This is a genomic window from Henriciella marina DSM 19595 (genome assembly GCF_000376805.1).
GTDB classification, from domain to species: Bacteria; Pseudomonadota; Alphaproteobacteria; order Caulobacterales; family Hyphomonadaceae; genus Henriciella; species Henriciella marina.
The window spans coordinates 399264-510506 of sequence record NZ_AQXT01000002.1 but is presented as its reverse complement, the minus strand read 5'-3'; the positions used below and the strand labels follow the sequence as shown (position 1 = coordinate 510506).

The following is a 111243-nucleotide window of genomic DNA, read 5'->3' as shown; positions in this document are numbered from 1 at the left end:
GACATGGCTCGCCAGTCCGGTCTCGATCGTGATGGCCTCGTCAATGTCCTGCTTTCGGCTGGCGTAAATCCGTCCAGCCTTGAGGACCAGATGCGCGCAGAGATTGCGTGGCGGCGGATCATGGGCGGCCTGTACGGCTCGCGGATCCGAATTTCGCGCAACCAGATCGACGAAGCGCTTGAACAGCAACGAGCCTCCCTGACGAAGGTACAATATCATCTGGATGAGCTGTTCCTCTACGCCCCAAGCGAAGAAGAAAAAAGGCAGGCCCTTCGCGGCGCCGCGACGATCATAGAACAGCTTGAAGCCGGGGCGCCTTTCTCCCTCGCAGCGCAGCGGCTCTCTTCTGCCCCTACTGCCGCGTCAGGCGGTGATATGGGGTGGGTGTCGCTCGAGGATATAGATCCACTCGTGGCAGAAGTGGTCCAGGACATGGACACGACGGGTTTTTCCGAGCCGATCACCGTGTCCAATGGAATCTATCTCATCAATTATAAGGGCAAGCGAGACCCTGACGAAGTTGAAACCCGCGTTGACCTTGTTCGCCTTGCTGTCACCGATGGTTCTGAAGACGCCCTTCGCGAAGCGGCGAGCAGCGCCAGCAGCTGCGAAGAAGCAGTAGATGCAGCGAGCGGCAACGCAAATCTGGACGCCGCCGAAATCACGGATGTGCGCATTGAAGACCTCGGCGTCGAAGGTCAGAACATGATCAACGAAGTCGAGATCGGCCAACCTACCCAGGTTTTTTCCGCGTCCGGCACGCTTGCCGTCATGTATGTCTGCGATCGCCGCCAGTCCGGTGCCGCGTTGCCGACGCGCGACGAGATGGAAGACCGTCTCTTTGCCCGTGAGCTCTCGATGATTTCCGAACGCTCGCTGCGCAATCTGCGCCGTGATGCGACCATCATCCAGCGTGGCAGCTAGACCGAAGCCCGTGCCCATATTCAGGCCCTACGCTTCATGACAACATCTGATGACCTGCCGCTCGCCGTCACCATGGGCGACCCGGCCGGTTGCGGGCCACAGATCACGCTGCGCGCCTGGCAGACGCTCTCGCGCGATGCTGGCGCATCTCCCTTCTACGTCATCGCGGATCCGGCGCTTTTCGGAGACGACGGCGAAACCATTGGATGTCCGGCCGACGCTGCCAGCGTATTTGCCAGCAAGCTGCCCGTGATCCCGCTCTCCGGCTCGCTTCCCGAATTCACGACCGGAACCCCGGATCGCGCCCTTGCGCCCGCAATCCTTCAAAGCATCGATCGCGCCATGGCGGACACGTTTGCTGGCCGCGCGAGCGCCGTTGTTACCAATCCGATCTCGAAGGCCGTTCTTTACGCGGCGGGTTTCCCCCATCCAGGCCATACCGAATATCTTGCTGATCTCGCGCACAAGCAAACGGGCGACGTGACCCCGCCTGTGATGATGTTGGTCGGCGGCGGCCTCAGAGTGGCGCTCGCGACCATCCACGTACCTCTGATGCGGGTCCTGGATCATCTGACCGCCCCAAAGCTTGAGCACGTTATCAGGACCACAGCACGCGCCATGATGCGCGATTTCGGCATCAACGCGCCTCGCATTGGGCTGACCGGCCTCAACCCGCATGCCGGCGAAAGTGGCACGATTGGTCTGGAGGAGCGTGACATCATCAACCCGGTGGCAGACCGCCTCAGCGCCGAAGGGATAGACGTCAGCCCTGCCCGGCCTGCAGACACCATCTTCGCTGAAATGCTGGATGGCCGGTTCGATGCCATCATCGCGATGACGCATGACCAGGGTCTCATCCCGGTCAAGACGCTGGACCTCTGGGGCGGGGTCAACACGACACTCGGCCTTCCGGTCATCCGCACCAGTCCCGACCATGGCACGGCCTATGATGCAGCCGCAGCGAATACGGCCCGCCCTGACAGTCTGATCGCCGCCATAAGCCTCGCCAGCAAAATGGCCGCACAGCGGGCTCGCCATGACCGGTGACACACCTGAACTAACGCCGGGTCGTGCCTGGAAGGCGCTTGGACAGCATTTCCTGTTCGACCCCGATATCCTGCGCCGGACCGCTCTTGCAGCTGGTCCAGTAGAAGGCCGTACCGTTATCGAAGTGGGGCCCGGCCCAGGCGGCCTCACCCGCGCCCTGTTACAGGAAGGCGCCGGCAAACTCATCTGCGTCGAGGCGGACGAACGCTTTGCCATCGCCCTCGAAGACTGGCCTGAAGCTCAAGAAGGCCGCCTCCACATTTACCAACGCGATGCCCGCAAGATAAACTGGTCCAGCCTGATCGAAGAGGTCGGCGGCGCTGCTCCCGCCATGATCGTCGCGAATCTTCCCTACAATGTCGGCACGCCGCTGCTCATCGACTGGCTGAAGACAGGGGACTGGCGCGGAGAGATGGCGCTGATGTTCCAGAAAGAGGTCGCTGAGCGTATCGTCGCCGGGCCGGGCAGCCCGCACTATGGCCGCCTTGCGGTCATCACCCACGCTGTCTGTGACGCGCACATCGCCTTCACCCTTCCGCCTGGCGCCTTCCAGCCTCCGCCGAAAGTCGATAGCGCGGTCGCCGTCCTGACGCCGCTACAGCCAGACCAGCGCTTTGAGGATCTCGGCACGCTTGAGAAAGTCAGCACTGCGGCTTTCGGCCAGCGCCGCAAGATGCTTCGCGCCAGCCTTAAACCGCTCGCCAAAACACGCGGCCTGGATGCAACCGACTGGCTTGAAACCTGCGGGATCGACCCGACTGCGCGCGCCGAAACGCTGACGCAGGAAGAGTTCAGATCACTCGCAAGACACCTTGCAACCGCCTAGCCACGAAGCCTGAAAGTGGATCGATCAGGCTTTCCTGGCCGCCTCGACAGCGTCAATCTTGGCTTTCTCACCAATGAAGACCGGCGTCTTCTGGTGCAGCGTCTCGACCGGAACCTCCAGCAGTGAGCGCTCGCCATCCGTCGATGACCCGCCCATCGCCTTGATCAGGAACGCCATCGGAATGGCTTCATAGACAAGCCGCAGCTTGCCCTCTTCATAGCCCTTGATGTTGGCGGACGGATACGCGAAGAGGCCGCCCTGAAGCACCATCCGCTTCATGTCGGCCACCATGGATGCATACCAGCGCATATTCTGCGGCTTCTCACGTCCACCCTTGGTGTCGAAGAGGCAGGCATAATGGCGTTGCAGCCACTCATCCCAGACGGTCTGGTTCTGGGCGTTGATGGAAAGAATTTCGGCCGATGGCAGGCCTCCTTCAATCGGCAGGACCGACCAGTCGCTTCCGTCGAAGATGCCGCCATACACCTTGTCGCCATCTGCGAAATAGACTTCCAGATTCATGCCGAAGACAAAAAATCCGCCGCTGACGATATTCTTGCCGTTGAAGTCGGGGGCGGTTTCGGCATTCTCGAAGATCGCAAAGATGGCACCAGACGGGATGCCGACGAGGGCTGATTTCGACCCGTCGAGCGGATCGAGCGCGACGCTGTAAGGTCCGTCGGAAATCTTGTTCAGTCCGGGCCGTTCCTCAGAGACAACATAGCGGACGTTGCCGTCTTCTTTCAGCGCATTGAAAAAGGCTTCATCAGCGATCACGTCCATCTCGATCTGGTCGTCTCCGGACTCATTGCTCGACGTCGCGAATTTCAGGCCAACGCCCTTTTTCAGCTCGGCATAGATTTCTTCAGCCGCCGAAAAGAGCGCGGCATAGATGCCATCCATATTTTCTAGCTGGCTCTGGAAGCTTTGTGACATCTGCTTTCGAACTCTCTGATTTTATTATGTTTGATTAGGCATATCGCGGCGTGGAAGGGGGCACTAGGCCTCGCCCATCAACTCACGCACATGGTCTTCCAGGCTCAGCTGACGAAGTCGCTTGAGGCGCTCAACCAGCAAGATTCGCTCCAGCCGGTGATACGCAACGTCGAGGTCATCATTGACGATGGCATAATCATAGCGCCGCCAGTGCCGCATCTCCGCGCGCGCGTCCCGCATGCGGCGCTCAACAATCTCGTCGGTCGACCCGGGCCGCGCCGACAGCCGGCTTTTCAGCGCGTCTATGCTGGGCGGCAGGATAAAGACAGAGACCACGTCGCGGGGCATCTGATCGTGAAGGGCATCTGCGCCCTGCCAGTCCACATCGAACAGGACGTCATGACCGGTCTCGAGCAGGCGCTCAGTATCTGCGCGCGGCGTGCCATAGAGATTGTCGAAGACCAGCGCCCATTCGAGGAATTCGCGCCGCGCAATCATATCGCGGAAGTCTTGCCGGCTCTTGAAGTGATAATCCTTGCCATCGGTCTCGCCAGGCCGGGGTTCGCGCGTCGTTGCCGAAACCGACAGCTTGATATCCTGAAATTCTTTCATCAGACGGCGGGCGAGCGTGGTCTTGCCTGCGCCAGATGGCGAGGAAATCACCAGCATCAGGCCTCTGCGTTCGCCTGCATCTTTGGGGTGGCCGCTATTCGACATTCGCTGCCTGCTCCTTGAACTGGTCCACCAGCCCTTTGAGCGCGAGTCCCGCATTCGTCAAATCGAGGCTGGCCGATTTTGAGCAGAGCGTATTGGCCTCGCGGTTGAACTCCTGCGCCAGGAAGTCGAGCTTGCGTCCGATTGCGCCGCCCTCACTGAGCAGCCCCCGCGCGCTGGTGATGTGCGCGCGCAACCGGTCAATCTCCTCACGCACATCTGCCTTGGCAACCGATAGCGCAATTTCGGCGGCCATGCGTTCGGCATCGACCTTGTCGCTGGCCTCCAGCTCTGCAAGCTGCTTTTCGAGCCTGGCCGTCAGTAGCTTGGGCTGCTCGCCGGCAACACTCTCGGCCTTGGCAACCAAAGCGTCCATCTCATTCAAATAGCCTGCCATCATGGCATCCAGCGCGCCGCCCTCGGCTAGACGAGCTGCCTCGAGATCGGCAAGGCATTCCTTGGCCGCCTCGCCTAGTATCTCGACCGTCTCATCGCTGGCCAGCGTGCGCGTCGATTGGCTACCGGTTTCCACGACCCCCTTGATGCCCATCAGCGTCGCAATAGCGCCGAGGTCAGCTGCATGGCCGGAGGCGGTCTCGAATGATCTCAATAGCTGCTGCAGGGCATCGTGGTTGACGTTCAGCGTCTCAGCCGACCCTGTAAACTCGATCCTGAGCCCGATCTGGATGTTGCCCCGTGCAAACCGCTTCGATGCGGCCTGCTTGATCAGGCGTTCGAGCGCCTCGAACCCGCCGGGGACGTTCACACGCACATCGAGAGAGCGCCCGTTGACGCTCTTCGCCTCGAAGGCCCAGCCGCCCCAGTCTGCTTCGCCGGAGACACGGGCGAACCCCGTCATGGAGGAAACATTGCCGCTCAATCCTGGCTCCGTTCGCGCGCAATTTCTTCGCGCTCATATTGCCGATAAGCCGCAACATTGCGATTATGCTCTCTGAGTGTTTCGGCAAAGGCGTGACCGCCCGTCCCGTCAGCGACAAAGAAGATGTAATCTGTTTCCGGCGGGTCAAGCACAGCGGCAATCGCGTCGCGGCCCGGATTGCAGATCGGGGTCTTCGGCAGACCATCGATCTCATAGGTGTTCCACTCGGTCACGCGGTCGAGCTCTGATCGATAGAGCGTGCGGCGGACCTGCTTGCCGTTCAGCATCCGATAAAGCGGCTCACCCTTCGACACCCCGTAAATCACGGTCGGATCGCTTTCGAGCCGCATCCCGCGGCGCAGCCTGTTGGTGAAAAGGCCGGCGACAAGCGGTCGTTCCTCGGCGCTGCCGGTCTCTTTTTCAACGACCGACGCAAGGATGATTGCTTCCTCCGGCGTCGAAACAGGCAGATCATCGGCGCGCTCGGCCCAAAGGGCCTCCACAAGCTCGTCCTGGGCCTCTTCCATGCGTTCTATCATCGCGGTGCGCGACCTCTCGGCCGAGAAGATATATGTGTCCGGCAACAAAGTACCTTCTCCGATCTCACGATCCGGCATGTCGCCTTCCAGTTCTGCATGGTTCTCGACAATACGCAGGATCTGCGCCGTGGTCAGGCCTTCAGGCACCGTGATGCGATAGGTGATGACATCGCCGGAGACGAACAGATCCAAGATAGAGGCAACGCTGGAGCTTGGCGGGATGGCATATTCCCCAACCTTGATAGCGGCCTGCTGGTCGGAAAAGCGCGCGTGCAGCTTCATGACGTCAGCCTTGCCGATGATGCCGTCGTTTTCAAGACGCTGGGCCACTGCGCTAACCGAATCGCCGCTGCGCACTTCAAAGACTGCACTTTCAGCAAGCGGTCCTGGCTTCGAAATCTCGTTCTGTAGCCAAAGCCAGCTTGCGACGATCGCGACAGCAGCGAGGCCGACAAAGACAAATCCGAACGCGAAAAGCGCCTTAATGAACCGCATATCCAAGCCCCCGCTCAATCAAGCTCATCCTACCTTGCCTGAGCTTTGACAATTAGGGAACTAGTCGACCTGTTTGAGGATGAGGCAGGCATTGGTGCCGCCAAATCCGAAAGAGTTCGACATCGCCGCGCGGACTTTGCCCTTTTTCGCAGTGTGCGGAATGAGATCGATCGGCGTGTCGACGCTCGGATTGTCGAGATTGAGTGTCGGCGGCATGATCTGGTCGCGCAGCGCAAGGGCGCAGAACGCCCCCTCAATGGCCCCAGCTGCTCCAAGCAGGTGGCCGACGGCCGACTTCGTCGACGACAGGGACAAGTTCTTCGCATGATCGCCAAACAGGCGTTCGACAGCCCCGATCTCGCCCTCATCGCCTTTTGGCGTCGACGTGCCGTGTGTGTTCACATAATCGATGTCGGTGACGTCTAGACCTGAATGGCCAAGCGCCATCTTCATGGCCCGGTAGCCACCTTCGGAGCCTTCGGCCGGCGCGGTGATGTGGTAGGCATCCCCAGTGAGGCCATAGCCTGCCACTTCGGCATAGATTTTCGCGCCGCGCGCCTTTGCGTGCTCATACTCTTCCAGCATGAGGATCGCAGCACCCTCGCCCATGACAAACCCATCGCGGTCCTTGTCGTAAGGGCGCGAGGCCTTCTCGGGCGTATCGTTGAAATTGGTCGACATGGCCTTTGCAGAGCAAAAACCGGCAATACCGATTTCACAGATCACAGCTTCTGAGCCGCCCGCCAACATCAAGTCGGCGTCGCCATATTTGATGAGCCGTGCCGAGTCGCCGATAGCGTGCGCACCTGTTGCACACGCCGTCACCACGGAATGGTTCGGACCCTTGAAGCCATGGCGGATAGACACCTGGCCGGAGGCCAGATTGATAAGTGCCGAGGGAATGAAGAACGGGCTGACCTTGCGGGCGCCCTTCTCACGAAGCGTGATCGACGTCTCGTAGATCGACTGAAGACCACCAATGCCGGAGCCGATCATGACACCGGTACGCTCTTTGTCTTCTTCCGTCTCCGGCACCCAGCCAGAGTCGGCCACAGCCTCGTCCGCTGCAGCGAGCGCATAGAGAATGAACTCGTCTATACGGCGGCGCTCCTTGGGAGAGGCCGCCTTGTCGGGGTCGAATGAGTGCGGATCGTCCGCACTGCCGCCGCCGCGGCCGGTGCCGTCATTCCAGGGTACCTGGCAAGCGATCTTGCAGGGCACGTCCTTTGTATCAAACAGATCGATGGGACCTGCTCCAGACTTGCCTGCGAGCAAACGCTCCCACGTGGCCTCGCGTCCGCTAGCCAGCGGAGAAACGAGACCAATCCCGGTAATGACGACACGGCGCATCAGCTAACCCTCTTAAGAGACGTGGGCCTTGATGTGGGTGACAGCGTCACCAACGGTACGAATGTTTTCCTGAACATCGTCAGGAATTTCAATGTTGAACTCTTCTTCGAAAGCCATGACCAGCTCGACCAGGTCGAGGGAGTCTGCGCCGAGATCGTCGATAAAGCTCGCCGATTCCGCCACTTTGTCTGCTTCTACGTCGAGATTCTCGACTACGATCTTTTTAACACGCTCGAAAACGTCAGACATGGAAACCTCTCTCATGATGTCTGATGGGAAGACTGTTACGTCTTAGGTTGCCCGTTAGCACACTGATAAAGATAACGCCAAGGGCTGCAACTGTTTGGGTGACCCGCGGTCAGATCATTGCCATGCCGCCATTCACATGCAGCGTCTGGCCTGTAACATAGGCCGCTTCTGACGATGCAAGATAGACCGCGGCTGCAGCAATGTCGCTTCCCTGACCCAGTTTTCCTGAAGGAATCTGGCCCAGAAGCGCCTCTTTCTGACTGTCTGGCAGCACATCTGTCATCGGCGACTCGATAAATCCGGGCGCAATACAGTTTGCGGTAATGCCCCGGCTGGCGACTTCCTGCGCCAGCGATTTGGTAAAGCCGATCATGCCTGCCTTGGAGGCGCAGTAATTGGCCTGACCTGGATTTCCAGTCACGCCGACAATCGAGGTGATGCCAATGATGCGGCCATACCGGCGCTTCATCATGCCCCTGACAACCGATTTGGTCAGCCGGTAATAAGAGCCAAGATTGACGTTCAGCACCTCGTCCCATTCGTCGGGCTTCATCTGCATGAGAAGCTTGTCGCGGGTAATGCCTGCATTCGCGACCAGAATGTCTAGCTGGCTGCCGGCGGCCTCTTCGGCGCGGCTGACAAGGCTATCGACCGAATCTGCATCAGAGAGGTTGGCCGTTACGACGACGCCCTCACCTGGCAGGCCCGACTTCACCTCTTCCAGCACACTTTCGCGCGTGCCGGACAGGGCAACCTTAGCACCAGCTTCGGACAGCGCCATCGCAATCGCGCTGCCAATGCCACCGGAGGCCCCGGTCACTAGCGCTGTGCGTCCGCTCAGATCAAACATGCGGCTCTCATCCTTCCTTCTTGCGGCTTCTGCCGTCTTCTCGGTTTCGACCCTTGTCGCCTTAGCCGAGGCGCTTAGCAACTGATTCTATGTCTTCGGGCGTCCCGAGCGTCAGGCCTTCGATCTCTTTTGCCGTGCGCCGGTTCATCACGCTAAGCACTTTGCCGGCGCCCGCCTCCACGGTCAGCTCGATCCCCTGCGAGACCATGAACTCGACACTTTCGCGCCAGCGCACCTGTCCGCAAACCTGCTCGATCAGATGCCCACGGATTTCTGCTGGATCAGACGTCGGCGCAGCGGTCACATTCGCAATCAATGGCACCACGGGTGCCTTGATCTCGATATCTGAAAGCGCCGACATCATCTCGTCGGCGGCCGGTTGCATCATCGAACAGTGGAACGGCGCGCTGACGGGGAGCATCATGGCTTTCTTGATGCCGACTTCGCCGGTCTTGGACGCTGCCAGTTCAACTGCCGCCTTCGAGCCGGAAATGACGATCTGACCCGGCGCATTGTCATTGGCGATCTCGCAGATACCGCCTTCGGCGCGGCCAAGCTCGCAAAGGGCCACCGCCTGTTCCGGCGTCGCGCCCAGGAGGGCTGCCATCGCACCCTCGCCTGCGGGCACCGCCGCCTGCATGGCATTGCCGCGAATACGCAGGATACGGGCCGCATCCGCAAGCTCAATCGCTCCGCTCGCTGCCAGTGCTGAATATTCTCCAAGGGAGTGGCCGGCGACGAAGGCTGCTTGGTCGAGGCTGACACCTTCAGACTGAAGCGCACGGATGGCCGCAAGGCTGACCGCCATCAAGGCTGGCTGGGTATTCGCCGTCAGCTTCAGCTCATCGTCAGTGCCTTCCCAGATCAGCCTGGAAAGATCCTGTTGAAGAGAGGCATCGACGATCTCGAACACCTCGCGCGCTGCTGGATACGCTTCGGCGAGGTCTTTGCCCATGCCGATAAACTGGCTGCCCTGTCCCGGAAAAATGAACGCGAACGTCGTCGTCATGCGGTCCTGCCCTTCTGGTGAATCTCGTTTCTATTTTGCGCATTGCGTAGAAGGCCGCCTAAAGATGCGCAAGTATCGGGTGGCGTTAGATTCTGCTTTGCGTCATGGGCTGAGATCCACAACTGACGAGGCCCGACCACGATGAACCAGCACCAGAAAGCCGGCGCTTTTCGCGCCCTACATGAGGAAGGCTGCTTCATCATGCCCAACCCCTGGGATGTCGGCTCAGCGCGGATCCTGCAGGGTTTGGGCTTCAAGGCCCTCGCCACGACCAGCGCCGGTTTCGCCAATTCCATTGGCCTGCAGGACTATGAGGTCACGCGCGACATGGTGCTGTCGCATGCGGCGGCGCTTTGCGAGGCGACCGACATACCCATCTCTGCTGATCTTGAAAACGGGTTTGGCGATGCCGCAGAAACCTGCGCCGAGACAATCGGACTTGCCGCCGATACAGGCCTTGTTGGGGGCTCGATTGAGGATTTCAGCACGGCGCTCGGCCAGCAATACGACCTCGAAAAAGCGCGCGACCGGGTTGCCGCAGCCGCGGAAGCCGCGAACGCCCTGCCTTTCCCCTTCACGCTCACGGCGCGCGCCGAGAACTTCTTCACAGGATTTCCGGATCTCGCTGACACGATTGCCCGCCTTCAGGCCTATCAGGAAGCGGGCGCCCATATTCTCTTCGCGCCAGGGCTGAGGTCGATAGACGACATTCGCACGGTCCTTTCCTCGATTGACCGGCCGCTCAACGTCCTCATGGGGCCGCGCGATGGCTTCGTTCCCGTTGCCGATCTTGCCGCGCTTGGCGTGCGCCGTATCAGTCTCGGTTCAAGCCTTTCAAATGCCGCGCACGGCGCGCTGATAAGGGCCGCGCAAGAACTTGTTGAGACCGGAACCTTCGAATTCACACGCGATGGCATCGGCGGCGACCGTGTTGCGGCCATTATGGACGCCGACAAGGCCTGATACGACTGGGCTTTGCGCCTTGATTTTGTCCACAGTCTGGGGTTTAAGCCCCCTCTTCACACGGGGTGCGGTCCCGATGTCCGGAATGAGCCGGATTTTCGGGGGCCATCGCCGGAACGTTTTCCCGCGTTCCTGCGCCGCGCTTCTCACCATCAGGGAATGAAACTATGGCACTATACGAACACGTGCTGATCTCACGTCCGGACATCTCGCCTGCACAGGTCGAGAGCCAGATCGAAGAGCTCGGCCAATGGCTGGAAAGCCAGGGCGCCAAGGTCGGCAAGACCGAATACTGGGGCCTGCGCAATCTCTCCTATCCAATCAACAAGCAGCGCAAGGGACACTACTCCCTGCTCAATATCGACGGCCCAGCTGCCGCCGTTCATGAGCTTGAGCGCCGTCATCGCATCTCGGACGATGTGATCCGCTACATGACCATCAAGGTCGATGAGCTGGAAGAAGAGCCGTCCGCGATGATGGGCCGTAAAGGCCGCAGCGACCGCAAGGATTAAGGAAGAGAGACATGTCTTCAGAAAACAACAAAGGTGATATCAACATCACCAACATCCCTGCCCGGCGCACATTCAACCGCCGTCGCAAGGTCGATCCGTTCTCGGGCGAAGGTGCTCCGGCGATCGACTACAAGGATGTGAAACTCCTGCAGCGCTATATCTCCGAGAAGGGCAAGATTGTCCCCTCGCGGATCACTGCAGTGAACGTCAAGAACCAGCGTAAGCTTGCCCGCGCCATCAAACGCGCCCGCATGCTCGCGCTTCTGCCATTCACCGTGAAGTAGGAGGACCAGACACATGGATATCATCCTTCTTGAACGCGTCGAAAATCTCGGCGAACTCGGTGAAGAAGTCACAGTGAAGAACGGCTTTGCCCGTAACTTCCTGCTGCCACGCGGCAAGGCACTGATCGCAAACGAAAAGAACCGTGCCCGCTTCGCTGCAGAGCGTGACCTCATCGAAAAGCGTAACGCTGACGCCCGCGAAGAAGCCAAGACGTCAGGCGAAAGCATGGACGGCACCGAACTGGTCCTGATCCGTCAGTCGTCCGACACTGGCAACCTCTACGGCTCCGTCTCGACCCGCGACATCGTCGATGGTCTTGCCGAACAGGGCTTCAAGGTCCGCCGCGGCCAGATCAAGCTCGACCAGCCAATCAAAACCGTTGGCATCTACGAAATGGACGTTCGCCTTCACGCTGAGGTCTCTATCGAGATCACTGTGAACGTTGCGCGTTCGATGGAAGAAGCTGAACGCCAGGCTGCAGGCGAGAATGTGATCAACACGATCCAGGCCGAACAGCAGGGCGCGAGCGCAGAACAAGCCGCTGAGCTTGCAGAAGCTTCCGCCGAGCGCGACGAAGAAACCCGCGAAGCGCCTGAAGAGGAATAGATCCTTCTCACGTTTTGCGAATTTAGATCAGGCCGCATCCTACGGGGTGCGGCCTTTTTCTGGCGCACATGCCCGCATGCGAATCGGGATATATCCACAGACCGCGCATCACCTGTGGACGGCGCCCGAAAGACTGTAAGTCAAGTCTGAAATATCGCGCCGCCCACCGATAAGGTTACCGACCTGTTAAGATGGAGGTGGTCTCCCATGAACGATATGTCCAATACACCGACAACGGTCGAGGCGCCGCATAACCTCTCTGCCGAAGCCGGTGTGCTAGGGGCCGTCCTCTATGACAACAATGCGTTCCAGCGCGTTGCCGACATCCTCCGCACCACCGATTTCTACTCCATCCCCCATCAGGAAATCTTCGGGGTTTGCGCCACCATGATCCAGGGCGGCCGCGTCGCCGATGGCATCACCCTGCGTGAGCATTTCGAGAAGGCCGACAAGCTGCAGGAGATTGGCGGGGCGTCATATCTGGCAGAACTCCTGGACTCCGCCGCCTTCGGCCCTGAGATCACAGACTATGCGCGCATGATCCGCGACTTCGCGATGCGCCGCGAGCTGATCGACATTGGTGCGACCGTCCAGCACCGCGCCTTCAAGCCAGCGCCTGAAGAAGACGGCGACAAACAGCTCGAGCTTGCAGAACGCCAGCTCTTCGACCTCGCCGACCGTGGCTCGTCGGGACGTGGCTTCCACTCCTTTTCCACTGCGCTCAAAGAATCGCTCGCCATGGCAGAGGCGGCATTCAAGCGGGATGGCAAGATTGCCGGCATCGCCTCGGAGCTTGATGACCTCGACACCATGCTTGGCGGGTTCCACAAGTCCGATCTCGTCATTCTGGCCGGTCGCCCCTCAATGGGTAAGACAACGCTCGCCACCAACATTGCCTTCAACGCCGCCCAGAAATGCCGACGCGAAGCACAGCCCGACGGCTCGAAGAAAACCGTGGAAGGCGCTGTAATTGCTTTCTTTTCGCTCGAGATGTCGTGCGAACAGCTCGCCACACGGATCATCGCCGACCGCACCGGACTCAACGCCCACCACATCCGTCAGGGTGATCTCGACGCCAGCGATTTCGAGAAGATCCGCCAGGCCACCGAAGAGCTTCAGAACCTGCCGCTCTATATCGATGACCAGGGCGGCATCTCGATCAGCCAGCTCGCTGCGCGTGCCCGCCGCCTGAAGCGCACCAGCGGCCTCGACATGGTCGTGATCGACTATTTGCAGCTCCTGACCTCCACCACCGGCAAGGCTAGCGACTCGCGCGTTCAGGAAATCACGCAGATCACCATGGGCCTCAAGGCGCTGGCAAAGGAGCTCAACGTTCCTGTCATCGCCCTCTCACAGCTCTCACGTCAGGTCGAGCAGCGCGAAGACAAACGTCCTCAGCTCTCCGACCTTCGCGAGTCCGGCTCCATCGAGCAGGATGCCGACGTCGTCATGTTCGTCTACCGCGAGTCCTATTACCTTGAGCGGACAGAGCCCCAGTCTGGCGGCGATGACCCCCAATCGGCAGAAAAATGGACCAAATGGCGCCAGCGCATGGACGAAGTGCTCGGCACCGCTGAGGTCATTATCGGCAAGCAGCGCCATGGTCCGATTGGCCGGGTCACGCTCGCCTTCGACGCCAACACCACCCGCTTCGGCAATCTAAAGCGCCAGCAACCGCAAGACGATTACGAGTAAAGATGCTTGCAGCGAGGCAGCGCAGCGGACTATGCCGCCTGAATGAGCCTCAGCCCGCAAGCCCTTATCCATACAGATAATATCGTCGCCAACTGGCGCACGATTGGCGCACTTGTACCGGGGGCCAGACCCGGCGCCGTGGTCAAGGCGAACGCCTATGGACATGGCGTCGGCCCCGTCGCGCTTGCCCTGCATGAGGCCGGCTGCCGCACCTTCTTTGTCGCCTATGTCGAGGAAGGCGCAGAACTTCGAGACATCGTCGGGCCAGATGCAATCATCATGGCATTCAACGGCGCTGAACCGGAAGATGCAGAGCTTGTTCGCGCCAGCAAGATCACCCCCGTCATCAATGCCCTGCCCGCGCTCAAGGGCTGGCTCGGGCTCAGCGACACGCCGGAATATGCGGTCCATATCGACACCGGCATGAACCGCCTAGGTGTACGGCTGGAAGATCTCGCGGCGCTGAAAAGCCTGACGGCCGCCAATCCGCCGGTCCACATCATGTCCCATCTGGTCGATTCAGATGACCGTTCGCGCGCGATCAACACACAGCAGCTTGAGCGTTTCACAGAGGCCGCATCCGGCTTTCCAGAGGCCCAAAAAAGTTTTGCCAATACAGGCGGCTGCTTCATGGGCGCCACCTATGGCTTCGATGTCGTTCGGCCAGGCATCGGCCTATATGGCGGCGGGCCGCCCACGCCCGAAGGTGTCACCCTCAAGCCGGGCATGACGCTCGAAGCGCCGATCCTGACAGTGCAGGCAGTCCAGCCCAGCGAAACGGTCGGCTACGGCGCGACCTACCAGGTCGAAACGCCCCGCATGCTGGCAACGGTGGCGCTGGGGTATGGCGACGGGTTTCCGCGCTCGGCCAGCAATAAGGGCGTGGCCTCGCTTGGTGGTATTCACTGCCCGATCGTCGGGCGCGTCTCCATGGACCTCATCACGATCGACGTGACGCAGGCACAAGACCTTGCAATGCCGGGAGCATTCGCCCAATTCATCGGAGCCGAGGTGCTGCTCGAAGAGCAGGCCGCACGCGCCGGCACAGTCGGCTATGAACTCGTAACAGGACTGGGCCATCGTGTCAGACGCATCTACGACTAAATCCGGCGGGTTTCCAAACCCGCTTGCCTGGACCGGCCGTGGCACGCTCGCCCTCTTTGCTGAGATCGGACGCCTCTCGATCTTTACGGGCCGCACGGCTCTCGCCGCGTTCACCCCGCCCTGGAACCTTGCCCAGCTCTGGAAACAGATCGTGGCAATCGGTTTTTACTCCCTGCCCGTCGTCGGTCTCTCTGCGGTCTTCATTGGCGCAGCGCTCGCCCTCAACATCTATACCGGCGGCAACCGGTTCGGCGCTGAGCAATTCGTGCCCAACATTGTTGTCCTCGGCATCACACGTGAACTTGGCGCCACGATTACCGGCCTGATGCTGGCTGGCCGCGTCACAGCGGGCATCGCCGCCGAGATTGGCGCCATGAAAGTGACCGAGCAGATCGACGCGCTGAAGACGCTCTCTGCCAATCCGTTCCGTTACTTGTATGCTCCGCGCTTCCTTGCTGCCGCGCTGACCCTGCCATTCCTGGTTCTAATCGCCGACATTATCGGCGTCATGGGCGGCTGGCTCGTCAGCGTCTACGCACTCGACTTCGACTCCACGACCTATCTGCGCAACACGGTCGATTTCCTGACAATGAATGATGTTGTCGTCGGCCTCATCAAGGCGGTTGTCTTCGGCATGGTGATTGCGCTGATGGGTTGTTATCAGGGCTCGAAATCATCAGCTGGCGCAACCGGTGTCGGGCGCGCCGCAACCCTTTCAATGGTTGGCGCCGCCGTGCTGGTGCTGGCATCCAACTACATCCTCTCCACTTTCTTCGTGCGGATCGGCATTTGATGGCGCAGCCCCTTCTCGAACTCAAAGGCGTCAAGAAGAGCTTTGGCTCGAATGATGTCCTGCGCGGGGTCGATATCGATGTCGCGCCCGGCCGCTCGCTCGTCGTGCTTGGCGGGTCTGGCTCGGGCAAGTCGGTCATGCTCAAGAACGCGCTTGGCCTGATGACACCCGATGCTGGAAAAATCCTGTTCGACGGCGAGGATGTCACGAATGACCAGGGCAAGGACCGCGAAGCGATGCGCGCACGCGTCGGCATGCTCTTCCAGTCCGGCGCGCTTTTTGATTCGCTCACCGTCTGGGAAAATGTCGCCTTCCGCCTGATCAATGCCGACAAGATGAAGCGCTCGGACGCGAAAGAGCGCGCGATAGCGACCCTCAAAAAGGTCCGTCTCGGCGCGTCTGTCGCTGATCTGACGCCCGCTGAAATCTCGGGCGGCATGCAAAAGCGCGTCGCCCTCGCCCGCGCCATCATCACCGAGCCGGACCTCATCTTCTTCGATGAGCCGACCACCGGCCTCGACCCGATCACCGCCGACGCAATCAACGACCTCATCATCGAACAGGTCAAAGCGCTTGGCGCGGCTGCCGTCACGATCACGCATGACATGGCCTCGGCCCGCAAGGTCGCTGACGAGATCGCCATGCTCTATGAGGGCAAGATCATCTGGCGCGGCCCGGCAGGTGAGATCGACCGTTCAGGTGATGACCGCGTCGACCAGTTCGTCCACGGACGCGCCGAAGGCCCGATCCAGCCTTCAATTTAGCCAGCCTGTAATTTTTAGAGGGAGCGCGCCGCAGCTTCTCCGGCTGCCCGGCCCATCGCAAGACACGCCGTCAGCAGATAGCCGCCCGTCGGCGCATCCCAGGCCACCATCTCGCCGGCACAATACGTTCCAGGGATCGCTTTCAGCATCAGCCGCTCATCCAGCGCGGCCCAAGACACCCCGCCGGCGGTGGAGATCGCGTCATCCAGCGGCGCCGTGGCATCAAGGGTCAGCGGCAATGCCTTCAGCAACACCGCCAGCGCAGCCGCGTCCCTCGGCGGTGCTCCCCGCGTTACCTCATTCACCAACGCGATTTTTGTCCTGTCGAGCCGCGCCGCCTTGCGCAGCCTGTTGGAGATGGAGTCTCTCTGGTTCGCCGCTGCCAGCCGGTCGGCCAGCGTCTCCTCAGTCACATCCGGCAGAAGGTCGACGCTCAGGACCGCCTGCCCCGTCTCGGCAATCTGACGTCTCAGATCAGCAGACAGCGGATAGATCGCCCCGCTCTCGATACCGCTGCGCGTGATCACCACATCGCCCTGCACCGTCTGCCCGCCTGCGGACAGCGCCACGCCTTTCAGTGGCGCGCCCTCATGGGCCGCCAGCAGCCGCGCCGACCAGTCTCTCTGGAGGCCGCAATTGGATGGCGCAAATGGTTCGATCTCGACACCCCGCGCCTCCAGCAGGCCGGCCCATTTTCCATCAGAGCCAAGCCTCGACCAGCTTGCGCCACCAAGCGCCAGAACCGTTGCATCGACGCCGATGCGTTGGACGCCCTCCGGCGTGTCAAACAAAAGCGCTTCGCCTTCCCATCCTTGCCAGCGTTGGCGCGTGTGCAGTTCCGCGCCGCCCTCACGCAGCCGGACGAGCCAGGCCCGGAGCAATGGTGACGCTTTCATCATGGTCGGAAAGATCCGTCCCGAGCTCCCCGTGAAGGTCTCGATCCCCAGGCCTCGCATCCAGCGCTCCACATCGACCGGACCGAACGCCTCTATCATCGCTGCCAGCCGCCCATCAGGCGCACCATAGCGAGACCTGAAAAGCTTCTCGTCCTCGGAATGGGAAATATTGAGGCCGCTCTTGCCAGCCATCAGGAATTTGCGCGCCGCGCTCGGCATTGCGTCATAGATCGACACGCGCGCGCCCTGCTCCAGTGCAGCTTCCGCCGCCATGAGGCCCGCTGGCCCTGCCCCGATGATCGCGATGTGTTTCACCCGGCCTTCTCTAGCGAGGCGTGCTTCGTCTTGCCAATCCAGCGGCCGCAGGGCTAGCCGCAAAAGCAAACGGCCGGTCCTTCTCGAACCGGCCGCTTATATTGGCTTATGTGCAGGCGATCAGCTTTCGGTCACCTTGTCAGCCTGGGCTACACGCTCGGCCTTCGGAAGGAGTGACGCCATGGCGTCCTTCTGGGCAGCTTCAACACAGATCGCAGTGGCGCGGCGAATAGCGATCGGCTGTGGGCCGCTGCGGGCAAGGCAAACATGTTCCGCTGCGCGCTTGATGCGGCTTTCTGCTTTGGCGTAACCCTCGGGCGTCGAGAGGTCGAGGCCGGAAATATCTGCTTCGACACTTTTCACGCCTTGGGCGCTTCCGGCGAAAGCCGGGGCTGCGAAACCTGCACAGACGGTGAGGGCGATTGCGGTGATAACGGTCTTGGTTTTCATTGTTATGGGTCCTTCTCTTTTATTTTTTGTTTGACCCTGTCCCTGTTCGACATTCTTAGCATAATTATTGATTATCGATAATTAAATTATCGTAATTCGATATGTCGCCCGTCCGCAAAACTTGCTTCACCCTCGCGCGCCAACAGGTTAGGTCTTTGTCCCATGGCCAAGTCGAACACCGTCTTTACCTGCCAGTCCTGCGGCGCCGTCCATCCCAAATGGTCTGGGCGCTGCGACGCGTGTGGGGAATGGAATACGCTGGTCGAGGAAACGACATCTGCCGCGCCTGGCGGTCTGGCTGCGCCAAAGTCGCTTTCCAAGAAGGCCGGCAGGGTCGAGTTCACTTCCCTCAATGCCATAGAAGAAGCGCCCACCCGCCATATGATTGGCGTTGATGAACTCGACCGCGTCTTCGGCGGCGGCATCGTTCCTTCGTCAGCGACGCTCATTGGCGGTGACCCGGGCATCGGCAAGTCGACGCTTCTCCTTCAGGTCGCCGCCCGCCTTGCCCGCAACGGCCTCTCGACCGTCTATGTTTCCGGCGAGGAAGCAGCTGCCCAGATACAGGACCGTGCCCGCCGCCTCAAAGTGGCAGAGAGCCCTGTCGAACTTGCAACCGAGACAGACCTTCGAAAGGTCCTCTCCTCTCTCAAAGCCGCGAAACCCGACTTCGTTGTCATAGATTCCATTCAGACCATGTGGTCCGACAGCCTTGAAGCAGCGCCCGGTTCGGTGGCGCAGGTCCGCGCCTGTTCGCAGGAACTTACCCGCTGGGCCAAGAAATCCGGCGCAGCCGTCATTCTGGTTGGACACGTGACAAAGGAAGGCCAGATCGCTGGGCCCCGCGTCGTCGAGCATATGGTCGACACCGTCTTCTATTTCGAAGGCGAGCGGGGCCACCAGTTCCGCATCCTGCGCGCGGTCAAGAACCGCTTCGGCCCGACCGATGAGATCGGCATCTTCGAGATGCACCAGTACGGCCTTGCCCCGGCCCGTGAGCCCTCAGCCCTCTTTCTGTCCAATGAGAATGAGCACGCAGGCGGCACCGCCGTCTTCGCCGCCATGGAAGGCTCCAGGCCTGTTCTTGCCGAAGTTCAGGCCCTCGTTGCGGCCTCATCCTATGGCACGCCGCGGCGCAGTATCGTCGGCTGGGATGCCAACCGGCTGGCCATGGTGCTGGCTGTTCTTGAGGCAAGGTGCGGTGTCTCACTGGCGGGCCGTGACGTCTATCTCTCGGTCGCTGGCGGCTACAGAATGGCAGAACCGGCCGGTGACCTTGCCGCAGCGGCAGCCCTCCTCACCTCGCTCGCCGACCGCCCAGCCCCTGAAAAATCGATCTTTTTTGGTGAAGTTGCCCTTTCCGGAGCGATCAGGCCAGTGGCCCGCATGGACCAGCGCCTGAAGGAAGCCCAGCGCCTCGGCTTCCAGAATGCCTTCGTTCCGGAAGGCAGCGCCGGATCATTTGAAGGGTTGACCGTAAAGCCTCTGTCACGCCTATCTGATCTGGTAGATTTAATAGGTCCGGATCCAGAACCATGATGGGCGCCCTCACAGCCTTCGACGCGATCGTGATCGTCCTGCTTATCCTGTCGACGGTCATGGCGTTCGCGCGCGGGTTCATGCGGGAGCTGGCAACCCTTGGTGCCTTCATCGCCGCACTGGCCGCAGCCTATTATGCGCGCCTCTTCCTGCGCGATACGGTCGTCCGCTTTCTGCCCGAAGATACGCCCGCCTGGCTGCCGGACCTTGTCCTCTTTCTGAGCTTCTTTCTGCTGGTCTACGTCATCGTCGCCTGGTTCGGTGCGAACCTGTCGAGATCCATTCAGGGCGTTGACGGCGTTGGCATTCTTGACCGGGTAACGGGCGCGGCGTTTGGCTTTGCGCGCGGCGCGGTGGTCCTGGTTTTCTTCGTCTTCCTGCTTCGCATGGCACTGGATCAGGACCGCATCCCGGAATGGATACGCACCGCGCAGACCTATCCTCTGCTGGAAAACGGCGCCGACTATGTCGAAGAGAGCGCACCAGCCCTCAGTCACAGTGCTGAAGCCAGCCAACCTTGACGAATCTTGCACCAGGGCATACCTCGCACTCGAACCAATGAGCCGAGGTGTCGATGATCTGGGACCATGATGACGACAAGCCTCGTGAAGAATGCGGCATTGTAGGCGTCTTCAATCATCCAGAGGCGTCGCTGCTCGTCGCCCTTGGCCTCCACGCCCTCCAGCATCGCGGTCAGGAAGCCTGTGGCATCGCCACCTATGACGGCGACAAGTTTCACAATGAACGCCATATGGGCCTCGTCGGCGACAATTTCGGCGGCGATCTGACGACCCGTCTGCCCGGCAGCGCGGCCATCGGCCACAACCGTTACTCCACCGCTGGCAAGCCAGCCCTTCGCAATATCCAGCCTATTTTTGCGGACCTTGCGAATACCGGCTTTGCCCTTGCTCACAATGGCAACATCACCAATGCCGTCAAACTCCGCCGGGAGCTGATCAACCGCGGCGCCATCTTCCAGTCGACAATGGACACTGAAGTCGTCCTGCAGCTCGTGGCCCGCTCTGACCGTGGCCTGATGCGCGATCGCTTCATGGAAGCCATGCAGGCGGTTGAGGGCGGGTACGCCTTCGTCGGCCTCACCAACAAGAAACTCATCGGCGCGCGTGATCCGATTGGTCTGCGCCCGCTTATTCTCGGCAGGATTGGCAAGGGCTGGGTTCTTGCGTCTGAGACGTGCGCGCTGGACATGATCGGCGCCGAATTTGTGCGCGAGATTGAGAATGGCGAAGTTGTCGTCATTTCCGAAGCGGGTGTGGAAAGCTATCGCGCCTATCCGGAGCGCCCTGAAAGCCCCTGCCTGTTTGAGTATGTCTACTTTGCCCGCCCCGACAGCATCGTGCAGGGCCGCAGCGTCTATCAGGTCCGCCGCCGCATGGGCCACCAGCTTGCGCGCGAAAACCCTGCTGATGTCGACGTGATCGTCCCGGTGCCGGATTCCGGCGTTCCGGCGGCGCTCGGCTTCTCGGAGCAGAGCGGCGTGCCTTTCCAGCTTGGCATCATCCGCAGCCACTATGTCGGCCGGACTTTCATTGAGCCGACACAGCTTGGCCGCCAGAAATCCATCTCCAAGAAGCATTCGCCCAACAGGTCCGTTCTGGAAGGCAAACGCGTCCTGCTCGTCGACGACTCTATCGTGCGCGGCAACACATCCAAGAAGATTGTCCAGATGGTCCGCGATGCCGGCGCCAAAGAGGTCCACCTTCGCTCGGCCAGCCCGCCTATCGTCAATCCTGACTTCTACGGCATCGACATGCCGACCAAGTCAGAGCTGCTCGCCTCGAACAACACGCTGGAGCAGATGCGCGACTTTCTGAACGTCGAGACGCTCGGATTCCTTTCCGTCGACGGGCTCTATGCGTCCATCGGCGTCAAGCGCAATATCGACATGCCGCAATTTTCCGACCATTGCTTCACCGGCTGCTACCCGACGCGCTTGGTGGATCAGACGCAGGAAGAAGGCGGCAAGGACAGACAGCTTTCGCTTCTGGACTAGCCGGCCCCTGACAGGCTACCCCGCCTTACATGGACAAGCGCATTACCCTCATCACCGGCGCCTCGCGCGGGATCGGCAAGGCTGCCGCGCTCGAGCTGGCGGGCCGTGGTCATCATATCGTCGCAACAGCGCGCTCAAAGCTCGCGCTGGAAAAGCTGGATGACGAGATCAGGTCCGCAGGCGGCTCGGCGAGCCTCATCCCGATGGATCTGAAGGACAAGACAGCCTTCGAAACCGTGGGCCAGGCGCTGGCTACCAAATTCGGCCGGATCGACGGTCTGCTTGGGAATGCAGGCGTGCTCGGCACGATCGGTCCGCTTCAGGCGGTAGGCCCGCGCAGCTTCGAAGAAACGATCGAAGTGAACCTCACCGCCAATTGGCGCCTCATCCGCGCCATGCATCCCCTCCTGCAGCGCTCTGAGAGCCCGCGAGCGGTCTTCGTGTCCTCGGGGGTCGTGCCACGTCCACGTGCATTCTGGGGCCCTTATCAGGCCTCCAAGGCGGGACTTGAAGGTTTGGTCATGGCCTGGGCCGATGAGAATGAGAAGATGGCGCTACGGGTCAATCTCTTCGACCCCGGCGCCACGCGCACCGGAATGCGCGCCGAAGCCATGCCAAGCGAAGACCCGATGACGCTTCCAACGCCGGAAGAGGTCGTCAAGAAACTCACGCCCCTGCTGGAGGAAAGCGAAACGCGGACAGCCCAGCGGATCAGCTTCAAAAGCTGACCGGACCTAGCTGCGCTTGTTGATGCTTCTGGTCTTGCCCTTGCCGCGGCCGCTCGTCTTCTTCTGGTTTTGCGGCTTGTACTTCTCGGCATAGGGGTTCGCCCCCTGACGCACGAACAGACGGATCGGGACGCCAGGCAGGTCAAACGCCTCACGGATCCCATTCACCAGAAAGCGCTTATACTGCTCCGGCATCTGCTCACCGCGCGAGGCGATCAGCACAAAGGTCGGCGGACGCGCCTTCATCTGCGCCATGTAGCGTGGCTTGATCCGCTTGCCATTGATTGATGGCGGCGGATGACGCTCGATCGTATAGCGAAGCCAGCGGTTAAGGTCGCCGGTTTTGACCCGCGCCGACCAGTCATCATAGACCTTGGCAACCGCGGGCATGAACCGCTCAACGCGTTTGCCCGTCAGGCCTGACAGCGTGACAACCGGCGCACCGCGCGCATTCGGCAACAGCACTTTCGCCATTTCCGACAGCTCGCGCATTTTCTGCGCGTGATTGTCCACAAGATCCCATTTGGAGATGACGAAGACCAGACCCCTGCCTTCGCGGACTGCAAGGTCAGCGATCTGCAGATCCTGTTTCTCGAACGCTTCATCAGCGTCCATGACCAGCGCAATAACATCGGCAAACTTGAGTGTACGGACCGTCTCGCCCGTCGACATCCGCTCCAGCTTCTCCTGAACGCGTGATTTGCGGCGAAGCCCTGCTGTATCGACCAGCTTTACCTTCCGGCCCTCATACATCCAGTCGACAGAGATGGAGTCGCGGGTGATCCCGGCTTCAGGCCCGGTCAGAAGACGCTGCTCGCCCAGCATCTGGTTGATCAACGTGGACTTGCCCGCATTCGGACGCCCGACAATGGCCAGCCGGATCGGCTTCTTGCGCGCTTCCTCGCGCGCGGCCAGCTGTGCCTCGGCCTCGGCGGCGTCATCGATACCTGCCGCTTCCAGCGCCGCCGTCAGCTCGTCTTCTGTCAGGTTAGGGTTGTCGACATCGATCTCTGCCATCAGGTCGAGCACTTCATCATTGAAGCCCTCGCCCTCTGCCGCGTCATCCTCTGTGAAGGCTGCTTCGAAAGCTTCCTCGCCAAGCGCGACACGGATCGCACCATATAGGTCACCCATGCCCTCGCCATGCGCACCCGACAGCCCGACAGGCTCGCCAAGGCCCAGCGACCAGGCTTCCGCCATGCCAATATCGCCCTGATTGCCTTCGGCCTTGTTGGCGGCCAGCACAATCGGCAGGTCAGCGCGGCGCAGCACATCTGCGAAACGCTCATCCATCGGCGTGACGCCATCGCGCGCATCGATCAGGAAAAGCGCAAGCTCTGCCTCACGGATCGCGATTTCAGTCTGCTGGCGCATACGAGATTCAAGCGAGTCGTCGGTGACATCCTCGAACCCGGCCGTGTCGATCAGGATCAGCGGCAAATCGGCAAGCCTGCCCGGCGCTTCCTTGCGGTCACGCGTCACGCCCGGCTGGTCATCGACCAGCGCGAGTTGTTTTCCGGCAAGCCGGTTGAACAGCGTCGACTTACCCACATTCGGGCGTCCGACGATGGCGATTTTCAACGGCATGCGCCGTCCTTTCGTGAAGCTTGGCCCTGATGGTTCAGGGACCCTGCTGGCAATATCCTAGCGGATGGCGACCAGCCGCGCATCGTCTGTCAGGATGAAGACCTTGTCGCCAACCGAAATCGGCTCGAGGTAGATCGGGTCATTCAGCTCAACCGAACCGACGCGTTCGCCGGTTTGCGGGGAAAGCGCGATGACCGAGCCGCGCGATGAGGCCACGAGCAGCCGGTTCGATGCCATCAGAGGCCCAGCATAGGCGATACGCCCACGCTGCTTTTCCTGACGCTCGAACTCGCGAAGCTGGTTCACCCAGTAAACCTGTCCGCTGCCGGCATTGATCGCGGCGACTTTGCCGTCAGTGCCTGACACGAAGATGTACTGACCGATCAGTGTTGGCGCAGATGTCGACCCGATCGGCTGTACCCAGACCCGGTCGCCGGTGCGCCCATCGATGGCCGCCATCACACCTGACTGGTTCGCCGCATAGACAAGGCCGCTGCCGACGATTGGACGCGAGGCAATATCATTGATCGAGGAGATCGGCGTGAAACGGCCCGGGCGCGACAATGCCTCGGTCCAGAGGCGGCGGCCATTGGCGGCCAGATACGCAATGATCTCACCGGATGAGTAAGGCGCGATCACAATGTCCTCGACCGCAGCCGGGCTGGAGGAACCAAGAACGCGCGCCGATTCTGCGATCGCCTGATCGGACCAGAGGACCCGTCCATCATTCAGGTCCAGCGCGTAGATCTCATTATTATTCGAAGAGACAAAGATACGCCCGTCAGAGATGGTCGGCGCACCCGTCATCGGCGCTTCCATGTCACGGCGCCAGATTTCGCTGCCCGTTTCGGCATCAAGTGCGCTGACAAAGCCATAGCCGCTGGCAACGATCAAGCGGCCTGCCGAATAGGCAAGGCCTGCGCCAATGCCGCGCTTGTCACGGCTATTGCCGGATTTAAGCTCGCGCTGCCAGATACGGCCACCATTCGAAAGACCGAAAGCGCGCACGGTCTGGTCCGCATCGACAACAAAGATTGCCGTTTCGCTCGCCACAGGCGGAGTGGTCAGCGCGCCATTGCGATTGGTGCCCTTCCCGGCATTGACCGACCAAGCAATCTCAAGCGCTGAGGCGGCCGCCACATGCCCGGCAGATTTTGTCGGACGCGAGCCAGCCTCAGGCCAGCTTGCCAGCGCGCGTGCCGGCGGCAGGGGAATTGTCTGTGTTGCCAGATCGGGGTCGGCCTCGATCGATTCATCGCCGAGGACCATTTCAATACGTCCCTCGCGCTCTTCAGCGGTCAGGCGCTGCTCTTCAGCGCGCAGACCCTGCACATAGGAACAGGCTGACAGGCTCAGGATGAGCCCGCCAAAAACAACGACACGAACGGGGTTTTTGATCATTCTGGCTGGTCTCCATCGCTGGACCCGGCCGCGCCGGAGTCCGGAATCTCTTCAGTCTGGGCCGATTCGCCGGTCATCTCGTCAGCCGTCGCGGCGCCATCTTCAGACGGCGCGTCCCCAGCGGCTGCATCGGTTGCTGGCGCAGCTGGCAGCGCCGCCAATGCGCGTACAGACCGTTGCGTCACACCATCAGGCACGTTCGCCAGAAAGCGCAGCTCATTGAACACCTGGCGCGCATATTCGGTGTCGCCTTCCTGGGCGGCCTTAGCAGCGACAAGCTCAAGCGCCAGAGCGCCGAACTGACTTTCCTCGTCCAGCAGCGAGCCGAGATAGGTCTCAAGCTCTGCGCGGCTTGCAGTCTCCGATTTCAGATAAGCCGCCTTCATAAGCGACAACTTGCCAATCGGTGTGTCTGCATTTGCCGCCATCTCCAGCGCCGTAATCGCCGCTTCCGTGTCGGCATTCCCCGTCAGACGAGTCTGCGCCAGAAAATTTGCCGCCAGTGGAGAAATCTCGGTGTCGGAACGCGCCAGCGTGTCAAACTCGTCCGCGGCTAAGTCAAAGGTTCCGGCGCTGAGAGCACTGTCGGCGCTTTCGAAGGCAACCGATTGCTCCTCGAGCGTTTGCGCGCGCTGGCTCTGCATATACTCGTTCAGGGCTACGCCGCCAATCAGCAAAGCTGCGGCGATATAGGCGAAAACGCCGTATTTCTTCCAGAGTCGGGCGGCCCGTTCCTGACGGAGGCCTTCCTCAACTTCCTCAAAGATATCAGCCAATTGGCCTACTCCACTGAATAAAGGGCATCAATTCAGCGCGCACCCTAACCGCGCCGCCTGCCCCCGGCAACGCGCGATCACTGTTTGGGCCCCGGTTTGGACAGCTTGCCCGTACCCGGTTTAGTCAGCTTGTAGGTTTCCGCCTCGCCCGGAAAGCTGCGTGCACGCACATCGCGGGCATAGGCTTCAACCGATTTGGCAATCTCCGATTGCAGATTGCCATAGCGGCGCACGAATTTCGGCGTCCAGTCGAAGACACCGAGCATGTCGGGCGTCACAAGGATCTGGCCATCGCAAGTGGCCGACGCGCCGATACCGATTGTTGGGATGGAAAGCCCCTTGGTAATTTCGTCGGCAAGGTCCTCTGCAACACCCTCAATAACGATAGCAAAAGCGCCGGCATCCTCTGCAGCTTTCGCCTCGGCCATGACACGCTCGCGCTCGACATCATCGCGCCCCTGCGCCTTGAAACCGCCGACCACATTGATCGCCTGTGGCCGAAGCCCGACATGGCCCATCACCGGCACGCCGCGCTCGACAAGATGCTGGATCTGATCGGCGGCATACGTCCCGCTCTCGATCTTCACGGCCTGGCAGCCCGTTTCCTTCATGATGCGCGAGGCATTGAGAAAAGCCTGGTCAGCGCTCGTTTCGTAGGAACCAAACGGCATATCGACGACCACGAAGGCGCGCTCTGAACCGCGCATGACCGCTTGCCCGTGCAGGATCATCATCTCCATCGTCACGCCGACCGTCGAGCTCAGACCATGCACCACCATGCCGACGCTGTCGCCGACCAGGATAAGGTCGCAATACGGGTCCATGATGGCCGCTGTCGGTGCATCATAGGCGGTCAGGCAGACCAGCGGCTCACCGGTCTTGGCGGCAATGATATCGCGGACGGTTTTGCGTCTGACTTGAGATTGTGCGGACACGGGCGCGCATCCTCCATGCTGAGAGTTCTGGCGCGTCTCCTAACAGAGCCGGGCCAGCAGCGCCAAGCACGAAACCGTAATGCAGTCGAAGAGAGACGCGCCTAAGCTCCGCCCATGCCAGCGATGACAGGCCGACCAAAGAGCAGCGCATGCAGGCCGAAAATCATCGCGCCCCAGATCACAAGGCCGATGAGAAGCGCAATCATGTCGCTGGAAAGCGCCGTCTTCACATTGTGCGGCAGGCCGGTTTCACCGCGCTTCTTGACCATGATCCGGTCGAACACGGCATAGGCGAGGAAACTGCCAAACAGCAGAATCGAATTGAGCTCACCATTCGCCAGCAGATGCCCGATCGCCCAGATCTTCACGGCTACCAGCATGGGATGCTTCAGCGTCTTCTTGATGTGACCAGCCGGCAGATAGGCCGCGACGAGGATTGGCATCGCTATCAGTTGCAGGAGGATATTGAGGTGCGCGGTCCAGACCGGCGGCTGCCAGATAATCGCCGATGGCCGCGCCGCGCCATATCCCCAGACGATGAGAACGAAACCGGCGATCGCAACCAGGCTATAAAGGCCCTTGAACGGCCCCGCCCCCATGCGCGCCTCGATCCGCGTCGCTGGCGCACGCGTGCGCACTGCCGAATAGACATGCAACCCGAAGAATATAACCAGCCCCGCAACCAGATAGATCATATCCGCCTCCCCTGTTGTCGTCATCATGACGCCAAACCAGTTGACCAGCAAGCAGATGTCGAACGCGGCAATCGGCCTCCGCACCGGCGCTTGCCCAATGCCGCGAGCAAAGCCATGACTGACAGGATGACCAGTAAAAAACGTCATGCCCTTATCGCTGGCGGCGGCATAGGCGGCCTCACCTCCGCGCTATGTCTCGCCCGGCAAGGCTGGACGGTCGACCTGTTCGAGGTAGCCACCAGCCTGACCGAGGTCGGCGCTGGCCTGCAGCTCAGCCCGAACGCCATGAAGGTCTTTGCCGTGCTTGGCCTCGCAGACCGGGTCGCAGAGCGCGGCTTTGCCCCCCAAGCGCTGGAGCTTCGGCTCGGCCGCTCGGACCGCCGCGTCTTTTCCGTCCCCGTCAACCAGCACCCATCGCCGGCCTGGGGCGCGCCCTACGTCCACATCCACCGCGCTGACCTCATCGATCTCCTGGCCGCAGCGGTGGAAGCCAGCCCGCAGATAACGGTCCATCTCGGCGCACAGGCCACCGGCTACAAAGCCGACAGCGGCCGCGCGGAACTCATCCTGGAAGGGAAGCTCACCACCGAAGGCGACGTCCTGATTGGCGCTGATGGTCTTCATTCGACCATCCGCAAACAGATGCTGGGGGATATCCCCGCCCGCTTCACCGGCAATCTCGCCTGGCGCCTCACCGTGCCGATAGACCGGCTGACCGTGCCGCCTCCGCCAACCGCCTGCGTCTGGGCTGGCCCCGGCCGCCACGCTGTCACCTACAGACTGAGAGGCGGCACGCTCGCCAATTTCGTCGGCATTGTCGAACGCCATGACTGGCGCGGCGAAAGCTGGACAGAGCAAGGCACCAAGGAAGAAGCGCTCAACGACTTCAGGGGATGGGACAGCACACTCACCGACCTCATCGACAAGGCTGACACACATTATCGCTGGGCCCTCTTTGACCGGGAGCCGCTCGGCACATGGAGCGACAGCCCCGTCACCCTGCTTGGCGATGCCTGTCACCCCATGTTGCCCTTTCAGGCTCAGGGCGCCGCCCAGTCCATCGAAGACGCCTACTTGCTGGCCGAGCAGCTTGGCGGCAACGCGCCGGTGCCCGATGCCCTCGCCCGCTATGAAGCCACGCGCAAGCCGCGCACCGCGCGCATTCAGGCAGCCTCGCGCGCCAATATGAAGACCTTTCACAAGCGCTCGCCCGCCGAGCAGGCGGCGACCTATGGGCCCATGTGGATCGCAGGTCAGCTCCTGCCCGGCGTGGTCCGTTCACGCCTCGACTGGATCTACAGCCACGACGTTACAGCGATGGATCGATGATCACCCGCCCGACAACGCGGCGCTCTTCCATTTCGGCAAACGCCGTCCGCCAGTCATCCAGCGCATAGACACCGTGGGCATGCGGTGTGACGGACTTCTCCTCGATCAGCTTCCAGACCGCTTCCATATTCTCGCGCCCCTTTTCCGGGAACTGGCGGCCATACTCGCCTGCCCGGACACCGACGACCGAGAACCCCTTGATCAGCGGCATGTTCACCTTGACCTCCGGGATACGTCCGGACGCAAATCCAACGACCAGAAGCCGGCCATTGAACGCAATGCAGCGCACGCTCTCATCAAAGACATCGCCGCCGACAGGGTCATAGATAACGTCCGCGCCGCCGCCGGTGATCTCCTTCACCTCCTCGCGAAACCCGCCCGAATAATTGATGACGGCATCGGGCGCATATTTGTCCTCGATTATCTTCAGCTTGTCGTCCCGCGAGGCCGCCGCGATGACCTTTGCGCCGAGATGCTTGCCAAGGTCCACGGCGGCGAGGCCAACACCGCCTGCCGCGCCATGCACCAGCAGCCATTCGCCCGGCTGTATCTCGGCCCGCCGCACAAGTGACACATACGCCGTCAGATAGGCTGACCCGACAGAGGCCGCCGCCGCGAAATCAAGGTGATCCGGTATCTTCCGCACTTTCTCGGCGCTGTAGGTATTATATTCGGCAAACGCGCCGCCAAGACGGCTCGTCACCACGCGGTCTCCGACCGAAAAGCCGCTCACGCCCTCGCCCAGCGCCGCGACCTCGCCCGCCACATCCCCGCCCGGAATAAACGGCAGCGACGGTTTGTGCTGATAGCCGCCCTGCGTCATCAGAAGGTCCGGGAACCCCAGGCTCCCTGCCCGGATGCGCAGCAGGATTTCGCCCTTTGCAGGCGCGGGCACGTCAATCTCTCGGAGGTGGACGCCCTTATACTTCTCGCCCAGCTCCTCGACCTGAAGCGCTCTCATCTTGTCTGGTACGCTCATCTTTGCGCCTCCTCTCCTGCCGCTTGTTCTTACGGGTTATCTAGAGGCAGTTATCGGCCCCGGCCATTATGACGTCGCGGCGGGTTAGATAGACGTCCTCCCCCCGCGCGCTCGCCACATGCGGCGAAAACGGATAGGGGCTGACGGAACATGCGCGCCGCCATCCTTCTCCTCTACGCCCTGTTGGCCCTCGCCGTCGCCGTCTCGGCATGGCTGTGCGCGCCGCCCGGCATGCTCATCCTGACGCTCGCTATGGGCGCGGTCCTAGTAACGCTCGCAATTATCGACTGGCGCACCTTCATCCTGCCGGACCCATTGAATGTGGTTCTCGCAGCCCTCGGCGGCCTCATGGTTTGGCAGCACGCCCGCGCCGACTGGCTGGATCACCTCATCGGCGGTGCCGCAGGTTATCTCGTACTTCTCGGTCTTGAGCTTTTCTACCGTCATGTCCGCGGCATCGACGCCCTTGGCCGCGGCGACGCCAAGCTTGCTGGCGCCCTCGGCCTCTGGCTCGCCTGGCAAGGCCTGCCGCTCCTTTTCCTGATCGCCGCCGCAAGCGGTCTCCTGGCGGTGCTGGTCTATGCTGGCCTGATGCGGCGGCAATTCACCACCGACACACCCATCGCCTTCGGCCCCTGGATCGCCCTCTCCGGCTGGATCTGCTGGCTGGCAGGCCCCGTTATATCGCCCGCATGAAAAATCCCGGCCCCTTGAGAGGCCGGGATTGATCTTTTCACGAAGTGACGGGCGCTTTACGCGTCGCGATCCCACTTGCGGAGCTTGGGCAGCGCCTTCAGGAACCCGTCCATGCCGCCGTCGTCGAGCCGGAAGCAGCCATCGTCGAGTTTGCCCATGACGCCTGCTTCCTTGAGCAGTGGTTCTGCTCCTTCAGTCAGGCCGATGAACTTGCCGTGCGCCATCGCGTCAGTGACGAAATCACGTGCGGGCGGGAGATCAGCAAGCGTGTTCGCGCCCTCTTCGGACAGAACCAGCGCGACGGCGTCATAGAGTATGGACGGCCCGCCATCGATCTTCTCGCCAGCCTCGATATGGCTCCCATCGCTTAGCTTGGCGCCGCCTACCTTGGGCGCAACGACCACAGTCAGTGCGCCAGCCTCTTCCATCGCATCCTGCAAAGCCTTCACCGTGCCGGCATCGCTGCCATCCGCGACGAGGATGCCCAGCTTGCGGCCTTTGAAGTTCTTTGGACCATTCTTGATGATGCTGAGGGCATCGGACACTTTCAGATCGGTCTTTGTCTCGCGCGCCGCCTTCGCAGGTTCTGGCAGCTCGAGCCCAAGTCCCTCTGCCACAGCCTCCGCCAGGTCTTCATGGATATTGCGAAGGTGAGACAGCATCCGCTTTCGAACGCGCATTTCCTGGCATTTTGACAGCTCGAAGGTCAGTGCATTGGCGATGTGGGTCTGCTCAATATCCGTCTGGCTAAGATAGAACTGGCGTGCCTGGCTGTAATGGTCGGCAAAGGTTTCCGATCTCGTGGCAACCTTTTGACCGCTTACTTCCTCGGGATAGTGGCGGTAGCCATTCGCTGGATCCTCACGCGGGCCCCCTTCTTCGGTGCCCCAGCTGTTCGGTTCATAGTTTGCACGCCCCTTTGGATTGTGCATCGCCATGTGGCCGTCCTGCTGGAAATTGCGCATCGGGCATTGCGGCGCATTGATTGGAATGTGGGTAAAATTCGGGCCGCCGAGGCGCTTCACCTGCGTGTCGAGGTAGGAGAAATTACGCCCCTGCAGAAGCGGATCATTCGAGAAGCCAATTCCCGGCACGACATTGTTCGTGCAGAAGGCGACCTGCTCTGTCTCGGCGAAGAAATTGTCGACCACCTTGTCGAGCACCAGCCGCCCGACAATCCGGACCGGCACATCCTCTTCCGGAATGATCTTCGTCGCGTCGAGCACGTCAAAGTCAAACTTCTCGGCGAATTCCTCATCGAAAACCTGCAAGCCAAGTTCCCACTCAGGATAGTCACCCGTCTGGATCGCATCCCACAAATCGCGGCGGTGGAAATCCGGGTCAGCACCGTTGATCTTCAGCGCCTCATTCCAGACCACAGACTGAAGGCCCTGTTTGGGCTTCCAGTGGAATTTCACGAAGGTCGACTTGCCCTCGGCATTGATCAGCCGGAACGTGTGTACGCCAAAGCCTTCCATGAAGCGGAAGGAGCGGGGGATCGTCCGGTCGGACATGATCCACATCACCATGTTCATCGATTCCGGCGACAGGGAGATGAAGTCCCAGAAATTGTCGTGCGCCGTTTGAGCCTGCGGGAAGCCGCGGTCGGGCGCCGGCTTGGCGGCGTGGATCAGGTCGGGGAACTTGATTGCGTCCTGGATGAAGAAGACGGGGATATTGTTGCCAACCAGGTCCCAGTTGCCTTCCTTGGTGTAGAATTTTGTCGCGAAGCCGCGCACATCGCGCGCGACATCCGGGGAGCCCTTGTTCCCGGCAACCGTAGAGAAGCGAGTAAAGGTCGGCGTTTTCTCGCCTTTCTTGAATATTGCGGCGCGGGTGAGATCTGAAAGGTCTTCAAGACACTCGAAAAACCCATGCGCTGCAAACCCACGCGCGTGAACGACACGTTCTGGAATGCGCTCATGATCGAAGTGGAAGATCTTTTCGCGGAAGTGGAAGTCATCCATCAGCATCGGGCCGCGCTCTCCGGCCTTGAGATGGTTCTGATCGTCGGAAACCGTCACGCCCTGCTGCGTCGTCAGGGCTTCATATCCATCCGCTGTCGTCTGGTGCGTTGCGCCCGATCCGTCGATCGGAAGATCTTTTTCGTTGGCCATGGGAAGTCCTTTTGAGTGGATTGCTCTTCCCTAAGAATGGCGCGCGCGCCACATTCGTTCCCGGTATCTTGCAAGCAAAAGCGGCAGATCCCGCCCAACCGTCAAAGAACTTAACCGAGAGCAAGTCATCCTCTTAGATTATGCAGGATGAGACGGGGACCGTGGCCACAGCCAGCACGTCGACCTCTGCACTCGGGAACGCAGTGGCCTGAAAGTGGGTTATATCGAGATAGGAATATTCGAACCCCGGCGCTCGCCAGGAAGGCAAAACACATGACCGAGAAACGCACCGACACCCGCGAGCATACGCTCGACGAAAAAGCCAAGCCGCGCACCACGCCAGACACCAACGAGCAGATCGAACGCAAGAAAGCGCTCCGCAGCTCAGGCGAATTTCCACCAGGCACCGCGCCCAAAGACGACGATATCGAACAGGACGTCGAACGCGAGAGCTGGGACCGGCTGAAGGCGGAGCCCCGCCGGAACCCCAAGGCGCCGCCCTATCGCGGCGAAGACTGATCGCGCCCGTCCAGGCTGAGGACTGAGAGCGCCTCGCGCGCGATCACCGCTTCCTCATCTGCCGGTATGACCAGCGTCTTCACCGTTGCACCGCCTTTATGCGCGACCCGGCGACCCTCCCGGTTCGCCGTGCCATCCAGTGAAACGCCCAACCAGCCAAGTCGCCCGCAGATGCGTTCACGCACCTGCCAGGAGTTTTCTCCAACGCCGCCGGTAAATACCAGCACATCCAGACCCTGCACCGCCCCGGCCAGTGAGGATATCTCCCGCGCAATCCGGTAGGCGTAGACATCCAGTGCCTCTCGCGCTGCCGGGTCATCGCTCGCCAGCAACTGGCGCACGTCGCCGCTGATGCCGGACAGGCCGAGCAGTCCCGACCGCTTGTAGAGCAACTCGGACACCTCGTGCGCGCTCATCCCGCGATCCTTGATGAGATGCAGCACCAGGCCGGGATCGACACTTCCAGACCGCGTTGCCATCGGCACACCATCGAGCGCGGTCAGCCCCATACTGGTCGCGGCGCTCTGGCCGTTCCGCATGGCACAGAGGCTTGCCCCGCTGCCAAGGTGTGCAACCACGACCCGTCCACAGTCTTCGGGTGCCAGGCTCTCTTCCAGCACGTCTGCAATATGCGCATAGGACAGACCGTGAAACCCGAACCGCAGAAGTCCCTCATCAGAGAGCTCGCGCGGGATCGCATAAAGCTCTGCCACGCGCGGCTGCGTTCTATGAAAGGCCGTATCGAAGGAGAGGCTCTGCGGCATGTCCGGCCAGAGCTTCTCAATGCCCGCCACACCGGCAAGATTTTCTTCCTGGTGAGACGGCGCCAGGACACTTAATTTGCGAAGCTGCTCCACCACCTCCGCGCCCGCACGAACCGGGCCGGTAAAGTCCCGCCCGCCATGAACGACCCGGTGACCGACGCCGCGAATGTCCCTGTCCCCGAGCGCCTCCGAGGCCCATCCTGCTAGTGCAGCAACCAGGTCGCCCTTTTCGTCCCCTGCGGCCTGGAGAGACTTGGGCAAGTGTTCCACCGCGCGATCATCGATCGACGCCGAAAAGTCGCGCCCGTCCGGCAGACCTGAGAGGGTTGCCTTGAGCACGCGCCTGCCAGCCCTGTCGCCTTCAACCTCATAGGCGGCCAGCTTGATGCTGGACGAGCCGGTATTCACGGTCAGGATCGCCTCCCGGCTCAATGCGAAACCTCCAGCCAGCGCCCATAAAGCTTTGCCAGCGCGCAGGAGCCGACCCGCTCCACGGCGCTATCGGCCCGGCTGGTCAGGATCACCGGGACTTTGGCGCCGAGCACAACGCCTGCCGCCGCCGCGCCCGCCAGATAGTCGAGCTGCTTTGCAATCATGTTGCCCGCTTCAAGCGACGGCACGACGAGGATATCGGCGCGGCCCGCAACGGGCGACACGAACCGCTTGGTCGCGACCGCCTCTGCCGAAACGGCAAGATCAAAGGCCAGCGGCCCATCCAGCACGCCGCCGGTAATTTGCCGCCTGTCGGCCATCTTGCAGAGGGCAGCGGCATCAATCGTGGACACGATGTTGCTATCCACTTCTTCGGTGGCCGACAGGATCGCCACCAGCGGCTCGGGAATTCCCAAAGCGTGCGCCAGATCGATGGCGTTCTGCACGATGTCGCGTTTGGTCTTGAGGTCCGGCGCAATATTGATCGCCCCGTCCGTCATCAGAAGCGGCTTAGGATAGGCTGGCGTCTCAAGGACAAAGACATGGCTCATTCTGCGTTCCGTACGCAGCCCCGCAGACCGGTCGATGATCGCCTGCATCAGCTCATTTGTGTGAAGGGCACCCTTCATCAACGCTTCGACTTCGCCTTCCCCGGCGAGCTTCGCTGCGCTCTGAGCGGCATCATGGCTGTGTTCCCGGGCGATGATCTCAACGCCGGAGAGATCCATTCCGGCCTCGTCTGCCGCAGCCCTTATCTTGTCCTCGGGCCCCACCAGAACCGGCTCGATCAGCCCGGCATCGCGCGCCTCTATAGCCCCGCTCAGCGACAGACGGTCGACCGGGTGGACCACCGCCGTCCGCATCGGCTTGCCGGCAGCTTTTTCGACAAGGCCCCGGAAGGCATCTGGTGGATCACTTCTCGGCGAAGATGGCATGAGCGGCTCCCTGAATGCTGCTCTGGCAACTCCCTCACGAAGCGGGTGTCCCGGTCAAGACGTTGCGCAGGATCAGAGGCCTGGGAAAGCTTCTATTCCCACTCAATCGTACCTGGCGGCTTGCTGGTCACATCATAGACGACGCGGTTGACGCCCTTCACTTCATTGATGATGCGCGTTGCGACACGGCCGAGGAAGGCGTGGTCGTAGGGGTAATAGTCGGCCGTCATGCCATCGGTTGAAGTCACGGCCCGCAATGCCAGCACGGCCTCATAGGTGCGCTCATCGCCCATGACACCGACCGTGTTCACCGGCAGCAGCACAGAGAAAGCCTGCCAGATCTCATCATAGAGCCCGGCAGCCTTGATCTCCTCAATATAGATCGCATCTGCCTTGCGCAGCGTGTCGGCCTTCTCGCGGGTGATCTCACCCGGGATGCGGATCGCAAGACCCGGCCCCGGAAAGGGATGGCGCCCGATAAAGCTCTGCGGCAGGCCAAGCTCACGGCCAAGCGCGCGCACCTCATCCTTGAAGAGCTCACGCAGCGGCTCGACCAGCTTCATGTTCATGCGCTCAGGCAGGCCGCCGACATTGTGGTGAGACTTGATCGTCACCGAGGGCCCGCCTGTTGCCGAGACGCTTTCGATCACGTCCGGATAAAGCGTGCCCTGCGCCAGAAAATCAGCCCCGCCAATCTTCTTTGCTTCTTCCTCGAAGACGTCGATGAAGAGCCCGCCAATTGTCTTGCGCTTCTTCTCTGGGTCACTGATCCCTTCAAGCGCGCCGAGGAAGGTCTTGCTCGCGTCCACATGGACCAGCGGAATATTGTAATGGTCACGGAAAAGCCCGACGACCTCTTCGCTTTCATTCAGGCGCATCAGGCCATGGTCAACGTAGACGCAGGTCAGCTGATCGCCGATCGCCTCATGGATTAGCACGGCCGCGACCGACGAATCGACCCCGCCCGACAGCCCGCAGATCACCTTGCCCTTGCCGACCTGTCGGCGGATTTTTTCGATCGCTTCATCGCGGTAAGCGGCCATCGTCCAGTCGCCAGAGAGGCCCGCAATCTTGTGGGTAAAGTTGCGCAGCATTTCTCGGCCATGCACCGTATGGACGACTTCCGGATGGAATTGCGTGGCATAGAAGCGCCGGTTGAGATCAGCGATGATGGCGAGCGGTGCACCCGGCGATTTTGCGATAATGCCAAAACCCGGCGCCAGCTCGGCGACATGGTCGCCATGGCTCATCCAGACTTCTTCCTTGCCATCCCCGCCAGCAAACAGACCTTCCAGCAACTCGCTATCCGTCACCTTCTCAATGAAGGCGCGCCCGAACTCCCGGCTGGTGCCGCTTTCAACCTTGCCGCCAAGCTGCTCCATCATAACCTGCTGGCCATAGCAGATGCCGAGCACCGGCACGCCGCGCTCGAAAACCGCCTGATCGGCGCGCGGGCTGTCGTCCCACGTGACACTGGACGGCCCGCCCGACAGGATGATCGCCTTCGGGTCGAAGTCGTCGAGGAACGCCTCATCCACCTTGTTGAAGGGGTGGATCTCGCAATAGACGCCGCTTTCGCGCAGGCGCCTTGCGATCAATTGTGTGACCTGAGAGCCAAAGTCGACAATCAGGACATGTTCGTGCTTGTCCGCAACGGAATCGGGTAAACTGGCCATGCAGCCTCCTAACCATTAATGCCGGGGGCTGGAAGGGCCTCGGTGCCGGTAAGGATGCGTAAGATATGACAGAAGCAAGAGACCAGTCCGCCAAGGGGATGCAGGCACTGCGGCAGAAGGACGGACGGGGCGCAGAGGCTGCGTTCCGACGCGCCATAGAGCTCGGCTGGCCTGGCCCCGATGTCTGGGTGACCCTCTCCTTTGCGAAATCCCTTCAGGGCGACATGGCCGGGCGTATAGCGGCGCTGGAAAAAGCGCTGGAAATCGATCCGGGCAGCGTTCGCGCCCGCCTGCATCATGGACAGGCACTTGTTGGCGCAGGCCGCGCCAAGGAAGCTGAAGCCTCCTTCAGGCAAGGCCTCGACGCTGTGACGCCCGAGCTTATGCGTAATCCTGAAATTATTCAGCTGGTGCGGGCCGCGGAGACAGTTCTTGGCGTATCTGACAGCGAGGCATCGCCGGCTCGGAATGAGACCGCCGAGACGCTCGACAAGTTCGCCGCAGACCATGAAGTTGGCAGCGCGCCTGATGACGACCTCTTCCGCCAGTCCCTCGATATTCTGTCGGGACGCGCCATTCACTATCCCTCCCGGCCGACCCGCTACTTCTATCCAGGCCTGCCCAATCGGCAATTCTATCCGCCAAAAGACTTCGCCTGGACCGGCCAACTTGCCGCCAGCACGGCCGACATACGCGATGAGCTTGAGGCCCTGCTGAATAAGCAGGCGGCGGAGGCTGCAGGCTTCACGCCTTACGTCGAAAGGGCCGGACGTGAGGGCGCCAGCGTCTCTCACCCCCTCCTCGACAATCCGGACTGGAGCGCCTTCTACCTCATCAAGCAAGGCACCCGCATTGAGGAAAACATTGCCCGTTGCCCGAAGACTTGGGCCGCTGTCGAAGCCATAGGCGACGCTGTAAACCCGGCCCCTGCCCCATCCATACTCTTCTCGCGGCTGGAGCCCGGGGCTTCGATCCCGCCGCATCATGGCCAGTTCAACACGCGCCTCATCTGCCACCTTCCGGTCATCCTTCCAGGCGATTGCGGTTTCAGGGTTGGTAATGAGACGCGCGAATGGCGGGACAGCGAGGTCTTTATCTTTGACGATACGATCGAGCACGAGGCTTGGAACAGAAGCGAGAACCCGCGTTACGTTCTGATTTTCGAGATCTGGCATCCGGCCCTTTCGGAGCGCCAGCGACAGCTCGTCAGTGACCTTTTCAAGCTAGGGGGTAGCCCGGCCAACTGACGCACACCATCGAGCAGGTTGAACGCTGCGGGTTCAGAGAAACGGGGTAGAATTTAAAGCATTCCGCTACGGAACCTTGCAGGCAGTCGGTCGTTCTGATGGCGTGAAACTCGTGCGTGCGTCATATGCCGTGCTGCTTTCGATGGCAGCCGGGTCTGCGGCTAGCGCCGACGACGCTTGCAGCTCACTGAACCCGCTCCTTCAGTCGGTCGGGACTATCCAGGAAATTGAAATCGAAACCAGCCGCAAGGCACAACTCGCCAGTGTAGAGACACTCGGCGAGACTCTCGACGAAATTGCGGTTCTCGACCTTTATGCCGATCTCAGCGCCGATGAGATGGATGTGCATCAGACTGCGCTGTTCGTCTTCGTCGGGCAGCTCAATCTCGCAATGGAACGTTTCTATGCTGGCGAGAAGGATACCGCGCTCCAGACGTTCCGCGCCGGTGTTCCAAGACTGGCGCGTGAGGAAATCACCCGGCTCCAGGCGGAATTGGCCTGCAATGTCGCGGCCTCTGAATTTGCCGTGCCGCAGACGGATTCTTCAGCATTGCCAGTCAGGTCCACGGGTCAACCGGTTCATCTCAATAGCCCAAATACCAGAGTATCGAGCCGGTGGATGCGCCCCGGCGACGCTGGCGTCCCCTACCGGGCCGCCGTAGGCAGGGACACGCCCGAGGCCCTCAGAGATCTGTCCAAGTACAAAATTCACATCTTGGTTGCGCTCGTCTTTCTGACAGGCCTCGCGCTATGGGGCCGGCGCAAGGTAAAGCGCTGGAAAGACCGGGCAGAACGCCGCATATGTTATCAGTCCGTGAGCGTGCGTCTCGACCAACAGGTAAGGCAGCTGACCATTGTTGACTTCAACGTTTCCGGTGTCCGCATTAAACATGATGGGTTGATCAGGAGACGGCGCCCGATATCGCTCAAGATCGACGAGGATTGGCACAAGGGACAGATCGTCTGGATGAACGATACCTATGCCGGCATTCACCTTGCGACGCCCCTGACAGACCATCAGGTCGACAGGCTCTGGGCGGCGCCCGCCGGCGCATAACCGGGCCCTACCGCATCGCTAGTCTCCGGACGCCGGCGCCTCGATGTCTTCCGGCCAGCCAAACTGACGCGGATGCATATGGAAACTGATCATCTCATCGGCTTTGGTGTGCAGGCTGATAAAGCGGCGAAGCAGGCCCCGTCTCTCCTCGACGATGGCGACACTGCGCGGAATAGCCAGCGGCGGATGCGCCCAGCGAAACAGGACATGTGGCTTCAGCCACAGCGTATCCGTGCCAAACTCCGCCCACAGCATGCCGCGATAATGCACCCGCGGAAAGCGCCCCCTGCCCAGCGTCACCAGTACCAGCCGCTTGCCGTCAAAACTCTCTGGTATCTCGCACGCATAGACCCGCGCCAGCGTTCGCCAGCCGCTTGCCCAAGATAGGAAGCTGACAATACCGGCCCACATCGCCCCGAAGAAAACCGGGAAAGCAAGAACGATAAGCCAGACCATTATGCTGCCTTGTTCGTCTCCCGGGCCCGGTCGCGAAACTGGTTCATCAACGTCACCAGCCGCGCGCCCCTCACCTTGTACGGCTCCGTCAGCCGCACTCGCCCGAACATCAACACGCCAGCCATCCGCGGCAGCGCCTTGCGCTTCTGATCGGTCAGCTTGAACGCCACCTGACGCGAGGCTGGCATCCCCTTGCTGCCTGTATGATGAAGGCTGAACTCGGTGACTTCCGACCAGCCAATCTTGCCCAGCGACTTGAACTCGCTGGATTCAAAGCCGTCCTTGTCCAGCGTCAGCCAGGCATGTTTGAACAGCGCCGCCGACACGCCAACCAGCGTCGTCATCGAAAAGAAGACGGTCAGCCAGACGCTGATATCGTCGGTCGGGCCGTTCCCGGTCCAGCGCATCGCCGTCAGCATCCCGGCGAAAAGCGCGCTCGCGCTCGCCAGCACAAGATACTGGCGATTGGTGGCGCGAAGATGCAGAGTTTCAGGCAGCGGTGTCAGCATAAGATCAAGCTCACACTGATTCCGGATTTTGCGCCATCAGGCGGCCCTCTGCATCACCGCAAAGAAGAACCCGTCAGTCCCGGCACTGCGCGGGGTCAGCCGCACCGATGTGCCCCCCTTGCAGCCGGCTGCCACGGCCGCCTCGCCTTCTTCGGTCAACAAGCCCGATGCAATCACCTGATCGGCGGCATTCATCTGCGTAAACTCGCCATTGCGCGACAGGAAATCAGCGACCCGGTCCTCGTCTTCCTCGATCAGGAAGGAACACGTCGCATAGACCAGACGCCCGCCCGGCTTCACGAACGCGCTCGCCGCCTCCAGGATCTCGGTCTGCTCTTCCATCCGCTTTGCCAGCTGCTTGTCTTTCAGGCGCCACTTCGCATCCGGCCGGCGCCGCCACGTGCCCGTGCCGGTGCATGGCGCGTCGACGAAGACGATATCCATCAGGCCTTTCAGCGCTTCGACGGCGTCGGGCTCGCTTGGATGCGCCAGCTGCACATTATGCGCGCCAGAGCGTTTCAGCCGCGGGATCAGCGCAGAGAGCCGTCGCCCATCGATGTCATAGGCATGGATCTGCCCCTTGCCGCCCATCATCGCGGCCATGGCCAGCGTCTTGCCGCCGCCGCCGGCGCAATAGTCCAGCACCTGGTCGCCCGGCTTGGCATTCGAGGCCGCCGCCGCGATCTGGGAGCCCGCATCCTGCACCTCGACCCAGCCTTTGGAATAGGCCGGAATGCTTTCCAGCGATGTTTCGCGCTCGGACGGGTCACGCGCAGGGATATGGTAGGCATTCTTCAACAGCGGCGATTCCACCGCATGCGCAGACCGCATCGGCCCGCCTGCCTTCTCCGCGCTCACTTTCAGTGTATTGACCCGGATATCGACATCGGCGCGCACCGCCATGGCCTGCGCCTCGACAACCTTCTCCTCGCCGAAGACCCGCTCCATCATCGGCTCCATCCAGTCAGGATAGTCGCCCGCCACGTACGGCGCCGCCGTCACATCAGGCGCCAGCACAAGCCGCTCGCGCTCTTCCAGAGTCAGCTTGGACGGCGCATGCTCTTCATCTATGGCCCCATCGATACGGATGATGTCCCAGCTCCAGGCATGGGCCAGCGCGCCAAGCACCAGTGCCCGCGGCTCGTCAGATCCCATCGCATGCGCGATCGAGTTCTTCTTGCGCAGCGCATCCAGAACCAGACCCGAAACAAAGGCCCGGTCTTTCGAGCCCGCATACCGCGCCCGCTTGCCCCAGTCGCGCGCCGCCGATTTGACCGGCTGGTGCCGGTTGAGGACATCGGTGAGGACATCAATTGCCGCTGCTATTCTTCCGCCGTCGCGCATAAGGGTCGCCTGTTCTTCTATTCCTGCGAGCGATTTACGCCCGCTTGATGCTTATTGAAACCGATAGACACCGTCCAAGGTGCAATCCTACAGTGGTGGCCAAGAGGGAGGACGAAAAATGCCAGCCTATATCGTGGCCCGCATCAGCATCGCTGACCGCGACACCTATTCCGACTACGAAGCCGGATTCATGGAGATTTTTTCCGCCCATGCCGGCAAGCTCCTGTCCGTCGATGAGGCCCCAACCGTCCTCGAAGGCGACTGGACATGCACCCGCACGATCCTTGCCGAATTTCCCGACAAGGGCGCGGCGCTCTCCTGGTACAATAGCGAGGCCTATCAGAAACTGATGCAGCACCGCCTCGCCGCCTCGACCGGCGAAATTGCCCTTCTAAGCGGCTTGCCCGCATGACCCCCGCAGACTATCCCGCGCTCATGCTGAGCGAAGTCGAAGCACGAGCGCCCATCGGCCGGAGCCCGCAATGAACATCGACCTTCCTTCTGATATGCGGCGCGCACACAAGCGCGACTGGCAACAGCTTGGTGACATCACCGCAGAAGCCTTCCGCGATGATCCGGTCAACCGCTATCTCTTCGGCACCCCCGAAGGCGTTCGCGCGGCCATGCGCGTGCTGGCGCGCCACGTCTATCTGCCCGCCGGAATGTGCCATCTCATCGACGACAAGGGCGCGACCATGTGGCTGCCGCCCGGCGCTGGACCGGCCTTCGGCCTGCGCGCGCAAATCCTCTTTGCCCTCGGCCAGCTGCGCCACGGCTCCAAAGGCGCCATGAAACGCGCGATGCACCTCTCCAGCCTGATGGAAAAACATCACCCCATCGCGCCGCACATGTACCTCTTCTCAATCGGCACGACAGAGGCCGCGCGCGGCAAGGGCATCGGCAAGACGCTGCTCCGCCCGGTCCTCGATGCCTGCGACCGCGATGGCGTCCCCGTCTATCTGGAAAACTCCAACGCCGCCAATCACGGCTTCTACACCGCCCACGGTTTTGAAAAGACCGCGGAGTTCAATGTCGGCGAAGACGGCCCACCCATGGCCCCGATGTGGCGCGAGCCGCATGCTGAAGCCTGAACGTTGGCCTCCGACAATGCCTGTGAAAAGCAGGTATACATGGCCCTCAGAGAGGCGATTGCCTCGCAGTAACCGCCCATATCAGCGCGCCGCACTAGGTCAGACTGGCTCGCGCCCCTGAAACCAGACGCCCCAACAGCGATGTTAGCTGGTCAAGCTCGTCCTCACTCCACCGGTCCTCGAAGAGATAGCCTGCATGGGCCGCAAAAGTCGTCTCAGCCTCACTGAGCCGTACGGCTCCTGCCTCTGTCAGCACGACAAGCGCCATACGCGCGTCGCGCCCGCCCGTCTCGCGCTCGACCAGACCGATCTTTTCCATCGGGGCGACCGTGCGCGTGATCGTCGATGCGCTGACGTGAAGGCGCCTTGCGAGTTCGACCCGCGGCAGCCGGTTCTTCTCTGCCTGCTTCAGATGAAGCAGCAGAAAATACTCGTTTACCGAGATGCCGTGAACGGCCGCGAAAGGGCCCGACAAGCGCGCTCTGAAATCGTCGGCAGCCTGCAGCAGCCGCAATGCACTGATCATGGTCAACTCGTTCATCTCGCTTTCCTAGCAAAATTTACTTGCGTACGCAAGCTTATTGCAATTATATAGCAGGCATCGCCTGATGGACGATTGGGGGGACACATCAAATGAATCTTGAACTGATTTTTTCGCTCTCGGGACTGCTCGCCATGACAGGCTGGGCGGCGCTGCTGGCCTCACCGCTTATCCCGGCCTGGTCGGACCGGATCGCAGGCCTCATTATTCCTGTCGTGCTCTCGAGCGCCTATGTCACGCTTGCATTTCTACCGAATGAGAATGGCGGCGGGTTTGGCAGCCTCGAAGAGGTCGGCCAGCTTTTCACCGACCGCACGGCGCTCATGGCGGGCTGGATCCATTTCCTCGCCTTCGATCTGCTGATCGGTGCCTGGATATGCCGCACGGCGCGCCGTGAGAACATACGCTTCTGGTGGGTCGTCCCCACCCTGCCCCTGACATTCATGTTCGGCCCAGCCGGCTTCCTTGCCTTTAGCGCTGTGCGCGGGCTGGCCGGCATGAAACGCCAGACAGACTGATCGCTACCGCCCAACCGAATAGTTCGGGGCTTCCCGCGTCATCATGACATCGTGAACGTGGCTCTCGAAAAGGCCCGCGCCGGTTGATCTGCACGAACTCTGCCTTCTGGTGCAGCTCTTCGGTCGCCTTTGCAGACTGCCAGATTGTGCAGCGCTAGGACTCAGCCTTTGCGATAAAGAGCTTACCGCCAAGATCCTTTCCGCGAACCCACCTCGCCCAGAGCTTGAAGTAAGGATCTACGATCGTCACCGTCTTTTCCTCGGGACTGTAGTAGATCGGAGAGCGGTCGCCGCGCTTGCCGCCCATCTTACGCTGAATCTCCATCGCTTTAGATGCCAGGACACCAGATAAGTTCTCCGGCATATGACCTTTATGCAGGATCTTCGTTTCGATCCGACGTTTGAGTGCCTCCAACGTGAGCGGTTCGAAAGGACGGATATGGCTTATTCCGAGAACAAACACTTCAGCCATCGAAAGGAGTCGACCGTCACGATCCTTAGTCAGCCATTTTCTGTCCCCGCCATTGTCTATGATCTGGTCCAAATGTCTGGTCAGCGGCACGGAATGCCTGCCCGCGAGTTGGCCGGCATCGTTTCGTTTGAGGACCGGTAGACGTCTTGGCGTCTCGAGCCTGGCCTCAACTTCGTTTTCGTAGCAATATTGCGAGCACAGCCCCTGCATTAAAAGCGGACTGAAATAGGCGCACCGCGCCAATTGCATAATCGAATCCTGACTGGCAGTCACGTTAAGGGTCGCGAAGCCCAGCCGGGCGATCTCCTGAAGCTCTTCAGCCTCCCATGAGGGCATCTGCGTATCGATCACGCGTCCTGCGAAATCGGCAAGGTCGCCGGTTGTGGCAAGCTTTTCGTTCGCAACGGAAAGAAGGATCATCTTGCAACCTTCGCCCAGTGCCTCTTTCAGCGGCGGAAAGATGTCTGGCAGGAGAGCCCGGTCCAGCCAGTGGAAATCATCTATGACGATCGTGTGGGGATTGGCCTTGAGAAACTCTATGACGCCGACGCGCCCCGGGGTGTTGATGACGTGCGTGATGGAATGACGCTGACGTTGTTCAGTCATATGGCCAGAGCCAGCCTCATAGGACGCCCCTATCTGCCCTGTTCCCGCCCTGAATTCGGCTGAACGTCCAGAATAGTCCGAGCCAGCATTTTCTTGGGCAAGCCCAACCAGAGACTGTTCCGGCGCCTGAATGGCCGCGCGCAGCTTCTCCCAGAACTCTGATTGAGACATCGTTTCATAAGCGTGGATGTGCGCACGTGGCAGGGGACCAGCAAAACGCTTTGCGAGTACCGTCTTGCCGGACTTCGACGGTCCGTGCAGGTGAACGATCCGGTTATCGTATCGCAGACTATCGCGAACCAGTTTTTCAGCCTTGGGCCGCGACACATATGTATAAGGCACATAAAGGGCACTGGGTTTGAAGACATCGTTCAGTTGAACCGGTACCGCCTGTTTGGATTTAGCTGCACCTTTGTCCGCTCTGTCTGCCCGGCCCACATCAGCTCGACGTGCTGACCCAAAGATTCTGCCTAGAATTCCCATAGCCTGTCCCCCAGCCTGCGAGGAACTAGGCTAACGCAACACGCACTAATTGCAACTTATAAGCGAACCGAGCGGCAAACTAAGCGCCTCATATCGCTACCGCCCAACCGAATAGTTCGGGGCTTCCCGCGTCATCATGACGTCGTGGACGTGGCTCTCTGAAAGGCCCGCGCCGGTAATCTGCACGAACTCTGCCTTCTGGTGCAGCTCTTCGATCGTCTTTGCGCCGACATAGCCCATCGCGGCCCGAAGTCCGCCGACCATCTGGTGGACGATATTGCCGATCGGGCCTTTGAACGGCACCTGGCCTTCAATGCCTTCAGGTACCAGCTTGTCGTTGGAGACTTCCTTCTGGAAATACCGGTCCGCCGACCCGCGTGACATCGCGCCGAGGGATCCCATGCCACGATACGCCTTGTAGCTGCGCCCCTGGAAGAGGAACACCTCGCCCGGCGCCTCTTCGGTGCCTGCAAAGGCAGAGCCCATCATCGCCGTTGATGCGCCTGCCGCCATGGCTTTCGCAAAGTCGCCGGAGAATTTGATCCCGCCGTCGGCAATGATCGGCGTACCCGTCGCCTGCGCGGCCTCTGCGCAATCCTCGATCGCGGTGAGCTGCGGCACGCCGACGCCCGCCACGATCCGCGTCGTACAGATGGAACCCGGCCCGATGCCGACCTTGATCGCATCGGCGCCGACATCGATCAGGGCTTTCGTCGCCGCCGCCGTCGCGACATTGCCCGCGATGACCTGCACCGAGTTCGACAGCTTCTTCACACGCGCTACCGCATCCAGCACAGATTGCGAATGCCCATGCGCGGTATCGATCACGACGGCATCGACGCCCGCCTCGATCAGCGCTTGCGTGCGCTCAAAGCCCGCATCGCCCACCGTGGACGCCGCCGCAACGCGCAGGCGCCCCTGCGCATCCTTGGCTGCGTTCGGGTTAAGCTGCGCCTTTTCCATATCCTTGACCGTCAGCAGGCCGACGCACTTGCCCGCCTCATCGGTAATGACCAGCCGCTCGATACGGTGCTTGTGGAGAAGCTGGCGGGCTGCCTCGATCGGCTCTTCCATCGTGACCGACACGACATTGCGGGTCATGAACTCAGCGACTTTCCCATTCGGGTCGTCGACAAAGCGCGTATCGCGATTGGTGATGATGCCGACGACGGTGCCGTCTGCCTCGACAACCGGCACGCCGGAGAAACCGGTCCGCGCCTTGATGTCGTTCAGCTCTTTCAGGCTGGCCGTCGGGGCGATGGTGATGGGGTTCATCACCACGCCGCTTTCATACTTCTTCACCTGCATGACCTGCCCGGCCTGCTCTTCGACCGTCAGGTTGCGATGAACGACGCCGATGCCGCCAGCCTGCGCCATCGCAATGGCAAGGCGCGCCTCGGTAACGGTGTCCATCGCAGCGGACAGAAGCGGAATGTTCAGCGGAATGGACCGGGTGAGCCAGGTCGACGTGTCCACATTGGCCGGCATAACCTCGCTCGGGCCGGGCTGCAGAAGCACGTCGTCGAAAGTGATCGCTTGGCGGATTTTCATGTGGGGAGCTCCCTTTTCGGCCTAGTAAGGGAGTCGCGGGCTTTCTGGAACCCCCTTTTGCAAGGAAAACTGAAACCGAGAATGGCGCGATGCAGCCATCTGCGCCGCCCGGACCGCAGCCCCCTCTTTGGTCTCGCCTAAAAAACCCGTTACACCCTCGTGGTATGACCCGGCCAGACTGGCAGATAGCGGAGGCTTCACCGATGATCAGGACACTTATCAGCTCAATAGGCATGGCAGCCCTCGTCGCCGCCTGCTCGCAGCCCTCTGACACCGAGGCACCCGCCACAACGCCAGAGCAAGACGAGGCGGCCACAGAAACCGCCTCGATCAGCACCGAGAACCTCTCCGACATCGTGAAGACGCTTGCTTCTGACGAGTTCGAGGGCCGCGCACCCGGCACGGTCGGCGAAACCAGGACGGTCGAATATCTCATCGACAAGTTCGAGGAGATCGGCCTTGAGCCGGGCGGGCGCGATGGCGGCTGGACCGACCCTGTCACCCTCGTCCATTCCCGCGTCGTCGACCTTCGCACGCTCAACGTCCAGTCCAGCGAGACCACGCTCGACATGCGCCAGGGCCGCGACATTGCGATCAGCTCCGCCAATCCGCGCGAGACGATTGAAATCACTGACGCGCCGATTGTCTTTGTCGGCTTCGGCGCCAGCGCGCCAGAACGCGACTGGGACGATTATGGCGACATCGATCTCACAGGCAAAGTCGCCCTCTTCCTCGTCAACGATCCCGATTTCGGCGTCGCAGAGGATGACCCGGTCGCGGGCCGTTTCGGCGGCAACCGGATGACCTATTATGGCCGCTGGGTCTACAAGTTCGAGGAGGCCGCCCGCCGCGGCGCCGCCGCTGCCCTGGTCATCCATGAAACAGAAGCCGCAGGCTATGGCTGGAACGTCGCCGCCTCCGGTCCGGGCGAAAATTACGCGGTCGCGAGCGATGGGTCCGGCAAGCCTTCGGTCGACCTGCAAGGCTGGCTCCACCTCGACATGGCGAAGCAATGGATGGAAGTTGCCGGTCAGGACCTCGACGCCCTTCGTACCGCCGCCCGCAGCGAGGACTTCGAAGCCTTCACCCTCGAGGGCCTGACCTTCAACGCCGACCTTGGTCTGGAGGTCGAACGCATCGAGAGCCAGAACGTCCTCGGCAAGATCACTGGCACAGAGCGTCCTGACGAAACCATCATGCTGTCCGGCCACTGGGACGCCTATGGCAAGGGCATCGCCGACGAGCAGGGCCGCACCGTCATGCCCGGCGCAAATGACGACGCCCTTGGCATGGCAGGCATCATGGAAATCGCCCGCGTCCTGAAAGCGGGTGAACCGCTGGAGCGCACTGTCGTCATTGCTGCATGGACTGCTGAAGAACGCGGCCTTCTTGGCTCAGAGGCCTATGCGCAGGACCCGATCTATCCGCTCGAAACCACGGTCGCGAACTTCACCCTCGACATTCTCAACACGGCTGGTCCCGCAAAGGATGTCATCCAGGTCGGTGAGGGCCAGAGCGAGCTTGAAGACATGATGGCCGAAGCCGCAGACGCCCAGGGCCGCTATGTCTCGCCCGAAGGCCTGCCGCAGAATGGCCTCTTCTATCGCGCAGACCACTTCTCGCTCGCCCGGCGCGGCGTGCCGGTCATCCTCATCATGGGGATCGCAGGCGGGCCGGACCTCGTCGAGGGCGGCCGCGAAGCAGGCGCCGAATGGGTCGCTGGCTACATCGCCAACCGCTACCACAACCAGAATGACGCCTGGGACCCGGACTGGGACCTTCGCGGCGCCGCGCAGGATGTTGAGCTTATCCTCGACATGACCCGCACCCTCGCCAACAGCACGAAATGGCCCGCGATCAAGGAGACGTCAGAGTTCGTCGACATTCGCGCTGAAAGCGCCGCCACCCGCGACTAGAGAACGAGCCTTTCCCGTGAAGCCCCGGCGTAAAAGCTGGGGCTTTACGTAGCGTCCGTTCGGTGTGAGATAGTTTCAAACGAAACTATCAAGGGAGAAATCATGCCGAAGCTCAAACCACTCGACCAGTACGACATCTCTCGTGATCGCGGCTTTCTCTGCCGCTATGATGCCGGCGCCGTCACACTTCCGGCAGAGCTGCAGCCTGCCGTGGACGCGGCCATGGCTCTGCCCCACTCCATCGTGACCGGCCGCGTGCGGGAAATCCTCGCCCGTCTGCCTGTCATTGACCTCACCCGGTTCTGCAAGGCCGCCACAGATGAGCAGATCCGCAAGGCTTTCGTCCATTACACGTTCATGATCCAGTCCTGGGTCTGGGGTGAGCGCGAGGTGCCAACCTCCTTGCCTGAATGTCTTGCAAAGCCTGGCTGGCAGCTGGCCGACGCGCTCGATTCCAAACCGTTGCTGACCTATGCCACCTATGTCCTCGACAACTGGGCCAAGCTGGATGCGGACGGCCCCGTCGATCTCTCGAACGTCTACATGGTCCAGCCCTTCCTCTCTGGCGGAGATGAGGCGTGGTTTGTGCTTGTCCACGTGGCGATTGAGGCGCGCGCAGGCGACATGCTCGCGACCATTCCTGAAGTCATAGACGCCTGCGAAGCCAATGACGCCGCCGCCGTCGCTGCAGGCTTGAAGCGCATATCAGACGGCTGGGATGCGGTGAACGCAATCTTCGACCGCATGCCGGAGCGCTGCGATCCCTACATCTATTTCAACCGCGTGCGGCCCTACATTCATGGCTGGAAAGACAATCCGGCCCTCGGCGATGGCCTTGTCTATGAGGGCGTTCCGGCTGGCGAGAACAAACCTCAGGCCTTCCGCGGGCAGACAGGCTCGCAATCCTCCATCGTGCCGACCATGGACGCATTCTTCTCCATCGGTCATGCAGATGATCCGCTACGTCACTTCCTCGAAGAACTTCACGCTTACCGCCCGACCGGCCACCGCGCCTTTATCGAGGATGTCCGCGCCGCTTCTTCCTTGCGCGACTGGGTCAGCCAGCACGGCGATGCAACCATCCGTCAGCTCTACAATGACAACGTCATGAAACTTGCGCGCTTCCGCACCCGCCACCTCGAATACGCCGCCACCTACATCAACAAACAGGCTGGCAATTCACCGGGCAACGACATCGATGTCGGCACCGGCGGCACGCCCTTCATGAAGTACCTCAAAAAGCACCGGGACGAAGCCGAAGCCCATCTGCTCGACGTCGAAAAGGAACGCGTGAGCTAGCGAGCCCCCCCGACCTACTCGACAGGCTCCAGCTCTTTTGGCGCCGTCTCCTTGCGCTCGACCTTTTTGCGGGCTTTCGGCTTCGGCAACAGGCGGAACCGCGTCTGGCACCAGGCAAAGCCGACACCGACATCGAGCAGCGCATCGGACCGCCCGCACGGACAAAGAAACGGCATGACCATCCAGACCCGGTAGGTCTCACCCGCAACGAGCGGCACAGGCTCTCCCGTCACATGGTTCGGCGCCGCATTCACACACAGCACCAGATCGCCATCATTCACGTCATAAGGCATCGGGCAAAGATAGCATGGGCGGCGTGGGCACGGAAGGAACACCGTGGCAGTCATTCAAGTCGCGGCTTCAGGTATCTGATGCGCAGTCGCAACATTTGCGGATCAGGCGAATTTCGCTAGGGCGATAAGAGATTCTCGGGAGACCGCAATGCTCAAAGACGCTGTGATGCCCCGATTCACGGGGCCCGAAGAGTTGCGGACTGAGCTGTTTCAGTTGCTCGCAAACGACTCTCGCGCGGTCGGTCTCGTGCTGCAGCACTGTTTCGACGGCGTTTTCTATTGGGACCTGAAAGACTTCTCACGCCAGTTCGTTGGCCCGAGGTTCTGGGAAATGCTCGGGATCGATGCAGAGTCGGAAGATGCCAAAGACTGGCATAACCGTGTTCATGCGGAGGATCGACAAAATTTCTACCTGGCCATTGAGGAAGCGATCCAGAAGCCGGACGTCGGGATCGACCAGATCGTCCGTTATCGCATGGCCAATGGAGAATGGCTTCATATTCGCACGCGCGGCATAGTCATTCTCGATGATGGCGGCTTACCTTTGCGGCTACTCGTCCTCAACAGCGACGTCAGCGACCATGTTTCACTCGAAGCGTCCGAGCGCGCCAGTCGCCAGCAACTCGAACAGGCCTTGCGCGACAAACAGATCTCCGAAGAAGAGCTGCAGTTCATCTTTGATGCGATACCGCTTCAGGTCTTTTACAAGGATGACCAGAACATCATCCTGCGCGCGAACAAACTCGCAGCAGAAAACCTCGGGATGAACGCGGAAGACCTCAAGGGCGCCGATACCTACGACCTCTTCCCCGATATGGCCGCCAAATACCACGAGGATGATCTAAAGGTCATCGACAGCGGCGTGCCGGAACTGGGCATTGTCGAGGCCTATGCACCGAAAGACCGGCCCACAGGCTGGGTCAAGACGGACAAGATCCCGATGCGCTTCGCAGACGGCAGCCGGACACTGCTCGTCGTGGCGGCTGATATCACCGAACTCAAGGAGCAATCGGCCAGGCTTGAGAAACTGTCTGAAGCGTCCAGTCAGTTCGCATCGATTGCCGCCCATGACCTTCGAAGTCCGCTGCGCCAGACCCGCGCCCTGATGGACATGTTGCTCGGAGAGGTGCGCGAGGCGGGCGTCGAGCTTTCAGAGGATGGTGCATTCGCGCTGGACCACATCACCGTCAGCCTCAACAAGATGGAGAAGATGGTCTCCGATCTGCACATGCTCTCCAAGCTCGAAAGCCGATCGGTCGAGCGACTTCCTGTCGACATAAATGTCGTGATGGAGCGCGTACAACGCGCGCATGAAGGTCTTCTGGCCCAAGCCAATGCGAACATTACCATCGCCTCGATACCGCAGGTCACTGGGTCAGAACGGCTTGTCGAATATGTCTTGTCAAACCTTGTGCGAAACGCCTGCAACTTCCGCAGGGGCGACAACGTGAATATCAGTCTTCACGCAGAGCTCGACGTACCGAACCAGCGCCAGAAAATCTACTTCAGCGATGACGGAATTGGCGTTCCTGAGGGCCAGCGGAAACGCATATTCGAACCATTTGCGCGCCTGGAAGCTGGTAAGACAGGGGAAGGGACCGGCCTCGGTCTCGCTATCGTATCGCGCATCATGACTGCGCATGGCGGCGACGTTTCTATTGATTCTTCCTACAAATCGGGCACTAGGTTCATCCTGAGGTTTCCCGTGACAGGAGTATTGGGCCATGGCTCGTGAACTGAACGTTCTTGTGGTTGACGACGATCCGATCGATCAGAGGCTGTTAAGTTCTGCACTGCGCAAGTGTAGTGACGACATCCGGATCCGGACTGCCGATGGCGGACTGGAGGCGCTCGATGCCTTCTCAAAGGATGACCTGCCCGACCTTGTCGTAACGGACATCAAGATGCCGGGTATCGATGGTCACCAGCTGGTCGACCTCATTCGCGGCACGCCCCGATACTGCTGTATTCCGGTGGTCGCCTACTCGACGTCCATGGACGAACAGGATGTTCGCAACGCCTATATGGAGGGCGCGAACGCATACATCGTGAAGCCATCGTCTCAGGCAGATTATCTCGAAGTTGGCCGTGCGATTGTGGACTTCTGGACCAAGACCGCGGAACTCCCACGCCTTAGCTAAGCGGCCTTGCAAGCTTCGGCCCCAGAACGGCGGCCGACTGCAAGAGCAACCACATGTCTTCCGGCTCCAGCGACCCCTTTTCCATAACGGCAAAGGCGCCTTCGTGAATGGCGCACGCGCGCAGCGACGGCGTAAGCGCATTTGTATGCATCACCAGCCCCGCATCCGGACACGCCGCGCGCAGCTCCCTGATCCGACCCTCTGACAGGCTGCCATCGCCCAGCATCCGGTCCAGCACGATGACGTCAAACGTCGGCGCATCGACCGCCAGCAGCTCATCGACACTGGCGAAACACTCGACAACGCCGAGCCAGCCGCCGATCTCCTTGACCAGGATCTTCATCAGAAACGCATCCACCGGATCATCCTCGATAACCGCGACCTTCAGATGTGCGTTCGGCATGAAGGCATCATCGAGACCGGAATCGAAACTTCTGAAATCACTCATCAAGGTCTCCCCATGGTGCGGGGCACGCCAGAATGATTCTGATGAGCGCGTCCACAGGAATATGCTGCGGCCACAGGCAGCGCGACATTCCAGCCCCGCCTGCCCGCAGTGCCGCCCCTAGCCCCAGAGCGGCGGGCGCACCGCCTGCCACGGCCGCGCTTCTTCCAGCTGCGCCGCCAGCCGGAACAGCGTCCCCTCATCGCCATACCGCCCGGCAAACATCATCCCGATCGGCAGGCCATTGCCATCGCGCCCCATAGGCACGGACATGGCCGGCTGGCCGGTAAAGTTCTGCGGCGGCGTGAACGGGAACACCTCGGCCTGACGCCGGTCGACATCGCGCGGCGCCATATTCACCGGATCAACCTCGCCAATCTTCGGCACGCCCTCTGCCAGCACAGGCGACAGGATCACGTCATACGTCTCATGCCGCGACAGGATCTCCCGGCTCATGCTGCGCAGCGTCGCCCAGCCCGCCATCGCCTCAGACCCCGTCAGGTGCTTGGAGCCGCGATAGTTGCGCCAGGTCAGCGCCTCCATCTCTTCGGCCTCCGGTTCACGCCCCTTCGCCGCGATCAGCCCGTCCACCGTCGCCGCAAAGTTGCTGCCAGAGACAGCCCGCTGCGCGAGGTAGAGCCGCCGGTAATCAACGCCAAGCCCCCGCTCCTCGACATCATGGCCAAGCGCCTCGAGCAGCTTTGCCGTCTCCTCCAGCGCCGCACGGATCTCCGGCGCCACAGGCCGCCCGCTCGGCGTCTCCGAATGGAAAGCCACCCGCAGCCGCCCGACCGGCGCGCCCACTTCCTCGGCATACTGCCTCTCCTTGCCCGGATAGGCAAAGGGCGCCCCGGGCTCCGGATACCCCGTCGCATCGAGCAGCGCCGCGCTATCTCGCACACTGCGAGAGACGACATGCTCCACCGTCATGCCAATCGCGGCCGCATCATCATAGGAAGAGTTCGGGTTGCGATCGCGCGTCGTCTTCATGCCAAAGAGGCCGCAGCACGCCGCCGGAATGCGGATAGAGCCGAGCCCGTCACTCGCATGCGCCATGGGTAGCACGCCCGCCGCCACGCTCGCTGCCGCCCCGCCAGACGATCCGCCCGTGATATAGTCGGTGTTCCAGGGGTTGCGGCAGGGTCCGTGAAACGCGCCCTCCGTCGTGCCGGTGATCCCGAATTCAGGCGTATTGGTCTTGCCGAACAGGTTCAGCCCCGCCTCGCGAAAGCGCCGGGTCAGCGCACCGTCTTCGGGCGCGATGTCATCGCTTAAAAAGCGGGACCCGCTCGTCTGCGGCCAGCCCTTCACCGGGCTCGCAATATCCTTGATCAGGAAAGGCACACCCCGGAACGGACCATCCGCCAGCCCGCCGCCAGTCGCCGCCGCCCGCGCCTCGTCATAGGCCTTGTAGGTGATCGCATTGAGCTTCGGATTATACGCTTCCACGCGGGCAATCGCCTCCTCCAGCACCTCCAGCGCACTCACCTCACCAGAGCGCACCATCCCCGCCAGCGCGGTGGCATCAAGTTCCGAGTAATTCTCGATGGTCATTGGCTTTCCTCCTGAATATGCGCCGGGCATCCTTGGCAGGCGCTGTTTTGGAAGGAAGCTTGGCGGATCAGGCGCACGGCGGCAAGAGCGGCGTGGGTCCAGGTAAGCGTCATTTTTGCGCGCCTTATGCCCGGCACCAGGTCGATCTCCTCGACCAAAGACACAGACTCAGCCGTCTCACGCCCATCCGTGACCCGCCAGACCTTCCTGGCTCTGTGCGCGATCCCAGCTCTCCGCGCGCCACCGACGCGCGATAATCTGCCGCCGCTTGATGAGCGGGCATTCGAGCAAGTCCGCAAAATCACGGTGAACGCTGTTCGCAGGCCGGGCGCGATCTGAGAAATTTTCGACATGGTGCAGGAGGACGAGGCGGCCGCCGGGTTGCAAGGTGCGGGAGACTTCCCGTGCCAGCATTCCGAAGGGCTTGCGGCCAAGGTAATACAGCAATTCAGAGATCACGATGAGGTCGAACGCCTGCGCGGGGAGCCTCTCAGCGACATCATGAAGGACGACCTCTACGTGCGGCTGCGCGTGCACAGCTTTGCGGACAAGCTCTGCGCCAGCTGGCGCCCCTTCTGTCGCGATGAGGCGGCGCGTCCTGTTGGCGATCATCAGCGTGTTGGAGCCATTCCCCGCCGCGATCTCCAGCCCCCGTCCATACGGCCCCGGCCCTATCGCTTTTGCGAGAGAAGCGCGCTTGACGGCTTCATACCTGCTGTCCCAGGTTTGCCAGGGGTCGGCATCTGCCTCGAACTTCTGCTCGAAGCCTTCCAGAGAGATGGCGCCGCGTCTCATTGTTCGGCGAAGACCTCTGTGGGCGGGCAGAAGCTGGATATCATCGCTCTGTCCATTGAGAACCCGCCCGGATCGTCGTCAATCATCCCTGTCTGGCTGCGGTAATCCCTGATGGCAGCAAGCTTCATTGTCTTCACCGGCCCAAGCGTCAGCGCATGGCGCGGCCTGAAATCGCCGCCCTTTTCCGGCCAGACCAGATAAGCAAACTGGCGAACGCCTGCAGGCCAGGCTGATTCGCAGGCCCGCGCGACGACCTTGTGGTCTGCATGGTAGTCCTGAGCAGATGGCCGGAACACATAGTCGGGCATCGGCCCGCGCCGAAGCCCCTTCACCAGCCGCCGCTTGCCTGCCTCGTTCAGGCTCGCCAGACCACTGTCTGCATGGCGCAGGAAGGTCACATCATTGCGGCCAAGTCCCGCCCGGCGCATCGCCGCAAGCGTTTCGCATTCGCGCTGCGCGGCCAGTCGCTGCGGCGGCCACCGGGCACTGTCATGCGAGGCGGCGCCGTCGGTCACCACAATCACGTGTACGTTCGCCGCGTCCCGCGCCGCGCGGTGGATGACACCGAACGCCGCGATCGTCTCGTCGTCGGGATGCGGTGAGACGACCAGCACCCGCTTGCCCTCGAAAGCTGGCAAGGGCCTCACAGGTCCGGCACCAGCAATCCGTTCGCCGCCGCCCGGCCGACTTCCTGTACCTTCGCGTCCGGGGCGGGCTGTTTGAGATAGACGGTGAGGTCCATCATCTGCTTGCAGAGCGGATGGGCGTGAAACAGCGAGCTCACGCCGACACTGCGCTGCGCCAGCATCAATGCTTCTTCGGCCAGCTCACAGACCGTCATGCGGGCATGCGCGACCGAAGCGAGCTTCTCTTCGGTCGACTGCCTGAACCAGGACGTCTTGGCGGCCCTCACGGCACACGCAGACAGGTCCGCGCAGCGATAGAGCCGGGCCAACCGCTCTGTCTGCTGCTCGCTATTTGCCCGCCCGGTCTTCAGCAGATGGTCGCGCACCTTGTCGAAAAGCCCGGCCACCCCGCCGGCATGCGCCGCAACAAAGCGCAATGCCCCGCCGCTGAAGCAGGGTTCGCGCTCATAGTCGCCCGGTTCACCCACCGTCCACGCCTCATCGAACCCCGCCCCCTGCCAGCGGACAAGATGGGTCTCGGACGCCTGCATCCCGGCGACGTTCCACCAGGACCGGTCAATCGCTGGTGGTGTCTCGGCAAGGTCCAGCAGGACCAGCTGCACGCGCGCCTTGTGGCCCGCATTCAGCGTCACCAGCGCATGCGTGAGAAGCCCCGCCCCGCTCGCAAAAGCCTTGCCGCCCATCAGCCGACCGGCCTGCAGCGACAGCGGTGCGTCTTTCAGGTCGGCATTCCACACGCCCAGCACACTGCCCCGGTTCAATATCTCCTGGAGACGCGCGACCTGCACTTCATCGCCGCGCACCAGCACCGTCTGGACCGCATCCACATGCCCCTCGAGCAGCCGCGCAAAGGCGAGGTCCTCGCGCCCGGCCCCATAGATGCACTGCAGGAGGCTCAGCATGTTCGTTTCGCTCTGCCAGGCGGGCATGATGAGCCCCCGCGTCGCCTCATGCACCCGCTTCGAGAGCGCCCGCGCCGCCGCGGCGCCTGCGCCTTCCGGCTTCGGCCTTGCCTGCTCGCTCATGCGACTGCCGTTTCCGGCTGCGGTGCCTGCAGCGCTCTCAAGGCCTCTTCTGCGGCTGGCAAGGGCAGGACATTCGACCGGCCGACACAGTCCTCTGGCGCGATGATCTCGACAAAGGCGTCGCTGGTGCGCACCTCGCCTGCGACATCCGCCAGGTGCCGCTCGCAATAGCCGAACCGGCGCGCCGCGGCCGCAATCGCCCCCGGCCCCGCCTCATAGGCCCGGCGCAGCGCCGCCTGCAGCCTGTAATGCTTCAGGCACACCGCCGGGTCGGCGACCAGCGGCGGCAGATCGCTATGCAGCTGGACCCGCAACTCATCGGCAAGACCGCCAGGCGCGCGCCCCGCCGTCCTGTTGGAGGTAAACACACGCACCGCCGGATCATGACGCACGCGGTAACCCTCGCGCCTCGCCTTGGCGACCAGCGCCGTGTCCTCGCCGCGCACATAGGCCGGAAAGCCGCCCAGAGCGCGATACACATCGGCGCGAAAGCCAAGGTTCGCCCCGCCCAGCGACGGATGGCTCGGCGCCGCGTCCCAGGCAATCGGGTCCACCGCCCGGCGCATCGTGTGGAGGGCGTCCAGATAGTCTTCCAGACGCGTGCGCCAGCAGCCTATCAGACGGATATTGCGCTCGATATGACCGGCCACGACGTCAACCTCGCTGAGCGCCCGCCGCGCGCTCTCGATCCAGTCCGGCTCCGGCACGGAATCGCCATCGGTGGTCAGGACGATCCCGCCCCGCGCCCCGGTCACCTCAAGGCACATCTCCATCGCCAGATGACGCGCGCGCCCCGCATTCGGCTCGACCCGCGGCAGGCTCGAAATCTTCATCTCGAAGCTGAGGCGAGGCGCCGCCGCACGCAGCAGCGCCTCGCTCTCATCACTACAGCCATCGAGCAGGAAGCAGACCGTGAACGCGCCCGCCCCCGCACTCTGGTCACAGAGCGCATCGAGCAGGCGCGGCAAACGCCCTGCCTCGTCGCGGACGGGAATCCCGACCGCGACAGGCAGATCTTCTGACCGAGAGATCATGCGCCCTTGCCCTTTGCCTCGAGGTTCTGGCTGCGCTCTGCGAGCTCGGTCATATATTCATCAGAGCTGTAGATTTCGGACGTCGCCTTGTTCAGCTTGCTGGCCGCATCATCGAGACCCAGTGCCTCGGCAAAGGCCGCCGCCGTGCCGAACCCGGCAATGCCGTAATGGCTCATGCGCTGGAATTGCGCGATCGCCGCGACATCCTTTACGTCGGCCTCGGCGTCCATTTCGACCGCATGCTTGCGGGCCTCTTTCACAAGGCCTTCCATGCCCTTGCAGTGTTCTTTCTTGAGCTCACCGCCCGCATCGCTGATCAGGTCCTGCAGGACGCCGGCATGCTTCTCGATCCCGCCGACGGAGCCGCGCAGCCTCGACGACAGTTTCTCATCGCCAACCGCATCGGCCATCTCTCTGACCACCTTGACCATCTGGTCGTTCGCCGACCAGAGATCCTGGAGTTCTTCAAGGTAAAGGTCTTTCAGGTTTTGGGGGGAAGACATCGGGGATACCTCATCTGGTTGATAGGTGAATGGACCAGATCAACCCCCGCGCGCACGCCCCGTTCCCGCCAGAAATGCCCCCAACCCGCCAAGCCGACACGGGGTTAGCTTCGGTTAAAATCTGGGGAAAGGCTCGGAAGGCGGCAGGCAGACGGAAAGGGCGCCCGCGCTCTCTTCTCGCACGGGAGAGTGGACGAAGGAGAACTTATCGCCTGCCGATGCGCCGGAGCAAATGGTTCGGCGCCGTCGTCTCACGCAACCCAGGTCGCCTGTGTCTATGTCATAAGTGAGGGGCTCGCGCGGGCAGAAGAGTGATTTTCCCCTCTCCCGCGGGAGAGGGGCCAGGGGTGAGGGGGCGACCCATCTCACCAACCACGACGCGCGCAGCGGTAACCCAGGCCTTCCGCACAAAGCGCTATTCAGGCCGAATGGCAGACCCTGCCATTCAGCCATAGCCAGCGTCTTTCGATCTGGAATAGCCCGTCAAGGGCGCGAAGCGTCCATAGGATTACACCCTTGACGGGCTATTCCAGATCGGACACCCGCTATGTCCACCTCTGGTTTCCGCTTTTGGAAACCGCCCTCCGGACTCAATCCACAAAGAGCCCCATGACGCCATCCGACTTCATCCGCAAATGGGAACGCTCCGAGCTGAAAGAGAGCGCGTCTGCGCAACAACATTTCCTCGATCTCTGCGAGCTGCTCGATGTCGCGAAACCCGCTGACATGGACCATTCCGGCGACAGCTATTGTTTCGAAAAGGGCGCGACCAAGTCCACCGGCGGGCAAGGCTTTGCAGATGTCTGGAAGAAGGGTCATTTCGGCTGGGAATATAAAGGCCCGAAAGCCAAGCTCGACGCCGCCTACACCCAGCTTCAGCGCTATGCCGTTGCGCTGGAAAGCCCGCCGCTCCTGATCGTGTCGGATACCAAGCGGATCGTGGTTCGCACGAACTGGACGAACACAGTCAGCGAGAAGCATGAGATCGAACTGACCGACCTCGTGGATCAGAAATGGCGCGATCTCCTGCGCAACTGCTTCACCAATCCGGGCGCGCTGAAACCGAAACGCACGCGCGACGATCTTACGCGTGAAGCGGCAGACGATTTCTCAAAACTCGCTCAGCGACTGCGGGATCGTGGCCATCACGCCCAGACAGTCGCCCATTTCGTCAACCGGCTGGTCTTCTGCATGTTCGCGGAGGATGTGAACCTCCTGCCGAACAAGCTCTTCCAGAAGGCGATGGAACGCTCGCAGCGAGAGCCGGATCGCGCGGAAGGCCACCTCACCAACCTCTTTGCGGCGATGCAAAATGGCGGCGAGTTCGGCCTTGAAGACATCCCATGGTTCAATGGCGGCCTGTTCGACAGCGCCGAAGCCTTGGCCATGGACCGCGACGATGTCGACCTCGCGCTGAAGGCGGCGAAACTCTATTGGGGCGACATCGACCCTTCTATCCTCGGCACCCTTTTCGAACGTGGCCTCGACCCGTCGAAGCGCTCACAGCTTGGCGCGCACTATACAGACCGCGAAAAGATCATGATGATCGTGAACCCGGTCATCGTGGACCCGCTGGAGGCCGAATGGGAAGGGATGAAGGCGCAAATCGAGGCGGAGATGGAAAAGTCACGCACGGCGAAATCCTCCGGTGCCAAGACCCAAGCCTATAATCGCGCAGTGAAAGCGCATTCGGACTTTATCGAGAAACTGGCCGAATTTCGTGTGCTGGACCCGGCCTGCGGTTCGGGCAATTTCCTTTATCTCTCGCTCAAGGCGCTGAAGGATATCGAGCACAAGGCGAATGTCGAGGCCGAGGCCCTCGGCCTGCCACGCGGCTTCCCGCGTGTCGGCCCGGAAGCGGTAAAGGGCATTGAGCTTAATCCTTATGCGGCAGAACTCGCCCGCGTTTCCATCTGGATCGGTGAAATCCAGTGGATGCGCGAGAACGGGTTTTCGGTGTCCGACAATCCGATCCTGAAGCCGCTCAACACCATCGAATGCCGCGACGCGATCCTGAACGCGGATGGCACGCGAGCAGAGTGGCCGGAGGCGGAAGTGGTGGTGGGAAACCCGCCCTTTCTGGGCGACAAGAAAATGCTGGGCGACCTTGGTAGTAGCTACGTCATCAGCCTCAGAGAGGCATGGACTGAGAGAGTACCGGGGGGCGCTGATCTGGTGACCTATTGGTTTGCCAAAGCTTGGAAAATGATTGGCGACAAGAAATTGAAGCGGGCTGGCCTAGTGTCGACTAATTCAATTCGGGGCGGCGCAAATCGCGATGTATTGCGCTATATTACCGAGGGGGGAGACATCTTTGAAGCTTGGTCTGACGAGCCATGGATCGTAGATGGGGCTGCAGTCCGCGTCTCAATTGTATGTTTTTCCGCGCACTCAGCTTCCGCCACAAAGCGGCTCAATGGCGAAATTGTCGCCGAGATACAATCTGACCTTGATACCGGCGACATCGACTTTGCGAACTCTACTGAATTGAAATCGAATCTGGATGTAGCGTTTATCGGCAACCAGAAGGGAGGCAGCTTCGATGTCTCCGGAACGGTGGCACGTAATTTTTTGGAGCTTCCCTCGAACCCAAACGGCAAAAAGAACCAAGCCGTTATTCGACCGTGGTCCAACGGTTTGGATGTTGTTCGTCGCCCTAGAGACATGTGGATCATCGACTTTACAGGGCTATCAGAAATGGAAGCCGCGTTCTTCGAATCTCCATTCCGATACATACAAGAGAACGTGAAGCCTTATCGCAAAAGCGCTGCTCATAGTTCGAGCAAGTCAACTTGGTGGCTTCATCAACGCCCCCGACATGCTTTCAGAAAAGCGATTGCCAACAAAGACAGGTGTCTTGCTACCGCAAGGCTTGCCAAGCATCGGGTGTTTGTGTGGCTGCCGCGAGAAGTTGTGCCTGACAGTCAGATTGTTGCCATCGCCCGCGATGACGACACAAGCTTCGGCATCCTGCACAGCAAATTCCACGAACTCTGGTCGCTGCGCATGGGCACCTCGCTCGAGGACCGCCCCCGCTACACGCCGACCACCTGTTTCGAGACCTTCCCTTTCCCCAAAGGCCTCACCCCGGACATTCCGGCCGAAGCCTACGCCGACGATCCACGCGCGCAGGCCATCGCGGTGGCCGCCGCGCGTCTCAACGAGCTGCGAGAGAACTGGCTGAACCCACCCGATCTCATCAAACGGGTGCCGGAAGTGGTCGAGGGCTATCCAGACCGCATCGTGCCGGTCGATGAGGCAGCGGAGAAAGTCCTGAAGAAGCGCACCCTCACCAATCTCTACAATGAGCGCCCGGCCTGGCTCGACCATGCCCACCGTGCCTTGGATGAGGCCGTCGCCGACGCCTATGGATGGGGCGATGATTTCCGCGCAGGCACGCTGACGGACGAGGAAATCCTGAAGCGCCTGTTCGACCTCAATCAGGCACGCGCCGCAAAACAGTAGGCTAAACTTTCCGACCGTATTCCCCCCGCCCCTATCCTCTCATCCATGCAGGACAATTCCGGGTTCATAGAGGCAGGGTTTCGCGCCTTGGGGGAGGAGATGGCATATCTCTCTTTCCGGGCCGGGCTGGAGCGGGCCGAAATCCGGCTTAGCCGGCGGCTCTACACCCATGTCCGGGCGCGTCTGAAACTGATCGAGACGCTGCTGCGCCGCCTCCTCGTCCTGATGGCGGCGTCGATTGAGATAAGCGTCATTCCGGCGAAAGCCGGGACCTCGTCCAGCCAGACCGCGCCCTCAAGGCCAGCCCCCTCACAGGCGGGCCCCTCTCCGGCCGCACCCGCCCCCGCCGAAAAGGGTAAATCCCGGCGCGGCTTTGCCCTCCTGCCCACACTGCGGGAGAGGCCGCCCCTGGACCCCTCGGTGTTTGACACCTTGCGGGCGGAGGTTTCGGGGCGTGGCTGCCGCCCGCTTGATCTCGCACCGCTCATGCACCGCTGGAACACCGTGGGGGCACTCCTCAGACACCCTGAAAAGGCCGCCCGGCGCATGGCGTGGCGGCTTGCGCGCCTGCGGGCTGCAGGCGCACCGCGCCCGCTCTGTCTCGCCCCCACAGATACGCGCCGCACAGCGACAGAGCTTCAGCTGATTGCCGCCAGCCTCCCGCATCTGGTCTCGCGGGCGCTCTCTGGTTGGTATGATAGCGGCTAACGCCCCCGCGCCCTTTGCTCCTTGTACGACCCTTGTTGCCACAGGGCGCTTTTCCGCTTGCCTGTGGGCGCTGGTGCATGCCTGCCACCAGGGAAACGGGGCGCGTTAACCAAAGATAACCGGCAATCCTTCGAAATTTTATATTTGCTTACCCATGATTTACCGCTTTCGTGCCATCCTGGGGCATGGTCGAAAGTACACTAGAATTTGAGCCGGGACTGCGGGACCTGCATGAACGGTTACGCCGAATTGCCTATCGCATCGGCATTGTCGGTCTGGTGCTCGTCTGCACCGCATTTCTACTGTCCGCGGCGACCGGCGTTCTGAAACCAACCTCCTATTTCGAGGCCGTTACCTACTGTCTCATCCTCGGCGCGATTTCCCTGGCTGCCCGGCGCGACTATCATATCGAGCGCGTTCTTCACGGCGGACTGGCGCTCCTCTTCCTCAGCTACTGGGCCTACACGCTCTACGAATTCCACATCGGGGCGGTTGATCCAAACAGTCTGATGTTTGTCCTGTTCATTCCGGTTTTCATCGCCATCGGCCTCGATTTCCGGCTCCAGTTTGCCCTTGCCCCCGTGCATGCCGGCCTTGTCTGGTATTGTTTTGGGGCGTTTGCCGAGATTTTCCACGGCCCGGGTTCAACCACGGTCAATGAGACCGCCCTTGGCATTACACTCGCCGCCTTTTCCGCGATCCTCCTCTTCCTCCTCGGCATGGTCCAGATCGCCCGCCAGAAGACAGACCTCCGCCTCGTCGAAGTGATCGCAGAGAAAAACCGCCTCGCCACCACCGATCCGCTAACCGGCCTTCTCAATCGCCGCGCCTTCCTCGACGCGCTTGAAGCATCGGCGAAGAGCAATGGAACGGTGACGCTCGCCTTTATCGACCTCAATAATTTCAAGCCGCTCAACGACCAGTATGGCCATGCCGCGGGCGATGCGGTCCTGAAGGCGATCGCGTCCCGGCTGGAGCGCTGCGAGGCCATTTCGGTCGCCGCCCGCCCCGGCGGCGATGAGTTTGCGGCCATCCTCAACCCGTTCCTCGATCAGGCCGGCGTGGATGTCGCCATGGCCGATCTGTATGAAGAGCTTGTCTGCGACGTCGCCTGGGATGATCGCCTCATCCATGTCGGCGCCTCGATGGGCTATGCCGATATGAAGGGTGAGGGCGCCGAGACGGATCTCCAGGCCTGCCTCAACCAGGCCGACACAGCGATGCGCCGCGTCAAGGCGACCGGGGGCGGCTATGCCCGCTTCACCGAAGCGGTCGATGGCCCGGAAGTGCGTACTGAGCGGCTCAATATCACTTTCCCGCGCGCCCTCGCAACCGGTCTGATCCGCCCTGCCCTTCAGCCGATCGCGGATGCGAGCAGCCTGGACATCGTCGGCCACGAACTGCTTGCCCGCTGGACCGGTCCGAAATCTGGCGCTGAGAGCCCGCGCCAGCCTGGACCGGATGAATTCATTCCGGTGGCAGAGAAACTGGGGCTCCTAAATGAGCTTCTCTGGACCACACTCCACACAACGCTTTCAAACTGGCCAGACACCATTCGCGCCTTGTCCGTAAACATCTCTCCGGGACAGCTCCAGACCCCCGATTTCGTGACCACGCTTCGCCGCGTGATCGACAAGCATGGATTTGCCGCAAGCGCGGTGACGCTTGAGATTACGGAGAAAGTGGCGCTCAGAAACCTCGGCGCAAACGTCAAAGTCCTCGAGCGGGCTCGCCGGGCCGGGATGTCGATTGCGCTGGACGATTTCGGCACGGGCTATTCGTCCCTGTCGCTCCTCAGCCAGTTACCACTCGACACGTTGAAAATCGATCAGTCGCTTGTTCATGCAGCCAATAAGAGCAAGGACGGCCCCGAAACCGCTATTCTTCGCGGCGCGCTACAGCTGGCACGCGAGATTGGACTCAAATCCTGTGTCGAGGGCGTCAACTCAGAGGCGCTCGCCACCCAGATGAAGACGCTCGGCGCGGACCAGATCCAGGGCTACTGGATCGGGCGCCCGAAACTCGTGGAGACCCAGAAAGACGAGATCCTGCTGGCTTCCTGACCCGCGAAGGCCGTCAGGTCAGCGCCTAGTCAACGCAAAGCGCCGGACCGGCTACGCCGTTTTCCACCGTCTGGTAGCAGCCAAAGATGTTGTCATTGCTGGTACATTGACCGGTGACGCGTGAGCCGCCATCGGCAAATTCACCACTGGTCCGGCATGTGCCCGTACACTCAGAGCTGTCCGTGCAGATCTTCCCACCATCTGCGAAGGTCTGGATACAGTTTTCCCAGCCCAGCATCCCAGCGCGCTCAACACTTCCGCCGGCTGCTTCGCAGCGCGCACGTTCTTCTGGCGTCGCAAATTCGCCTTCGAACGAGATACGTTCATAGGGTTGAGAAGGCTCAGACGGTTGATCGGGAGGGGTTTCGGCTGGCACGGCGCAAGCGGTCAGGACGAGCAGGCTGGCAGTCGCAAGAATAAAGCGCATCGAAGTGGCCTTTCATGGCACAAAGCGTCACCGACACTCTGCCAGCATCCGGGCCGGCGCGCTACTCGTCGCGTTCTTCCTTGTAGCTTGGCGCTTCGTCGGCCTGTTCGGCGGGCCGCCCGGGAATGGCGTAGCCGCCTTTCAGCCAACGCGAGAGATCGACGTCAGCGCAGCGTTTGGAGCAGAAAGGCCTGAACTCCGGATTGACTGGCCGGGTCTCACAGATCGGGCATTTCGCCTTGCTCATTCTTTCCTCACCACCGATTTCTCGCCCTTGCCACTGGCAATCTTTACCCGGCCTGAAAAGGCCTCCTGCAAGAGCGCGTCACATTGCTTTCGCCGCGCTATATAGGCCTGAACCGCTCTTGCCGACAGGGTGAGCCTGTAGAAGCCAGTGCGATTTGCAGCTGTTTCCCGCGCTGCCGCCCTGAAGAGAGCAAGGAGTTCGGTTTCCGGTGTTGGCAGCCCCTGGGCATCGTTCAGCCTGTCTTCGACCGGCGCTTCTGCCCAGGCGAGCTGGGCCTGCAGCAGGCCGAAGGCCGACGGCTTCAGCGCCTCTATCTGGCGAGCGGAATAGGCGGCGAATTTCTCCTGCAAGCCAGTCCGGAGTTTATCTGCCGATGAGGCGGTGACCGGACCGATACAGTCAAGGACAACAAGGCCGCCGAGATTGCGCAGGGACAATTGCCGCGCGCTTTCCTGCACCGCTTCGCGATTGATGCCAAACGCCCGGGCACCAGCGCTTCCCTTCGACATGCGCCCAGCCGTGTCGATGTCGATCGCCGTCAGAGCACGGGTTCGCTCAATACCAAGATTTCCCCCACTCGGCAGCGGACACCATTTTCCTAGCGCTTCATCAAACGCGCTTTCGATCCGGTCGAAGTCCAGAGGGTCGGCCACCGTGTCGAATTCAGGCGCCCCGACAATGGAGGTGCTCCAGCGGTCCAGCGGCGGGGGAAGATTCTCGGACTTTTCCCGGGTGACCTTGCCGCGGGCGAGCTTGTCGCGGCGCGCTTCGGCCACAATTTCCACAATCGCCGCAGCGCCTTCGGTCAGCTTTCCGGCGTCGGCGGACCGGACGAAGATTTCCTCGCCTGAGGCTGCTTCAAAAAAGGCCCCGCCCTGCTCAACCGCCCGGCGGCGAAGTCTCGCGTCCACCCTTGTGTGAAGACGAAGGCCTGCCTCTTCGCCGCCCCAGCGCTCAACGAAGAGGCGAAAGGGCTTTCCCTGCGCATTGAATGCGGCCGCCCGTATCTCTCCCGGCGTGCGATGCACAAGTATCCGGGCGTCCGCACTCATGAGCGGCCGCGAAATCCGAGCGCAACAACGAAGAGTTCTGGCGAACCAGCCCGGCTGGCCGGTGGTTTGACGTGTTTGACGGTTTTGAACATGCGCTTGAGATCATTCAGCATGTCCTGCGTCGCGCCGCCCTGGAAAACCTTGCTGCAGAAGTTTCCGCCCGTGACGAGATATTCACTCGCAAACCAGAGCGCTGTTTCTGCCAGCGCGGCAGTTCGAAGGCTGTCGGTCTGTTTGTGGCCGGTCGTGTTCGCGGCCATGTCGGAGAGAACAAGGTCAGGCGGTCCGCCAAGGCCTTCGAGCAGGCGTGCCACATCTTCCGGCTCATTGATGTCGCCCTGGACAATATGCGCGCCCGGAAGCGGGTCGATGGCGAGAAGATCAATCCCTGCAATTTCGCTGACGCCGCGGCGAAGGCACACCTGAAGCCAGCCGCCCGGCGCACTGCCAAGGTCGACCACGCGTTTTGCGCCCTTCAGAAGGCCCGTCTTCTCATCAACCTCGATCAGCTTGTAGGCCGCCCGCGCGCGATAGTTTTCCTTCTTGGCGAGCTGTACGTAAGGGTCGGACAGCTGGCGTTCGATCCAGCGCTTTGAGCTTTCGTCCTTCGCATTATAGGCGATGATCTTGCGCTCAGACATGCGCCGACCCGACCCTTGTTTCTTTTCCTTGGGTGGGCCTTTCCAGCGCCGCTTGCCATCGTCGGTCATGATTTTGCCTCCACGGCCGCTTCGCCGCCTTGTTGTTTTGGCTTGCGTTTGCGCCCGCCGCGAGACCGTTTGCGTTTCGGCCCCTTCATCATGGAGAGCAGCAGGCCCTCGCGTAGACCGCGATCAGCCACACGCATTCTTGATTGAGGCGCAAGCGACCAGACAGCATCCATCAGGGCGCAACCTGCCAGCATCAGCCCTGCCCTGTCTTCACCAATTGTCGGATACTTCGCTCGTCCGACCGGCCCCGCGGAGATGAGTGCGTCCATGGTTGAATAGCATCCATCATGATCCATCCAGTGGCCATCCACCATATCGCGCCGGTACCGCTCGAGACCGAAATGAACCCCGGCAACGCAGGTGACTGTACCAGACGTGCCGATGATATGGGACGCCCCATCTGCGAGGATCGCGCGCACATCATGCTTGGTCGCCCACGGTTCGATATAGCTGCGCGCCTTTTCGAGCATGGCAGGATAGGCTTCGGCTTCATCGAGATGGCTGAAGGCTTCGGTTAGCGTCACCACGCCGAGCGGGACGCTGACCCATGCCTTGATAGGCGGCTTTTTGAGCATGCCATCAAGGCCACTGTCCCGGGCCCGGTCGGCGTCAACGAGGGACAGCTCCGTCGAGCCGCCACCAATATCAAGGACGAGGGCACTTTTTGCGTCATCGTCTATGAGGTTGTGGCAGCCGATCAGCGCCAGCCGCGCCTCTTCCTGAGGGCCAATGATCTTGAAAGTGAGCCCGGTCCGTTCACGGATCTGGCCGATGAAGTCAGCGCCATTGGTCGCTTTCCGGCAGGCCTCGGTCGCGATGCAGCGGACATGGCCCACCCGCTTCGCCTTCAGTTTTTTGGAGATTGCATCGAGCGCGTCAAACGCACGGTTCATCGCAGCCTCGGAGAGCTCTCCAGACTGTTCCAGACCTTCGCCGAGGCGCGCGATCTGTGAGTGGGAATCGACCACGTTGAAGCCCTTGCGCGTTGGCGCAGCGACCAGCAGTCTGCAATTGTTCGTACCGAGGTCCACCGCCGCATAGAGCGGTGGCCTTCGGTCATTGCGCGAGGGCCGGCGGTTTCGCCTTTGACCCTCACGCGATTTTTTTTCAGCCATGTGAGGCCCAAATCTTGTCGGTTGATAACCGCAATATCACATTGAATGGAGATGAGCCAACGACCCAACATATTCTCGCGCATAGCTGCGCTGTTCAGGACGCCCAAAGCCGCAGAAGCGGACGCTGAGGTGCTGCAATCCATGCCAGAGCCCGATGAAGAAACCGCGCTGGGCTATGGTGAAGACGGTTATCCGCACTTTGCGATCGACAGACGTCAGGCGAGGTTCCAGATCGGCCAGGTCGTGAAGCACCGCCTGTTCGATTTTCGCGGCGTGATCTTTGATGTCGACCCGGTCTTTGCCAATTCCGACGAATGGTATGAAGCCATCCCCGAGCATCTGCGTCCATCGAAAGACCAGCCCTATTATCACCTCTTCGCCGAGAACGATAAGACGCATTATGTCGCCTATGTTTCAGAGGGTAATCTGCTCGTTGACGACAGCGACCAGCCGGTCAGCCACCCCGATATCCCCTATGTGCTGGACCGGACCGATGACGGCTATGCGCTCAAACGCAAGCAGGCCAACTAAGCTCAGTCTGGCTTGACCGCATCAGGGGCCGCCCGCGCGAACGCATCGAGCGCCCGGCACGCCTCATCGACTTCAAGAAGTCTAGGAAACAGGCCAAGATCGGTCTTGTAGCGCTGGGCGTTATAGACTTGCGGCACAAGGCAGATTTCCGCCAGCGTCGGCGTATCCCCGAAGAGGAATGCAGCCCCTGAATGAGCCTGCGCCATTTCCTCAAGCGCCGTGAAGCCGCGGAGGATCCAGTCACGATACCATTCACCGACGGCGTCCTGATCTGCGCCGAAATCGTCTTTCAGTTTTTTCAGAACCGAGAGGTTGTTCAGCGGGTGGATGTCGCAGCCGATAACGTCCGCAAAGGCGCGGACCTGAAGGCGGGTCCAGCTATCTTCCGGCAATAGCGGCGGGTCCGGATAAGTCTCATCGAGCCATTCGAGGACCGCCATGGACTGGCCAGCGCGCTGGCCGTCCACTTCGATCATCGGGACGCGCATCTGCGGATTGAGGGCGCGGTAGCCCTCGCGCATCTGCTCATCGTTGCCGGGCGCGATGTTCACCGCTTCTGACGTGTAGTCGACACCCTTGAGGTTAAGCGCGATCCGCAGCCTGTAGGCTGCGGACGAGCGCCAGTATTCATAGAGTTTCAGTCCGCTCATGGGGCAACGACATCCTGTTCGATCGCACCGAAGACGGTGTGACCGGCGCTGTCCTTGACCTCGATGCGGATCTTGTCGCCGACTTGCATGAAGCTGGTCGTCGGCTCACCGTCGCGGATGGTTTCGATCATGCGGATTTCCGCAATGCAGGAATAACCAAGACCGCCATCGGCAACAGGCTTTCCTGCCCCGCCGTCGGGGTCGCGATTGGAGATCGTACCCGAACCGATGATCGTGCCAGCGCAGAGCGGCCGGGTCCTGGCCGCGTGCGCGACCAGCGTGCCGAAGTCGAACGTCATATCGACATCGCATTCGGGCTTGCCGAATGGCTTGTCATTATAGGTCGACAGCATGGGAAGATGCAGCTTGCCGCCGCTCCAGGCCTCGCCAAGCTCATCGGGTGTAACCGCCACCGGCGAGAACGCGCTCGACGGTTTGGACTGGAAGAAACCGAAACCCTTGCCAAGCTCATTCGGGATGAGGCCGCGAAGGCTGACATCATTGCAGATCATGATGAGTTTGACCTGATCGAGCGCGGCCTTGGCATCGATGCCCATGGGCACGTCGCCCGTGACGACGCAAACCTCTGCTTCGAAGTCGAGACCCCAGGACTTGTCGTTCAGGGGGATCGCCTCACGGGGCCCAAGGAAGCTGTCAGAGCCTCCCTGATACATCAGCGGATCGGAATAGAAGCTTTCCGGCACTTCAGCGCCGCGGGCTTTGCGGACCAGCTCGACATGGTTGATGTAGGCAGACCCATCGGCCCACTGAAAGGCACGTGGCAGCGGCGAGGCGCAGTCATGCTCATGGAAGCGTTCGGTGGGCACGGAGCCGACCTCAACCTCCTGCGCAAGCGCGGCGAGTTTCGGCGCCTTCAGGTCCCAGCTGTCGAGCGCCGACTGCAGGGTCAGGGCGATGTGGCTGGCGTCTGCGTAGCGGGTGAGATCTTTTGAAACGACGACGAGCTGGCCGTCGCGTCCCTTGTTGAGGCTTGCGAGTTTCATAGACGGCGTATCCTTTCCTCTCTTGGCGTTGTGCCAGTGCGAAGACCAGCTTTCCATTTCTTTCAGTGTTTAGTGCGTTATAATAGTTGCATGAGCAACCATTCCGAACGCCCTGCGCACGCACGAGCTGACTGGACCATAGATCAGGGCTGGTCCGACTACACGGCAGAAGAACATGCCGTGTGGGACATCCTGTACAAGCGGCAGATGGACGTTCTGCCGGGCCGCGCGGCGCCTGAATTCCTCGACGGATTGAAGGCGCTGGATCTCGGCAAGGGCGGCATCCCCGAGTTTGAGGCGATGTCGGACGAGCTGGAAGCGCTGACCGGCTGGCGCGTCGTCGCCGTGCCGGGACTGGTGCCGGATGAGGTGTTTTTCGATCACCTCGCCAATCGCCGCTTTCCGGCCGGCCAGTTCATCCGCAAACGCAATCAGCTCGATTACCTGCAGGAACCGGACGTTTTCCATGACGTGTTCGGCCATGTGCCGATGCTGACCAATCCGGTCTTTGCCGACTATATGGAAGCCTATGGCAAGGGGGGCCTGCGCAGCCTCGATTTTGCGGCGCTGAAGAACCTTGCCGCGCTTTACTGGTATACGGTGGAATTTGGGCTGATCCAGACCGATGAGGGGCTCCGCATCTATGGCGCGGGGATCGTTTCCTCAAAGACAGAGAGCATTTTCGCGCTCGAAGACCCCTCCCCCAACCGGATCGGGTTTGAGCTGGAGCGGCTGATGAAGACCGATTACCGGATCGATGATTTCCAGCAGACCTATTTCGTCATCGACAGCTATGAGCAGCTTTTCGATGCGACAGTGAAAACCGATTTCGCGCCGATCTATGACAAGATGCAGGGCAATTTCGAGCTGAAGCCTGAAGACATTGAGGCATCTGACACGGTCCTGCACCGGGGCAGTCAGGCCTATGCCGAGGCGGGCGGTCGCCTGGCACCGGTCGGTAGCGGGAAATGAGATGGGCCACGGCGCTTGCCGTGAGCGTATTTGTTTTTGCGCTACCTGCGCTCGGCGATGACGCGGTTGATGCATCCTGCCAGTTTGAGGGTACGCCGCTCCATGGGAAAGTTCAGGTCGTCGACAGCTTCCCGGACATCAAGATCAAGGCCGTCGACAGTTTCCCCGATCTGAAAGTCCAGATGGTGGAGAGCTTTCCAGACAAGTGCGGACAGTGGCAGCTGGTCGAGAGCTTTCCGGATTTTACCGTCCAGTATGTCGACAGCTTCCCCGATATCGAGGTTGAGATCGTGTCGTCCTTTCCGGGCGTTCCCTAGTCGAGCTCACTAAGACCCAGGCACTCTAAAATTGCCTCGCGGGCGAGCCTGCACTCATTGGCGAAGGCCGGATCGGCGAGATCTGCGGCCACCACTTTGTCGCGATAGGTCCGCGCGACAATGTCCTGCAGCCTGTCGATCTTGTCCTCGTCCAGCAGGACGCCCTGATGACAGGCATCAAGTTCTTCATCGGTCATCACGACACGCAGGCGCAGGCATGCCGGCCCGCCGCCATTGCGCATGGACTGGCGCACATCGACATACTGAACCCGGCCGATCGGGCCGTTGCCCTCGACCATCTTCTCACAGAAGGCACGCGTGCTTTGAGTTTCCTGCGTCTCAAGCGGGGCGAGCAGAACGAGGCGGTCTTCGCCGGGCCATTTGAGGAGCTGCGAGTTAAAGAGATACGAAGTGATCGCGTCGCCGATCGGCACGTCCGCTTCGGGCACCATCACGGTCTTCAGCTCAAAGAGTCCCTCACCCGCCTTGCGAATGGCATCCAGCGTGGCGTCTGTCTCTTCGAAGGCAAGCTCATGATAGAAGAGCGTATCGAGCGAGCCGACGCAGACAACATCATTGTGGAAGGCACCGGCGTCGATGACCGCGCGCGACTGGCGAGCGAACACTTGGCGGCTTTGGGACAGCGTATGGGCCCGGGCGATACTTTCACTCGCAAGTTTTGTCTGGCGGGCCGGAAAACCGACCGCGCTCTCTCCGGCGTCGCGCCCATAGACGAAGACTTCAACGCCTTCAGCGCCATGTTCAGCACACAGACGAACATGATTGGCGGCGCCCTCATCAGCGAAATCGGCATGCATTGGCAGGGCCGCGTGAACGCCGAACCTGTCTGTGTCCCCGAAAATCGAAATCAGCGCGGCGGTCGTGTCGGGATGCTCTGTGGAGCGATGCAGCATGGTCGAGAGGTTCGCTGTCGTCAGATGCAGCCTGCCATCAGATGCGTCAGCGGATGGCGAGACGGTGGCCGCATTCGCCGCCCACATGGATGACGCGCTATAGGCAGCCTTGAGGAGCTTTGGATTGGCGCGGGCGGCCGCTTCAATGATGTCGGCGTCGCTGCCCGAAAAGCCCGCCGCGACCAGTAGATCGAAGTTCGGTCGCGGGAGCGGTGGCAGCACACCCTGTTTAAGTCCCGCCCGCAGGAGGAGCCGCATCTTTTCCAGCCCCTGAATTGCGGCCTCCCGCGGATTGGAAACATCTCCCTCATTACGGGCGCTGGCGAGGTTACCTTCAGACATCCCGCCATAATTGTGGCTCGGCCCGATCAGGCCATCGAAATTGACTTCGTATGCTGTGCTCATAAGGGCCGGATACACTGCCCGGCGGGTTGATGGAAGCCGCTGATGGACACACCGCCCTGTCGCGCTCAATATCGGGGACACCTATCCCTCAAGAGGAACCGCCATCATGAAGCTGAACCCGATGCTCGCCGCCGCTGCCCTGTTTGCTCCTGGCGCGATCGCCAATGCACAAACGCTGCCTGAAGCTTTCACACCCGGTCCGGTGATCGAGGAATTTGGCCCGTCCGCACAAGCAGAGGGCATGATCCCGCTTGCCGAAGACATGGAACTGAAGGTCGCTTTCGACATTGCCGATACCGAAGAGCGCGGTGGGGTGAACCGCCAGTTCGAGACAGTCGCCCGCTTCCTCAACATGCATGCGCGCGCCGGTGTAGACAGAGACGCGATCAAGCCCGCCATCGTGGTTCACGGCGGCGCAGCGCAATACCTCGTCCAGCCAGGCCCGACCGAAGACGCAACTGACACGTTCCGCCTTGTCTTCGCCCTGCTTCAGGCTGACGTGCCCATCTATCTATGTGGACAGACGGCGGCGGCGCGTGGGCTATCCAAGGACGACCTGATACCAGGCGTGGAAATATCCCTGTCAGCCATGACTGCGCATGCGCAGCTCGCGCGTGACGGCTATTCGCTTAACCCCTTCTGAAGCTCTTAGCCCGGAAACCCTTGCGCTTTAAGTCGGGCGGCCTGACTGGCCGTCTGGCTTGCCTGCGGCCAGGCGCAATAATCGGCGGCATAATAGGCACCCGGGCGGAAGTTGCCGGAAAGCCCCGGGCCGCCAAACGGCATATTGCCCGACGCGCCAGCCGTTGGCCGGTTGCGGTTGAGGATACCGGCGCGCATCTCATTGTGAGCGCGCAGCCAGAGCGCATCATCGTCGCTGACAAGCCCGCCAGAGAGACCAAATCGTGTGTCATTGGCGTGCGAAATCGCAGAATCGAAATCCTTGACGCGGTGGACCTGAATGAGGGGTCCGAAAAGCTCTTCATCCGGCACATTGCTGGCATCGGTCACGTCAATGACGCCTGCCGTTACAAAGCCGCCGCCACGATCCAGACGCTTCAGACGGCGTAGCGGCTTGCCGCCCGCCTTTGACAGCATGGTCTGGAAATCGACGGCTGCCTGCGCGGCCTCTTCGGACACAAGCGGCCCCATGAAGATTTCATCTTCATCCCAGGCCCCGATCTTGAGGCCCCGGGCACGTTCAACGATGGCCTCAATCACTGACTTGCCGAAAGCATTGTCGGGCACATAAACGCGGCGTGCACAGGTGCAACGCTGACCTGTCGTCAGGAAGGCGGACTGAGCCGCGATGTCGCCCGCCGCTTCAGGGTCAGCCGGATCCCAGACAATGAGGGGGTTATTCCCCCCCATCTCGAGCGCAAGAATGATATCGGGGCGACCTGCGAAATGGCGGTGGAACGCCGTGCCCGTCTTGGCCGAACCGGTAAAGAGAACGCCGTTGATGTCGGCATCGAGCAGCGCTGCGCCAGTGTCCCGGCCGCCATTAACGACGTTCAGCACACCAGATGGAAGACCAGCCGCTTCAAAACACTCGACCATGATCTTCGCGACAGACGGCGCGAGCTCGGAGGGTTTCAAGACGCAGGTATTCCCTGCCAGAAGCGCGGGCACGATATGTCCGTTCGGCAAATGACCCGGGAAGTTGAAAGGTCCGAAGACGGCCATGACGCCGTGCGGGCGGTGGGTAAGGTGCGCGCCGCCAAAGGCGGTTTCCTGGCTGCGGCCGCCGGCGCGCTCGACCTGCGCCTCGATAGAGACCGCGACCTTGCCCTTCATCGCGCCCGCTTCAGCGAGCGACTCCCAGCGGGCCTTACCCATGTCATTGCTGATCGCGGCCGAAATATCCTCGGCGCGCTTCTCGATCTCGCCCGCATAGGCTTCCATGAACCGGGTGCGTTCGCCCTGAGGCGTGTGGCGCCAATCACGTCCGGCGTCCTGCGCAGCTTCTACCGCTTCATTAACCTGCGAGGCGCTGGAGGCCTGGCCTTCCCAGCTTGTCTCGCCCGTCGCTGGCGAGGTTTTTTCAAACCAGTCGCCGTCGCCTGGCTGCCACTTGCCTTTGATGTATGTGCCTTTCGCCATATCGCTCGCCTAGCTCCTCAGCCAAAGTCTTGCCGTGCTGCCCGATGACAGCCTCAGGCGGTCCAGCACCGCCTTCGATGTTACAAATTCGTCGTCGCCGCGGCTTGCGCCGTCAATCAGGCTGACGCGGATATCGTTGAAGTGATCATTGGAAACAAGGCCGGTTTCACCGTCGGCCTCACCTTCGACCAGCTTGACGAGTCGGCTTTCGCGGATCGTCCGGATGAGTTTGCGGGGCGCGGCGACAAGCGGGCCGCCGTCAAAGATATCAACCGTCCGCTCGAACCGGAAGCCTTCCCACTCAAGCAATTTAAGCGCGCCAACGCCGTCTGCATGGCATCGTCCGATGACCTCACGGGCCTCTGGCGGCAGGAGGTCCACATAGATCGGGTATTTCGGCATCAGGTCCAAGATGAACTGATTATCCGTGACGGCAGAGAGGATATCGGCCTCGGTAAATGACATCTGGAAAAAGTGCTGGCCGATCGCATCCCAGAAAGGCGTATTGCCCCTGGAATCGACCACGCCGCGCAATTCCGCCAGCACCATATCGCCGAACCGGTCCGGGCAGGATGCCATGAAAAGATAGCGCGACTGGGCCGCCAGCCGCCCTGCCCCGCCGCCGCGATGGGCGGGCCGCAGGAAGAGTGTGCCAACCTCGGTAAAGCCGACAAATTCATTGGTCAGGATCAACGCATCCATGTCGTGGCGCCTGTCGGCGGCCTGACTGGCCTGGGCCACCGTAATGACCCGGTAGTTGAAGAAAGGCTGGTCAATGCCTGTCCCCGCCTTAACCGCGCTGCAGCCGCCTACCTCGCCCGTCTCATGATTGACCATCATCATGAGATACTTGCCGTATTGCGGCTGATCGAGGTCACCCGAGAAGGACTTTTCGGACTTTGAGAGCCGCTCGCGGATGATGCCTTCATGCACCGGCAGGCTGGTAAAGCCCGGGCCGGATTCCTCTGCCAGCGTCATCAGCGCGTCGAAATCATCCAGCCGTGCCGGCCGCATGACATAGGGCACAGTCATTCCATCAGCGCCTTGATCTTCGCCGCATCGATACGGCCGTCCGCGAAACGGTTGAGCAGGAGTGCAGAAAGCTGCGCCCGCTCGACCAGGCTGGACATGACGACATATTCCTCGCTGGAGTGAATACGCCCGCCCATCACGCCGAGCGTATCAACATTGGGGACGCCAGCCGCGAAGATATTATTGCCTTCGCAAACTCCGCCTGTGTCCTCGAATGTCAGTTCGAGCCCAAGCGCGGACCCGGTCTGGGCCACCGCATCAAACAGCGCCTGCTGGGCGTCATTGCGCGGTTTTGGCGGGCGATAGAAGCCGCCATGCAGGTGGCCGGTAATGCCATCGCGGGCGGTTGCCTCACGGAATATCCGTTCAACCTCCCACGTGGCCCACTGGGCCGCATCGGCGTCAGGCGCGCGGGCCCCAAAGCGCACAATGGCAAGCTCAGGCACGATGTTGACTGCGCCGCCGCCATCGATGGCACCGACATTGAACGAGACGCCCGGACGCCGCCCATTGAGCGCCTCCAGGTCGACAACGGCGTGGGCGGCCGCCTCAAGCGCGCTGCGGCCGTCTTCCTTGGACCGGCCGGCATGGGCCGAGCGCCCGTGCAGGACGATATCGAACACCGCAGACCCCTTGCGGCCACCGGACATGGCGCCGGTTTCCATACACGGCTCATAGGTCATGCCCACAAGCGCGCCCGACTGGGCCGCTTCCTTGAGCGCGCCAGAGCTTGCGAAATTGCCGATTTCCTCATCAGGGGAAAGGACGATCTGATAGCCGAGCTTGTCTTTCAGGGGGCCGCTTTCAAACGCTTCGAGCGCCCCTAGCATGACAGAGAGACCGCCCTTCATGTCGGCAAGGCCCGGCCCGTTCTTGCGTCCGTCTCCAAGGTCCTTGATCTCAGTGAAGGTCCCTTCCGGGAAAACCGTGTCATAGTGGCCGCTCATGACGACCTGCACCGGTGCTTCGGGCCGCGACTTTACGCGAATGATCGGACCGGTCTCGAAATCGACCGTCTCACCCTTCTCATTCACCTTCTCGAAGGGCTGCGACGGGGTGAGCTTCACATCGGCCTCAAGAGCGGAGAAGGCATCGGCCAGCCTAGGCGCAAGCGCTTTCAGCCCGTCGGCGTTCCAGCTGCCCGTATTGGTCGCCGCCCAGTCCAGCATCCGGGCCTGCATCGTCTCTTCGGCCGCCGCGATGCGTTCGCAGACAGCGTCATCTTCGGTCGTCATTTTACCTAAATCAGTCATGTCTCTTGGTTTCATGGGAAGGGCAGAACTGCAAGCCCGGCAGGCTGAGCTTTTGCCGCCGGGACAGCGGGCGTTTCAGCGGGGTTAACCCCTTATTGGGGCCTATTTGCAAGGAGGGGCGAAAGGATGATTTGAGGAGTTAACCGCATGAAGTTCCGGTATTTATGCGCTGGTATCGCTGCGCTGTCACTAGTGCCTGCCGCGGCCGCTCAGGATGGCTGGACGGGCGAAGGTTCGTTCAGCGCTGGCTACACAACAGGCAACACAGAGACCGCAGACCTTGGCCTTGGCGTCAAGCTGAACCGCGAACTCGGTGTGTGGACCTATAGCGGCGAAGCGGCCGCTGAGTATGGCGAAACGGACTCGGTCGAGACGCGCAACCGCGTCTTCCTTTCCGGCGAGGTCGACCGCCAGCTTGGCGACAGGCTGTTTGGCTTTGTGCGGACATCCTATGAGAGAGACGAGTTCTCCGGCTTCGATTCGCGTCTCTTTGTCGGCGGCGGCGTTGGCTACAAGATCATCGAGAATGAGGTGACAAACTGGTCGGTCCAGGGTGGCCCGGGTATCAAGGTCGACGAAGTCCAGGAGACCACGACCGTGCGCAATGGCGTCGCCGTCGTCACCCCCGCCTCAACCGAGCAATCCTTCTCTGTCGTCGGGCGGTCTGAACTTTCGCACCAGTTCAATGACGCGGTGTCGCTGACCAACAATACCGACGTCATCTACGCGATGGAATCGACGCAGGTCAGCAATTCCACAGCGCTGACAGCGGCGCTGACAGATACGTTCTCGGCCCGCTTTTCCTTCGATGTCCGCTATGACACGAACCCGCCGCCTGGTTTCGAGGCGACGGATACGGTCACGCGGGCATCCATTGTCTATTCGTTCGGCGGTTAAGCCAGCGCGCTAGACTTTCTCAAGCGCCTGTTCGAGGTCGACCAGAAGATCTTCTGGCGCCTCGACGCCAACCGAGAAGCGGACAAGGCCGTCGGTAAAGCCGATGCGTTCCCGGATTTCCTGATCGACGCCGGAATGCGTCGTGGACCCGGGGTGACACATCAGGCTTTCGGTACCGCCGAGACTGACCGCGAGCTTGACCAGCTGGAGGTTATCAAGGAGGCGGAAGGCTGCTTCCTTGCCGCCCTTCACATCGAAGGAGAACGTCGAGCCGGCCGCTTCGCACTGTTCATCGAAGACCTTGCGCTGGGGGTCGCCCTCTTCGAGGAAGGCCGGATACATAACTTTGCCGATCTTTGGGTGATCGCGCAGGTATTCGGCGCAGATACGCGCATTGGCGAAGGCTTTCTCCATACGCATGCGCACCGTTTCCAGTGACCGCGTCAGCAGCCAGCAAGTATGAGCGTCCAGCGTGGTGCCGAGATAATTGCGCACGCGGCGAATCTTGGCGATCGTCGCCTCACTGCCAACGGCTGCACCGCCCACAAGGTCAGAGTGGCCGCCGATATATTTGGTCAGCGAATAGAGCGCGATATCCGCGCCATGCTTGATTGGCAGGTGCCCGATAGGGCCCATCATCGTATTGTCGCACATGATGACCGGGCGATGGCCGGTCTCTTTTTCGATCGTATCAGCGACACGGGCACAGGCCGCAATGTCGACGAGCGCATTGGTCGGATTGGCCGGCGATTCGGTAAAGATGACGCTCAGCGGGCCGGTCTTTGCGGCCTCGCGCGCGCGTTCCAGAATCTTGTCCTCGGTGGCCCAGGCATCCATCTCAAACGGGGTCACGCCGAAATCGGGCATGAAGGTCCGCATGAAGACCTCGGTGCCGCCATAGAGCGGGCTGGAGTGGAGGATGGTGGTGCCTGCACCTGCACAGGCCAGAAGCGCGGTCGTGATGGCGCCCATGCCGGACGAAAAGACCAGCGACATTTCCCCGGCATCATAGAGGGTGAGCCGGTCTTCGAGCACTTCCATGTTCGGATTGTTGAAGCGCGTATAGATGAGATCGGCTTCTTCCGGATCCCCGTCCAGACGCTTGCCAGCAAGTTGGCGGAACAGGGCCTCGCCATCGCGCGCAGATTTGAACGCGAAGGTCGATGTCATGAAGATGGGCGGCTTGATGGAGTTTTCGGACATGGCCGGATCGAACCCATAGCCCATGACCAGCGATTCCGGCTTCAGCTGATGGTCGCCAATCTTGCGCTTGCGGTAGGATTTCTCGGGCTTGCTCATGTCAGTGTCCTTCCATTGATTGGTTGCAACTGAAACGATTTAACCAGCCGGTTCAAGCCGCACCGTGTGTCCCTGAATGTAAAAAGCCCCGGCTCGAAGGCGAGCCGGGGCTTTGAAACTGTTGGATGACACAGCGTTTTAGCTGCTCGTCAGAGCCTGTAGGTCCTCGCGAGCTTCGGCAAGGCGCTCATCAACGGTGGCACACGCCTCAGGGGCGTTGCCTTCACCGAGAACGGCGAGTTGCTCACAGCGACGCTTCTCGTTTTCAGTGTCCTGAACGAGGCTTTGGGCCTCAAACCGGACCAGTGCGACTTCGGTCTGCTCTTCTGCGCGCATGAAGTCGAGCCAGCCACGACCGGCGCGGCTATTGGCATTGTTGAAGGCTTCACGTGCACCAGAGCGGTCGTTCCGCTCATAACGAGACTGGCCGATCAGAACCCAGGCGAGGTCGCGGTTTTCGATGCCGCCGGCATTCAGCGCCCGTGTGAGCGCGGCTTCGGCCTGTTCCCAGTTCTGAAGCTCGGCGTGCGAGCGGCCGAGACGCTCATACATGGCGCCGCTATTGTTCATGCGGGCGGCTTCTTCGATGACCGGAATGGCGCGGTCGAACTCACGGGCCACCTGGTAGAGGTTGGCAAGCAGCTCCATGCGCTCATAGGTCTTGGCGACCCGGCCAGCATTCATCTCTTTCTCGAGAACCTGCGCGGCCTGATAAGGGGCGTTGAAGCGGTTGTAGAAGTTCACGATCCGCATGATTTCCTCTTCCTTTTGGAGGATACCACCGAGATACATGGCTTTCTGGACTTCGAACGCCTTGCGGTCCTGATCCGCGGCGAAATAGTCGCCTGAGATCGCGTCCCAGAGACGGCGCTCATTGGGGTTACGGGCGAGCAGCGTTTCAAGCAGTTCGGCCTTTTTAGCCCGCTGACCCGTTTCATCATAAAGGTAGATCAGGAAATCATAGACCTGACGTTCTGCACCCGGGCCATCTGCGCGGAAAACCTGCTCTGCCCAACGAAGCGCGTCCTGATTGCGGCCAAGCTTCTGGTTGACGACAGCAAGCTGCCATTTGCCATCGCGGTCCGGTGTGCCGCCAGCCTGCGTCCACTTCTGGGAGTATTCCAGCGCCTTTTCCAGATTGTTCTGGCTGAGATAGATCTGGAAGATGTTGTAATAGGTCGTCGTGGCTTCGCTCGCGGGGATGTAGCCCTGATTCAGCGCTGATTCGAGGTCGCGAACGGCGCCATTATAGTCGCCTGCCTCGATCTTGATGGCTGCACCGAGCTTCAGCACGGCGCCCTGCTCATAGCAGTTAAGCTCCTGATTCCGAAGCTGGCTAAGCGCGTTGAGGGCGGCCTGCGCGTTCTTGTTCTGAAGCAGCTCTGTCTCGGCTTTCAGGTAAAGCTCACCCGTTGTGGAGCTAAACTCGTTGGCTTCGCAATTGGCGGCCTGGGCCATGGCCGCGCCAGCACCCATAACGGACACAGCGCCTGCAATGACTGCACTTCTAAGAACTGTCTTTAATCCCATGGTGTCTCACTCCTTTTCGCCGACTGCGGCGGAAACTCTTCGCACGTTACCTTAAACCATAACGTGTCACTGTCTGAAAATGGTCCGCCGTCGATATATCTTTTTATCGGCAGTCTGCGTCGCTTTGCTTTGTTAAGATATGATCGTTCAGGCCCGCCACGTCAACGCTTCAGGGACGGGTAAGCGCATCGATCAACCATCAAACCTGAATTCGACCGGATAGACCACGCCTGTTCGCGTAACAGGTGTGCCGCGTTCGATTTTCGGCACGAAGCGAACCTGCCTGATCGCGCGTTCTGCCTCGCGGCGAAATCCGGCATTTGAGCAGATCGCCTCGACGTCGAAGGGCCGTCCCTGCGGATCAACATTCAGATGTACTTCGCACGCCCCTTCTACGCCGCGCGAGCGCATCGTGTCCGGATAAACGATACTTGGTGCCTGGATCGGGCGAGCGTCTCTTTCGTCAATTGCGACGGGCGTCATAACCAGGGTCTGCAGCGGATCTACTGTACCGAGTGACGGCTTCACCGGCTCGAACACCGCTTTGTCCACCGTCACCTCCGAAAAGCGAACCGATAGCTTTGGGGGCGGCGGTGGCGCGACGGCTGGATCGAGTGGTTTTAATGGCGGCCGGATAGTCACCACATCATCAGCATCTGAAGACGGCGTCAGGACAACGATATCGCGCTGCTTGACCTCTTTAGGTGGTTCGAAATCGCTGCTGATCATGGATTTCATGCCCGAGAAAAGGCCGAATACGATCAAACCGGCAAGCGGGAGCCCAATAAGCGGGCGTAGGACTGAGTTCTCTAACATGGCGCACTCCCTGAGTTATTATTATGTTATACTGTTACGCTTCTGACGTAAAGTCAAGGCATGCCTTTTTAGACCGCCTGTCTCTGTGCGGCAGGACGATTTTCCTGGGGAGAAACGTGGCTTTGGGGGCTTTAATGGATCGGGCCCAACCACAAAAAAGCCCGGCTCATCGGAGCCGGGCTTTCCCATGATTTCAGTGTGGCCCCGAATCAACCGTCGAGACGGAACTCAAGCGGGTAGACCACATTGCGGCGCTCGGCCGGCTGACCGCGAACGATCTTGGGCGCAAACTCCACACGGCTCACAGCACGCTCAGCTTCACGTTTGAAAATGCTGTCGCTGCAGTTGGCCTGAACGTTGTAAGGACGACCGCGCGTGTCGACGTCGAACCGGACATCGCACGTGCCTTCAGTCCCCCGCTCAGCAGCCCGCGTTGGATAGGTTGGCACTGGCGGACGGATCGGCTGCGCGTCACGATCAGAAATCGCAACAGGATCGATGGCCAGAGAGTCCAGCCGATCAACATTCAGCTCGGTCGGCGCCGCACCCTGGATGTTGGGGGTTGGCAGATCGATGTCCGAACGCGAGGCCGACATTTTCGGCGGTGGCGGCGGCTTGTCGGCGGAGTTCATCCGTTGCGGCTTGTTACGCTGCCGGGTCCGGACTTCCTGATTTTCGTCAGCCGGCGTGATCCGCTCCAGTGTACGTTGCGCGACATCCTCAGGCTGTTCGTAGTCCTGATTGATCATCTTGTACATGAAGGTGAAAAGCGCCAACACGACGATCGCCGCGAGCGGAATACCTATCACCAGACGGATGATTGGATTCGAAAACATAGCGTTTCTCCTATTCCTGCTCGACCGAGACCGGAATGGCCGTGAGGCCATCCTCATTGTTGATGATCTCCATCAAAGAGATCAGCGTGCCTGCATCAGAATCCCGGTCTGCCTGGACGACCAGGCGGCCCTTTGGATTGTCTTCGCGCAGTTCCCGGATCCGGAAACCCACTTCCTGAAGCGACACCTGATCCTTGTCGATGTAGATCTCGCTCTCGTCATTGATCGCGATCAGGATACCGAGCGGGTTTTGCCGCTCGAGATTGTCCACCTCGGTCCGGTTGATATCGACACCCGGCTCCTTGATGAACTGCGCTGTCACAATAAAGAAGATGAGCAGGATGAAGACGACGTCAAGCATCGGGGTGAGGTTGACATCATCGTCACCTGAAGAGTCGGACGCCAATATACGTTTTCTACGTGCCATATGCTGGTCTCCTACTCTTCTTCACTCTGAACAATGTTCACCCGGTTCATCTGCGCATTGTACGCCTCGTCACGGATCTTGACGATCGTGCCGGTGCGCGCCTGCGGATGCGCCTGGATGATCAGGGAGCTTTCGGGATTTTCGGCCCGAAGACGCTCCATGTTCGCACGAACACCGGTGATATCCGTCAGACGGCCATTGACCGTGATCAGATTATCTTCGCCGACATAGATCAGGATCGCCGAATTCTCGGGATTTGACTGTTCCTGTGACGGCGGCGGTGGCGGCTCAAGGCCAAGTGCTTCTTCCTGGATGAAGGTCGAGGTCACGATAAAGAAGATGAGAAGGATGAAGACCACATCCAGCATCGGCGTCAGGTCGACACTGGCCTCATCGGCCTGTTTCGTCTGTCTGCCACGCATTAGACAATCTCCATTTCATCTTCGACACCCTGCACCAGACGGCTGACCTTGCGGTCCATACCGGAGGTGAAGAGGATCCCCGAAATCGACGCCACCATGCCTGCCATGGTCGGGATGGTGGCCTGAGACACACCCCCCGACATGGAGCGGGCATCAGCACCATCAGTGATGGCCATGACGTCGAAGACCGCGACCATGCCGGTCACCGTACCCAGAAGGCCGAGCAGAGGCGCGAGCGCCACCATGGCCTTTGTCATCTGGACGTTCGTTTCAGCTTTCATCCGGACTTCCGAAATCAGCTTGTCGCGAACCCAGTGGGCAAGCACCGACTTGCGATCCGACCGTGCATTCCACTCGTCGACCGCTTCACGTGCGACCGTCTTGTGGGCAAAGCGGAAATAAAAGAGCCGTTCAAGAATTAGCGCCCACATGATGAAGGTCGCGACCATGATCACGAGCAGGACGGGCCCACCACGTGCCAGGAAATCCTCAAGCTCATTAAGTCCTAGTCCCATAAGGACACCTCCCGAAGGAGGGAGTGGCGTTACGCCACTCCCGTGTTGGACTCTGCACGCTCAGCGACGAGGCCGGCTGCTTGCTCATCAAGAATCTGCTGGTTGCCGCGCGCCATGGAGGACGCAATGGCGTGAAGCAGAAGCAGCGGAATAGCTGCGACGAGACCAAGAACCGTGGTCATGAGCGCGACCGAAATACCGCCAGCCATCAGCTTCGGATCGCCTGCACCAAAGTTGGTGATGGCGGTGAAGGTGATGATCATACCGATAACCGTACCGAGAAGACCCAGAAGCGGTGCAACGGCGGCAAGAACCTTAACAACATCGTTGAAGCGTTCGATCTTCGGCGATTCGCGGAGGATTTGCTCGTCGAGCTTGAGCTCCAGTGATTCCAGATCCTGATGCTTGTTCTGCTCATACGCTTCGAAGACGCGGGCCAGCGGGTTGCCGGTTCCTGCCTTGCGGGTCTTGGCCGTGCGACGCATGGCGCTGCCCATCAGGAACAGGGTCACAATCTTGAAGATTGCGAAAGCTGCACCGATTGCCAGCAGAACGAGGATCACGGCGCCAACCGGGCCACCTTGCTCGATACGCTGCTGCAGGTTCGGCATTTCGCCGGCAACTGCGAACAGGTCACCCTTGGACGGGTCGATCGGCGTAATGACGGTTTCACCTGGCTCGGAGTTGATCAGGCTGCGCATGGCGGAAGCGAAGCTGCCGCTTGGCTGTGCCTTGAGGACGCGAAGATAAGGCTCATCGACGTCATCGGTGATGACTTCGACAAAGTCGGCGCCATTGGTCGTTGCTGCGGTGAAGATACCGACACGCATAAGCTCGGTCTCGACGACTTCGCCTTCCGGGCCAGCACCGGCAACAGGTGCCGTGAAGGTTTTCACTTCAGACTGGGCAATCATTTCCTGAAGCATGGCGTTCGGAAGCCGGTCGAGGTCTTCGCGGGTCGGAAGCGAACGGGCTTCGGCCACTTCGGCGAGTTGTTCGGCACGGCCGCTATACTCGAAGTTCGCAAGCGACTCACGAATGATCGGCATGGTTTCGCCAGCTGCTGTGCGGAACTGACCGAGCAGCTCACCGAAGTCGCCAGCCTGGGTTTCAAGCTCAGCGGACAGCTCGGAAAGCTGACGCTCATTTTCGTCGAACCGAGCCGAAAGCTGTGCACCGCGGGCCTCTGCGGCCTGAAGCTCAGACCGGGCTTGCGACATGCGCGACTGCTGTTCTGCCGTTTCCGAACGGAACTCCTGCAGGCGGCGCTGGTCTTCGGCAGACATCTGCTGGGAGTCCTGCTGGACGCGGCGGAGAATATCGCTGAGCGACACGTCCTGAGCGACCGCAGGCGCGGCGAAGGTGAATGCAGAACCCGCAATAAGCGCTGCCGCGCCAAGGGTCTGCAGAGTTTTGTTGAAGTTCTTCATATCAAATTCCTCTGGATCTCTGGCGCTTAAATCTCGACATCAAGCTTCGAGGCCGGGGCGTAGAGAACGCTCGGCGTCGTTGTGCCCTTGGCGACCTTGATCGCTGTGGCGATGTCTTCTTTGAAGCGGTTTTCGACAGGAACCCATTGTTGTTCATTACGATCCCAGCGCGCGGCGTAACGGCGATCCGGGGACATGTAGACCAGGGCCACGCGGCCATAGAGGAACATGTCCACACGAACTGTCGAGCCGTCGATCTCGATCTCTTCAGGCCACGTATCGACAGTGCGACCGTATTCCATCTCGGCCTTATAAGCCTCGATGATCAGACGGTATTGCTCGACGATCGGCACCTGGGCGTTTTCCATCGCGGTCCGGAGGCTGGCGATACGCTCCATGCGATCTTCGGTCCGGAACGGAAGGTCAGCCTGAACGAAAGCCTCAAGATCGCCGATCATGTCGAGAAGCATTGGCGTGGTTTGCGCCGTGATCTCGTCAACGCGACCAAGCTGCTCCTGGAGCGACTCAAGTTCGCGCGTCTGGCTCTCGACCACTTTTTCCTGCTGGCGAGCATAGAGCTGCGCAGCTTGCGTGCGTTGGAGAAGCGTCCGGAATTCGCTGACCAGATCGGAACGCTGGTCGTCCAGCTGGTTGATCTGCTCTTGAACCTGTTCGGCTCTGCGGGTGGCCTGTTCGCCGGTTTCCAGCGCCTGACGCAGCTGGCTTTGCGCCACGACTGGCAGGGCCAGTCCGGCGATAAGAGCCGCCGCGATAACACCCCGCGCCGGTGTCACTACTACTTTCATGAGGTTTGCCTCTCACTCTCCGAATGGTCGTGCAGAAGAATGCTGCACGTTGAAACTGTGAAACGGCCAGCACCCCCTGAATCGGTGGGCCGCTACTCTATTCTCTGACCGGACACACACACGCCCGAAGTTTGGAGGCGGAAGTCTGAAAACCTCCTGCACCATCCCAAAGTTGTGGAGTGCTTTGTCGCACTCTTCTGGTATCGACCTGAACCGTCACTAGCTATCGGCAACAAAATGTCGTTGCGCCAGACGCTAGCAACAGGTTTGAACCGGATCAATGGTCTTAACGGTCGTTAAAACGCTAAGTGGATCAAATCGCAAGCACAATCCCGTATCGCAGTAGGTCCGACCCGCGCAATGCGCGCTCCAAGTGCATTACGATGCGCACGCGCGCGTGAGGCCCCATCACTTGGACGAGGCCGGCAGGCGCATAAATTCTTTTTGAAATCAGCAGGAAAAAGTGGCTGGGGTACCAGGATTCGAACCTGGGAATGTCGATACCAAAAACCGATGCCTTACCACTTGGCGATACCCCAACTGCTGGCGAAGGCTGGGACATACTCAATACGCCCCGGCGTTGCAACTCCCCTCTTCAGACAATGACAGTACGCCCCATATCAGCACTGGCAAGCAGGCATACTTGATCGTCATTTTTGCCTGAGATATAGGCGCGCGCTCAAGTTCGGAATTCGGAATATAGCTCAGCCTGGTAGAGCACCGTCTTCGGGAGGCGGGGGTCGGAGGTTCGAATCCTCCTATTCCGACCAATCATGCTCTTGCACCGCAATCGAGCGAGAATTTGTGTTCACACATCCGCCCTTTACTTTGTTTTTGGCAGGCACCATATCGTTATCCGATAAATGCAGGCTTGGAGACATAGCACGTGAAGACTTTTCTGACGGCCTTTGGCGGCGCCATCATTGGAACCATCCTTGGCGCGGTCCTCCTTTTCTTCATCGCGTCGGCGGTGATTGGCGGGTTCGTCAATTCGAAACTGGCCTCTTTCCAGGATGAGGGTGCCAGCTCCGACAATATTGTCCTCACACTCGACTTGAGAGACGAGATTGCAGACCAGCCTGCCACGCAGGGCCTTGCCGCGATTTTTGGACAGAAGGGCTTCATTGATGTCCTGACGCGTCTCGACGCAGCCCGCACCGATGAAAGAATCAAGGGCGTCCTGGTCCGCGCCAGCGAATATTCCGTTGGATCGTCACGCGCCGAGGAACTGCGCAACGCGATTCTTCGCCTGCAGGAGGCCGGGAAGTTTGTAATCGTCTCTTCCCAGGGCACCTATGCAGGTGGTCCGTCGGCACTGCGCGCCGTTGCGGCCGCTGACGAAATCTGGATCCAGCCAGGCGGTGACTACCTTCCAGGCGGCATCGTCTTTGAAACACTTTTCTTCAAGGATCTGCTCGACCGGCTGAACGTGACCGCCGAGATCGAGCAGTTTTACGAGTACAAGAACGCCCCGAACGTCTACAAGCAGACCGGCTACACGGAGCCGCACCGCGAAGCCATGACAGCGCTTGCCGATTCGCTTTGGACGACATCGCTTCAGGATATCGCCGATGACCGCGATCTGGACGTCGCTGCGGTGCGGGACGCGCTGTCTTCCGGACCGCTCAGCCCCGAACGCATGATCGAGGCAGGTATCGCAGACCAGCTTGGCTGGCCCGAGGACGCATTTGAGGCAGCCCGTGAACGCGCCGGCGAGAACGCGGCATTCCTGGAGATCCTGAACTACAAACCTGAAGGCGCTCCGCTCGATGCCAAGATGATCGCTGTGGTCGGCGGCGAAGGCCCCATCGTAACCGGCGGCCCTTCTGGCGACCTCCTCAATGCAGGCTCTGCCTTCGCGTCGGACATGGTTGCTCGCGCCATCCTTGACGCAGGCCGCGATGACGACGTCTCCGCGATTGTCTTCCGTGTCGAGAGTCCTGGCGGCTCACCGACGGCGTCCGACCAGATCTGGAACGCAATCGAGACCATTCAGCGCGAAACCGAGAAGCCGGTCATCGTGTCGATGGGCTCGGTTGCTGCATCGGGCGGGTATTATGTCTCGACCGGCGCTGACTGGATCATGGCCAACCGCTCGACCATTACTGGCTCGATTGGCATCTTTGGCGGCAAGCTCGCTCTGGCCGAAGGCCTCCGCCAGATCGGCGTCAACGCCGAAACCGTTTCTGTTGGGGGCCCATTTGCGGGCGCCCTCTCGACCCTGGACGGCTTCACCGATGAGCAGCGCGGCATGCTGACGGCCTGGCTGGAGCGTGGATATGACCGCTTCATCGGCCTTGTCGCTGAAGGCCGTGGCATGAGCGTGTCAGACGTTGATGACATCGCACGAGGCCGCGTCTGGTCGGGCGCAGATGCGCTTGAAATCGGTCTCGTCGATGAGATTGGCGGCCTGATCGATGCGGTTGCAAAGGCTCGTGAACTTGCAGGCATCGAGGCGGACACCGAAACGCGCCTCAAATTCTATCCGGCCCCGCAGGGCGGCATTCCGGGATTCGGCCCGATGAGTGAAGCGTCTGCCGGCGACCTGCAGGCCCTGGCACGTCTTTCGCAGATTCTGGACGACGAACGCATCCAGATGCTCATCGAGCAAGGCAGCATGATGCAGGATGCGCCGATCCAGGCCCGTGGCCCAATGATGATTGAGCGCTAAGAGGCAACTGCCCCCTCCCTCCAACGATCAGCGTGCCGGGCCTGCGCCCGGCCGCTTGATCCTGATCAGACCTGCGTCTAACCCCGCGTCGAGACTAACCGGATAGATGGACAGATGACCGAGACCTCCCGCAGCGACGAGCGCCGCCACACGGCCGAGACCGCCGAAACAATGGCTGACGTGCGCTATGAGATCGACCGGCTCGACCGCATCCTTGTCGGCCTCCTGCAGGAGCGCCAGTCATTCATGAATGCAGCTGCCCGTATCAAAGGCTCCCGCAGCATCGTCCATGACCGCGACCGGATTGAAGATGTCGTGACGAAGGTGCTGGCCGAAGCCGATATTCAAGGCCTGTCGCGCGCTATCGCAGAACCGGTCTGGCGAACGCTGATCGACCGTTGCATCGCCTATGAATTCGAAGCGTTTGATGCCCTTAAACCGGGACGTGACAAGGCGTGAGACACCTGGCTGCACGCGTCCAGCGCGCGGGCGAGTTGATCCTTCACCTCATTTAGAAGAAGTGCCGCACCTGCCGGGCCGGGTGGATCGGTGCGCCCTGCCCGCTCAGCCTTCTGGCAGCTCTCAGCAAGATCGGATGCGCCTATGCTAAGCGCCGCGCCCTTGAGGGTGTGGGCGGCGTCTGCCCACTGGCTGGGGTCGGCGCGCGCATCAAGCAGACGCGACCAGATCTGCGCCTGCTGCTGAAAGATGCCGATGACCTCATCGGCAAGATCGGCATCACCGCCTGTCATGGACATGAGGTGATCAATATCGATCAATTTATCAGCCATGGGAGGTCATCCAGTTTCCAGACTATGAGACATCGACTATGCAGCCGCACACCTTAGCCGCTGGTTAAGCGCGCGCAGGCTGCTAATCGTGCCCGCTGCGGTTGCCAACTTTGCCGAAAATCGGTATTATTTGGCTTTGTAGTGGTAGGGGAAAAAGATGATCGCGCTCCTGATCGCAATTCGTAATTTTTTCGTCGCTGTTCTGATCGGCTGGCTTGGACTGGCCGCTGAACCTGCAGACAAGCAGGCGCAGAAGGAAACGGCACCTTCAGTGACCGCGTCCATCGCGATGATTCGCTAGGTCGCTGGAGACCTGAATGCCGCCTGCCTGGCAGGTTGATCCTATGAAATTAAAAGGCGCGGTTCATTGGAGAGCCGCGCCTTTTCTTGTTTTGGGCTGACCTTTCGCCTAGGCTTTGTTCTGGCGCCCATAAATCAGCTCATCGACCACTTCGGGCTCTGCCAGCGTCGAGGTATCGCCCAGACTGTCGTAACTATCCTCGGCTATTTTTCTCAAGATCCGCCGCATGATCTTGCCCGACCGTGTCTTCGGCAAGCCTGGTGCAAACTGGATGAGATCAGGGCAGGCAATTGGGCCGATTTCTGATCGAACATGTTTCTGGAGAAGGTCTTTGAGCTCATCGCTTGGCTCAACACCCTGAACGGTGGTGACATAGGCATAGATGCCCTGCCCCTTGATATCGTGCGGATAGCCAACGACCGCGGCCTCTGCAACTGCATCATGGGACACAAGCGCGCTTTCCACCTCGGCGGTGCCCATACGGTGCCCCGAAACGTTGATGACGTCATCTACGCGGCCGGTAATCCAGTAGAAGCCGTCCTCGTCGCGCCGGCAGCCATCGCCCGTAAAATAGTTGCCCGGATAGGCCGAGAAATACGTGTCGACGAACCGCTCATGATCACCGTAGACGGTCCGCATCTGGCCTGGCCAGCTGCCCGTGATGATGAGATTGCCCTGCGTCGCTCCTTCCAGCACTTCGCCTTCTGCATCAACGAGCTTCGGCACCACGCCGAAGAACGGGTGCGAGCCTGCGCCCGGTTTCATCTCTGTGGTGCCTGGAAGCGGGACGATCATCGTGCCGCCCGTTTCTGTCTGCCACCATGTATCAACAATCGGGCAACGGCTTTCGCCTACGGTACGGAAATACCATTCCCAGGCCTCTGGATTGATTGGCTCACCAACCGTCCCCAGCAGGCGCAGCGATGACCGGTCCGTCGCCTTCACCGGACCATCGCCTTCGCGCATGAGGGCACGAATTGCTGTCGGCGCCGTGTAGAAGATTGTCACCCCATGCTTGTCGCAGGCTTCCCAGAAGCGCGAGGGCGACGGATAGGTCGGCACGCCTTCAAACATCACCGACGTCGCCCCGTTCGCGAGCGGTCCGTAGACGATATAGGTGTGGCCCGTGACCCAGCCGACATCGGCCGAGCACCAGAAGACGTCGTCTTCCTTGAGGTCAAACACATATTCATGCGTCATCGACGCCCAGACGAGATATCCGCCGCACGTATGAAGAACGCCCTTCGGCTTGCCGGTTGAGCCTGACGTATAGAGGATGAAAAGCGGATCCTCGGCATTCATCGGCTCTGGCGCGCAGGTGTCGTCTACCTCGGCGCCGACCTCATGCAGCCAGACGTCCCGGCCGTCCTTCATCTCGACGCCAACGCCCGTGCGCTCAACGACCAGGACCTTCTTGACCATGCCCTTGGCGAGGTCGCAGGCCCGGTCGGTGTTTTCCTTGAGCGGGACCTTACGGCCCCCGCGCACGCCCTCATCGGCGGTAATCACAAACTCCGATTCGCAATCGACGATGCGGCCCGCCAGCGCCTCCGGCGAAAAGCCGCCGAAAACGACGGAGTGGACCGCCCCGATCCGCGCGCAGGCGAGCATCGCCATGGCCGCTTCCGGTATCATCGGCATGTAAAGCGTAACGCGGTTACCCTTTTTGACGCCCATTTCCTTGAGCACATTCGAGAAGCGGCAGACCGCATGGTAAAGCTGGCGATAGGTCAGCGTATGGCTGTCATCGGGCTCATCGCCTTCCCAGATGATGGCCGGCTTGTCGCCGCGCGTTTCAAGCTGGCGATCAAGGCAGCTTTCGGTGACGTTCAGTGTGCCATCGGCGAACCAGCGGACATGAAGGTCATCCTTGTCCCAGGAGACGTCTTTCACCTGAGTGAACGGCTTCATCCATTCGATGCGCTTGCCATGCTCGGCCCAGAAGCCTTCCGGGTCCTCGATGGACGCCTTGTACATTTCGGCATATTTCTCGGGCGTCAGATTGGCCTGCTTGGCAAAGGCCTCTGGCACGGGATGATTGGACACGTCCTGGCTCATGATCGATGCGGCTCCCTTTGGAAATTTTAGAGGCCACCCGAAGACGAGCGGCCTCATTTTCTGGCACCAACATGCGCTCTGAGAGGTCCAATGTGAACCCCGACCGCATGGTCAATCTGCGGCCCGCCCTAATACCAGGCGCGAATACCGACCAGCAGAGCGGTCGCATCCGTTTCGCCGCCAGCCGCTTCGATGAAATCCGCCGTCCGGCCAAAGCTGCGCGTGTGCTCGACACCGATATAGGGCGCGAACTCCCGCTTGATCTCATAGCGAAGGCGAAGCCCGGCGCTCAGCGAAACCAGACCAGAGCCGGTTTCAAGCTCTGGGATATCCTGCGCCGAAAGCTCAATCTCGGCCCGTGGCTGCAGGATGAGGCGCTGGGTCAGCAAAAGCTCATATTCTGTCTCAACGCGCGAGGTGAGGTCGCCGTCCGCAGAGAGGAAGGCCGCAGCGTCGACTTCGAACAGGTAGGGCGCAAGGCCCTGGACGCCTGCAACGGCGTGCGTGCGCCCCCGTGGTTCAAAGTCCTGCCTGACGCCAAGCTGGAGATCGAAATATGGCGAGATCGCCCGCGACCAGAGCGCCTGCACCTCGGCCTCTTCAAGCTCGCCTTCATCAGGCAGGTATTCGAGCTCTGTTTTCAGCCAGAGTTTGTTTATGTCCCCGCCAATCCACGCATTGCCATCAAGCAGAAAGACGTCTTCATCATCGAAGGCTTGAAGCTCGAAACGTTCGGCCTGGAGATAGGTGGTGCGAAGGTCGCCATGGCTCGCCAGCACCTGATCGCGGGCTTCAGCCATTTCAGCCTCGCCCCAGATCTCATCTGCCTGGCTCCATGGCTCGCGGTCTTCTTGCGCCGCGGCGACCGGTGCAACGCACAGCAGGACAGCTGATACCAGGGCAGCGCGATTATTCATCGACTGTCTCATTGGTGGCCTCCATGATCCTTGTGCTGACCCATGTCATGGCCTTCATGGGACATGCCCGACTGGCCCTCCTGCTTCATGCTCCCATGATCCATGCCCTCATGGTTCATGGCCCCGTGGTCCATATTTCCATGGTCCATACCGCTCTGTTTCGTATCTCCATGATCCATTCCGTCATGGCCCTCGTGACCCTGATGGCTCTCCGCCAGCGCGGCGGCCGCGCCGCCAGCCTCTGGAATGACAGACACCACATTCATCATTCCGGCATGCATGTGGAACAGGAGGTGACAGTGAAACGCCCAGTCGCCCAGATGTTCTGACGAGACGTCAAAACCGACCTTTTCTCCAGGCTTCACGATGACGGTATGCTTGCGCGGACGATGACTGCCGGCACCGTTCTCCAGCTCGAAGAACATGCCGTGCAGGTGGATCGGGTGCGGCATCATCGTGTCGTTGACGAGCATGAAGCGAACCCGTTCACCCTCATTCAGGCGAATGGACTCCGTTACCTCGGAGAACTTCACCCCGTTGAACGACCACATATAGCGGTGCATATTCGAGGTGAGGTGTATCTGGAGTTCGCGTTCTGGCGGCCTTGTATCGGTGTTCGGCTCCAGCGCGCGAAGGTCCGCATAGGTGAGGACCCGGTGGTCGACATCCTCAAGGCCGATTCCGGGCTCATCTAGACGGCTGACCGGCATCATGGCCATGGCCGCAACGCCGGGCCCGTCAGGGTGATTATGGGTCTGCATGCCGCCATCGGTGGCTGACATGTCATGGTCCTGTCCGGATACGCTTTGCCCCTCATGGGACATACCGGACATATCGTGACCCGAATGGTCCATCCCAGACATACTGGCGTGGTTTGAATGATCCATTGCCGACACGTCGTGACCGTCATGCGGCATGGAATCGGCGTCGCCCTGCCCTGCCTCCATGCCTGCCATGGAGTGACCGACATGGCTGCCATGGTCCATTGCCATGTCTTTCATGGTGAGTGTCGGCACGGCGCGCAGCGCTGGCGCTTCTGCTCGCATGCCGGCACGCGGACCGAAGGTCGCAACCGCCTGGCCGGACCGGTCGATTGATTCGGCAACGAAAGCGTAGGCCCTGGCGTCCTGCGGCTCGATGATGACATCATACGTCTCGGCGACGCCGATCTGGAACTCGTCCGTTTCGACAGGCCTCACGTTCAGGCCATCTGCCGCGACGACCGTCATCGGCAGACCAGGCAGACGGACATTGAAGATCGACATGGCCGAGGCATTGATAACGCGCAGGCGCACGCGCTCGCCCGGCTCGAAGACCCCGTTCCAGTTGTCGTAGGTCGAATGGCCGTTGATGAGGTAGGTATAGGTCGCCCCGGTGACGTCAGCGATATCGCGCGGACTCATCCGCATGCTGCCCCACATGGTGCGGTCTGACAGGGCTTCGCCAAAGCCTTCTTCGCCCGCGTCCTCGACAAAATCACCAACCGTGCGCTGATTGAAATTATAGGTCTCCGCCGAGGCTTTCAGCTTTTCGAAGATGCGATGCGGATGCTCAAAGCTCCAGTCCGACAGCACCATCACATATTCGCGGTCAGATACGACCGGGTCAGGTCCGGCTGGGTCGATGACAAGCGGGCCGTAGTGGCCCTGCTGTTCCTGAAGGCCGGAATGCGAGTGGTACCAGTAGCTCCCCGATTGAGGCACCGCGAACTTGTACTGGAAGGTCTCTCCCGGCTTGATGCCAGGGAAGGAGACGCCGGGCACGCCGTCCATATGAAAGGGCACGAGAAGGCCATGCCAGTGGATGCTCGTGTCGGCCTTCAGGCGATTGGTGACGTTCAGAGTCACTTCTTCACCTTCGCGAAAACGGATAAGCGGCGCCGGCAGCGTTTTATTCACACCGACGGCGTGTCCCATTTTTCCGCCGATGTTTACGGCGAATTCGCCGATATCGAGGTCAAACTTGTTGCCCGTCAGCGTGGTGATGCCGGTATTGCCGTGTGCCGCGCTGCGGGCCCATGCCGGCAGCAGGCTGGCACTGCCAATCGCAGCGCCGGAGCCAAGAGCGACGCCGAGAAATGATCGTCTATTGAACATTGTAAAACCAGTCTTTCATCTTGTTCTTGAACGGAAAACTTGCGGCCCTATGAATGAGGGTCGCATCTGCAGGGCAAGATCAGATGAGAAGGCTGATTTTCTGGTGTGTGAGCGTATTCAGGCGAATCGGGGGTTCATCCCCGGGCGGCCATGGGGGCCGTTCGGGAATATTCTGCCCAGCTTCAAACTGCAGCGCGGCAGGGATGACGAAGACAGGCGCGGGAAGCTTGTCGGGCGCGACGGCCAGTTCCGGTGCAGTCGACACGCGGTTGAGAAGGGAGAGCGCACAATCTTCGCAGTCTTCGCTGCCATGATCATGCAGCGGAGCCGGCTCTTCTACCGACACATGGTGCGCATGATCAGACTGGTGATGGTCCATCACCGCGCTTGGCGGACTGGTCTCTACCGGCGTCGCCGCACCGGATGAGAAGACGGCACAACCCAGCAGCCCCGCACTCACGAAAAGAGCGAGCAGGCTCAAACCAAAGAGGCGAAGCGACATCGTCATTGGATCAGAAAATAAGGGAAGTTCGCCCATTAGCAATGTGGCAAACCAGCATGGCGCCACACTCGCATCATGGAAATCCGCCTGGCACGGGCACTAGGACTTGAACCCAGGACCTGCGGTTTTGGAGACCGCCGCTCTACCAGCTGAGCTATACCCGCTCAGGCGAAGCGGTGTAATGCCTGATCAGACCGCCAAGTGCAACAGGTCAGGACCGTCTTGCCTGCAGAAGGCTTCAGACGCTCCATGGCCACTTGTCCCAACCGAGCAGGCGGCGCGTCTCCTGCGCATCAAACCTGTAAGCATCCTCAAGGAAGGCGCGGTCGGCTGGCGACAGGCTTTCACTGTCCTGCGCGCTATTATGGCGAGGTTCCGGCTCGAAGACGAATGTGTCGACCTCAAGAAACGCCGTCACCTTGTCGAGCGTGACCTGCGGCGACTTCGAAAGGTATTCACTCCGCAGGAATAGAAGCTGGTCGTCGCGAAAGAGCCGCATGAGGTTGCGCACCTGGGGGGCATAGAAGCCGCGGGCAAGCTGGGAACGTTCGCGGTCCTGTTTCGGCAAGTTGCGCCGGGCGCGCTCGCGCTCATTGCGGATGGCGTCCGAGAAGCTCTCGCCTTCGCGCTGCAGGCGCTTGTCCATGCGAAAATGCGACCAGGCCCGCTCGACCGGATCCCGGAGCAGCATGATCACTTTTATTTCCGGATGATAGCGCCAGAGACGCTCCATGGAGCCTGTCCACCAGGTCAGGATGGGTGTGGCCTCCCCAAGCTTCGCACCAGCGGCCTTTTGCTCCCAGTCAAACTCGCGGTGATAGATGGCGTAATCGATCGGCGGGATATGCGTTGGCGGGCGCTTGTCGAAGAAGTGCACCTCCTTCTTCTTCGCCATCGAGATGCCCGGATGCTGGCGCAGATAGGCATCAAGCGACGTCGTCCCGCCCTTCTGAACCCCGGCAATCATGAAATCGATACGCTTTGGCATGCCCCTGTTGAGCAAATGCCATCGGCGTCAGCAACAAAAAAGGGCCGCCTCATCAGAGGCGGCCCTTATGTTTTGTTGCGTCAGCCCTTGTTGGCTGAGGCGGGTCTTACTTGGAGACGCTGGAGACGACGCCTGCACCGACGGTGCGGCCGCCTTCGCGGATCGCGAAGCGAAGACCCTGGTCCATGGCGATCGGCGCGATGAGCTCGACTTCCATTTTCACGTTGTCGCCCGGCAGAACCATTTCCTTGTCCGCTGGAAGCTTCACAACACCGGTGACATCAGTCGTACGGAAGTAGAACTGTGGACGGTAGTTGGTGAAGAATGGCGTGTGACGGCCACCCTCTTCCTTGGTCAGGATGTAGGCTTCTGCCTCGAACGTCGTGTGCGGGGTGATCGAACCTGGCTTACAGAGAACCTGGCCACGCTCAACGCCTTCACGGTCGATGCCGCGGATCAGCGCGCCAATGTTGTCGCCAGCCTGGCCCTGATCGAGCAGCTTGCGGAACATCTCAACGCCCGTAACGGTCGTCTTCTGCGTGTCGCGGATGCCGACAATCTCGACTTCCTCGCCAACCTTCACGATACCGCTCTCGACGCGGCCGGTCACCACCGTACCACGGCCCGAGATGGAGAACACGTCTTCCACAGGCATCAGGAACGGCTTGTCCAGTGGACGCTCCGGGGTCGGGATGTAGTCGTCGACAGCCTTCATCAGCTCAAGGATCTTCTCCTTGCCGATGTTCTCGTCGCGGCCTTCGACAGCTGCGAGCGCAGAGCCCGAAACGATCGGGATATCGTCGCCCGGGAAGTCGTATGAGGACAGAAGCTCACGCACTTCCATCTCAACCAGCTCGAGCAGCTCTTCGTCGTCGACCTGGTCAACCTTGTTGAGGAACACGACCAGGGCAGGAACGCCAACCTGGCGGGCCAGCAGGATGTGCTCGCGCGTCTGTGGCATCGGGCCGTCAGCAGCGTTCACAACCAGGATAGCGCCGTCCATCTGCGCTGCGCCCGTGATCATGTTCTTCACATAGTCAGCGTGGCCTGGGCAGTCGACGTGCGCATAGTGGCGCTCGGCTGTCTCATACTCGACGTGCGCGGTGTTGATGGTGATACCGCGTGCTTTTTCTTCAGGCGCATTGTCGATGTCCGCATACGACTTCGCTGCACCGCCATAGACTTCAGCAAGCGTCAGCGTGATCGCTGCCGTCAGCGTCGTCTTGCCATGGTCAACATGGCCGATCGTGCCGATGTTTACGTGCGGCTTGTTCCGCGCAAACTTCTCTTTGGCCATAACGCGGCCTCCTCTCGCTACTGTCCGGCCCGCCGGACTGGGTTTACAGGTTCCTTTTGCCAGCGGGCCTTTAGATTCCCGTTGAAGCGGGCGACATACACACGCGCGCGCGCGCTTTCAAGCACCCATGACAATTCAAGCGCAGGCCGGCGGCTTTGGTCTTGACAGCGATAGGCCATACGGTCTCCCTGCGGGCCGATGAGCCAGACAACCGCCTTTCATACTTTCGGGACCAAGCAAACGCTTCAGACCGATGCCGCCCACTGGATAGAGACCCGTCTTGCCGATGCGCTTGCGCGCCGGGGCGAGGCCAGTCTGATCTGTTCTGGCGGCTCGACACCCGGGCCGGTCTACCAGGAACTTTCCGACATCAGTCTCGACTGGTCGAAAGTCAGTGTCGGCCTCGCGGATGAGCGCTGGGTCGACGCCTCTGACGAAGCGTCGAACGAAAGGCTGGTGCGTGAAACCCTTCTGCAGAACAAGGCTGCCGAAGCGAAATTCCTTCCGATGAAGACGCAGGCTGCCTCTCCCTTTGATGCTGAAAAGGATGTCCACGACCTCTACCGGTCAATCACCTCTCCGGTCGATGTCATGGTTCTTGGCATGGGCGAGGACGGGCACACATTATCATGGTTTGCCGATGCCAAAGGGCTGGACAATGCCATGTCCGAGGCCGCGCCGATGAATGTCGCCGCCATCGACGCGCCAAAGTCAAAGATCACCGGCGAGCACACCCTGCGGATGACGCTTTCGCTGCCTGTCATTGCACGGGCGCGTTATATCCTGCTGCTGATCACCGGGGAAAAGAAACGCACCGTCTTTGAGCGGCGCGACCGGTCTCATCCCGTCACGCAGATGCGCGCCGCCGCTGGCGACGCGCTCACCATCTTTTCCTGTTCCTGACCAAGGACCCCGCCATGAGCCTGACCGATCACGCTGAACGCCTTCGCGCCCTGCCCTTTCGAACGATATTGAGCATCAGGACGGCGACCAAGCCGCTCAGCGCCGCAGGCTGGAGCGTGGATCTGTCCCGCCATTATCTCGACACCGACGCGACCGCTGCCCTTTTCGCGCTGGCTGAGGACCGGGATCTCAAGGGCGCACTCGCCTCCCTGTTCGACGGTGAAAAGGTCAACGCATCAGAAGACCGCGCCGCCCTCCACTGGGCCCTGCGGGCAGGCCACCCTGAAAGCGACGAGGCCCAGCGTGTGCGTCAGACCGTACTGGCGGCCGAGAACCTCGCTCAGGAAATCGCATGGTCGAGCCGCAAGGGCGCAACCGGCGAGCGGTTCAGCGCCATCGTCCATATCGGGATTGGCGGGTCGGACTTCGGACCGCGCCTGATTGCGGATGCCTTCGAGGACAAGCGCCGGGACGGGATAGAACTGCGCTACTGCGCCAATCTCGATCCGCTCGATCTGGAACTTGCGCTGGACGGTCTCGACCCCGCACAAACGTTCGTCATCGGCGTCTCGAAATCCTTCGGCACTGAAGAGACGCTCTATAATCTCGGCCGCGCCAGAAGCTGGGTGAAAGACGGGGTCGGCAAGGACTGGGCAAAGCATTTCGCCCTCGTCACCGCGAACCCGGAGCGCGCGACAGAGTGGCTGGACGGCGCTGACGGCCTGCTACTTGATCTCCCCGAGAGCATAGGTGGGCGCTTCTCCATCTGGTCGGCAGGCTCGCTTGCCTGCTCGATCGCTCTTCAGGCCGACGTCATGGAAGATTTCCGGGCGGGCGCTGAGGCGATGGACAAGCACGTTGCCAGGGCAGACATTGCAGAGAACCTCGCCATTCGCCTGGCGCTGATGGACTACTGGAATGCGTCGGTTCTCGGCTTCGGGGCCCGCGCCCTCCTCGCCTATTCGCGGCGCCTGCGTCTGCTACCGGCCTATCTTCAGCAGCTAGAAATGGAATCAAACGGCAAGACCGTGCGGCCAGACGGGCGCAGCGTCTCAGAGCCGACAGCCCCACTCCTCTGGGGCGGCGAAGGTACAATCGGCCAGCATTCCTACCATCAGTGGCTGCATCAGAGCCCATCCATGGTGCCGGCCGAATTCATTATCGCCCCCGGCACCACCGAAGATACAGAAGGTGTGACCGGGCTGACCGCTCATGCGCTCGCCCAGGCTGAGGTTCTGGCCAATGGCCGCTCGCTTGCTGATGTCCAAAGGGATGAGCCAGACCTGCCGCTGGAAATCGCCGCGCAAAAAGTACACGCAGGCGGCCGCCCGTCGACGATCATCCACGCACCGCGCCTCACAGCGTTTCGCCTTGGCAGCCTGATCGCGCTCTATGAGCACAGGACCTACCTTGCCGGCAAACTCTGGGGCCTCAACAGCTTCGACCAGTGGGGCGTTGAGCGCGGCAAGACGATGGCAGGCCAGTTGAAACCGGCCCTGCGCGGTGAGCGAACGGCAACAGACGCGATCACCGCAAAGCTCATCGCGGCGATCCGGTCCTGATCAGATTGTGCGGGAAACCGCTCAGGTAATCTTGTCGACCTGACCGTATTCGAGATCGACCGGGGTTGCCCGGCCAAAGATCGAAACGGAGACTTTCAGGCGGCCAGCCGCCTCGTCGACTTCTTCCACACCGCCTTCGAAGCCCTGGAACGCGCCTTCGTTGACGCGAACCTGCTCGCCGATCTCGAAAGTGATCTGCGGACGCGGACGTTCAGCGGCAGGCTCATCTGCGGTGCCGAGAATACGGTCGACTTCACGCTGCGGCACGGGAAGCGGGCGCTTGCCGCCCTCTGCGCCGAGGAAGCCTGAAACCTTCGGGGTGTCGCGCACGAGGTGATAAACGTCGTCGGTGAGGTTCGCTTTCAGAAGCACATAGCCTGGAAAGTAACGCTTCTCGACGGTCTTCTTCTTACCGCGAACGAGCTCGACGACCTCTTCGGTCGGAACTTCGATTTCTTCAATCAGCTCGGAAAGATTCTTGAGGTTCGCCTGATCGCGGATCGCCTGGGCGACCTTCTTCTCGAAGTTGGAATAGGCGTGAACGATATACCATTTGGCCTCGGCCATGGGCGGGGCACTCCTTGAAAACTGTTAGGCGCCGAGACCGGTAATCAGGCCGATCACGATAGCGATGACCTGGTCTGCCAGGAATAGAAACAGGGCGACCAGGATAGACATGATGACAACCATGATGGTTGCCTGCACCGTCTCTTGCGGCGACGTCCACGTCACCTTGCGGCCTTCTGCCTCGACCTGCCGGGCGAAAGTCACAGGGTCCACGCTTTTCTTCTTGTCCTTATCGGCCATCAATTATGTCCTGAAAGTCCGGGGATTTGTTACGGTCTCGACCGTTTCGATGCACCGCCATACTCTTCCTTGCGCTGATTGTGAAGGCATGTGGGTGCATGAAGTTCCGCGCGCAAGCTGGCAGCGCGCGGCCTACTGGCCCTGCCAGTTAGTGAGCCGCTTACCAGCGGCGGGCGCGCGTACTGCAAAGAGGCTCCCGGCAAAGGGCTGCATATCCATCTGAAACGCGGTCAGACCCGTGCGCGCGGTCGTAATATAGAGCGTCTTCATATCCGCACCGCCAAAGCAAAGACCGGTCGGCCTGACGGTTGGCATCTGCACGACCCTGTCGACAGCTCCGTCTGGGCGATACCGCACAATGCGCGCGCCGTCCCATTCCGCATTCCAGAGGTATCCGTCCTCGTCCACCGCGCTGCCGTCAGGATATCCTGCCCCCGCACTGGTGGTAGCGAAAACGCGCCGGTTCAGAAGGTGCCCTTCTGCCCCGACATCGAAAGCGAGGATCTCCTGCTCCGTTGTGTCGGACGTGTAGAAGACGTCGCCCTCGGGCGAAAAACAGGCCGTGGATGGAATGATGACAGGCGGCGTGGAGACCGGCTCGATACGCCTGTCGCTCAACAAGCGGTGCCAGCTTGCCTGCGCCGTCTTTTCTTCGCTGTCCATCGTCGCGAACCAGAAGCTGCCATCGGGTGCCATGCCGCCGCAATTGATGCGAAGCTTGTCCGGGTCTCCGTCCAGTCGAATGATCTGGCGGTAGTCTTCTGTCTCAATGTCGAAGAAACCAAGCTCCAGCCCGCCCGCCATGAGAAGTTCGCCGCGGGCAATCGCGATGGCGCTGGCTTTTATCGGCAAGTCATATCGGCGCGTATTTCCGGTTTTCGGCTTGAACCGGTGCAGCTTCGCCCGGTTGGGATCGACCCAGAACAAGAGGCCTTCACTGGCGCTCCAGACCGGGCTTTGGCCAAGAAGGCAGCTTGTGGGGGCAACGCATTTGGGATCGGTCAGCTTCATCCGCTCTCCACTAGTCCTATTCGATCCCTTTAAAAAGACGGTTCAGCCCCGGCCGGCCACGCATTTTGCGTCTGCGCCCAGGACTTGCCCGCTATAGAGCGAGCTGCACGAGAAAGGGCGGCACCGTGAGGTACCGCCCTTCTGGTATCTATTTAATTGCCGGTCCGGTTACAGGACGCTTCGGCCTCTGACTGCGCGAGCGACAAAGCTCAGCACGAGCAGTGCGAGGAAGATGAAGAACAGGATCTGCGCGATACCTGCTGAGGCGCCAGCAATGCCGCCAAAACCAAAGACTGCGGCGATGATCGCCAGAACGAAAAATGTAAGTGCCCAACCTAGCATGATGGATCTCCTGATTTGTGTTGTACGGCCAAGCGCCGTTGAAGAAAAAACGGAGAACGGTGCCAAACGGTTCCTCAAATTATTTTTGGAACCCCGGTTCGCCCCTCACGTTATCGATACTTCGCAACCAAAGAGGACTACCCCAATGAAAAAGAACCCATTTCTCGTGGCCGGACTCAGCCTGATGGCTCTCATGGCAGCAGGTTGCAACACAGTCGAAGGTGCCGGTCAGGACGTTGAAGCGACTGGTGAAGAGATCGAAGAAACGGCGCGCGACGCAGGCGCCTAAATCTTCCGTACACGATAGCAAACGCGGCTGGTTCTTCCGGCCGCGTTTTTTTGTGCTTGAAATAACAATACGAAAAACAGACACGTACGAGCAATCACAACCGTCCGGCTTAGGCAGTTTCGGCGATTGTCTTTTCGGTGGGAAGATGGGCAAGCAGACAAACGGTCGGCCTGATAGACACGTTAAACGCCTTGCGCTTGCCGGTTCGCAGACATGACCAGAAGGCGACGCAGGCAACCCCGATCATCGAGCAGACCACATCCAACCTGGATATGCCGCCAAGGCGTCTGAAGACATGTGCGACATCGCCAAGCGGGCCAACCGCGGGGGCGTATCTGACTTCGGTATGATCAATTCTGCGAACCATGTTGACGATACGCCGTATGCGCGGCGCGGTTCCCGAACTGGAACGATATTCTGCACCTAGCGTTCGAAAATCACTGAATATGTTTTGGGAATGAGGATCAGATGACCAAGGATCATGGATCATCCATCAAGGATGACGAGACATACGAAGCCCTTCTAGATGAGGGTTACTCCAAATCGACCGCTGCGCGTATTGCGAACGCCAAGGCGAACCCGGACCAGAGCCCTTCTAATAAGGGCGGCAAGTCTTCTCCTTATGAAGACTGGACCAAGGATGAGCTTTATGACCGCGCAAGCGAACTCGACATTGATGGCCGCTCCGATATGACCAAGGATGAGCTCATTGATGCGCTCAGGGAGAGCCGATGAGCCGTATTTGTGCGCTGATTAACCCCCATTCCGGAAGCGTCCCGGAAAACAGCGGCGAAGCGCTCGAAAGCTTCCTCTCCGAACTCGGCCACAAGGTTGAAATCACCATGCTGGGCGAAGGCGACTTTGTCGGTCCCATCAAGGACGTCATCAAAAGCGCGCCCGATATTCTTATCGTCTGGAGCGGCGACGGAACTGTGGCTTGCGCCTTCGAGAATGCCGGCCCCCATGGCCCGCCAATCCTTCCCCTGCCCGGCGGCACGATGAACCTCTTCCACAAACAGATCCATGGCGGCGCCTGCGAGTGGCAGGACTGCCTCAGAAAATGCCTCGAAGATGGCGTGGAGATCGACGTCCCCGCAGGAAAGGCGGGCGACGCCATGTTTTTTGTGGCTGCCATGGCAGGAAATCTGACAGATCTGACGGGGCCGAGAGAGGCCATCCGGAAAGGCCACCTTATGGAAGCGCTTGAAACGCTGTCTGGAAGTGATGTTCTCGATCTTCGCACTACCATGACCTTTGAGGTCGAGAACGAAGATGGCAAGGAAGCCAAAGGATATGCAACGGCTGTATCCATCTTCGTTGGCACGCAAGAGGAGGGGGCCCTGGAATTTGCCTATATCGACCCCGACAACCCCATGGAACTTGCCGCATCCGGGTTCGGTGCGCTGTTCAATGACTGGCGCGAAGCCAGCGGTGTTTCCCACTCAATGATCAAGTCTGCTGTCCTGACGCACGAACGCGGGTCAGAACTTCGCACGACGCTGGATGGCGAGCCTGCCCGCCTCAAGTCAGGAACCAAATTCTCAAGAATTGCGAAAGCGGGCCGCGCGATCAGCGCGAATCTCTAATGTCCAAGATAATTCAGGTAGCAGATATCCACTTCGGAACGGAAAACCCGCGGGCGCTCCGTGCTTTTGAAGCCGCGATGGAGGCGATCGGACCAGACGCGATCGCTGTTTGCGGCGACCTCACCCAGAGAGGCAAGCGGGAGGAATTTGATGCCGCCCGCAACTGGATTGGCCAGTTCACGGTTCCCCGGCTGGTCGTGGCGGGCAATCACGACACACCGCTCCTCAATATCTATGAACGGGTCGTATCGCCTTTCGAACGCCACGACAGCTATTTCGATCATCTGAGTGAGCCCGTCATTCTCGATAATGCGGTGCTGGCGGGGATCAATACCTCCAGAGGCTGGCAGACCCGGAAGAACTGGGCCGAAGGTTCAGTCAATCTCGACGATCTTGAAGCGGCAATTTCGATCGGCGACGAGAAAGATGGCAAGACCGGCTTTCTCATCTGCCACCACCCCTTCCTGTCGCCGCCCGACGCACCGATGCGGACCGCCACACGCCGTGGCCGGCGGGCAAGCCGCCGCCTCGCCAAGAGCCCATTCCGCTATTTGCTGACCGGCCATGTCCACGTGCCGTCCGTGACGGTGGTCGAGCATGAGGGCGAATGCTATATCGCCGTCTCCTCGGGCACCCTGTCAACGCGCCTGCGCAGCAGTCCGGCCAGCTTCAATCTGGTCGATATTTCAGGGGAAGATTGCGTTGTGACGATCTTCAATCTTCATGGTGATCGCTTCGTGCCCGAGAAGCCACACGTGCTGACACCTAATTTCGAACACAGCGAAACGCGCGTCGCCGTCGACTAGAAGTCCGTTACCTTCATCTCGCGCTCGGTTGCAGGCATCCGAAGATCGACCTGGAAGCCCTCGCCTGGTTTCGAGATCGTTTTCATTTCGGCGCGCAACTGCTTTGCGAAAGCGGACATGAGTCTCGACCCAAGCCCAGTCGACCCTGGCGTGTCCTCTTCATCCTCATCGACACCGAAGCCGTTATCGATCACCGAGAGCACGATCTCGTCTTCTTCCTGCTGAAGGCGTACCAGGATCGCCCCGCCTTCCTCGCCGAAGGCATATTTCATTGCATTGGTGACAGCCTCGAGCAGGAAAAGCGCTATCGGAATGGCATCATCAGCAGGCCGGTCGATATCAGCGATGTCCTGCTCGATCGTGACATTGATCTCGTCCATGCCCAGCGCCCCTGCAAGATGCGATAGAAGCGCATCGAGGAAGGGCTGCATGTGAACGGTCTCGAGCCGCTCATGCTGGTAAAGGGTCTGGTGTACGATTGAGAGGGCATCGATCCGGTGGCGCGCCGCAGAGATCACATTCCGGGCACTCGGATCAGACACCTGTCGGCGCTGAAGGTTCAGAAAGCTCGCAACGATCTGAAGGTTGTTCTTCACGCGGTGATGGATTTCCTTCACCGCAGAATCCCGCGTGGCAATCGCCGTTCGAAGCGAACTGTCGCGTTCGGCAATCCGGTTGGCCATCCGATCAAAAGTCCGCGCGAAGGAAAGGATTTCATCCGGCGCATTGTCGAACTCATTTCCGATCCGGAAATTATAATGCCCCTCACCATAGATGAGGGCGAGCCGGCGAAGGCGCGACAGCCACTTCAGGACAAGTTTATCGACGGCCATCCAGGCGGCAATAAGCGCCAGGGTGAAGGACAGAAGCGGAATACCCACCGACTCCAGCGGCTGGAGCGTGAATTCGCTGAATAGCCCGGGAGATGGCCGCGAGATGACAGCATAGATGCGGTTGTCGACGATTGCGCGCACAACGACGTCAATAGACCCCTCATCCGCCCGGTTTATGACGAAGAGCTCACCATCTTCGTCACCTGTGGCCAGCTCAATCCAGCTCGGCTCCACACCCGCGATCCTTGCGCTACCGAAAACCTGCCCAGCACTATCGGATAGGGCGAGCTCGACATCCTGCGGCAGATTGGTGAGGCGGATCGTCCGAATAAGTTCGTCAGTACGCAGCGGAAAGGCAATCCCCCCGCGAAATTGTCCGTCAACATCTTCAACGCGGCGCAGGACTGAAAACAGCCAGGTCTGGCTCTGGGGCCCGAAGAAAGCGTCGGTGCGGACGCTTGTCTGCCCCTGTCGCAATAATTCGAAGGCCTCGGGCTGTGCAACGACCGCACCGGGGTCCCGCAGCGCCGAGCATTCCGACATTCCATCTGAATTGAAGTATGCAATGTTGGAAAGCTGCGGCACGCGCGGAGACAGTGTTGTGAAAACGCCGCGGCAATCGCCCCCCACGATATCCCCTTCATAGATCTGCTGCAGCGTGTCGACGGTGGAAAGGACCTGCTCGACATTATCGATCGCGCGGTCAGAAATCTCGACCAGGTCGTTGCGACGCTCGGCGCGCGCATCCTGCGCATTCAGATATGACCGGAACCCGGCAAATATCAGAATTGGAGTCAACGCGGCTGCGATCGTTATCAACAATCGCAGCCGGAGTGATCCCCTCTTGGGTGCAACCCTGATTTCAGACGTCGGCGGATGATCCACTAGATAGCTCGTCTGCCTGTTTCATGATGTCATCGAATGCTTCTGATGCCCTGAGTTTGCCATCGCCAGCAAACCCGCCATCTGACTTATCGATAATTTCAGCCAGGGCCTTCCTTGCACGACTTACGCGGCTCTTGATCGTGCCAACCGCGCAGCCGCAGATTTCTGCGGTTTCTTCATATGAGAGACCGCCTGCCCCGACCAGGATCAACGCTTCGCGCTGGTCTTCCGGCAAAAAGGTCAATCCCGTGCGCAGCGCAAGAAGATCGAGCGCGGACGACGGATTGTCATTCGCAATCAGCGTAGCCTCAGCCACTTCAGGATCGAGCTGCTGTCGGCGCCAGCTGCGTCTTTTCTCGGAATAGAAAAGATTGCGGAGAATGGTGAAGGTCCATGCCTTCAGATTGGTTCCGCTCTGATAGCTAGCGCGGGCTTTCCATGCCTTGAGCATGGCTTCCTGCGCGAGATCATCAGCCGCGGTGGCGTTCCCACACAAACTGCGGGCAAAGGCGCGCAGATGCGGAATGAGGCCGGCGAGCTCTGTCTTGAACGCCTGATCGTCGAGTGTCGGCTGGGTCAATACAGTCTCTATTTCTTATTCTTCGCGCTGTTGTCTGCCTGTTCGAGAAGATTAAGAAACTCTTCGGGAACGGCCTCTTCCGTGACCTCATCATAGAGCCGTCGCAACTGATCTCCGATCCGTTTTTGACGCACTTTACGGGAGCGGTCGTCGTCCGCTCCGCCCTTCGATTGATGATCCATCGGCATGTGACTCGCTTTTTCGCTCATAAGTCCCCGGTCGTCTAAGTGAACACGTGTAAAGCGCGCCAGAACGCAAAGTTCCACCCTTTGCAGACTTTTTTCTCATAGGGTTGCAACTTTTGGGACGAGCACAAGTTATAGTCCAAACGTAATGTGCGAGGGTTAGCATGAGTCTTGTTGAGCAATTTGGTCCACACCTGCCGTTTCTGCGGCGATATGCGCGCGCGCTGACAGGGAGCCAGGAAAGCGGTGATTCCTATATTCGCGCATCGCTGACTGCCTTGGCCGAGGATCCAAGTCAGGTGAGCGACGAACTTCCGGCGCGTCAGGCGCTCTATCGTTTCTTCCATGTCATCTGGGGGTCGACCGGCGCTCGCCTCGAAAGTGCGGATGACGGCGCAACCACTCCGGAGACACGGCTTCAGGCGCTCGCGCCAATTGAACGTCAGGCCTTCCTGCTGACAGCGCTCGAAGGGTTTCAGGTCAGTGAGGCCGCGACCATTCTGGGTAAGACCGTCCAGCAGGTCGATGAACTGATCGCCAAGGCCCATACTGACATCGAAGCGACCCTGTCGACAAAGGTCCTCATCATTGAGGACGAGCCGGTTATCGCGGCAGATCTTGAGAGCCTTGTCGAAGAGCTCGGTCACGAGGTCACCGGAAACGCGACGACGCATACTGAAGCGGTTGCCATGGCACGGGCAAACCCTCCCGGCCTTATCCTCTGCGATATCCAGCTTGCAGATAACTCGTCCGGTATCGAGGCAGCGCATGAAATCCTCGAAGAGCTTGATGTACCGATCATCTTCATCACGGCCTTCCCGGAACGCCTGCTGACAGGTGAACGTCCTGAGCCGACCTACCTGATCCCGAAACCTTTCCAGGAAAACACGGTGAAGGCGGCGATCGGGCAGGCCCTGTTCTTCCACCCGTCCGCTGAGTCTGTCGCAGCCGAGTAAATCCCCGGACTCGCAACGCGTCAGAAACAGCGAGGAGAACGCATGCCCGACTTGCTGAAGCAGGCGGTGAGCCGTCTCGAGTCGGTGGTCGAAGCTGACCCCGACCTCAGGGATATGAAAAGGCTGCTTTCCCTGCCCTCTGAGCTTATTGAGCGCGAGCTCAGTTTGCGCACAGATGAAGGAAAGACGCGTTTCGTCCGGGCCTGGAGATGCCGGTACAATACGCTGAAAGGCCCGACCAAGGGCGGTGTCCGGTTCTCTGCGTCATCCACAGCTGACGAAGTGAACCGGCTAGGTTTTTTGATGACCCTCAAATGTGCGCTTCTTGACCTGCCATTTGGCGGGGCAAAAGGCGCCATCCAGATTGATCCCGATGAACTCTCGCAAAGCGAGCGGTATCAGCTCGCCATTTCATATGGCGAGCTTTTTTCGGATATTCTCCGGGCCGACAATGACATTCTCGCACCCGACGTCGCGACCACGCCTGAAGATATGGAAGCCGTAGTCGAGAGCCTGAAACCCGTCCACAATAGTGGCTCAGAAGGCGCGGTGACCGGGAAGCCCGTCGACGAGGGCGGCCTTTCCATCCGGCACGGGGCGACAGGCCGCGGCGCAGTCTTCATTCTGAAAGAGCTTCAGCAAGACTTCGATATCGACATCAAGACATGCCGCGTGGCAATCCAGGGGATGGGCAAGGTGGGTCTTGAATTTGCCCGCGTCATTCAGGCGGCTGGCGCGACCATAATCGCCATGTCTGATAGCAGCGGCATGATCAGTTCAAACGACGGATTGGACGCCGGCGAAGTCGCCCGGCAGAAGGCCGATGGCGAACTGAATTATAGCGATGAACCGGAGGCTCTCCTCTCACTGGATACCGATATTCTCTGTCTCGCGGCGACATCCGATGTCGTCACCGGAGAGAATGCGGCTGACCTGGAATGTCGGTTGATCCTTGAGATCGCGAACGCGGCGATCAGTCCGGATGCCGACAAGGCACTCGCAGACAGGAATATTCTTGTTGGACCGGATATCCTGTTCAATTCAGGCGGTGTTGCCGCCTCCTATCTGGAGTGGCTGAGCTTCTGTAAAGGCGGCGCTGATAAACTCGGTGATACCGAGGCGATGTGGCAGGACAGGCTTACATCTGCGGCCGGCTCCGTCGCCGCAACGGTCGACGAGTGTAATGGCGACTGGCGTTCAGCTGCTCTCATCTACGCCCTTCGTGACCTCAACGCGATTGCACTTGGTCAAGGCCTCTTCGACGCCTGATCAGCTTTACTTGGGGCGTTTGGAACGCTTCGAGCCGCGCGTGGGAGTCGAATTAGAACCTCCGGGGCCCTCCCTGCCGCCAGTAAGCGAACGGAAAGCATCCACCAGGCCCTTATCGGGATCTGAAAGCTTGAACCTGCCAAGGACCCGTCTGAGATGGGATTTGCGATTGTCCTCACCACTCATCTTCTAAATCCCCGTCTCGCCGAGCTTGGCCAGTGCATGTTCCAGGGCGAGGTCCAGTGTCTGAGGGGGCCGCCCTGACAGGATCGCTGCTTCGCGCGGCGACATTTCTTCCACAAGCAATAGCGCAATGGAAAGACGCTCGAAATAGGTAAGATTATGGACCGCGGACCATAAGGAGCCATCCTCCTTTGGTCGGCGTCCCATCAGCACAACCACCCCTTTTCGATGAACCGCATCGTCGAAAGCGTCGAAGCCAAGCTTGAAAATGTCATCCTCGTTCGCGTCAATCGACGACGTGAATGCAGCATTTGCCCTGTGGAAGGCGTCTCGGAGTATGGCATCTGCAACATTCTGATTGCCCGTTATAATCAGGCCCATGCGCCGCAATCGCTGCAACAGCGAAATGGGATTGGTCTCTGAGGGGCGATTTGCTTGCAACGTGCTGTCCAAAAATTCCCGGAAGAATTAGACGCCCCGCGCGGTTATCGCATTAATCTGCGTTAATCCTGCTCGACGTTTCTCTGAAATGTCTGACCCCATTCTTCTTGAGAAGATCCAATTTCTTCAGGTGCAGATATTCCATATCGAAGAGCGATAGCCGTGCGAGACGGTCGCGATCGAGAAT

Annotated in this window: 117 protein-coding genes, 3 tRNA genes and 1 pseudogene (2 of these 121 running past the window's edge); 47 read left to right on the top strand and 74 right to left on the bottom strand. The window is 60.5% G+C overall.

Annotation, left to right across the window (positions count from 1 at the left end; all coding sequences use genetic code 11):
* The 3 genes in view from F550_RS0102565 to rsmA are tightly spaced (at most 36 nt apart) and all read left to right on the top strand, a layout consistent with a single transcriptional unit that may run on beyond the window.
* On the top strand, window positions 1–924 hold the 3' portion of the coding sequence (locus F550_RS0102565; protein WP_083910895.1) for a peptidylprolyl isomerase. It extends 321 nt beyond the left edge of the window; only the last 924 of its 1245 coding nucleotides appear in the window; its start codon lies off the left edge, out of view; its stop codon occupies window positions 922–924.
* Window positions 925–960: 36 nt separating this feature from the next.
* Window positions 961–1971: a 4-hydroxythreonine-4-phosphate dehydrogenase PdxA gene (pdxA, locus tag F550_RS0102560; RefSeq protein ID WP_018146961.1), complete on the top strand. Its 1011-nt coding sequence runs from the start codon at window positions 961–963 to the stop codon at window positions 1969–1971.
* Window positions 1961–2797 (top strand): 16S rRNA (adenine(1518)-N(6)/adenine(1519)-N(6))-dimethyltransferase RsmA, encoded by an 837-nt coding sequence (gene rsmA / locus F550_RS0102555; protein WP_018146960.1) that lies wholly within the window; start codon window positions 1961–1963, stop codon window positions 2795–2797. The genes pdxA and rsmA overlap by 11 nt, the downstream gene beginning before the upstream one ends.
* Before the next feature lie 24 nt (window positions 2798–2821).
* Here rsmA and F550_RS0102550 read toward each other — a convergent pair whose 3' ends face one another.
* The 8 genes from F550_RS0102550 to fabD form a co-directional block, all read right to left on the bottom strand.
* Entirely contained in the window at window positions 2822–3733 is a 912-nt protein-coding gene (locus F550_RS0102550; protein WP_018146959.1) for a class 1 fructose-bisphosphatase, read from the bottom strand.
* Between the two features lie 63 nt (window positions 3734–3796).
* On the bottom strand, window positions 3797–4450 hold the full coding sequence (gene gmk / locus F550_RS0102545) for a guanylate kinase (protein WP_018146958.1): 654 nt from the start codon (window positions 4448–4450) through the stop codon (window positions 3797–3799).
* A complete protein-coding gene (locus F550_RS0102540) occupies window positions 4440–5327 on the bottom strand; it encodes a YicC/YloC family endoribonuclease (protein ID WP_018146957.1) in 888 nt (295 codons plus the stop codon). The genes gmk and F550_RS0102540 overlap by 11 nt, the downstream gene beginning before the upstream one ends.
* Complete coding sequence (mltG, locus tag F550_RS0102535) at window positions 5324–6361, bottom strand: endolytic transglycosylase MltG (protein ID WP_018146956.1); 1038 nt, start codon at window positions 6359–6361, stop codon at window positions 5324–5326. The genes F550_RS0102540 and mltG overlap by 4 nt, the downstream gene beginning before the upstream one ends.
* Window positions 6362–6421: 60 nt before the next feature.
* A complete protein-coding gene (gene fabF / locus F550_RS0102530) occupies window positions 6422–7711 on the bottom strand; it encodes a beta-ketoacyl-ACP synthase II (protein ID WP_018146955.1) in 1290 nt (429 codons plus the stop codon).
* 12 nt (window positions 7712–7723) lie between these two features.
* A complete protein-coding gene (locus F550_RS0102525; RefSeq protein WP_018146954.1) occupies window positions 7724–7960 on the bottom strand; it encodes an acyl carrier protein in 237 nt (78 codons plus the stop codon).
* A 109-nt stretch (window positions 7961–8069) separates the two neighbouring features.
* A complete protein-coding gene (fabG, locus tag F550_RS0102520; RefSeq protein ID WP_018146953.1) occupies window positions 8070–8810 on the bottom strand; it encodes a 3-oxoacyl-[acyl-carrier-protein] reductase in 741 nt (246 codons plus the stop codon).
* Window positions 8811–8871: 61 nt separating this feature from the next.
* Entirely contained in the window at window positions 8872–9819 is a 948-nt protein-coding gene (fabD, locus tag F550_RS0102515) for an ACP S-malonyltransferase (protein ID WP_018146952.1), read from the bottom strand.
* Window positions 9820–9960: 141 nt separating this feature from the next.
* Between fabD and F550_RS0102510 the strand changes: the two genes are divergently transcribed.
* The 8 genes from F550_RS0102510 (at window position 9961) to F550_RS0102475 (ending at window position 16541) form a co-directional block, all read left to right on the top strand.
* The gene (locus F550_RS0102510) at window positions 9961–10782 is read left to right on the top strand and encodes an isocitrate lyase/PEP mutase family protein (RefSeq protein ID WP_018146951.1); all 822 of its coding nucleotides are present in this window, start codon (window positions 9961–9963) and stop codon (window positions 10780–10782) included.
* 167 nt (window positions 10783–10949) lie between these two features.
* Window positions 10950–11294, top strand: a complete 345-nt coding sequence (rpsF, locus tag F550_RS0102505; RefSeq protein ID WP_018146950.1) for a 30S ribosomal protein S6 — start codon at window positions 10950–10952, stop codon at window positions 11292–11294.
* 11 nt (window positions 11295–11305) lie between these two features.
* Window positions 11306–11578 carry a 30S ribosomal protein S18 gene (rpsR, locus tag F550_RS0102500; protein ID WP_018146949.1) on the top strand — a complete coding sequence of 91 codons (273 nt, stop codon included), beginning with the start codon at window positions 11306–11308 and terminating at the stop codon, window positions 11576–11578.
* A 13-nt stretch (window positions 11579–11591) separates the two neighbouring features.
* The gene (gene rplI, locus F550_RS0102495; protein WP_018146948.1) at window positions 11592–12185 is read left to right on the top strand and encodes a 50S ribosomal protein L9; all 594 of its coding nucleotides are present in this window, start codon (window positions 11592–11594) and stop codon (window positions 12183–12185) included.
* Between the two features lie 207 nt (window positions 12186–12392).
* Window positions 12393–13880: a replicative DNA helicase gene (locus tag F550_RS0102490; RefSeq protein WP_018146947.1), complete on the top strand. Its 1488-nt coding sequence runs from the start codon at window positions 12393–12395 to the stop codon at window positions 13878–13880.
* Window positions 13881–13922: 42 nt separating this feature from the next.
* Complete coding sequence (alr, locus tag F550_RS0102485) at window positions 13923–14984, top strand: alanine racemase (protein ID WP_018146946.1); 1062 nt, start codon at window positions 13923–13925, stop codon at window positions 14982–14984.
* On the top strand, window positions 14962–15777 hold the full coding sequence (locus F550_RS0102480) for an MlaE family ABC transporter permease (RefSeq protein WP_018146945.1): 816 nt from the start codon (window positions 14962–14964) through the stop codon (window positions 15775–15777). The genes alr and F550_RS0102480 overlap by 23 nt, the downstream gene beginning before the upstream one ends.
* Window positions 15777–16541, top strand: a complete 765-nt coding sequence (locus tag F550_RS0102475) for an ABC transporter ATP-binding protein (protein WP_018146944.1) — start codon at window positions 15777–15779, stop codon at window positions 16539–16541. Before F550_RS0102480 ends, F550_RS0102475 begins: the two co-directional genes overlap by 1 nt.
* Window positions 16542–16555: 14 nt before the next feature.
* Here the strand turns inward: F550_RS0102475 and F550_RS0102470 are convergent, their stop codons facing one another.
* On the bottom strand, window positions 16556–17752 hold the full coding sequence (locus F550_RS0102470) for a TIGR03862 family flavoprotein (protein ID WP_018146943.1): 1197 nt from the start codon (window positions 17750–17752) through the stop codon (window positions 16556–16558).
* A 120-nt stretch (window positions 17753–17872) separates the two neighbouring features.
* On the bottom strand, window positions 17873–18202 hold the full coding sequence (locus tag F550_RS0102465; RefSeq protein WP_018146942.1) for a UrcA family protein: 330 nt from the start codon (window positions 18200–18202) through the stop codon (window positions 17873–17875).
* 162 nt (window positions 18203–18364) lie between these two features.
* Between F550_RS0102465 and radA the strand changes: the two genes are divergently transcribed.
* Genes radA through F550_RS0102445 form a run of 4 tightly spaced genes read left to right on the top strand, consistent with a single transcriptional unit; the run spans window position 18365 to window position 22483 of the window.
* Complete coding sequence (gene radA, locus F550_RS0102460) at window positions 18365–19741, top strand: DNA repair protein RadA (RefSeq protein ID WP_018146941.1); 1377 nt, start codon at window positions 18365–18367, stop codon at window positions 19739–19741.
* Window positions 19738–20262, top strand: coding sequence for a CvpA family protein (locus tag F550_RS0102455; RefSeq protein ID WP_156807800.1), 525 nt, complete (start codon window positions 19738–19740; stop codon window positions 20260–20262). Before radA ends, F550_RS0102455 begins: the two co-directional genes overlap by 4 nt.
* Window positions 20263–20315: 53 nt before the next feature.
* Window positions 20316–21755: an amidophosphoribosyltransferase gene (gene purF / locus F550_RS0102450; RefSeq protein ID WP_018146939.1), complete on the top strand. Its 1440-nt coding sequence runs from the start codon at window positions 20316–20318 to the stop codon at window positions 21753–21755.
* 29 nt (window positions 21756–21784) lie between these two features.
* On the top strand, window positions 21785–22483 hold the full coding sequence (locus F550_RS0102445; RefSeq protein ID WP_018146938.1) for an SDR family NAD(P)-dependent oxidoreductase: 699 nt from the start codon (window positions 21785–21787) through the stop codon (window positions 22481–22483).
* A gap of 6 nt (window positions 22484–22489) precedes the next feature.
* On the opposite strand, the gene der is transcribed toward F550_RS0102445, so the two are convergent.
* From der to F550_RS0102420, 5 genes are all read right to left on the bottom strand, one after another.
* Window positions 22490–24070 carry a ribosome biogenesis GTPase Der gene (gene der, locus F550_RS16625; protein WP_018146937.1) on the bottom strand — a complete coding sequence of 527 codons (1581 nt, stop codon included), beginning with the start codon at window positions 24068–24070 and terminating at the stop codon, window positions 22490–22492.
* A gap of 57 nt (window positions 24071–24127) precedes the next feature.
* On the bottom strand, window positions 24128–25471 hold the full coding sequence (locus F550_RS0102435; RefSeq protein ID WP_018146936.1) for an outer membrane protein assembly factor BamB family protein: 1344 nt from the start codon (window positions 25469–25471) through the stop codon (window positions 24128–24130).
* A complete protein-coding gene (locus F550_RS16620) occupies window positions 25468–26247 on the bottom strand; it encodes a hypothetical protein (protein WP_018146935.1) in 780 nt (259 codons plus the stop codon). Before F550_RS16620 ends, F550_RS0102435 begins: the two co-directional genes overlap by 4 nt.
* A gap of 77 nt (window positions 26248–26324) precedes the next feature.
* Window positions 26325–27182 carry a 3-methyl-2-oxobutanoate hydroxymethyltransferase gene (gene panB, locus F550_RS0102425; protein ID WP_018146934.1) on the bottom strand — a complete coding sequence of 286 codons (858 nt, stop codon included), beginning with the start codon at window positions 27180–27182 and terminating at the stop codon, window positions 26325–26327.
* Between the two features lie 101 nt (window positions 27183–27283).
* Window positions 27284–28024: an NnrU family protein gene (locus tag F550_RS0102420; protein WP_018146933.1), complete on the bottom strand. Its 741-nt coding sequence runs from the start codon at window positions 28022–28024 to the stop codon at window positions 27284–27286.
* Here F550_RS0102420 and F550_RS0102415 point away from each other — a divergent pair.
* On the top strand, window positions 28004–29206 hold the full coding sequence (locus F550_RS0102415; RefSeq protein ID WP_018146932.1) for an FAD-dependent monooxygenase: 1203 nt from the start codon (window positions 28004–28006) through the stop codon (window positions 29204–29206). The two genes, F550_RS0102420 and F550_RS0102415, sit on opposite strands and share 21 nt — an antisense overlap.
* Here the strand turns inward: F550_RS0102415 and F550_RS0102410 are convergent.
* A complete protein-coding gene (locus F550_RS0102410) occupies window positions 29187–30185 on the bottom strand; it encodes an NADPH:quinone oxidoreductase family protein (protein ID WP_018146931.1) in 999 nt (332 codons plus the stop codon). The genes F550_RS0102415 and F550_RS0102410 overlap by 20 nt on opposite strands.
* A gap of 150 nt (window positions 30186–30335) precedes the next feature.
* Between F550_RS0102410 and F550_RS16615 the strand changes: the two genes are divergently transcribed.
* Window positions 30336–30881 carry a prepilin peptidase gene (locus F550_RS16615; RefSeq protein WP_018146930.1) on the top strand — a complete coding sequence of 182 codons (546 nt, stop codon included), beginning with the start codon at window positions 30336–30338 and terminating at the stop codon, window positions 30879–30881.
* A 56-nt stretch (window positions 30882–30937) separates the two neighbouring features.
* On the opposite strand, the gene F550_RS0102400 is transcribed toward F550_RS16615, so the two are convergent.
* Window positions 30938–32998: a catalase gene (locus F550_RS0102400; RefSeq protein ID WP_018146929.1), complete on the bottom strand. Its 2061-nt coding sequence runs from the start codon at window positions 32996–32998 to the stop codon at window positions 30938–30940.
* Between the two features lie 273 nt (window positions 32999–33271).
* Here F550_RS0102400 and F550_RS0102395 point away from each other — a divergent pair, with 273 nt between their 5' ends.
* Window positions 33272–33517, top strand: coding sequence for a hypothetical protein (locus F550_RS0102395; RefSeq protein WP_018146928.1), 246 nt, complete (start codon window positions 33272–33274; stop codon window positions 33515–33517).
* Here F550_RS0102395 and F550_RS0102390 read toward each other — a convergent pair.
* The 3 genes from F550_RS0102390 to guaA form a co-directional block, all read right to left on the bottom strand.
* Complete coding sequence (locus tag F550_RS0102390) at window positions 33499–34713, bottom strand: acetate/propionate family kinase (RefSeq protein WP_018146927.1); 1215 nt, start codon at window positions 34711–34713, stop codon at window positions 33499–33501. The two genes, F550_RS0102395 and F550_RS0102390, sit on opposite strands and share 19 nt — an antisense overlap.
* On the bottom strand, window positions 34710–35648 hold the full coding sequence (locus F550_RS0102385) for a bifunctional enoyl-CoA hydratase/phosphate acetyltransferase (protein ID WP_018146926.1): 939 nt from the start codon (window positions 35646–35648) through the stop codon (window positions 34710–34712). Before F550_RS0102385 ends, F550_RS0102390 begins: the two co-directional genes overlap by 4 nt.
* Before the next feature lie 92 nt (window positions 35649–35740).
* Window positions 35741–37324: a glutamine-hydrolyzing GMP synthase gene (guaA, locus tag F550_RS0102380; protein ID WP_018146925.1), complete on the bottom strand. Its 1584-nt coding sequence runs from the start codon at window positions 37322–37324 to the stop codon at window positions 35741–35743.
* A 65-nt stretch (window positions 37325–37389) separates the two neighbouring features.
* Here guaA and F550_RS18320 point away from each other — a divergent pair, with 65 nt between their 5' ends.
* The gene (locus F550_RS18320) at window positions 37390–38571 is read left to right on the top strand and encodes an aspartyl/asparaginyl beta-hydroxylase domain-containing protein (RefSeq protein ID WP_018146924.1); all 1182 of its coding nucleotides are present in this window, start codon (window positions 37390–37392) and stop codon (window positions 38569–38571) included.
* Window positions 38572–38683: 112 nt separating this feature from the next.
* A complete protein-coding gene (locus F550_RS0102370; RefSeq protein WP_156807799.1) occupies window positions 38684–39628 on the top strand; it encodes a hypothetical protein in 945 nt (314 codons plus the stop codon).
* 18 nt (window positions 39629–39646) lie between these two features.
* Here the strand turns inward: F550_RS0102370 and F550_RS0102365 are convergent, their stop codons facing one another.
* Genes F550_RS0102365 through F550_RS0102355 form a run of 3 tightly spaced genes read right to left on the bottom strand, consistent with a single transcriptional unit; the run spans window position 39647 to window position 41937 of the window.
* The gene (locus F550_RS0102365) at window positions 39647–40084 is read right to left on the bottom strand and encodes a hypothetical protein (protein ID WP_018146922.1); all 438 of its coding nucleotides are present in this window, start codon (window positions 40082–40084) and stop codon (window positions 39647–39649) included.
* Window positions 40084–40593, bottom strand: coding sequence for a hypothetical protein (locus F550_RS0102360; RefSeq protein ID WP_018146921.1), 510 nt, complete (start codon window positions 40591–40593; stop codon window positions 40084–40086). Before F550_RS0102360 ends, F550_RS0102365 begins: the two co-directional genes overlap by 1 nt.
* Before the next feature lie 36 nt (window positions 40594–40629).
* Window positions 40630–41937: an RsmB/NOP family class I SAM-dependent RNA methyltransferase gene (locus F550_RS0102355; protein ID WP_018146920.1), complete on the bottom strand. Its 1308-nt coding sequence runs from the start codon at window positions 41935–41937 to the stop codon at window positions 40630–40632.
* A gap of 118 nt (window positions 41938–42055) precedes the next feature.
* Here F550_RS0102355 and F550_RS0102350 point away from each other — a divergent pair, with 118 nt between their 5' ends.
* Both F550_RS0102350 and F550_RS16605 read left to right on the top strand, forming a co-directional pair.
* Window positions 42056–42349 (top strand): DUF1330 domain-containing protein, encoded by a 294-nt coding sequence (locus tag F550_RS0102350; protein ID WP_018146919.1) that lies wholly within the window; start codon window positions 42056–42058, stop codon window positions 42347–42349.
* A 70-nt stretch (window positions 42350–42419) separates the two neighbouring features.
* Window positions 42420–43028, top strand: a complete 609-nt coding sequence (locus F550_RS16605) for a GNAT family N-acetyltransferase (RefSeq protein ID WP_018146918.1) — start codon at window positions 42420–42422, stop codon at window positions 43026–43028.
* Between the two features lie 94 nt (window positions 43029–43122).
* On the opposite strand, the gene F550_RS0102340 is transcribed toward F550_RS16605, so the two are convergent.
* Window positions 43123–43569, bottom strand: a complete 447-nt coding sequence (locus F550_RS0102340; protein WP_018146917.1) for a MarR family winged helix-turn-helix transcriptional regulator — start codon at window positions 43567–43569, stop codon at window positions 43123–43125.
* Window positions 43570–43661: 92 nt separating this feature from the next.
* On the opposite strand from F550_RS0102340, the gene F550_RS0102335 reads away from it, so the two are divergent.
* Window positions 43662–44087 (top strand): ABA4-like family protein, encoded by a 426-nt coding sequence (locus F550_RS0102335; protein WP_018146916.1) that lies wholly within the window; start codon window positions 43662–43664, stop codon window positions 44085–44087.
* A 3-nt stretch (window positions 44088–44090) separates the two neighbouring features.
* Here the strand turns inward: F550_RS0102335 and F550_RS19545 are convergent.
* The 3 genes and pseudogenes from F550_RS19545 to guaB form a co-directional block, all read right to left on the bottom strand.
* Window positions 44091–44220, bottom strand: a pseudogene (locus F550_RS19545) (hypothetical protein); the annotation flags it as partial.
* 21 nt (window positions 44221–44241) lie between these two features.
* Window positions 44242–45648 (bottom strand): ATP-binding protein, encoded by a 1407-nt coding sequence (locus F550_RS0102330; RefSeq protein ID WP_156807797.1) that lies wholly within the window; start codon window positions 45646–45648, stop codon window positions 44242–44244.
* 96 nt (window positions 45649–45744) lie between these two features.
* Window positions 45745–47199, bottom strand: a complete 1455-nt coding sequence (guaB, locus tag F550_RS0102325; RefSeq protein ID WP_018146914.1) for an IMP dehydrogenase — start codon at window positions 47197–47199, stop codon at window positions 45745–45747.
* Window positions 47200–47432: 233 nt separating this feature from the next.
* Here guaB and F550_RS0102320 point away from each other — a divergent pair, with 233 nt between their 5' ends.
* A complete protein-coding gene (locus tag F550_RS0102320; protein ID WP_018146913.1) occupies window positions 47433–49115 on the top strand; it encodes a M20/M25/M40 family metallo-hydrolase in 1683 nt (560 codons plus the stop codon).
* Window positions 49116–49217: 102 nt separating this feature from the next.
* Complete coding sequence (locus F550_RS0102315; protein ID WP_018146912.1) at window positions 49218–50414, top strand: PrnB family protein; 1197 nt, start codon at window positions 49218–49220, stop codon at window positions 50412–50414.
* A 14-nt stretch (window positions 50415–50428) separates the two neighbouring features.
* On the opposite strand, the gene F550_RS0102310 is transcribed toward F550_RS0102315, so the two are convergent.
* On the bottom strand, window positions 50429–50761 hold the full coding sequence (locus F550_RS0102310; protein ID WP_156807796.1) for a hypothetical protein: 333 nt from the start codon (window positions 50759–50761) through the stop codon (window positions 50429–50431).
* A 94-nt stretch (window positions 50762–50855) separates the two neighbouring features.
* Between F550_RS0102310 and F550_RS0102305 the strand changes: the two genes are divergently transcribed.
* Window positions 50856–52442, top strand: coding sequence for a sensor histidine kinase (locus F550_RS0102305; RefSeq protein ID WP_018146910.1), 1587 nt, complete (start codon window positions 50856–50858; stop codon window positions 52440–52442).
* Complete coding sequence (locus F550_RS0102300) at window positions 52432–52848, top strand: response regulator (RefSeq protein ID WP_018146909.1); 417 nt, start codon at window positions 52432–52434, stop codon at window positions 52846–52848. The genes F550_RS0102305 and F550_RS0102300 overlap by 11 nt, the downstream gene beginning before the upstream one ends.
* On the opposite strand, the gene F550_RS16600 is transcribed toward F550_RS0102300, so the two are convergent.
* The 7 genes from F550_RS16600 to F550_RS0102260 form a co-directional block, all read right to left on the bottom strand.
* A complete protein-coding gene (locus tag F550_RS16600) occupies window positions 52841–53296 on the bottom strand; it encodes a response regulator (RefSeq protein WP_018146908.1) in 456 nt (151 codons plus the stop codon). The two genes, F550_RS0102300 and F550_RS16600, sit on opposite strands and share 8 nt — an antisense overlap.
* Window positions 53297–53413: 117 nt before the next feature.
* Complete coding sequence (locus F550_RS0102290; RefSeq protein ID WP_018146907.1) at window positions 53414–54847, bottom strand: amidase; 1434 nt, start codon at window positions 54845–54847, stop codon at window positions 53414–53416.
* 177 nt (window positions 54848–55024) lie between these two features.
* Window positions 55025–55642 carry a class I SAM-dependent methyltransferase gene (locus tag F550_RS16595; protein ID WP_018146905.1) on the bottom strand — a complete coding sequence of 206 codons (618 nt, stop codon included), beginning with the start codon at window positions 55640–55642 and terminating at the stop codon, window positions 55025–55027.
* Window positions 55639–56280 carry a PIG-L deacetylase family protein gene (locus tag F550_RS0102275; protein ID WP_018146904.1) on the bottom strand — a complete coding sequence of 214 codons (642 nt, stop codon included), beginning with the start codon at window positions 56278–56280 and terminating at the stop codon, window positions 55639–55641. Before F550_RS0102275 ends, F550_RS16595 begins: the two co-directional genes overlap by 4 nt.
* Before the next feature lie 5 nt (window positions 56281–56285).
* Entirely contained in the window at window positions 56286–57314 is a 1029-nt protein-coding gene (locus F550_RS19270; RefSeq protein ID WP_018146903.1) for a hypothetical protein, read from the bottom strand.
* On the bottom strand, window positions 57311–58348 hold the full coding sequence (locus tag F550_RS16590; protein WP_018146902.1) for a glycosyltransferase: 1038 nt from the start codon (window positions 58346–58348) through the stop codon (window positions 57311–57313). The genes F550_RS19270 and F550_RS16590 overlap by 4 nt, the downstream gene beginning before the upstream one ends.
* Window positions 58345–58851, bottom strand: coding sequence for a DUF892 family protein (locus F550_RS0102260; protein ID WP_018146901.1), 507 nt, complete (start codon window positions 58849–58851; stop codon window positions 58345–58347). Before F550_RS0102260 ends, F550_RS16590 begins: the two co-directional genes overlap by 4 nt.
* 609 nt (window positions 58852–59460) lie before the next feature.
* Here F550_RS0102260 and F550_RS0102255 point away from each other — a divergent pair.
* The 3 genes from F550_RS0102255 (at window position 59461) to F550_RS0102245 (ending at window position 65087) form a co-directional block, all read left to right on the top strand.
* Window positions 59461–62316 (top strand): class I SAM-dependent DNA methyltransferase, encoded by a 2856-nt coding sequence (locus F550_RS0102255; RefSeq protein ID WP_018146900.1) that lies wholly within the window; start codon window positions 59461–59463, stop codon window positions 62314–62316.
* Window positions 62317–62415: 99 nt separating this feature from the next.
* A complete protein-coding gene (locus F550_RS0102250) occupies window positions 62416–63024 on the top strand; it encodes a hypothetical protein (RefSeq protein WP_156807794.1) in 609 nt (202 codons plus the stop codon).
* A 170-nt stretch (window positions 63025–63194) separates the two neighbouring features.
* Window positions 63195–65087 (top strand): putative bifunctional diguanylate cyclase/phosphodiesterase, encoded by a 1893-nt coding sequence (locus tag F550_RS0102245; RefSeq protein WP_156807793.1) that lies wholly within the window; start codon window positions 63195–63197, stop codon window positions 65085–65087.
* A 25-nt stretch (window positions 65088–65112) separates the two neighbouring features.
* Here the strand turns inward: F550_RS0102245 and F550_RS18315 are convergent, their stop codons facing one another.
* From F550_RS18315 to F550_RS0102220, 5 genes are all read right to left on the bottom strand, one after another.
* Window positions 65113–65514 (bottom strand): hypothetical protein, encoded by a 402-nt coding sequence (locus F550_RS18315; protein WP_018146898.1) that lies wholly within the window; start codon window positions 65512–65514, stop codon window positions 65113–65115.
* 61 nt (window positions 65515–65575) lie between these two features.
* Window positions 65576–65761, bottom strand: a complete 186-nt coding sequence (locus F550_RS0102235) for a DNA gyrase inhibitor YacG (RefSeq protein ID WP_018146897.1) — start codon at window positions 65759–65761, stop codon at window positions 65576–65578.
* Complete coding sequence (locus F550_RS18310; protein WP_018146896.1) at window positions 65758–66813, bottom strand: ribonuclease E/G; 1056 nt, start codon at window positions 66811–66813, stop codon at window positions 65758–65760. Before F550_RS18310 ends, F550_RS0102235 begins: the two co-directional genes overlap by 4 nt.
* On the bottom strand, window positions 66810–67523 hold the full coding sequence (locus tag F550_RS0102225; protein WP_018146895.1) for an RlmE family RNA methyltransferase: 714 nt from the start codon (window positions 67521–67523) through the stop codon (window positions 66810–66812). The genes F550_RS18310 and F550_RS0102225 overlap by 4 nt, the downstream gene beginning before the upstream one ends.
* Complete coding sequence (locus F550_RS0102220) at window positions 67520–68638, bottom strand: Ppx/GppA phosphatase family protein (protein WP_018146894.1); 1119 nt, start codon at window positions 68636–68638, stop codon at window positions 67520–67522. The genes F550_RS0102225 and F550_RS0102220 overlap by 4 nt, the downstream gene beginning before the upstream one ends.
* A gap of 204 nt (window positions 68639–68842) precedes the next feature.
* Between F550_RS0102220 and hspQ the strand changes: the two genes are divergently transcribed.
* The gene (gene hspQ, locus F550_RS0102215; RefSeq protein ID WP_026180513.1) at window positions 68843–69169 is read left to right on the top strand and encodes a heat shock protein HspQ; all 327 of its coding nucleotides are present in this window, start codon (window positions 68843–68845) and stop codon (window positions 69167–69169) included.
* A gap of 2 nt (window positions 69170–69171) precedes the next feature.
* Here hspQ and maiA read toward each other — a convergent pair whose 3' ends face one another.
* Entirely contained in the window at window positions 69172–69819 is a 648-nt protein-coding gene (maiA, locus tag F550_RS0102210) for a maleylacetoacetate isomerase (protein WP_018146892.1), read from the bottom strand.
* The gene (locus tag F550_RS0102205; RefSeq protein ID WP_018146891.1) at window positions 69816–70823 is read right to left on the bottom strand and encodes a fumarylacetoacetate hydrolase family protein; all 1008 of its coding nucleotides are present in this window, start codon (window positions 70821–70823) and stop codon (window positions 69816–69818) included. The genes maiA and F550_RS0102205 overlap by 4 nt, the downstream gene beginning before the upstream one ends.
* 90 nt (window positions 70824–70913) lie before the next feature.
* Here F550_RS0102205 and phhA point away from each other — a divergent pair, with 90 nt between their 5' ends.
* Window positions 70914–71795, top strand: coding sequence for a phenylalanine 4-monooxygenase (gene phhA, locus F550_RS0102200; protein WP_018146890.1), 882 nt, complete (start codon window positions 70914–70916; stop codon window positions 71793–71795).
* Complete coding sequence (locus F550_RS0102195; protein WP_018146889.1) at window positions 71792–72112, top strand: hypothetical protein; 321 nt, start codon at window positions 71792–71794, stop codon at window positions 72110–72112. The genes phhA and F550_RS0102195 overlap by 4 nt, the downstream gene beginning before the upstream one ends.
* On the opposite strand, the gene F550_RS0102190 is transcribed toward F550_RS0102195, so the two are convergent.
* Window positions 72109–73431 (bottom strand): N-succinylarginine dihydrolase, encoded by a 1323-nt coding sequence (locus F550_RS0102190; protein ID WP_018146888.1) that lies wholly within the window; start codon window positions 73429–73431, stop codon window positions 72109–72111. The two genes, F550_RS0102195 and F550_RS0102190, sit on opposite strands and share 4 nt — an antisense overlap.
* Window positions 73432–73537: 106 nt before the next feature.
* Here F550_RS0102190 and F550_RS0102185 point away from each other — a divergent pair, with 106 nt between their 5' ends.
* Window positions 73538–74074 carry a DsrE family protein gene (locus tag F550_RS0102185; RefSeq protein ID WP_018146887.1) on the top strand — a complete coding sequence of 179 codons (537 nt, stop codon included), beginning with the start codon at window positions 73538–73540 and terminating at the stop codon, window positions 74072–74074.
* A 5-nt stretch (window positions 74075–74079) separates the two neighbouring features.
* Here the strand turns inward: F550_RS0102185 and astD are convergent, their stop codons facing one another.
* Genes astD through F550_RS0102170 form a run of 3 tightly spaced genes read right to left on the bottom strand, consistent with a single transcriptional unit; the run spans window position 74080 to window position 77819 of the window.
* A complete protein-coding gene (gene astD / locus F550_RS0102180; protein ID WP_018146886.1) occupies window positions 74080–75534 on the bottom strand; it encodes a succinylglutamate-semialdehyde dehydrogenase in 1455 nt (484 codons plus the stop codon).
* A 9-nt stretch (window positions 75535–75543) separates the two neighbouring features.
* Entirely contained in the window at window positions 75544–76566 is a 1023-nt protein-coding gene (locus F550_RS0102175; protein ID WP_018146885.1) for an arginine N-succinyltransferase, read from the bottom strand.
* On the bottom strand, window positions 76563–77819 hold the full coding sequence (locus F550_RS0102170) for a hydrolase (RefSeq protein WP_026180510.1): 1257 nt from the start codon (window positions 77817–77819) through the stop codon (window positions 76563–76565). The genes F550_RS0102175 and F550_RS0102170 overlap by 4 nt, the downstream gene beginning before the upstream one ends.
* 147 nt (window positions 77820–77966) lie before the next feature.
* On the opposite strand from F550_RS0102170, the gene F550_RS0102165 reads away from it, so the two are divergent.
* Window positions 77967–78716: a DUF481 domain-containing protein gene (locus tag F550_RS0102165; RefSeq protein WP_018146883.1), complete on the top strand. Its 750-nt coding sequence runs from the start codon at window positions 77967–77969 to the stop codon at window positions 78714–78716.
* A gap of 9 nt (window positions 78717–78725) precedes the next feature.
* Here the strand turns inward: F550_RS0102165 and F550_RS0102160 are convergent, their stop codons facing one another.
* From F550_RS0102160 to F550_RS0102115, 10 genes are all read right to left on the bottom strand, one after another.
* The gene (locus F550_RS0102160) at window positions 78726–80015 is read right to left on the bottom strand and encodes a cystathionine gamma-synthase family protein (RefSeq protein ID WP_018146882.1); all 1290 of its coding nucleotides are present in this window, start codon (window positions 80013–80015) and stop codon (window positions 78726–78728) included.
* Window positions 80016–80153: 138 nt separating this feature from the next.
* Window positions 80154–81545 carry a tetratricopeptide repeat protein gene (locus F550_RS16575; protein WP_156807792.1) on the bottom strand — a complete coding sequence of 464 codons (1392 nt, stop codon included), beginning with the start codon at window positions 81543–81545 and terminating at the stop codon, window positions 80154–80156.
* Between the two features lie 192 nt (window positions 81546–81737).
* Window positions 81738–82361, bottom strand: a complete 624-nt coding sequence (locus tag F550_RS0102150; protein WP_018146880.1) for a TonB family protein — start codon at window positions 82359–82361, stop codon at window positions 81738–81740.
* 209 nt (window positions 82362–82570) lie between these two features.
* Window positions 82571–83197, bottom strand: a complete 627-nt coding sequence (locus F550_RS0102145; protein ID WP_018146879.1) for an energy transducer TonB — start codon at window positions 83195–83197, stop codon at window positions 82571–82573.
* A 10-nt stretch (window positions 83198–83207) separates the two neighbouring features.
* Complete coding sequence (locus F550_RS0102140) at window positions 83208–83624, bottom strand: ExbD/TolR family protein (RefSeq protein WP_040500430.1); 417 nt, start codon at window positions 83622–83624, stop codon at window positions 83208–83210.
* Window positions 83625–83635: 11 nt separating this feature from the next.
* On the bottom strand, window positions 83636–84046 hold the full coding sequence (locus F550_RS0102135) for an ExbD/TolR family protein (RefSeq protein ID WP_018146877.1): 411 nt from the start codon (window positions 84044–84046) through the stop codon (window positions 83636–83638).
* Window positions 84046–84561 (bottom strand): MotA/TolQ/ExbB proton channel family protein, encoded by a 516-nt coding sequence (locus tag F550_RS0102130; RefSeq protein WP_018146876.1) that lies wholly within the window; start codon window positions 84559–84561, stop codon window positions 84046–84048. The genes F550_RS0102135 and F550_RS0102130 overlap by 1 nt, the downstream gene beginning before the upstream one ends.
* A gap of 29 nt (window positions 84562–84590) precedes the next feature.
* Window positions 84591–85991: a MotA/TolQ/ExbB proton channel family protein gene (locus F550_RS0102125; protein ID WP_018146875.1), complete on the bottom strand. Its 1401-nt coding sequence runs from the start codon at window positions 85989–85991 to the stop codon at window positions 84591–84593.
* A gap of 26 nt (window positions 85992–86017) precedes the next feature.
* A complete protein-coding gene (locus F550_RS0102120; RefSeq protein ID WP_026180509.1) occupies window positions 86018–86797 on the bottom strand; it encodes a DUF3450 domain-containing protein in 780 nt (259 codons plus the stop codon).
* Between the two features lie 464 nt (window positions 86798–87261).
* Window positions 87262–87336 (bottom strand) — tRNA-Gln (locus F550_RS0102115).
* A gap of 154 nt (window positions 87337–87490) precedes the next feature.
* Here F550_RS0102115 and F550_RS0102110 point away from each other — a divergent pair.
* The 3 genes from F550_RS0102110 to F550_RS0102100 all read left to right on the top strand — a co-directional run bounded on the left by F550_RS0102110 (window position 87491) and on the right by F550_RS0102100 (window position 89927).
* Window positions 87491–87567 (top strand) — tRNA-Pro (locus F550_RS0102110).
* Between the two features lie 116 nt (window positions 87568–87683).
* A complete protein-coding gene (sppA, locus tag F550_RS0102105; protein WP_018146873.1) occupies window positions 87684–89468 on the top strand; it encodes a signal peptide peptidase SppA in 1785 nt (594 codons plus the stop codon).
* A 114-nt stretch (window positions 89469–89582) separates the two neighbouring features.
* Window positions 89583–89927: a chorismate mutase gene (locus F550_RS0102100; RefSeq protein WP_018146872.1), complete on the top strand. Its 345-nt coding sequence runs from the start codon at window positions 89583–89585 to the stop codon at window positions 89925–89927.
* Here the strand turns inward: F550_RS0102100 and F550_RS0102095 are convergent.
* Window positions 89876–90259, bottom strand: a complete 384-nt coding sequence (locus F550_RS0102095) for an Hpt domain-containing protein (protein WP_026180508.1) — start codon at window positions 90257–90259, stop codon at window positions 89876–89878. The genes F550_RS0102100 and F550_RS0102095 overlap by 52 nt on opposite strands.
* Before the next feature lie 157 nt (window positions 90260–90416).
* Here F550_RS0102095 and F550_RS19070 point away from each other — a divergent pair, with 157 nt between their 5' ends.
* Window positions 90417–90560 carry a hypothetical protein gene (locus F550_RS19070; protein WP_018146870.1) on the top strand — a complete coding sequence of 48 codons (144 nt, stop codon included), beginning with the start codon at window positions 90417–90419 and terminating at the stop codon, window positions 90558–90560.
* Window positions 90561–90668: 108 nt separating this feature from the next.
* Here F550_RS19070 and acs read toward each other — a convergent pair whose 3' ends face one another.
* The 7 genes from acs to tuf all read right to left on the bottom strand — a co-directional run bounded on the left by acs (window position 90669) and on the right by tuf (window position 98418).
* Window positions 90669–92618, bottom strand: a complete 1950-nt coding sequence (gene acs / locus F550_RS0102085) for an acetate--CoA ligase (RefSeq protein ID WP_026180507.1) — start codon at window positions 92616–92618, stop codon at window positions 90669–90671.
* Window positions 92619–92746: 128 nt separating this feature from the next.
* Window positions 92747–93547 (bottom strand): copper resistance protein B, encoded by an 801-nt coding sequence (locus tag F550_RS0102080; protein ID WP_026180506.1) that lies wholly within the window; start codon window positions 93545–93547, stop codon window positions 92747–92749.
* Window positions 93544–95631, bottom strand: coding sequence for a copper resistance system multicopper oxidase (locus F550_RS0102075; RefSeq protein WP_018146867.1), 2088 nt, complete (start codon window positions 95629–95631; stop codon window positions 93544–93546). Before F550_RS0102075 ends, F550_RS0102080 begins: the two co-directional genes overlap by 4 nt.
* Before the next feature lie 79 nt (window positions 95632–95710).
* Window positions 95711–96133 carry a hypothetical protein gene (locus tag F550_RS0102070; protein ID WP_156807791.1) on the bottom strand — a complete coding sequence of 141 codons (423 nt, stop codon included), beginning with the start codon at window positions 96131–96133 and terminating at the stop codon, window positions 95711–95713.
* An 88-nt stretch (window positions 96134–96221) separates the two neighbouring features.
* Window positions 96222–96297, bottom strand: a tRNA-Trp gene (locus F550_RS0102065).
* Window positions 96298–96371: 74 nt separating this feature from the next.
* On the bottom strand, window positions 96372–97121 hold the full coding sequence (locus tag F550_RS16570; RefSeq protein WP_156807790.1) for a sulfotransferase domain-containing protein: 750 nt from the start codon (window positions 97119–97121) through the stop codon (window positions 96372–96374).
* 106 nt (window positions 97122–97227) lie between these two features.
* Window positions 97228–98418: an elongation factor Tu gene (gene tuf / locus F550_RS0102055; protein ID WP_018146785.1), complete on the bottom strand. Its 1191-nt coding sequence runs from the start codon at window positions 98416–98418 to the stop codon at window positions 97228–97230.
* A gap of 198 nt (window positions 98419–98616) precedes the next feature.
* Between tuf and pgl the strand changes: the two genes are divergently transcribed.
* Both pgl and pgi read left to right on the top strand, forming a co-directional pair.
* Window positions 98617–99321 (top strand): 6-phosphogluconolactonase, encoded by a 705-nt coding sequence (gene pgl / locus F550_RS16565; RefSeq protein ID WP_018146864.1) that lies wholly within the window; start codon window positions 98617–98619, stop codon window positions 99319–99321.
* A 14-nt stretch (window positions 99322–99335) separates the two neighbouring features.
* Window positions 99336–100883: a glucose-6-phosphate isomerase gene (gene pgi, locus F550_RS0102045; RefSeq protein ID WP_018146863.1), complete on the top strand. Its 1548-nt coding sequence runs from the start codon at window positions 99336–99338 to the stop codon at window positions 100881–100883.
* 21 nt (window positions 100884–100904) lie between these two features.
* Here the strand turns inward: pgi and nusG are convergent, their stop codons facing one another.
* The 4 genes from nusG to F550_RS18815 all read right to left on the bottom strand — a co-directional run bounded on the left by nusG (window position 100905) and on the right by F550_RS18815 (window position 103043).
* Window positions 100905–101450 (bottom strand): transcription termination/antitermination protein NusG, encoded by a 546-nt coding sequence (gene nusG, locus F550_RS0102040; protein ID WP_018146862.1) that lies wholly within the window; start codon window positions 101448–101450, stop codon window positions 100905–100907.
* Window positions 101451–101474: 24 nt separating this feature from the next.
* Window positions 101475–101690, bottom strand: a complete 216-nt coding sequence (secE, locus tag F550_RS0102035) for a preprotein translocase subunit SecE (RefSeq protein ID WP_018146861.1) — start codon at window positions 101688–101690, stop codon at window positions 101475–101477.
* Window positions 101691–101822: 132 nt separating this feature from the next.
* A complete protein-coding gene (locus F550_RS16560; protein ID WP_018146860.1) occupies window positions 101823–102701 on the bottom strand; it encodes an SMP-30/gluconolactonase/LRE family protein in 879 nt (292 codons plus the stop codon).
* A 168-nt stretch (window positions 102702–102869) separates the two neighbouring features.
* Entirely contained in the window at window positions 102870–103043 is a 174-nt protein-coding gene (locus F550_RS18815; RefSeq protein ID WP_018146859.1) for a DUF1328 domain-containing protein, read from the bottom strand.
* A 145-nt stretch (window positions 103044–103188) separates the two neighbouring features.
* Between F550_RS18815 and F550_RS0102020 the strand changes: the two genes are divergently transcribed.
* Window positions 103189–103332 carry an entericidin A/B family lipoprotein gene (locus F550_RS0102020; protein ID WP_018146858.1) on the top strand — a complete coding sequence of 48 codons (144 nt, stop codon included), beginning with the start codon at window positions 103189–103191 and terminating at the stop codon, window positions 103330–103332.
* A gap of 109 nt (window positions 103333–103441) precedes the next feature.
* On the opposite strand, the gene F550_RS0102015 is transcribed toward F550_RS0102020, so the two are convergent.
* Window positions 103442–103699, bottom strand: coding sequence for a hypothetical protein (locus F550_RS0102015; RefSeq protein ID WP_018146857.1), 258 nt, complete (start codon window positions 103697–103699; stop codon window positions 103442–103444).
* A gap of 101 nt (window positions 103700–103800) precedes the next feature.
* Between F550_RS0102015 and F550_RS0102010 the strand changes: the two genes are divergently transcribed.
* Genes F550_RS0102010 through F550_RS0102000 form a run of 3 tightly spaced genes read left to right on the top strand, consistent with a single transcriptional unit; the run spans window position 103801 to window position 105724 of the window.
* The gene (locus tag F550_RS0102010) at window positions 103801–104067 is read left to right on the top strand and encodes a DUF7218 family protein (RefSeq protein WP_018146856.1); all 267 of its coding nucleotides are present in this window, start codon (window positions 103801–103803) and stop codon (window positions 104065–104067) included.
* The gene (locus tag F550_RS0102005; RefSeq protein WP_018146855.1) at window positions 104064–104918 is read left to right on the top strand and encodes a diacylglycerol/lipid kinase family protein; all 855 of its coding nucleotides are present in this window, start codon (window positions 104064–104066) and stop codon (window positions 104916–104918) included. Before F550_RS0102010 ends, F550_RS0102005 begins: the two co-directional genes overlap by 4 nt.
* A complete protein-coding gene (locus F550_RS0102000) occupies window positions 104918–105724 on the top strand; it encodes a metallophosphoesterase family protein (RefSeq protein ID WP_018146854.1) in 807 nt (268 codons plus the stop codon). The genes F550_RS0102005 and F550_RS0102000 overlap by 1 nt, the downstream gene beginning before the upstream one ends.
* On the opposite strand, the gene F550_RS0101995 is transcribed toward F550_RS0102000, so the two are convergent.
* The 3 genes from F550_RS0101995 to F550_RS0101985 all read right to left on the bottom strand — a co-directional run bounded on the left by F550_RS0101995 (window position 105721) and on the right by F550_RS0101985 (window position 108231).
* Window positions 105721–107355: a sensor histidine kinase gene (locus F550_RS0101995; protein WP_156807789.1), complete on the bottom strand. Its 1635-nt coding sequence runs from the start codon at window positions 107353–107355 to the stop codon at window positions 105721–105723. The two genes, F550_RS0102000 and F550_RS0101995, sit on opposite strands and share 4 nt — an antisense overlap.
* 64 nt (window positions 107356–107419) lie before the next feature.
* The gene (locus F550_RS0101990) at window positions 107420–108022 is read right to left on the bottom strand and encodes a sigma-70 family RNA polymerase sigma factor (RefSeq protein WP_018146852.1); all 603 of its coding nucleotides are present in this window, start codon (window positions 108020–108022) and stop codon (window positions 107420–107422) included.
* An 8-nt stretch (window positions 108023–108030) separates the two neighbouring features.
* Window positions 108031–108231, bottom strand: coding sequence for a NepR family anti-sigma factor (locus F550_RS0101985; protein ID WP_026180505.1), 201 nt, complete (start codon window positions 108229–108231; stop codon window positions 108031–108033).
* A gap of 140 nt (window positions 108232–108371) precedes the next feature.
* Here F550_RS0101985 and F550_RS0101980 point away from each other — a divergent pair, with 140 nt between their 5' ends.
* Window positions 108372–109163, top strand: a complete 792-nt coding sequence (locus F550_RS0101980; RefSeq protein WP_018146850.1) for a response regulator — start codon at window positions 108372–108374, stop codon at window positions 109161–109163.
* 42 nt (window positions 109164–109205) lie between these two features.
* Entirely contained in the window at window positions 109206–110432 is a 1227-nt protein-coding gene (locus tag F550_RS16555) for a Glu/Leu/Phe/Val family dehydrogenase (RefSeq protein WP_018146849.1), read from the top strand.
* Between the two features lie 189 nt (window positions 110433–110621).
* Here the strand turns inward: F550_RS16555 and F550_RS0101970 are convergent, their stop codons facing one another.
* Window positions 110622–110996: a hypothetical protein gene (locus F550_RS0101970; RefSeq protein ID WP_018146848.1), complete on the bottom strand. Its 375-nt coding sequence runs from the start codon at window positions 110994–110996 to the stop codon at window positions 110622–110624.
* A gap of 112 nt (window positions 110997–111108) precedes the next feature.
* Window positions 111109–111243, bottom strand: partial view of a Crp/Fnr family transcriptional regulator gene (locus F550_RS0101965; RefSeq protein ID WP_018146847.1) — the 3' end only. Its footprint extends 642 nt past the window's final position; 135 of the gene's 777 nt are visible here — the last part of the coding sequence; the start codon falls outside the window, past its right edge; the stop codon is at window positions 111109–111111.

Bases quoted from the DNA above. Each gene is read 5' to 3' on its own strand.
- pdxA (WP_018146961.1), top strand. From the start codon at position 961: ATGACAACATCTGATGACCTGCCGCTCGCCGTCACCATGGGCGACCCG.
- rsmA (WP_018146960.1), top strand. From the start codon at position 1,961: ATGACCGGTGACACACCTGAACTAACGCCGGGTCGTGCCTGGAAGGCG.
- F550_RS0102550 (WP_018146959.1), bottom strand. From the start codon at position 3,733: ATGTCACAAAGCTTCCAGAGCCAGCTAGAAAATATGGATGGCATCTAT.
- gmk (WP_018146958.1), bottom strand. From the start codon at position 4,450: ATGTCGAATAGCGGCCACCCCAAAGATGCAGGCGAACGCAGAGGCCTG.
- mltG (WP_018146956.1), bottom strand. From the start codon at position 6,361: ATGCGGTTCATTAAGGCGCTTTTCGCGTTCGGATTTGTCTTTGTCGGC.
- fabF (WP_018146955.1), bottom strand. From the start codon at position 7,711: ATGCGCCGTGTCGTCATTACCGGGATTGGTCTCGTTTCTCCGCTGGCT.
- F550_RS0102525 (WP_018146954.1), bottom strand. From the start codon at position 7,960: ATGTCTGACGTTTTCGAGCGTGTTAAAAAGATCGTAGTCGAGAATCTC.
- fabG (WP_018146953.1), bottom strand. From the start codon at position 8,810: ATGTTTGATCTGAGCGGACGCACAGCGCTAGTGACCGGGGCCTCCGGT.
- fabD (WP_018146952.1), bottom strand. From the start codon at position 9,819: ATGACGACGACGTTCGCGTTCATTTTTCCGGGACAGGGCAGCCAGTTT.
- F550_RS0102510 (WP_018146951.1), top strand. From the start codon at position 9,961: ATGAACCAGCACCAGAAAGCCGGCGCTTTTCGCGCCCTACATGAGGAA.
- rpsF (WP_018146950.1), top strand. From the start codon at position 10,950: ATGGCACTATACGAACACGTGCTGATCTCACGTCCGGACATCTCGCCT.
- rpsR (WP_018146949.1), top strand. From the start codon at position 11,306: ATGTCTTCAGAAAACAACAAAGGTGATATCAACATCACCAACATCCCT.
- rplI (WP_018146948.1), top strand. From the start codon at position 11,592: ATGGATATCATCCTTCTTGAACGCGTCGAAAATCTCGGCGAACTCGGT.
- F550_RS0102490 (WP_018146947.1), top strand. From the start codon at position 12,393: ATGAACGATATGTCCAATACACCGACAACGGTCGAGGCGCCGCATAAC.
- alr (WP_018146946.1), top strand. From the start codon at position 13,923: ATGAGCCTCAGCCCGCAAGCCCTTATCCATACAGATAATATCGTCGCC.
- F550_RS0102475 (WP_018146944.1), top strand. From the start codon at position 15,777: ATGGCGCAGCCCCTTCTCGAACTCAAAGGCGTCAAGAAGAGCTTTGGC.
- F550_RS0102465 (WP_018146942.1), bottom strand. From the start codon at position 18,202: ATGAAAACCAAGACCGTTATCACCGCAATCGCCCTCACCGTCTGTGCA.
- radA (WP_018146941.1), top strand. From the start codon at position 18,365: ATGGCCAAGTCGAACACCGTCTTTACCTGCCAGTCCTGCGGCGCCGTC.
- F550_RS0102455 (WP_156807800.1), top strand. From the start codon at position 19,738: ATGATGGGCGCCCTCACAGCCTTCGACGCGATCGTGATCGTCCTGCTT.
- purF (WP_018146939.1), top strand. From the start codon at position 20,316: ATGATCTGGGACCATGATGACGACAAGCCTCGTGAAGAATGCGGCATT.
- F550_RS0102445 (WP_018146938.1), top strand. From the start codon at position 21,785: ATGGACAAGCGCATTACCCTCATCACCGGCGCCTCGCGCGGGATCGGC.
- der (WP_018146937.1), bottom strand. From the start codon at position 24,070: ATGCCGTTGAAAATCGCCATCGTCGGACGCCCGAATGTGGGTAAGTCG.
- F550_RS0102435 (WP_018146936.1), bottom strand. From the start codon at position 25,471: ATGATCAAAAACCCCGTTCGTGTCGTTGTTTTTGGCGGGCTCATCCTG.
- F550_RS0102415 (WP_018146932.1), top strand. From the start codon at position 28,004: ATGACCAGTAAAAAACGTCATGCCCTTATCGCTGGCGGCGGCATAGGC.
- F550_RS0102420 (WP_018146933.1), bottom strand. From the start codon at position 28,024: ATGACGTTTTTTACTGGTCATCCTGTCAGTCATGGCTTTGCTCGCGGC.
- F550_RS0102410 (WP_018146931.1), bottom strand. From the start codon at position 30,185: ATGAGCGTACCAGACAAGATGAGAGCGCTTCAGGTCGAGGAGCTGGGC.
- F550_RS16615 (WP_018146930.1), top strand. From the start codon at position 30,336: ATGCGCGCCGCCATCCTTCTCCTCTACGCCCTGTTGGCCCTCGCCGTC.
- F550_RS0102400 (WP_018146929.1), bottom strand. From the start codon at position 32,998: ATGGCCAACGAAAAAGATCTTCCGATCGACGGATCGGGCGCAACGCAC.
- F550_RS0102395 (WP_018146928.1), top strand. From the start codon at position 33,272: ATGACCGAGAAACGCACCGACACCCGCGAGCATACGCTCGACGAAAAA.
- F550_RS0102385 (WP_018146926.1), bottom strand. From the start codon at position 35,648: ATGCCATCTTCGCCGAGAAGTGATCCACCAGATGCCTTCCGGGGCCTT.
- guaA (WP_018146925.1), bottom strand. From the start codon at position 37,324: ATGGCCAGTTTACCCGATTCCGTTGCGGACAAGCACGAACATGTCCTG.
- F550_RS18320 (WP_018146924.1), top strand. From the start codon at position 37,390: ATGACAGAAGCAAGAGACCAGTCCGCCAAGGGGATGCAGGCACTGCGG.
- F550_RS0102365 (WP_018146922.1), bottom strand. From the start codon at position 40,084: ATGGTCTGGCTTATCGTTCTTGCTTTCCCGGTTTTCTTCGGGGCGATG.
- F550_RS0102360 (WP_018146921.1), bottom strand. From the start codon at position 40,593: ATGCTGACACCGCTGCCTGAAACTCTGCATCTTCGCGCCACCAATCGC.
- F550_RS0102355 (WP_018146920.1), bottom strand. From the start codon at position 41,937: ATGCGCGACGGCGGAAGAATAGCAGCGGCAATTGATGTCCTCACCGAT.
- F550_RS0102350 (WP_018146919.1), top strand. From the start codon at position 42,056: ATGCCAGCCTATATCGTGGCCCGCATCAGCATCGCTGACCGCGACACC.
- F550_RS16605 (WP_018146918.1), top strand. From the start codon at position 42,420: ATGAACATCGACCTTCCTTCTGATATGCGGCGCGCACACAAGCGCGAC.
- F550_RS0102340 (WP_018146917.1), bottom strand. From the start codon at position 43,569: ATGAACGAGTTGACCATGATCAGTGCATTGCGGCTGCTGCAGGCTGCC.
- F550_RS0102335 (WP_018146916.1), top strand. From the start codon at position 43,662: ATGAATCTTGAACTGATTTTTTCGCTCTCGGGACTGCTCGCCATGACA.
- F550_RS0102330 (WP_156807797.1), bottom strand. From the start codon at position 45,648: ATGGGAATTCTAGGCAGAATCTTTGGGTCAGCACGTCGAGCTGATGTG.
- guaB (WP_018146914.1), bottom strand. From the start codon at position 47,199: ATGAAAATCCGCCAAGCGATCACTTTCGACGACGTGCTTCTGCAGCCC.
- F550_RS0102320 (WP_018146913.1), top strand. From the start codon at position 47,433: ATGGCAGCCCTCGTCGCCGCCTGCTCGCAGCCCTCTGACACCGAGGCA.
- F550_RS0102315 (WP_018146912.1), top strand. From the start codon at position 49,218: ATGCCGAAGCTCAAACCACTCGACCAGTACGACATCTCTCGTGATCGC.
- F550_RS0102310 (WP_156807796.1), bottom strand. From the start codon at position 50,761: ATGACTGCCACGGTGTTCCTTCCGTGCCCACGCCGCCCATGCTATCTT.
- F550_RS0102305 (WP_018146910.1), top strand. From the start codon at position 50,856: ATGCTCAAAGACGCTGTGATGCCCCGATTCACGGGGCCCGAAGAGTTG.
- F550_RS0102300 (WP_018146909.1), top strand. From the start codon at position 52,432: ATGGCTCGTGAACTGAACGTTCTTGTGGTTGACGACGATCCGATCGAT.
- F550_RS16600 (WP_018146908.1), bottom strand. From the start codon at position 53,296: ATGAGTGATTTCAGAAGTTTCGATTCCGGTCTCGATGATGCCTTCATG.
- F550_RS0102290 (WP_018146907.1), bottom strand. From the start codon at position 54,847: ATGACCATCGAGAATTACTCGGAACTTGATGCCACCGCGCTGGCGGGG.
- F550_RS16595 (WP_018146905.1), bottom strand. From the start codon at position 55,642: ATGAGACGCGGCGCCATCTCTCTGGAAGGCTTCGAGCAGAAGTTCGAG.
- F550_RS19270 (WP_018146903.1), bottom strand. From the start codon at position 57,314: ATGAGCGAGCAGGCAAGGCCGAAGCCGGAAGGCGCAGGCGCCGCGGCG.
- F550_RS16590 (WP_018146902.1), bottom strand. From the start codon at position 58,348: ATGATCTCTCGGTCAGAAGATCTGCCTGTCGCGGTCGGGATTCCCGTC.
- F550_RS0102260 (WP_018146901.1), bottom strand. From the start codon at position 58,851: ATGTCTTCCCCCCAAAACCTGAAAGACCTTTACCTTGAAGAACTCCAG.
- F550_RS0102255 (WP_018146900.1), top strand. From the start codon at position 59,461: ATGACGCCATCCGACTTCATCCGCAAATGGGAACGCTCCGAGCTGAAA.
- F550_RS0102250 (WP_156807794.1), top strand. From the start codon at position 62,416: ATGGCATATCTCTCTTTCCGGGCCGGGCTGGAGCGGGCCGAAATCCGG.
- F550_RS18315 (WP_018146898.1), bottom strand. From the start codon at position 65,514: ATGCGCTTTATTCTTGCGACTGCCAGCCTGCTCGTCCTGACCGCTTGC.
- F550_RS0102235 (WP_018146897.1), bottom strand. From the start codon at position 65,761: ATGAGCAAGGCGAAATGCCCGATCTGTGAGACCCGGCCAGTCAATCCG.
- F550_RS18310 (WP_018146896.1), bottom strand. From the start codon at position 66,813: ATGAGTGCGGACGCCCGGATACTTGTGCATCGCACGCCGGGAGAGATA.
- F550_RS0102225 (WP_018146895.1), bottom strand. From the start codon at position 67,523: ATGACCGACGATGGCAAGCGGCGCTGGAAAGGCCCACCCAAGGAAAAG.
- F550_RS0102220 (WP_018146894.1), bottom strand. From the start codon at position 68,638: ATGGCTGAAAAAAAATCGCGTGAGGGTCAAAGGCGAAACCGCCGGCCC.
- maiA (WP_018146892.1), bottom strand. From the start codon at position 69,819: ATGAGCGGACTGAAACTCTATGAATACTGGCGCTCGTCCGCAGCCTAC.
- F550_RS0102205 (WP_018146891.1), bottom strand. From the start codon at position 70,823: ATGAAACTCGCAAGCCTCAACAAGGGACGCGACGGCCAGCTCGTCGTC.
- phhA (WP_018146890.1), top strand. From the start codon at position 70,914: ATGAGCAACCATTCCGAACGCCCTGCGCACGCACGAGCTGACTGGACC.
- F550_RS0102195 (WP_018146889.1), top strand. From the start codon at position 71,792: ATGAGATGGGCCACGGCGCTTGCCGTGAGCGTATTTGTTTTTGCGCTA.
- F550_RS0102190 (WP_018146888.1), bottom strand. From the start codon at position 73,431: ATGAGCACAGCATACGAAGTCAATTTCGATGGCCTGATCGGGCCGAGC.
- F550_RS0102185 (WP_018146887.1), top strand. From the start codon at position 73,538: ATGAAGCTGAACCCGATGCTCGCCGCCGCTGCCCTGTTTGCTCCTGGC.
- astD (WP_018146886.1), bottom strand. From the start codon at position 75,534: ATGGCGAAAGGCACATACATCAAAGGCAAGTGGCAGCCAGGCGACGGC.
- F550_RS0102175 (WP_018146885.1), bottom strand. From the start codon at position 76,566: ATGACTGTGCCCTATGTCATGCGGCCGGCACGGCTGGATGATTTCGAC.
- F550_RS0102170 (WP_026180510.1), bottom strand. From the start codon at position 77,819: ATGACTGATTTAGGTAAAATGACGACCGAAGATGACGCTGTCTGCGAA.
- F550_RS0102165 (WP_018146883.1), top strand. From the start codon at position 77,967: ATGAAGTTCCGGTATTTATGCGCTGGTATCGCTGCGCTGTCACTAGTG.
- F550_RS0102160 (WP_018146882.1), bottom strand. From the start codon at position 80,015: ATGAGCAAGCCCGAGAAATCCTACCGCAAGCGCAAGATTGGCGACCAT.
- F550_RS16575 (WP_156807792.1), bottom strand. From the start codon at position 81,545: ATGGGATTAAAGACAGTTCTTAGAAGTGCAGTCATTGCAGGCGCTGTG.
- F550_RS0102150 (WP_018146880.1), bottom strand. From the start codon at position 82,361: ATGTTAGAGAACTCAGTCCTACGCCCGCTTATTGGGCTCCCGCTTGCC.
- F550_RS0102145 (WP_018146879.1), bottom strand. From the start codon at position 83,197: ATGTTTTCGAATCCAATCATCCGTCTGGTGATAGGTATTCCGCTCGCG.
- F550_RS0102140 (WP_040500430.1), bottom strand. From the start codon at position 83,624: ATGGCACGTAGAAAACGTATATTGGCGTCCGACTCTTCAGGTGACGAT.
- F550_RS0102135 (WP_018146877.1), bottom strand. From the start codon at position 84,046: ATGCGTGGCAGACAGACGAAACAGGCCGATGAGGCCAGTGTCGACCTG.
- F550_RS0102130 (WP_018146876.1), bottom strand. From the start codon at position 84,561: ATGGGACTAGGACTTAATGAGCTTGAGGATTTCCTGGCACGTGGTGGG.
- F550_RS0102125 (WP_018146875.1), bottom strand. From the start codon at position 85,991: ATGAAGAACTTCAACAAAACTCTGCAGACCCTTGGCGCGGCAGCGCTT.
- F550_RS0102120 (WP_026180509.1), bottom strand. From the start codon at position 86,797: ATGAAAGTAGTAGTGACACCGGCGCGGGGTGTTATCGCGGCGGCTCTT.
- F550_RS0102100 (WP_018146872.1), top strand. From the start codon at position 89,583: ATGACCGAGACCTCCCGCAGCGACGAGCGCCGCCACACGGCCGAGACC.
- F550_RS0102095 (WP_026180508.1), bottom strand. From the start codon at position 90,259: ATGGCTGATAAATTGATCGATATTGATCACCTCATGTCCATGACAGGC.
- F550_RS19070 (WP_018146870.1), top strand. From the start codon at position 90,417: ATGATCGCGCTCCTGATCGCAATTCGTAATTTTTTCGTCGCTGTTCTG.
- acs (WP_026180507.1), bottom strand. From the start codon at position 92,618: ATGAGCCAGGACGTGTCCAATCATCCCGTGCCAGAGGCCTTTGCCAAG.
- F550_RS0102080 (WP_026180506.1), bottom strand. From the start codon at position 93,547: ATGAGACAGTCGATGAATAATCGCGCTGCCCTGGTATCAGCTGTCCTG.
- F550_RS0102075 (WP_018146867.1), bottom strand. From the start codon at position 95,631: ATGTTCAATAGACGATCATTTCTCGGCGTCGCTCTTGGCTCCGGCGCT.
- F550_RS0102070 (WP_156807791.1), bottom strand. From the start codon at position 96,133: ATGTCGCTTCGCCTCTTTGGTTTGAGCCTGCTCGCTCTTTTCGTGAGT.
- F550_RS16570 (WP_156807790.1), bottom strand. From the start codon at position 97,121: ATGCCAAAGCGTATCGATTTCATGATTGCCGGGGTTCAGAAGGGCGGG.
- tuf (WP_018146785.1), bottom strand. From the start codon at position 98,418: ATGGCCAAAGAGAAGTTTGCGCGGAACAAGCCGCACGTAAACATCGGC.
- pgl (WP_018146864.1), top strand. From the start codon at position 98,617: ATGAGCCAGACAACCGCCTTTCATACTTTCGGGACCAAGCAAACGCTT.
- pgi (WP_018146863.1), top strand. From the start codon at position 99,336: ATGAGCCTGACCGATCACGCTGAACGCCTTCGCGCCCTGCCCTTTCGA.
- nusG (WP_018146862.1), bottom strand. From the start codon at position 101,450: ATGGCCGAGGCCAAATGGTATATCGTTCACGCCTATTCCAACTTCGAG.
- secE (WP_018146861.1), bottom strand. From the start codon at position 101,690: ATGGCCGATAAGGACAAGAAGAAAAGCGTGGACCCTGTGACTTTCGCC.
- F550_RS16560 (WP_018146860.1), bottom strand. From the start codon at position 102,701: ATGAAGCTGACCGATCCCAAATGCGTTGCCCCCACAAGCTGCCTTCTT.
- F550_RS18815 (WP_018146859.1), bottom strand. From the start codon at position 103,043: ATGCTAGGTTGGGCACTTACATTTTTCGTTCTGGCGATCATCGCCGCA.
- F550_RS0102020 (WP_018146858.1), top strand. From the start codon at position 103,189: ATGAAAAAGAACCCATTTCTCGTGGCCGGACTCAGCCTGATGGCTCTC.
- F550_RS0102015 (WP_018146857.1), bottom strand. From the start codon at position 103,699: ATGGTTCGCAGAATTGATCATACCGAAGTCAGATACGCCCCCGCGGTT.
- F550_RS0102010 (WP_018146856.1), top strand. From the start codon at position 103,801: ATGACCAAGGATCATGGATCATCCATCAAGGATGACGAGACATACGAA.
- F550_RS0102005 (WP_018146855.1), top strand. From the start codon at position 104,064: ATGAGCCGTATTTGTGCGCTGATTAACCCCCATTCCGGAAGCGTCCCG.
- F550_RS0102000 (WP_018146854.1), top strand. From the start codon at position 104,918: ATGTCCAAGATAATTCAGGTAGCAGATATCCACTTCGGAACGGAAAAC.
- F550_RS0101985 (WP_026180505.1), bottom strand. From the start codon at position 108,231: ATGAGCGAAAAAGCGAGTCACATGCCGATGGATCATCAATCGAAGGGC.
- F550_RS0101980 (WP_018146850.1), top strand. From the start codon at position 108,372: ATGAGTCTTGTTGAGCAATTTGGTCCACACCTGCCGTTTCTGCGGCGA.
- F550_RS16555 (WP_018146849.1), top strand. From the start codon at position 109,206: ATGCCCGACTTGCTGAAGCAGGCGGTGAGCCGTCTCGAGTCGGTGGTC.
- F550_RS0101970 (WP_018146848.1), bottom strand. From the start codon at position 110,996: ATGGGCCTGATTATAACGGGCAATCAGAATGTTGCAGATGCCATACTC.